The organism is Kineococcus sp. TRM81007, assembly GCF_022669155.1.
GTDB lineage: Bacteria > Actinomycetota > Actinomycetes > Actinomycetales > Kineococcaceae > Kineococcus.
In genome coordinates this window covers 1-113,101 of record NZ_JALBVB010000057.1, presented here as the reverse complement: position 1 = coordinate 113,101, position 113,101 = coordinate 1, and the positions used below count along the sequence as shown (strand labels likewise).

Below are 113,101 nucleotides of genomic sequence, written 5' to 3'. Positions count from 1 at the left end.
TGGCGCCCGCCGCACCGCGCTGAGGCGGGACGGTCAGCCGCGGCCCCACAGGCCGAGCTCGTCGACCGGCACGGCCCGGCCGGTGGCCAGGGAGGCGTTGCCGGCGATGCCGACGGCGACGGCCCGCACGCCGTCGGTGTAGTCGGCCGGGGTGCCCAGCGGGTCCTCGCCGGGGCCGACGAACACGTCGCGCAGCAGCTTGACGTCGCCGCCGCCGTGCCCGCCCGCACCGTTCTCGATGGGCACCTCGCGGGCGGTGCCCCAGTGCTCCTGCACGAGCAGGCGCTCGGAGACGGGCCGCTCGTCGCGCTCGTCGCGCGCCTCGGGCACGGCGCTGGGGTCCAGCCACGCCTCGGCGGTGACGGCGCCGCGCTCGACGACGGTGAGCTCGGCGCGCCCGGCGGTGCCGTTGACGGCGACGGTGTAGCCCTCCCAGGGGGCGTGGGCGTTGAGGGAGTACGACATGGACGGCCCACCGGCGTAGTCCACGACGAGGGAGAGGTTGTCCTCGATGTCGATGTCGCCGCTGAAGACGTCCTGGTCGCGCACGTACCCGTCGTGCTGCTCGTTGTCCAGGTACAGCTCCTGCAGCAGCTCGTCGCTGCGCAGGTCGAGCTGGAAGGGGTCGCTCGCGTCCCCGCCGGTGCCGCGGGCCGGGCGCGGGCCCAGGCCGCGGGCGGCGGCGTTCTTCGCCCCGTAGAAGCGCAGGCCGCCGCTGGCGAACACGCGCCGGGGCTCGTCGTCGATCCACCAGTTCACCAGGTCGAAGTGGTGGGAGGCCTTGTGCACGAGCAGTCCGCCGGAGTTGTCCTTGCGGCGGTGCCAGCGGCGGAAGTAGTCCGCGCCGTGCTTGGTGTCCAGGACCCACTCGAAGTGCACGGAGGTGACGGTGCCGATGGCCCCGGAGGCGATGACGCGCTTGAGGGCGGTGTTGCGCGGCGAGTAGCGGTAGTTGAACGTCATGACGACGGAGCGGCCGCTGATGCGCACGGCCTCGACGATGCGCCGGGCGCCGTCGGCGTCGGTGGTCAGCGGCTTCTCGACGACGACGTCGGCACCGGCCAGCAGGGAGCGGGACACGAGGTCGGCGTGGGTGTGGTCGGGCGAGGTGACGACGACGCGGTCCAGGCGCTCGTCGGCGATGACACGTTCGAGGTCGTCCGGGTGGAAGAGCCGGGGCGCCTGCGCACCGGCGGCGACGGCGGCGTCGCGGTGGAACTGCGCGCGACCGGGGTTGGTGTCGCCCAGGGCGACCAGCGCGGCGTCGGCGGCGTGCGCCCCCGTCATCGCGCCGACGTACATCCGGGCGCGCGAACCGCACCCCACCAGGCCGTAGCGGCGCTGAACCATCGTCTCTCCTTCGAGCACGGGTCGTGAAAGCCTTTTCCCGCCTCGAACCGTAGGCTCCGGGTCGACCACCGTCAACGACGAGGAGCACCGGTGCCCGAGCAGACGCCCGACCCCGCCTCGGGCCCCCTGGCCCTCACCCCGCCGATGGGCTGGAACAGCTGGGACTGCTTCGGCACCACCGTCACCGAGGCGGAGGTGCTCGCCAACGCCGACCACCTCGCGCAGCACCTGCTCCCGCACGGCTGGGACACCGTCGTGGTGGACATCCAGTGGTACGAGCCGGTGACGCGCGCGGGGGGCTACCGGCCGGTGTCCGACCCCGTGCTCGACGCGCACGGGCGGCAGCTGCCCGCACCGAACCGCTTCCCCTCCGCCGCCGGCGGTGCGGGTTTCGCGCCGCTGGCCGCCGCCGTGCACGAGCGCGGGCTGAGGTTCGGCCTGCACGTGATGCGCGGCATCCCCCGCAAGGCCGTCGAGCTGGACCTGCCGGTGCTGGGCACGGACGCGACCGCGCGCGACGTCGCGGTGCCGGAGGACGACTGCGCCTGGAACCCCGACAACGTCGGCGTGGACCTGGACCACCCCGCCGGGCAGGCCTGGTACGACGCGCAGGTCGCGCAGTTCGCCGCCTGGGGCGTGGACTACCTCAAGCTCGACGACGTCCTGCACCCGTACCACGACCGCGACGTCGCCGCGTACGCGGAGGCGATCCGCCGCAGCGGCCGCCCGGTCGTGCTGTCCCTGTCCCCCGGCCGGCGGCTGTCGCTGGCCCGCGCGGAGCACCTGCGCGAGCACGCCCAGGTGTGGCGGGTCAGCGACGACCTGTGGGACCGGTGGGAGGACGTGCGCGAGCAGTTCCAGCGCGCGGCCCGCTGGGCTCCCGGCCAGGCCCCGGGAGGCTGGGCGGACCTGGACATGCTGCCGCTGGGCCGCATCGGCGGCCGCGCCGAGCGCGGCGAGGACCGCCTCAGCCGCCTCACCCTCGACGAGCAGCGCACGCTGGTGACGCTCTGGTGCGTGGCCCGCTCACCGCTGATGTTCGGCGGGCACCTGCCGGACACCCCGGCGGACACGCACGCGCTCCTGACGAACGACGCGGTGCTGGAGGTGCTGCGCTCGAGCTCGCGGAACCGGGAGGTCGTCCGCGACGAGGAACTGGTGGTGTGGACGGCGCGGGCGGCGGACGGGGGCACGTACGTGGCGGTGTTCTGGCTCGGCGAGGAACCCAGCGGTCCGCTGCGGCTGAGCGGCGGCGACCTGGGAGTGGACGCGCCGGTGTCGGCGCGGGACCTGTGGTCCGGCGAGCGGGTACCGCTGAGCGCTGGCGCGGTGGAGGTGGAGGTGCCCGCGCACGGCACCCGGCTGCTGCTGCTGGCGCCCGCCGGCTGAGGGCACCGCCCGGGGCGCGGACCCCGGGCGGCGCGGCGGGTCACACCAGCCCGTGAGCGTGCATCGCCTCGGCCACGCGGGTGAAACCGGCGATGTTCGCGCCGGCGACGAGGTCGCCGGGCGTGCCGTACTCCTCGGCGGCCTCGGCGCAGCGGGCGTGGATGTCGTGCATGATCTGCTCCAGCCGCGTCTCGGTGTGCTCGAACGTCCAGCTGTCGCGGGAGGCGTTCTGCTGCATCTCCAGGGCGGAGGTCGCCACACCGCCGGCGTTGGCGGCCTTGCCCGGCCCGAAGGCGGTCCCGGCCTGCCGGAACACCGCCAGCGCCTCGGGCGTGGACGGCATGTTGGCCCCCTCGGACACGGCGATGCACCCGTTGCGCACCAGCCGGGCGGCGGCGTCCGCGTCCAGCTCGTTCTGCGTGGCCGACGGGATCGCGACGTGGCAGGGCACGTCCCAGACCGACCCGCCGGCGACGTGGCGGGCGGAGCGGACGCGCTCGGCGTAGTCGGTCAGGCGACCGCGCTGCACCTCCTTCACCTCCTGCAGAACCCGCAGGTCCAGGCCTGCCTCGTCGACGACGTACCCGCCGGAGTCGGAGCAGGCGACCACCGTCGCGCCCAGCTGGGTCGCCTTCTCCACGGCGTACAGCGCCACGTTGCCCGAACCGGAGACGACGACGGTGCGCCCCTCCAGCGACGTGCCGCGGGCGGTGAGCATCTCCGAGGCGAAGAACGTGGCGCCGTAGCCGGTGGCCTCGGTGCGCACCCGCGCCCCGCCCCAGGTCAGGCCCTTGCCGGTGAGGACACCGGACTCGTACCGGTTGGTGATGCGCTTGTACTGGCCGAAGAGGTACCCGATCTCCCGTGCCCCGACGCCGACGTCCCCGGCCGGCACGTCGGTGTGCTCACCCAGGTGCCGGTACAGCTCCGTCATGAACGACTGGCAGAACCGCATCACCTCCGCGTCGGACCGGCCCTTGGGGTCGAAGTCGGAACCGCCCTTGCCGCCGCCGATCGGCATGCCGGTCAGGGCGTTCTTGAAGATCTGCTCGAAGCCGAGGAACTTGACGATGCCCAGGTAGACGGAGGGGTGGAAGCGCAGCCCGCCCTTGTAGGGGCCCAGGGCTGAGTTGAACTCCACGCGGAAGCCGCGGTTGATCTGCACCTCGCCGCGGTCGTCGGTCCAGGGCACCCGGAAGATGATCTGGCGCTCGGGCTCGCAGATGCGCTCGATGGTCTTCAGCTCGGTGTACTCGGGGTGGCGCGCCAGCACGGGCGCCAGCGACTCCAGCACCTCCCGCACGGCCTGGTGGAACTCCCCCTCGGCGGGGTTGCGGCGGACGACCTCCTCGTAGATGTTCTCGACGACCGGGGCGACGACGTGGGTCACGACGAGGTTCTCCTTCTGCAACGCTGCGGGACGGTCGGTCGTGCTTCGCGGCGGGCCTCCGGCACCCTAACCACGGGGCGCGGACGGGAGCGCAGCCACAGCGGCGCCGAAGGCGTTCAGGAAGTGCTCCGCGGCCGCGCGCTGGGCGTCCTCGGCCTCGTCGAGGACGGCGGCGGCGCCGAAGAACTCGTGCATGACGCCGTCGTAGTGGCGGGCGGTGGTCTCGACGCCCGCCTCCTGCAGGTGGCGGGCGAACTCCTGGCCCTGGCTGCGCAACACGTCGCGCTCGCCGGTGACGACGAGGGTGGGCGGCATCGCTCGCAACCGCTCGGCGGGCAGGCCGAGCAGGTCGATGCGTGGGTCTCGAGCGGCGTCGGGGCGGCCGGCGAAGGCGTGCATCGCCATCCAGCTCAGCAGCGCCCGGTTCAGCGGGCGCCCGTCGGCAGCGTCCGCCATGGACTCCCCGAACTGCTCCGCGGTCGTCAGCGGGTAGACGCAGACCTGCGCCAGCGGGAGCTGCTCGCCCGCCTCGGCGAGCTGCAGCACCGTGGCCGGTGCCATGTTCCCGCCGACGGACTCCCCGCCGATGCCGATGCGCGCGGGGTCCCCGCCGAAGGTGGCGGCGTTGGCGGCGACCCACCGGTAGGCGGCGAGGACGTCGTCGTGGGAGGCGGGGAAGGGTGCCTCCGGGGCGCGGCGGTAGCCCGGCGAGACGACGATCGCGCCGGTCTTGTTCGCCAGGCCCCGGCAGGAGGCGTCGTAGGTTTCGATGTCGAAGAGCACCCAGCCGCCCCCGTGGACCCACAGGACCACGGGCAGCGGGCCGTCACCGGCGTCGGCAGGGGTGTAGACGCGCAGGGTCTGCTCGCCGCCGGCGCCGTCGGGGATGCGCAGGTCCTCCACCGAGCCCACCGGTTCGGGACCCTCGAGGCCGCGCTCGGCCACGACCTCCTTGACCGCGTCGTCGGGGCCGGGCTGCTCCCGGGCCTGCTCGGGGGTGAGGGTCTGCAGCGGCAGCGGGCCCAGGGAGGAGTGCGCGTCGGCGATCGCCTGCGCCTGCGGGGTGAGCAGGCCGGAGGCGTCGGTGGCCATCTCCTCCTTCCTGCCCGAGAGCGTGTCGCGCACCTGGTCCAGCGGGCGGGCGAGCAGCCCGGCGATGCGCTCCGCGACGCCCTCGCTGGGAGCGTGCGGGTGCGGTCGCGTGGGGGCCTGCCGCTTGGCGGCGAGGAACCGCCCGCCGAGCTCGGCCATGCGCTCGGCGCCCGCCTTGGCGCGGAACTCCGGCAACTCCTCCTGCTCCTCGTCGTCCACGTGGTGCCGCACGACCTGCATCAGGCGGGTCAGGGTCCGCTCGAACTCCTCCTGCCCGGGTTCGCCCCGGCCCAGGGTGACGAGCATCTCCTTGATCTCCTGGTGCTCGTGCTCGGCGTCGTCGTGCTCGTCGGTCATCCCGATCTCCGGCCAGATCGGGTACAGCACGGTCTCCTCGGCGAAGGCGTGCAGGGCCAGCTCGAAGCTGACCTGGTCCACGAGGACCCGGCGGTTCCCCCGCCCGGCCTCGAGGTGCTGGAACAGCCGCTCGACGATCGCGTGGTCGTCCGCGATGAGGTGGTCGACGTCACCCGGCTGGGTCTCGTAGTTCAGGGGCACGATCTCTCCCGCTCGGTGGGTGGGACGGCCACGCCGGTGGGCGGGACCGCGCGTCACCCGGTCCCGTACCCCGGTCGCGGGCCGTCACACCCGGCGGCGTCCCTCACGCGGGGGCGAGGAACGCGCGGGCCGGCGCGCCGTCGGCCCCCGGGACCAGCAGCGGCAGGCACGTGAACGAGTAGGCGCCCGGCGTCACCGCGCGCAGGTCAAGCGCCTCCACGACCACGACGCCCGCGCGCAGCAGCACCTCGTGCGCCGGTGCGGGGTCGTCGAAGGGGGCGACGGAGAGGTAGTCGATGCCCACCAGCCGCACCCCGCGCTCGACGAGGGCGGCGGCACCGTCGCCGGTCAGTCCCGGGAACTCCTCGCTGAACTCCGGGCCGTCCCACAGGGCACCGCCGCGGGTGCGCAGCAGGACGCGCCGCGTCCCGGCGGGGAACTCCAGCGACCGCACAGCGGGGGCGTCCAGGTGCCCCTCCGGGGCGGTGGCGTCCACGACCTCGCACGGCCCGACGAGCACGTCCAGCGGCACGGTCTCGATGCCGCCGGCGCTGTCGAGGAAGTGCACGGGGGCGTCGACGTGGGTGCCGCAGTGGGCCGAGCACGTCAGGCGGGAGACGTTCACCCCCTCCTGCGCGAGGGTCTGGTGGCGCTCGACCTCCAGCGCGGTGTCCCCCGGGTACAGCGGGACCCGGCCGGGCACGAGCGGCACGGTCACGTCGATCAGGGTTCCGGTCGGAGTGCGGTCCACGTCGGCCTCCTCGGCGGCGGGGCCGGGCTGCCGGGTTCGGCGCTGCCCGCCGCGGGTAAGCCTCCCGCATGGCTGAGGAGAAGGAGAACCCCGACCCCGAGGACCTGCCGAGCACGATCGCCCGCTCCGACGCGAAGACGCAGCGCACCTACGCCAAGACCCTCGAGCACGCCGAGGAGGAGTACGGCGACGGCAGGCGCGCGCACCAGACGGCGTACGCGGCGCTGAAGCACACGCACGAGAAGGTCGGCGACCACTGGGAGCCGAAGGACCGGAGGGGCCCCTCGGACGCGCAGGCCGAGGGTGGCCGTGACACGGACCGCGAGACCGCCGGCGGGGTGGACGCCAACGCCACGAAGGAGCACCTGATGGACGTCGCCCGGCGCCTGGACGTCCCGGGCCGCTCGTCCATGGACAAGGACGAGCTGGTGCAGGGGATCCGGAAGGCGAACGACCGGGAGACGCGGAAGTCGCGCGAGGAGGACTGACCGGGTCCGGCCGGCCGTCGGCACGCATGATCCGCCCGTTCCCGGGTACTGGGAGCGCACCAGTCCGAACGGTGAGAGGAGGGATCGTCGTGGGCCTGATCTCCGGCGTCCTCAAGGGCGCAGCGGTGCAGAAGATCGTCAGCCGGCTCACGAGCGGCGGCAAGCGCCGCTCCTGAGCGGGACGGGCGGTGGGCGGTGCGCGCACCCCCGCCGCCCGTTCGCGCGTCCGGGGCGGGAACGCGCCGCCCCCGCCGCCCGTCGATCACCGTGGGGGCCGGCCGTCGGCCCCGGGAGGAGGGACGACATGGCGCTGCGCAACCTCATGGCCCGCTTCGGCGCGGGAGCCGCCTCGGTGGACACGGTCCTGGACCGCGACGTCGCACAGCCCGGCGGCACGGTCAGCGGCCGGGTCGTCGTGGTCGGCGGCTCGGTGGCCCAGGACGTCGAGGAGGTCGTCGTCGGGCTGCAGGCGCGCGTGGAGGTCGAGAGCGGCGACTCCGAGTGGCGCGAGGACGTCGTCTTCGGCCGCGCCCGCGTCGGCGCGGGCTTCACCACGGTGCCTGGCGAGCGCACCGAACTGCCGTTCTCCCTGCGACTGCCGTGGCAGACGCCGGTGACGGCCATCGGCCGCTGGCACCTGCGCGGCGTGCACGTCGGCGTCGTCACGAAGCTGGTGATCGCCGGTGCCGTGGACCCCGGTGACCTGGACGCCGTGACCGTGGCGCCGCTGCCGGTGCAGCAGGCGGTCGTCGACGCGCTGGGTTCCCTGGGCTGGCGGTTCAAGCACGCCGACGTGGAGAAGGGCCGGTTGCACGGTTCCGACCTGCCGTTCTACCAGGAGCTGGAGTTCGCGCCGCCGGCGAGCGCCCGGGGGGTCAACGAGCTGGAGGTGACGTTCCTGGCCGACCCGCAGGGCGTGGACGTGGTGCTCGAGGCGGACCGGCGCGGCGGGCTGTTCACCGAGGGCCGCGACGTGGTGAGCCGGCTGCGCCTGTCCCACGCGGACACCGACCGCTCGCGGGTGGCCGGCGCGCTGGAGCGGGCGGTGCGGGAGCTGGGCGCCCGCCGCGGCTGGGGCTGGTGACTCGGCCACCGGGGCGGGGATCGTCAGGCGCTGACGACCACCGGCACGATCATGGGGCGCCGGCGGTGCTTCTGGCTGACCCAACTGCCCACGGTGCGGCGCACGATCTGCTGCAGCTGGTAGGTGTCGACCGCACCGGTGGACGCCTCGTTGAGGGCGGCCTCCACCTTGGCCTTGATGCCGCTGAAGCGCTCGTCGCCGTCGCCGATGAAGCCGCGGGCGTTGAACTCCGGGCCGGAGACGACCTTGCCGGTGACGGAGTCCACGGCGACGAAGATGGAGATGAACCCCTCCTCGCCCAGGATGCGCCGGTCCTTCAGGTCCGCCTCGGTGATCTCGCCGACGCTGGAGCCGTCGACGTACACGTACCCGACCGGCACCGCGCCCGTGATGCTCGCCTGCCCGTCCACGAGGTCGACGACCACGCCGTCCTCGGCGATGACGACCCGCTCGCGCGGCACACCCGTCTTGATCGCCAGCTCGGCGTTCGCGACCATGTGCCGGTACTCGCCGTGCACCGGCATGACGTTGCGCGGCTTGAGGATGTTGTAGCAGTAGAGCAGCTCCCCGGCGCTGGCGTGCCCGGAGACGTGGATCTTCGCGCTCTGCTGGTGCACCACGTTCGCGCCGAGCCGGATCAGGCCGTTGATGACGCGGAACACGGCGTTCTCGTTGCCCGGGATGAGCGAGCTGGCCATGACGATCGTGTCGCCGGCGCTGATGGAGATGCGGTGGTCGCGGTTGGCCATGCGCGACAGCGCCGCCATCGGCTCGCCCTGCGAGCCGGTGCACATGAGCACGACGCGGTCGTCGGGCAGGTCGTCGACCTGCTTGAGGTCGATGAGCACGCCCGGCGGCACCTCGAGGTAGCCGAGGTCGGCGGCGATGCCCATGTTGCGCACCATGGAGCGGCCCACGAAGGCCACCCGGCGCCCGTGCGCGTCCGCGGCGTTGAGCACCTGCTGCACGCGGTGCACGTGGCTGGAGAACGAGGCGACGACGATGCGCCGCTCGGCGCGGCCGAACAGCTGCTCGAGCACGGGACCGATGTCGCGCTCGGGGGCGGTGAAGCCGGGCACCTCGGCGTTGGTGGAGTCCACGCAGAAGAGGTCCACGCCCTCGTCGCCGAGGCGGGCGAACGCGTTGAGGTCGGTGATGCGCCCGTCGAGCGGCAGCTGGTCCATCTTGAAGTCGCCGGTGTGCAGCACCAGGCCGGCGTCGGTGCGGATCGCGACCGCGAGCGCGTCCGGGATGGAGTGGTTCACCGCGATGAACTCGCAGGAGAACGGCCCCAGCTGCTCGGTCTGCCCCTCCTTCACCCCCAGGGTGTAGGGGCGGATGCGGTGCTCCTTGAGCTTGGCCTCGACCAGCGCCAGCGTCAGCTGCGAGCCGACGAGCGGGATGTCGGCGCGCATGCGCAGCAGGTAGGGGACGGCGCCGATGTGGTCCTCGTGGCCGTGGGTCAGGACCACGGCCACGATGTCGTCGAGGCGGTCGGCGATGGGCTCGAAGTCCGGCAGGATCAGGTCGACGCCGGGCTGGTGCTCCTCGGGGAAGAGCACGCCGCAGTCGACGATCAGCAGCTTGCCGCGGTGCTCGAACACCGTCATGTTGCGCCCGACCTCGCCCAGCCCGCCGAGGCCCACGACGCGCAGGGCGCCGTCGGGCAGCGGCGGCGGGGCGGACAGCTCGGGGTGGGGGTGGCTCATGCGGCTCCTCCTGCGACCGGTGCGGTCGCGCTCGTGGTGCGGGTGGGTGCGGAGTCGGCGGGACCGGGCAGCAGCCCGGCGGCGGTGAGGTCGGCGGCGATGGCGTCGACCTCGGCGGCGGTGGCCTGGAGCAGCGGGGCGCGCACCGAGCGGTGCGCCAGCGCGCCGGTCAGCTGCAGGGCGGCCTTGACGGCGACGACCCCCTGCGTGCGGTTCATGATCCCGCGCACCGCGGGCAGCAGCCGCGCGTGCAGGGTGCGGGCGGTGAGCAGGTCGCCGGCGTCGACGGCGCGCACCATCTCGGCGTACTCGCGGCCGGCGACGTGGGCGACGACGCTGACGAGCCCGGAGCCGCCGTGGGTCAGCAGCGCCAGGTTCAGCGCGTCCTCGCCGGAGTAGTACGCCAGGTCGGTGCGGGCCAGCACCCACGACGTGGCGGTGAGGTCGCCCTTGGCGTCCTTGACGGAGACGATCCGCTCGTGCGCGGCCAGCCGCACGAGGGTCTCCGTCTCGATCGGCACGCCCGCGCGACCGGGGATGTCGTAGAGCATCACCGGCAGGCCGGTGGCGTCCGCCACGGTCGTGAAGTGGTGCTCCAGGGCCGCCTGCGGGGGCTTGGAGTAGTAGGGGGTGACCACGAGCAGCCCGTGGGCGCCGGCCTTCTCGGCGGCGCGGGCCAGCTCCGCGGTGTGCGCGGTGTCGTTCGTGCCGACACCGGCCAGCACGTGGGCGCGGTCGCCGACGGCCTCCAGGACGGCGCGCAGCAGGCGCTCCTTCTCGGCGTCGGAGGTGGTGGGCGACTCGCCCGTGGTGCCGCTGACCACGAGGCCGTCGTGCCCCTGCTCGACCAGGCGCTCCGCCAGCGCGGCCGCGGCGTCGGTGTCGAGGGCGCCGGAGGCGGTCAGAGGCGTGACCATCGCGGACAGCACCGCCCCGAACGGACGGGGGGGCTGCGCAGCGGTGGCGGTGGGCATGCAGGGAGGTTACCGCCGAGCACCGACCCGGCCGGTGCGGGACGTGCGAGGACCCGGTCGCTGCCCGCTCGGGGGTCCGGGCAGCGACCGGGTCCGGGGGTGTCATCGCCGCGGGGCGCGGGGGCGTTACACGTCCGCGCGCTCCCCGGGTGCGCGCACCCGCACGCGCACGCCCGCGCCGTCGGCGCTCGCCCGCACGTGGGACAGCAGCTCCACGACCGCGTCGGCGTCCAGCGGCCCGGTGGGGTGGGTGGTGCGCACGGCCAGGGTGGCGCAGCCGGCGGCGCGCGCGGCGGCCAGGCCGGCGGGGGCGTCCTCCACGACGAGGCAGTCGGCGGGGTCCACGCCGAGGCGGTGCGCGCCCAGCAGGAAGCACTCCGGGTCCGGCTTGCCGCGGTCGACGTCGTCGTAGGTGACCAGCGCCGCCGGCTCGGGCAGGCCCGCGGCGCGGCGGCGGGCGTCGGCGAGCGGCCGGCCGCAGGAGGTGACGACCGCCCAGCGCCCGGCGGGCACCTCGGCGAGCAGCCGCGGCACGCCGGGCAGCTGCACGACGTCGTGGACGTCGGCGACCTCGAGCTCGGTGATGCGCGCGGCAGCCTCCTCGGCGCGCTCGGCCCCCACGAGGTCGCGCACGATCTCGGAGGCGGGGCGGCCGTGCCCGCCGGCGGCCGCGAGCGCCTCGGCCGTGACGCCGTGCTCGAGGGCCCAGGTGGTCCAGCAGCGGGCGATGGCGGAGGTGGAGTCGACGAGGGTGCCGTCCATGTCGAAGAGCACGGCGGCGAAGGGGCGGTCGGGCAGGCTCACGCCCGCACCCTACGGGCGGCGACGGCGCGCTCACCCGGCTGCGCGCCGCGGTCGCCCGCACGGGGGACCGCGCTCGCCGTTCGGGCCCGCGGCGCGGCCGCCCGTGCCAGGGTGGGCCGCCGACCGGACCGATCCTGGCCGACCGGACCGATCCTGGGGGGACGATGGTGGACGGCGGGACGACCGCGCACGGGACCGCGGCGCGCGCGCAGGCGGTGCCCGCGGGCGCCGGGGGGTTCCGGGGCACGCACGAGCTGCGCACCTCGATCGCCACGGTGTGCCTGGCGGGCACCCTGGACGAGAAGCTGCGGGCGGTGGCCGCGGCCGGGTTCGACGCCGTGGAGGTGTTCGAGCCGGACCTGCTGGCCAGCCCGGAGAGCCCGGCCGCGCTGCGGCGGCGCGTGGAGGACCTGGGGCTGGCCGTCTCGCTCTTCCAGCCGTTCCGCGACGTCGACGACGTGGACCCGGCCGCGGTGGCGCGCAACGCCCACCGGCTGCACCGCAAGTGCGAGCTGGCGCTGGAGCTGGGGACGGACCTGGTGCTGGTGTGCTCGGCGGTGCACCCCGGCGCGGTGCGCGACGACGCGCTGCTGGCGGAGCAGCTGCACGCGGCCGCCGAGGTGGCCGCCTCGCACGGGGTGCGGCTGGCCTACGAGGCCCTGGCGTGGGGGGCGCACGTGTCGGACTACCGGCACGCCGCCCGCGTCGTGGCGGCCGCGGACCACCCGGCGCTGGGCAACTGCCTGGACTCCTTCCACGTGCTCTCGCGCGGGGACGACCCCGCGGGCATCGCGGGCATCGCGCCGGGGAAGGTGTTCTTCTACCAGATCGCCGACGCCCCGAAGCTGTCGATGGACGTGCTGCCGCTGAGCCGGCACCACCGCTGCTTCCCCGGCCAGGGCGAGTTCGACCTGGAGGGCTTCCACGCCGCGGTGGTCGGCAGCGGCTACCGGGGCCCGGTGTCGCTGGAGGTGTTCAACGACCTGGCCCGGCAGGCCGACCCGGCCACCACGGCGGTGGACGGGATGCGCTCGCTGCGCCACCTGCGCGACCGCACGTTCCGGCACCGCCCGTCGCTGCCGCCGGCGTCACCGGCGCCGTCGCTGCCCCGGGCGCCGGCGGTGCGCTCGTGGGCGTTCACGGAGGTCTCCGCCTCCCCGGCCACGGCGGGAGCGGTGACGGGTCTGCTGGCGCAGCTGGGGTTCACGTGCGCGGGACGGCACCGCAGCGGGCCGCTGGAGCTGTGGTCGAGCGGGGACGTGCGGGTCGTGGTGAACAGCCGCCGCGACGACGTGCGCGCGCAGGTGAGCGCCCTCGGGCTGGCGACGCCGCACCCGCACGCCCTGCACGAGCGCGCCCGCACCCTGCTGGCGCCGGCGGTGGACCGGGCCGTGGGACCGGGCGAGGCGGAGATCCCCTCGGTGGTGGCACCGGACGGGACGTGGGTGCAGTTCTGCGCCGACGAGCCGGCCGGCGACGGCTGGCTCGCGGACTTCGCGCCGTGCCCGCCGGCGCCGGTGCCCGCCCCGCGGGAGGGCGAGCGCGCGGCCCTGACGGGCGTGGACCACGTGGCCCTGCCGCAGCGGTTCGCCGGGTTCGACGGCGCCGCGCTGTTCTTCACCTCCGTGCTGGGGCTCGACCCCTCCCCCACCTCGGTCGTGCCGGGACCCGCCGGGCTGGTGCGCACGCGAGCGCTGACGTCCGCCGGCGACGCGGTGCGCGTCGTCCTGAGCGTGGCGCCCACGTCGGCGATGCTGCGCGGTCGCCCGCCGGGCGCCGGGCACATCGCCTTCGCCACCGACGACGCGCTGGCGGCGGCCCGGGCGTTCCGGCGCGCCGGCGGGCGGCCGCTGCCCGTCCCGGGCAACTACTACGACGACCTGGAGGCGCGCTTCGGGCTGGACGAGGGGTTCCTCGCGCAGCTGCGGGAGAACTCCGTCCTGTACGACCGGGACGCCGACGGGGAGCTGCTGCACTTCTCCACCCGCTCGGTCAGCCGCGAGTTCTTCGTGGAGGTCGTGCAGCGCACCGGCGGCTACCGGGGTCTCGGGGAGGCGAACGCCCCGGTGCGGATGGCGGCGCAGGCGGCACCGCCCCCCGCCTGAGCAGCCCACCGCCCGTGCACCGCCCGCTGGACCGTCCCGCGCTCAGGGGCGGGGTCGCAGCAGGTGCTCCGCGAGCAGTTCGGCCAGCGCGCCGATCGCGTCGCGGTGCACGACCTCGTACCCGTGGGTGCTCAGGGTCGGCAGGCACAGCAGCGCCGCCCGCGCGCTCTGCCCCTCGAGCTCGGACCGGGAGGCGTCGGACTCGAAGGCGGTGAACGCGGCCGGGACGGGCGCCGGGTCCAGGCGCTGCCCGAGCTGCAGCAGGTGGTCCGCGATCGAGGTGTCGTAGACGGCTCCGGCGTCGGCGTAGACGACGATCGGGCCGGAGTCCACGACGGTGCCGTACTCCGGTTCGGCCGGCCCCACCGAAGACCGCCACCGGGCCCAGGCCGAAGTCGCCGGGGTTCACGACCACCAGTTCCCCCACCCGCAGCGTGCCGCCGCCCTCGACGCGCTCGACGCGCTCGACGCGCTCGACGATCATCGACAGCTCGTCCACGTGCGCCATCACCCGCACACCGGGAGCACCGGGTTCCCCGGTACCCCGGTACCCCGGACCAGGCCGACGAGGTTCCCGGCGGCGTCGGTCCACAGCTCGTCCACGAGCCCCTCGAGCTCGCGGGCGCAGACGTCGCGCACGGCGTCCTCCGGGCCGACGGGGCCGTGGGTGGTGAGCAGTTCGCGCAGCAGGGCGAGCGCGCGGTCGGGGGTTCTCCCGGAGTGCTGGGCGGTCACGTCTCCCCTAGGGTCGCGGGTGTCGGGCCGCGGACCGCTCCACCGCCTCAGCGCGGCGCACACACCCCGGGACCTCCCGGGCGGCAGGGCCGGACGGTCCGCACCGCGAGCGAGCACGGCGGGCCGGCGCGGCGGACCAGCACGAGATCGAGCACCGGACCGAGCACGGGGGAACGCATGCGCATCGGGTACAAGCTGGCGACGGAGGCCTTCGGGCCCAAGGAGATCATCCGGCAGGCCGTCGAGGCCGAGCGGGCCGGTTACGACTTCGTCGAGATGAGCGACCACTACCACCCGTGGCTCGACGTGCAGGGGCACTCGGGGTTCACGTGGAGCCTGCTGGCCGCCATCGCCGCGAAGACCGAGCGGATCGAGCTGGCCACCGGCGTGACGTGCCCGTCGGTGCGCTACCACCCGGCGATCATCGCGCAGGCCGCAGCCACGATGCAGATCATCTCCGACGGGCGGTTCACCCTCGGCGTGGGCGCCGGCGAGCGGCTCAACGAGCACGTCGTCGGGCGCGGTTTCCCCGGCGTGGCCGAGCGCCACGAGCGGTTCCGCGAGTCCCTGGAGATCATCCGGCTGCTGTGGCGGGGCGGGTACCGGACCTACGAGGGCAAGCACCTGCGGCTGGAGGACGCGCGCGTCTTCGACCTGCCCGAGGAGCTGCCCGTCATCGCGGTCGCCTCCAGCGGGAAGGCCTCGGCGAGCATCGCCGCGGAACTGGGCGACGGGCTGTTCGCCACCGAGCCGAAGAGCGAGATCGTCAGCACCTGGAAGCAGCACGGCGGCAGCGGACCGGCGTACGCGGAGGTCCCGATGGCCTGGGCGCCGGACGAGGGGGCGGCGATCGACGCCGTGCTGGAGAAGAGCCGGTGGGCCGTCACCGGCTGGAAGGTGATGTCCGAGCTGCCCAACCCGGTGAACTTCGACGCCGCCACGCAGACGGTCACCGCGGAGCACGTCACGGCCCAGTTCGCCGTCGGCCCGGACCCGGCGGGCTACCTGAGCAACGCCCAGCAGTACGTCGACGCGGGTTTCGACCACCTCGTCACCCAGAACGCCGGCCCCGACCCCGACGGTTTCCTGGAGTTCTTCGCGAACGAGCTGGCCGAGCCGCTGCGCGGGCTGACCCCCTCGTCCTGACGAGCGGGCGCGACCGGCGGACCACGCCCGGCACGCACGCAACGGCCCGCCACCCCACCGGGGGTGGCGGGCCGCTGTGCACCGGGGACGGGCCCGGGAGCGGACCCGGCGGACGGTCAGCCCCGCGTCCGGCGGCCGCGGCGCAGCCGCCCGGCCACGACGGCGAGGTCCACGGCCGCGATCACCGCCAGCGCGAGCAGCACGATCCCCGGCCCCCGCGAACCGCCGGGCGGCTCCTCGGCGGTGAGCCAGAGCGCGGCGAAGACGCCGCAGACGACGAAGCCGAACGCCGCCAGCAGCAGGCGCAGGGCCAGCGGGGACCGCGCCGTGCGCGCCTCGTCCCCCGTGCGGCCGCGCGGCTGCCCCGGCGGGACCGACGGGTCGGCCGGTCGGCGGGTCCGGTGTCGACGCTCGTCAGGACTCATGCGGGGCCCGTACCCCGCGCGCCACGCGTCATGCGTCGCGTGCCGCGCTCCGGCGGGGTGCGCCGGCGGGAGCGCGCCGGGGACGGCAGCCCGGCCCCGGCGCGCGGGGCGGCGGACCTCCCCCGAGCGCCCACCGCCCGGACGCGAGAGGCTGGCGATCACACCGACGACCACACCGACGACCACACCGGCGACCACACCGGTGAGCGCACCGACGAGAGGAGGACCGGTGGCCCTCATCGAGGACTACGGGCTGATCGGCGACCTGCAGACCGCGGCCCTGGTGGGCCGGGACGGATCCATCGACTGGCTGTGCCTGCCCCGCTTCGACTCCCCCGCCTGCTTCGCGGCGCTGCTCGGCGACGAGGACGCCGGGCGCTGGCGCATCGCCCCCACCGGGGCCGGGGACTGCACCCGGCGCCGCTACCGCGGCGACGCGCTGGTGCTCGAGAGCGAGTGGGACACCCCCGACGGCACCGTGCGGGTGGTCGACCTCATGCCCCCGCGCGGGCAGGCCCCCGACGTGGTGCGCATCGTGGAGGGGGTCCGCGGGCGGGTGCCGGTCTCGATGGACCTGCGGCTGCGCTTCGACCACGGAAGCGTCGTGCCCTGGGTGCGGAGCACCGGGGGCGGGGTGCGCGCGGTCGCCGGCCCCGACGCCGCCCACCTGCACACCCCCGTGCCCCTGCACGGGGAGGGGTTCTCCACCCGCGCCGAGTTCACGGTCGGGCCCGGCGACCGGGTGCCGTTCGTGCTGACGCACACGCCGTCGTGGACCGGGGAGCCCGAACCCGTGGACGCGCAGGAGGCCCTGGCCGGCACCGAGTCGTACTGGGACGAGTGGCTGAGCAGCTTCCACTACGACCCGCGCGACCTTCGCGGGGAACCGGCCACCGCCGAGCGCTGGACGGCCGCGGTGCGCCGGTCCCTCGTCCTGCTGAAGGCGCTGACGTACGCCCCCACCGGTGGCATCGTCGCCGCGGCCACCACCTCGCTGCCCGAGCAGATCGGGGGCACCCGCAACTGGGACTACCGGTTCACCTGGCTGCGCGACGCGACGTTCACCCTGCAGTCCCTGCTGGGCACCGGTTTCGTCGAGGAGGCGAAGGCGTGGCGGGAGTGGCTCCTGCGGGCCGTGGCCGGCGACCCGGCGAAGCTGCAGATCATGTACGGCATCGACGGCACCCGGCGGCTGCCGGAGCACGAACTGCCCTGGCTGAGCGGGTACGAGGGCTCCGGGCCGGTGCGCGTGGGCAACGCCGCCGCCGACCAGCTCCAGCTCGACGTGTGGGGCGAGGTGCTCGACGGGCTGCACGTGGCCCGCAGCGCCGGCCTGGAACCGGACGAGACGGCCTGGGGCCTGCAGAAGGCGCTGCTGGAGCACCTGGAGGGCAACTGGCGCGCACCCGACAACGGGTTGTGGGAGGTCCGCGGGCCGCGGCGGCACTTCGTGCACTCCAAGGTGCTGGCCTGGGCGGGCGTCGACCGCGGCGTCCAGGCGATCGAGCGGTTCGGCCTGGACGGCCCCGTGGACACCTGGCGACGGGTGCGCGACGAGATCCACGCCGAGGTGTGCGAGCAGGGTTTCGACGCCGCGCGGGGAACCTTCACCCAGTCCTACGGCTCGCGGGGCCTGGACGCGGCCACCCTGCTCATCCCCGAGGTCGGTTTCCTGCCGTGGGACGACGCCCGCGTGGTCGGCACCGTCGACGCGGTCCAGCGCGAGCTGGAGCGGGACGGGTTCCTGCTGCGCTACGACACCGGCGCGGACGGGGGCGACGGGCTGGCCGGCGAGGAGGGCACCTTCCTGATCTGCACCTTCTGGCTCGCCGACGCCCTGCACGGCACGGGCCGGCGCGAGGAGGCCAGGAAGCTGTTCGAGCGGCTGCTGGACCTGCGCAACGACCTGGGCCTGCTCAGCGAGGAGTACGACCCGGTCGCGCGCCGGCACCTGGGCAACACCCCGCAGGCCTTCAGCCTCGTCGGCCTGGTCAACACCGCCCGCCACCTCGGCGGCAGCCACCCGGCCGACCTGGGACCACGCACCGGCGACGGACTGCCGGGCGACGGCAGCGCCGAGCGCGGGCCCGCCGGGGACGGTTGACACCCCGGCGCGGGTCCGGTGGCGGAGATCCCTGAACCGGCCCAGGATTGAGGACCTGCAAAGGTCACCTCGGCCCCGGGGGTCCCGCGCCGGGCGCGGGACCCCCACCACGATGGGAGTTCCCGTGAGCAGCACCGCGCCGTCCGCCCGCCCCGCGTCCCGGACGCCCGGACGCCGGCGCCGCCGCACCGCCCTGGCGGGGTTCCTGCTCGTCCCCCTCGCGCTGGCCGGGTGCACGGCCACCGCCGAGGAGGACACCGCGGCCAGCGGTGCGGCCACCGCGGACGCCACGCGGACCGCGGAGTCGGGCGGGCTGAGCGCCGGCGGTGCGGTGGAGACCCTGCAGGAGTCCTACCAGCAGGTCATCAGCGAGGTCCTGCCGTCCGTGGTGGAGATCCGCACGCCCAACGGTCTGGGCAGCGGTGTCGTCCTCGACGAGCAGGGCAACATCGTCACCAACGCGCACGTCATCGGCGCCTCGACCGAGTTCGAGGTGCAGTTCGCCAACACCGCGACGTCGTACCCGGCGACGCTGGTGGGCACCTACCCGCAGAACGACCTGGCGGTGATCCGGGTGGAGGGCGCACCGGACCTGCAGCCGGCGACGCTGGCCGACTCCGACGCCGTGGAGGTCGGCACGCTCGTGCTCGCCATGGGCAACCCGCTGGGCCTGTCCAGCAGCGTCAGCGACGGCATCGTCTCCGCCACCGGCCGCACCGTGTCCGAACCGCCCAGCGAGGCGGCCCCGGCCGGCGCGACGCTGCCGGGAACCATCCAGACCTCCGCCGCGATCAACCCCGGCAACAGCGGCGGGGCGCTGGTGAACATGGAGGGCGAGGTCATCGGCATCCCGACCCTGGCGGCCACCAGCCCGGCCGGCGGGGGTGGGGCCGCCCCGGGCATCGGCTTCGCGATCCCCTCCAACACGGTGAAGAACGTGGCGCCGCAGCTCGTCGAGGACGGCGAGGTCACCGACACGAACCGGGCCGCCCTGGGCGTGAGCGTCACCACCCTCGCCGACTCCTCCGGCCAGCCGGCCGGGGTGGGTGTCGTCGGGGTGGAACCGGGCGGGGCCGCGGATTCCGCGGGGCTGCGCGACGGGGACGTCATCACCTCCGTCGACGGCCAGCAGGTCCGCAGCACCGCCGAGCTGTCCGCGGTGCTGGCGGACCTGGAGGTCGGGCAGACGGTGGACGTCACCGTGCAGCGCGGCGGCGAGGAGCAGACGTTCCCGGTCCAGCTCGGCGAGCTGAGCGTGACGGGCTGACGGCTCGCGGCCGGCGGGCGTCGCAGGCGCGTCCCCGCCGGGTCGGGCACCGGCACGGTGTCGTACCGGTGCCCGGCCTCGCTCAGCCGGGCGTTCCCGCGGCGCCCGAGCGGGCGGCGCGCACGTCCTCGCGGACGCCGGCGAGGGTCTCCTCCGGCAGCAGCGAACCGATGCGCTTCAGCTCGGCCGCGCCGGCGGCCGCCAGGGCCGCGGCCCCGCCGCCGTACAGCAGGGTCGCCAGGAGCGCGGCGCTCGGCGCGGGCAGCACCTTGCCGAAGGTCCGCACGACGAACGCCGCGGACGTCCCGGCGGCCATCGCCCCCAGGACGGCGGCACCACCGAGCAGCGCAGCCCCCCTGGACGCCTCCTTCGCCTTGGCGATCATCTCCTGCTGACCGCGCTGGAACTCCGCACGGACGAGTTCCGCGGTGTCGGAGGTCAGGTCGTCGACGAGCTGACCGGCGGTGCGAGCGGGTTGGTCGGTCACGGTTCCGTCTCCTCAGGTTCCTGGGACGGGCCCCGGGCGGCACGGTCCCCCGGGCCGCACGCTACGCGCCGGAGCCCTCGGCCGCCGCTGGGCGGGCCGGGTGCGGAACGCGGGCGAGCGGGACCGGGCCGGGCGACCGACCGGCCGGCGGTTCACCTCGTCCGGGACAGCGGCGCAGGGCCGGCCACCTCACCGTTCGGCGTCCACGTCCACGTCCACGTCCACGTCCACGACCCCGGGCACCGGGGTGGTGCCGGCGAAGTCGTCCTTCATCTCGTCCACGCCCCGCTGCGGCCGGGCCAGCGGCAGCAGGGACCGCCGGTCGGCCCGCTTGGCGTCCGAGTCGATCCCCATCGCCTGCTCGAACCCGGTGCGCAGGCCCTCGTCGGCCTCGCCGTCGCGGTTGAACGACCACATCAGCGTCGCGTCCCCCATCGGCAGGTCCATCCCGGGGTCACCGTGCGTGCCGGTGTGCCAGGTGTGCCACGTCTTGCCGTAGGAGTTCACCAGCTGCTTCATCAGCGACGTCTCGACCTTCTGCGGCAGGCCCGGCGCGGACAACTGCCCGGAGAACACCTCGTAGTTGTGCGGGTGCCAGTAGTCCTTCTCCTGCTCCGGCAGCGTGTCGAACAGCGCCCCGGAGACGATGTACTCGATGCCGATGAGGTTGGCGTCGGCGGTGTTGCCGTCGAAGATCACGCACTGCAGGAGGTCGTCGTTGACGACCTTGCAGAAGTGGTGGGCCTCCATCTGCATGCCCGCGTCGCCCTTGGCGCAGTGCAGCCCCGCCACGTAGACGTCGAAGGCCTTCAGCGGGGGCGCGGACTGCAGCAGCTTCGCGCCCTGCTCGAGGACGGTCAACCACGCCCCCTCGCGTTCGCCCGCGGGCGTGACGGGGCCGGGACGGCGCTTGACGGCGGGGTTCAGGCTCACGGTCGCTCCTCCTCGGGCACTGCCGCCTCGACGCGGCGGGTCGGATGCCCCTCCCCTACCCCCCTCACCACCCGGTCACTCACCGGTGGACCGGTCCGGGGACCCCCCGGTGCGCGGGGCGGGCCGTCCACCGGCGCGCCGGGGACGTCGGTGAGCGCCGAACCGCTGCCCCGCTGCGAGGACGGGATGACGCTGAGCGTGCCGTCCCCCTCCAGAACGACCGCCGCGACGCGCTCCAGCCCCCCGCAACCGCTCGCCCGCACCGCCTGCCGCACGTCGGTGAGGGTGACCCGCTGCTGCCGCATCGCCGCCTCGTCGACCACGCCGTCCGACAGCAGCAGCGTCGGCCGGGCCGTCACCACGGTGCGCCCGGCGGGCAGGCGCGCCGTGGTCCAGGCGACCGCGAACTGCAGCGCGGCGAGCAGGGCCAGGGCCACGGCGCCCTCCGACCAGGACACGTCGGAGCTGAGCAGGATGGTCGCCAGGGTGGAACCCAGCGCCACCGTCACCACCAGGTCGAAGGCGTTGAGCTTCGCCAGGGTGCGCTTGCCGGACAGGCGCAGGACGAGGACGACGGTGGCGTAGGCGCACGCACCCACGGCCACCACGCGTCCCAGGTCGGACCACGAGTCGAACCACATGCCGCTCCCCTACCCCGCGCGGCGGCGCCCACTCCTCCGCGCGGCGCCCGGGTGCGAGAGCGCTCGAGCGCGTGCGCTCAGGGGGTGCCGGGGCTCAGGGGGTGCCGAAGTGGCCCGGCCACGGCCCGGCGACGTAGCCGGGGCCCCAGAACGGCGCGTAGCCGTAGTAGCCGTACAGGGAGCCGTAGAAGTCCGACTGGTCCGCCAGGTCCGGGTCGTAGCGGGGGGCGCCGGCGAGGCGCTCGCGGTCGAGGTCGACGCGCACCTCCTCGTCGCCGACACCGGTGACGGCCTCCACGGGCACGAAGGACACCTCCGCGCCGATGCCGAGGATCCCGCCGTGCTCCAGGCGCAGCAGGCGCACGTGCTTCTCGTCGCGGTCCACCAGCAGGTCGTCCACCGTGCCCAGCTCGGCACCGGCGCTGTCGACGACGCGACGTCCCCGCACGTCCTCGGCGGGGTCGGCCACGGTGCTGCCGCTGTCGCTGAGCCGGACGAGCACGTCCGCGGGGTGGCTGCCGGAGCGGCTGCCGGGGTGCTGGCTCACGCCGTCCTCCTCTCCGGGCGGGCGGGCCCGCCCTGGGCTGCTGTCCACCGGGTGGGTACCCGATCGCCCCGGACCCCAACCCCGCCGCGACACCACCGCGCCCCCGCCGCGGGGCCCGCGGCGCACCGGACTGCACCGGCCGCCCGGTCCCCCTAGGGTCGGAGCGCGGGAGGAGCGACCCCCCGCGGAGAGGAGAGGCGACGTGCTGGGACTGCCGGACGGCATCGAGGCCCTGTTGTTCGACCTGGACGGGGTCCTCACGGACACCGCCGCGGTGCACAACGCGGCCTGGACGGCGGCGTTCGACGGCTACCTGCGCGAGCGCGCCTCCCGCACCGGGGAGGAGTTCGTGCCCTTCGACCCCGACGCCGACTACCGCGCCCACGTCGACGGCAAGCCGCGGGCCGCGGGGGTGCGCGACTTCCTCGCCAGCCGCGGCATCACGCTGCCGGAGGGCTCGCCCGACGACGCCCCGGGCACGGAGACGGTCAGCGGCCTCGGCAACGCCAAGAACACCGACCTGCTGCAGCGCCTGGCCACCGACGGGGTCGAGGTGTACGAGGGTTCGCGGCGCTACCTGCAGGCCGCCCGCGACGCCGGGCTGCGCCGGGTCGTGGTCTCCTCCAGCGCGAACACGCGCCAGGTGCTGGAGGCGACCGGCCTGGCGGAGTTCGTGGAGGACCGCGTGGACGGCGTGACCCTGCGCGAGCTGGGCCTGGCCGGCAAGCCCGCGCCCGACACCTTCCTGGAGGGCGCGCGCCGGGTGGGTGTGCCGCCGGAGCGGGCGGCGGTGTTCGAGGACGCGCTGTCCGGCGTCGAGGCCGGCCGGGCCGGTGGGTTCGGCGTGGTGGTGGGCGTGGACCGGGTGGGGCACGCCGACGCCCTGCGGGAGCACGGTGCCGACGTCGTCGTGAGCGATCTCGCCGAGCTCCTGGGCGAGGCCGCGCGGTGATCGGCCCCGACACCTTCCCCGTCGAACCGTGGCACGTGCGCGAGACCGGTCTGGACCTGGACCTGCTCGGGCAGACCGAGTCCGTGTTCGCCCTGTCCAACGGGCACGTCGGGATGCGCGGCAACCTGGACGAGGGCGAACCGCACGGCACCCCGGGCACCTACCTGAACTCCTTCTACGAGGACCGCCCGCTGCCCTACGCCGAGGCCGGGTACGGCTACCCCGAGGTGGGGCAGACCGTCGTCAACGTCACCAACGGCAAGCTCGTGCGGCTGTTCGTCAACGACGAGCCGTTCGACGTGCGCTACGGCGAACTGCTCTCCCACGAGCGCGTCCTGGACCTGCGCGCCGGCACGCTGACCCGCACCGCCGACTGGGTCTCCCCCGCGGGGCGCAGGGTGCGGGTGCGCTCCACCCGCCTGGTCTCGTTCGCGCAGCGGGCGGTGGCCGCGATCGAGTACGTCGTGGAGGCCGTGGACCGGCCGGTGCGCCTGACGCTGCAGTCGGAGCTGGTCGCCAACGAGGCGGTGCCGGCGAAGAAGCGGGACCCGCGCGTCGCCGCGGTGCTGAACTCGCCGCTGGTGGCGGTGGAGCGGGACAACGGCCCCCGCTCGGCCACGCTCGTGCACCGCACCCGCGCCAGCGGCCTGCAGATGGCCGCCGGCATGCACAACACCCTGGAGGCCACCGGCCGGGTGGAGTGCCAGACCGCCACCGCCGACGACTGGGCCCGCACCACGTTCGTCGTGGCGGCCGAACCGGGACAGCCGGTGCGCCTGGTCAAGCACCTCGCGTACGGCTGGTCCTCGCAACGCTCGCACCCCGCGCTGCGCGACCAGGTCGCCGGCGCCCTCAGCGGCGCCCGCTACACCGGCTGGGAGGGGCTGCTGCGTGAGCAGCGCCAGTACCTCGACGAGTTCTGGGACGCCGCCGACGTGCAGGTCGAGGGCGATGCCGAGGTCCAGCAGGCCGTGCGGTTCGCGCTGTTCCACGTGCTGCAGGCCGGTGCTCGCAGCGAGGGCCGCGGCATCCCCGGCAAGGGCCTGACCGGTCCGGGGTACGACGGGCACATCTTCTGGGACACCGAGGCGTACGTCCTGCCCGTGCTCACCTACACCGCGCCCGACGCGGCGCGCGACGCGCTCCGCTGGCGCTGGAGCACGATGGACAAGGCCTGCGCGCGAGCGCAGGAGCTCGGCCTGCGCGGCGCGGCGTTCCCGTGGCGCACCATCCGCGGCGAGGAGTGCTCCGGCTACTGGCCGGCGGGCACCGCCGCGTTCCACGTCAACGCCGACATCGCCGCCGCGGTGGAGCGCTACCGCGTCGTCACCGGCGACGACTGCCTGGAGGCCGACGGGGGGCTGGAGGTGCTCGTGCAGACGGCGCGGCTGTGGATGTCCCTGGGGCACCACGACGCCGACGGCGCCTGGCACATCGCGGGGGTCACCGGGCCGGACGAGTACACCGCGGTGGTCGACGACAACCTGTTCACCAACCTGGCCGCCGCGCACAACCTCTCCGCCGCGGCCGCCGCCGTGCGCCGGCGGCAGGACCGGGCCCGCGACCTCGGTGTGGACCTGGAGGAGGCGGCGAGGTGGGTGGACGCGGCCGAGGCGGTCCACGTGCCCTACGACGAGCGGTTGCGCGTGCACCAGCAGCACGAGGGGTTCACGCGCCTGCCCGAGTGGGACTTCGAGCACCGCCGCGACTACCCGCTGTTGCTGCACGTCCCCTACTTCGACCTGTACCGGCACCAGGTGTGCAAGCAGGCCGACCTGGGCATGGCGCTGTTCTGGTTCGGCGACCGGTTCGGCGAGGAGGACTTCGCCCGCGACGTCGACTACTACGAGCGCCGCACCGTGCGCGACTCCTCCCTGTCCGCCTGCGTGCAGGCGGTGCTGGCGGCACGGACCGGGCACCTGGAGCTCGCGCACGACTACACGTACGAGGCCGCCAGCGTCGACCTGCGGGACCTGCACCACAACACCGCCGACGGGCTGCACATCGCGTCGCTGGCCGGCACCTGGATGGCCCTCGTGCAGGGGTTCGGGGGCCTGCGGGACACCGGGGGGGAGCTCACCCTGGACCCCGCTCTGCCCCACGGCATCTCGCAGCTGCGGTTCTCGGTGCGCTGGCACGGCCGCACCCTGCGGGTGACCGTGCGCGACCACGAGGCGACGTACGAGGTGCACGACGGGCCGGACGCGTCGGTGCGGCTGCGGCACGCCGGCCAGGAGGTCGTGGTCTCCACCGGCTCGCCCGTGACGCTGCCGGTGCGCGAGCGCAAGCCGCTGCTGCCGCGCCCGCCGCAGCCGCCGGGGCGCGAACCGGCGCAGCGGGTGCGCGCCGTCACGCACTGAGGGAGCGCCGGGAACCCCGCGCNCGCGGGGTTCCCGGCGCAGGGAGGGTGCCGGCGCGCGGGGTCAGGGGCGCTGCTCGCGCAGCCGCAGCGCGTGGCGGGCGGCGGCGCGCCCGCGGCGGCGGTCGCCGGCCGCGTCGTAGGCGATCGCGAGGCGGTACCAGGCGCCGGGGTCGTCCGGGGACGCCTCGACCTCGGCGCGGTACCGCTCGAACATCTCCCGGCCGGCGGCGCGGTCGACGCGGCCGGTGGCGGTGCGGTCCAGGTCGTCGGGGGGCAGCTCACCGCGCTCGGCGAGCTCGCGCCCGAGCCGCTCGGTGGCCCGCCCGAAGAGCAGTTCGCGGGCGACGGCCCACGCCCCCACCAGGGGCAGCAGGAGCACGGCCACGCCGAGGAGCACCCCCGCCCACTCGCCGGTGCCGATGAGCTGCACCCCGAGGCGCCCGAGCAGCACGAAGTAGAACAGCAGCGCCGCGCACGCCACCGCGACGACGATCTTGGTGCGCAACGTCGCGCCTCCTCAGTCGAGGTCGAGGTAGTGCTCGAGACCCACGGTGACGCCGGGGCGGGAGGCGACCTGCCGCACCCCCAGCAGCAGACCGGGCATGTAGGCGGCGCGGTCGTAGGTGTCGTCGCGCAGCGTCAGGGTCTCCCCCGGCCCGCCGAGGACGACCTCCTGGTGGGCGGTCATGCCGCGCATCCGCACGGCGTGCACGTGCACGCCGTCGACGACGGCGCCGCGCGCCCCGGGCAGGGACTGCTCGGTCGCGTCCGGGGAGGGACCCAGGCCCGCCTCGGCGCGGGCGGCCGCGACGAGCTGCGCGGTGCGGACCGCCGACCCCGAGGGGGCGTCCACCTTGCCGGGGTGGTGCAGCTCGACGACCTCGACGGACTCGAAGTACCGCGCCGCCCGCTCGGCGAACTTCATGACGAGCACGGCGCCGAGCCCGAAGTTCGTGGCGATGAGCACGTTGCGACCCGCCTCGCGCTGCCACGCCTCGACCTGCGCGACGCGCTCGCCGGTGAAGCCGGTGGTGCCGGTGACGACGTGCAGGCCGTGGGCCAGGGCCCAGCGCACGTTGTCCATCACCGAGCCGGGCACGGTGAGGTCCACGAGGACGTCGGCCCCCCGGGCCGCGGCCAGGTCGTCGCCGCGGCCCAGGGCCGCCACCAGCTGGAGGTCCTGCGCCGCCNCGGCGGCGCAGGCCCGGGAACCCATGCGGCCGCGGGCACCGGTGACGGCGACCCGCAGCGGGCCGCCCTCCGCCGGGGTGCTCACCGCACCACCGGCGCGAACGGCGCGTCGTCGGGGAAGGGACCGACGACGGTCACGGAGCGCGGCCGTTCGAGCAGGTCCGCGGCCAACGCCTGCACGTCCTCGGCCGTCACCGCGCGCAGACGCGCCAGGACGCCGTCGACGTCGAGGAACTGCCCGTGCACCAGTTCCGACTTGCCCAACCGGTTCATCCGCGACCCGGAGTCCTCCAGGCCCAGCACCATGCCACCGGCGAGCTGGCCGATGCCGCGGTGCAGCTCCTCCGCCTCCATCGGGGCCTCCGCGAGCTTCGCCAGCTCGCCGAGCATCAGCTCGGCGACCTGACCGGCCCTCGCCGGCGAGCAGCCCGCGTACAGGCCCACGTAGCCGGAGTCGGCGTAGTTCGCGTTGAAGGAGTACACGGAGTACGCCAGGCCGCGCTTCTCGCGCACCTCCTGGAACAGCCGGCTGCTCATGCCGCCGCCCAGCACCGCGTTGAGCACGCTGAGCGTGAAGCGGCGCTCGTCGGTGGCGGTGATGCCGGTGGTCCCCAGCAGCACGTGGGCCTGCTCGGTGGCGCGCTCGACGACCAGGGCACGCCCGCGCTCCAGACCGCCGGTGACCTGCCCTGCCGCCCGGCGCGGGGCCGGTGCGGCGTCGTGCAGGTCGCCGGCGGCGCGGGACAGCTCGCGCTGCACCGCCTCCACGACCTCGTCGTGGTCCAGGCCGCCGGCGGCGGTGAACACCAGCGTCGAGGGACGGTAGTGCTGGCGGTAGTGCGCCCAGACGTCGTCGCGGCTCACGGCCCGGATGGCCTCCGGGGTGCCGCCGATGGGGCGGGCCAGCGGGTGCTCGCCGAGGACGAGCTCCGCGAACCTCTCGTGCGCGACGTCGCCGGGGTCGTCGTCGTTCATCGCCAGCTCCTCGAGGATGACCTCCCGCTCGGAGCTGAAGTCGTCCTCGTCGAGCACGGCGGAGGTGACCATGTCGGTCACCACGTCGATCGCCATCGGGAGGTCGGTGTCGAGCACCCGCGCGTAGTAGGTCGTGTGCTCCTTGCCGGTGGCGGCGTTCGCCTCGCCGCCGACGGCGTCGAACGCGGTGGCGATGTCCATCGCGTCGCGGCGCTCGGTGCCCTTGAAGAGCAGGTGCTCCAGGAAGTGCGTGGAGCCGTGGTGGCCGCTGGTCTCGTCGCGCGAGCCGACGCCGACCCAGCAGCCGATGCTGGCCGAGCGCTGCCCGGGCATCGCCTCGGTCAGCACCCGCGTCCCGCACGGCAGGACCGTGCGCCGCACGAGGGCGCCGTCCACGTCGGACAGGGTGGTGGTGAGGGGGGCCGGCCCCGCCGCCTCCGTGGGGAGGTCGACGGGGCCGGTCACGCCGTGGTGGGCCGGCACGTCAGGCGTCGGCCGACGCGGCCTCGTCGGTGGAGGCGCCCGCGTCCGTGGACGCGTTCTCCTCCTCCGCCACGACCGGCACCAGGGACAGCTTGCCGCGCGGGTCGATCTCGGCGATCTCCACCTGGACCTTCTGCCCCACGGAGACGACGTCCTCGACGGTGTCGACGCGCTTGCCGCCGGACAGCTTGCGCAGCTGCGAGATGTGCAGCAGGCCGTCCTTGCCGGGCAGCAGGGAGACGAACGCCCCGAAGGTCGTGGTCTTCACGACGGTGCCGAGGTAGCGCTCGCCCACCTCGGGCATCGTCGGGTTGGCGATCGCGTTGACCGCCGCGCGCGCCGCCTCGGCCGAGGGGCCGTCGACCGCGCCGATGAACACGGTGCCGTCGTCCTCGATGGAGATGTCGGCGCCGGTGTCCTCCTGGATCTGGTTGATCATCTTGCCCTTGGGCCCGATGACCTCGCCGATCTTGTCGACCGGCACCTTCACCGTGATGATGCGCGGCGCGGTGGGCGACATCTCGTCGGGGGCGTCGATGGCCTCCGCCATGACGTCCAGGATGTGCAGGCGCGCGTCGCGGGCCTGGGTCAGCGCCCCGGCCAGCACGGAGGCGGGGATGCCGTCCAGCTTGGTGTCCAGCTGGATGGCGGTGACGAACTCCCTGGTGCCGGCGACCTTGAAGTCCATGTCGCCGAAGGCGTCCTCCGCCCCGAGGATGTCGGTCAGCGCCGCGTAGCGGGTCTCGCCGTCGACGGTGTCGGAGACCAGGCCCATCGCGATGCCGGCGACGGGCGCGCGCAGCGGCACACCCGCATTCAGCAGCGACAGGGTCGAGGCGCACACCGAGCCCATCGAGGTGGACCCGTTGGAGCTCAGCGCCTCGGAGACCTGGCGGATCGCGTAGGGGAACTCCTCGCGGGCCGGCAGCACCGGCACCAGCGCGCGCTCGGCCAGGGCGCCGTGACCGATCTCGCGGCGCTTGGGCGAACCCACCCGGCCGGTCTCGCCGGTGGAGTAGGGCGGGAAGTTGTAGTTGTGCATGTAGCGCTTGCGCGTCACCGGCGAGAGGGTGTCGAGCTGCTGCTCCATGCGCAGCATGTTCAGCGTGGTCACGCCGAGGATCTGCGTCTCGCCGCGCTCGAACAGCGCCGAGCCGTGCACGCGGGGCAGGACCTCGACCTCCGCGGACAGCGTGCGGATGTCGGCCAGGCCGCGCCCGTCGATGCGCACGGAGTCGGTGAGGATGCGCTGGCGGATCAGCTTCTTCTGCAGCGCGCGGTAGGCCGCGGAGACCTCCTTCTCACGGCCGGCGAACTGCTCCGCGAGGGACTCGCGCAGCTGCGCCTTGATCTCGTCGACGCGGTTCTCGCGCTCCTGCTTGCCCGCGATCGCCAGGGCCTGAGCGAGGTCGCCGGAGGCGGCCTGCTCCACGGCCGCGAGCACGTCGTCCTGGTAGTCCAGGAACAGCGGGAACTCGGCGGTGGGCTTGGCGGCCTTCGCGGCGACCTCGGCCTGCGCCTTGACCAGCGCGGCGATGTGGGGCTTGGCGGCCTCGAGCCCGGCGGCCACGACCTCCTCGGTGGGGGCCTGGGCGCCCTGCTCCTTGACGAGGTTCCAGGAACCCTCGGTGGCCTCGGCCTCGACCATCATGATCGAGACGTCCTCGGAGCCGTCGGCACCCGTGACGACGCGGCCGGCGACGACCATGTCGAAGACGGCCCGCTCGACCTCGGAGTAGCGCGGGAACGCGACCCACTGGCCGTCGATCAGCGCGATGCGCACGCCGCCGACGGGGCCGGAGAACGGCAGGCCCGCCAGCTGGGTGGACAGCGACGCGGCGTTGATGGCCACGACGTCGTACGCGTCGTCGGGGTGCAGCGCCATGACGCTGACGACGACCTGGACCTCGTTGCGCAGGCCCTTGACGAAGCTGGGGCGCAGCGGGCGGTCGATGAGGCGGCAGGTCAGGATCGCCTCGGTCGAGGGGCGGCCCTCGCGGCGGAAGAACGAGCCGGGGATCTTCCCGGCGGCGTAGCTGCGCTCCTCGACGTCCACCGTCAGCGGGAAGAAGTCGAACTGGTCCTTGGGCGTCTTGCCGGCGGTGGTCGCGCTCAGCAGGAAGGACTCGCCGTCCAGGTAGACGGCGGCGGAGCCGGCGGCCTGGCGGGCCAGGCGGCCGGTCTCGAAGCGGACGGTGCGGGTGCCGAACGAACCGTTGTCGATGACGGCTTCGGCGGCGGTGATCTCGGGACCCTCCACGGGGTTCCTCCTTCGTCGATCGGGTGCGGTGCGTGCCGCACCGGCGCGTGCCCGGCGGGGACGGGTCCCCACCGGTCCGGCCTTCGATCGAGGCCCACGGGCGCGAGGCGCCCGGAGGCCACTACCGAGGACCGGCACGACGCTGCGCGGTACGGCGGCCGGGGTGCCGCGGCGCGGCACTCCCGAGTCTGCCCGGAGTCGGGCGCTGGTGCGCGGCAGCGGTGCGCGGGCCTGCCCGTGCACCGCCACGCGCAGCAGGGGCGGTCCCGGGAGGGACCGCCCCTGCGCCGCCTCAGCGGCGGATGCCGACGCGCTCGATGATCGAGCGGTAGCGGTTGATGTCCTTCTTCGCCATGTACTGCAGCAGGCGACGGCGCTGGCCGACCAGCAGCAGCAGCCCGCGGCGGCTGTGGTGGTCGTGCTGGTGCGTCTTCAGGTGCTCGGTCAGGTCCCGGATGCGCTGGGTCAGCATCGCGACCTGCACCTCGGGCGAGCCGGTGTCGCCCTCGCTGGTCGCGTACTCGGCGATGATCTTCTTCTTGACGTCGGCGTCGAGGGGCACGGCATCTCCTGTGTCTCGTTGCGCGGTGCTCCGGGGCTGATCCACCCGGGCTCTCTGTGTCCGCGGCCGGTCGAACGGCTCGCCCAGGCTACCAGCCGAGGCTCCGTCCCCCGCGCGCGGACCGCAGCGCGACCGGGCGTCACAGGAGGCCGAGCAGCTCCCGGCAGCGCTGCACGTCGCGGTCCACCTGCTCCACGAGGGCGGCGGCGCCCTCGAAGCGCAGCGTCGGGCGCAGGCGGTGCACGAAGTCCACCGCGACCCGCTCGCCGTACAGGTCCAGGCCGGGGCTGTCGACGCAGTGCGCCTCCACGCGGCGCTCCACCCCGTCGAAGGTCGGGTTCGACCCCACGGACACGGCTGCCGGCAGCCGCTGCCCCGACGGGCGGTGCAGCCACCCGGCGTACACGCCGTCCGCGGGCACCAGCCCCTCGGCGTCCTCGCCGGAGAGGTTGGCGGTCGGGTAGCCCAGCTCGCGACCGCGGTGGTCGCCGTGCACGACGGTCGCGCTCACCCGGTGCGGGTGCCCCAGCACGGCGGCCGCGCGCTCGACGTCCCCGGCGGCGAGCGCCTCGCGCACCGCGGTCGAGGACCAGCGCGGCGGGCGGCCCACGCCGTCGCCGAGGTCGTCCACGGCGGTGACCGCGAAGCCGTGGCGGTCGCCCAGCTCGCGCAGCGTGCCCAGGTCGCCGCTGTTGCGCCGCCCGAAGCGCACGTCGTGGCCGACGACGACCTCCACGGCCCCCAGGGCCCGCGCGAAGACGTCCTCCACGAAGCGCTCCGGGGACCACGCGGCGAGCTCACGGGTGAACGGCAGCACGAGCACCGCGTCCAGGCCGCACGCGGCGATGAGCTCCAGGCGGTGCTCCAGGCCGGTGAGCAGGCCGGGGGCGCGCTCGGGCACGAGGACCTGCAGCGGGTGCGGGTCGAACGTCACCGCCACCGCGGCCGCGCCGCGCTCGCGGGCCGCGCGCACCACGCGCTCCAGCACCGCGACGTGCCCGCGGTGCACCCCGTCGAAGTTGCCGACGGTGAGGACCGAGGGGCCGAAACCGGGGTCCACGTCTGCCAGGTCGTCCCACCGCTGCACCCGCACACTCTGCCAGCCGCACCCCGGCGCCACGGCGGGCGGCCCCCCGCGCGGCGGGCGGGGTGGCCGCCCGCGCGGGCCCGCACCGGCCTGGCTAACGTCTCGGCCGGGACCGGGCCCGCCGACGCGGGCCCCGGGCCGCGAGACCCAGGACCGGGGACGGCCCCCGGGGCACGAGCGCTGGAGGCGGACGCGTGAGCACAGGACCTGTCGACCCGACCACGACGAGCGCGTGGGGCGCCCTGGCCGCGCAGGCCGCCGCGGGCCCCGACCTGCGGGGGTGGTTCGCCGCCGACCCGCAGCGCGCCGAGCGGATGACCCTCGAGGCGGCCGACCTGCGGGTGGACCTGTCGAAGAACCTCGTCACCGACGAGACGCTGCGGCTGCTGGTGCAGCTGGCCGAGGAGACCGGCGTCCTGGCCCGGCGGGACGCCATGTTCGCCGGTGAGCACATCAACGTCACCGAGGACCGCGCCGTGCTGCACACCGCGCTGCGCCGCCCGCCGGGCGCGCAGCCGCCGCTGGTCGTGGACGGCCAGGACGTGGACGCCGACGTGCAGCGGGAGCTGGAGAAGCTCTCCGCGTTCGCGGAGGCGGTGCGCTCGGGCGCGTGGACGGGCGTGACGGGCAAGCGCATCGCCACCGTCGTCAACATCGGCATCGGCGGTTCCGACCTGGGCCCGGTCATGGCGTACGAGGCGCTCAAGCCGTACGTGCAGGAGGGCCTGGAGTGCCGGTTCGTCTCCAACATCGACCCCACCGACGTGGCGGAGACGACGGCGGACCTGGACCCGGAGACGACGCTGTTCATCGTCGCGTCCAAGACGTTCGGCACCCTGGAGACGCTGACCAACGCGCGACTGGCCCGCACCTGGCTGTGGGAGCGCCTGGACGCCGCCGGCGCCCTCGCCGACGACGACGAGGCCCGCCGCGGCGCCGTCGCCAAGCACTTCGTGGCCGTGTCCACCGCGCTGGACAAGGTCGAGGCGTTCGGCATCGACCCGGCCAACGCGTTCGGGTTCTGGGACTGGGTCGGCGGGCGCTACTCGGTGGACTCCGCGATCGGCACCTCGCTGGCGGTGGCGATCGGCCCGGAGCGGTTCCGGGAGTTCCTGGCCGGTTTCCACGCCGTGGACGAGCACTTCCGCACCGCCGAGCCGGCCGCGAACGTGCCGCTGCTCATGGGCCTGCTGAACGTCCACTACGTGAACCACCACGACGCGCACACGCACGCCGTGCTGCCGTACTCCCAGCACCTGCACCGGTTCCCGGCGTACCTGCAGCAGCTGACGATGGAGTCCAACGGCAAGTCGGTGCGCTACGACGGCTCCCCGGTCACCACCGCCACCGGCGAGGTGTTCTGGGGCGAGCCGGGCACCAACGGCCAGCACGCCTTCTACCAGCTGATCCACCAGGGCACCCGAGTGATCCCGAGCGACTTCATCGCGTTCGCGAACCCGGCGCACCCGCTCGTGGACCGCGACGCGGGCGACGCCGACGTGCACGCGCTGTTCATGGCGAACTTCTTCGCCCAGACGAAGGCGCTGGCGTTCGGCAAGACCGCCGAGGAGGTGCGGGCGGAGGGTGCCGCCGAGGAGGTCGTCGCCGCGCGCACCTTCTCCGGCAACCGGCCCACCACCTCGATCATGGCGCCGGCGCTGACCCCGTCGGTGCTCGGCCAGCTCATCGCCCTGTACGAGCACGTCACGTTCGTCGAGGGCGCGGTGTGGGGCATCGACAGCTTCGACCAGTGGGGCGTGGAGCTGGGCAAGAAGCTGGCCCTGGAGATCGCGCCCGCCCTCACCGGCGACACCGCGGCCCTGGAGTCGCAGGACCCCTCGACCGCCTCGCTCATCCGGTACTACCTGCAGCAGCGGGGCTGACACCTCCCGCACGCGCCCCGCCGCCCCGGCAGCGCCCCGGGGCGGCGGGGCGCGTGCGAAGCTGACGCCGTCGCGGCGGGGCCCTCCCGCCGCCCGGTGCGGGACGGAGGGGTCCGGGGTGGCGGAGACGATGCGCGCGAGCGTCCTGGTGCGCAAGGGTGTGATCGAGGTCCAGGAGCGGCCCGTACCGGCGCCCGCCGACGGGGAGGTCCTCGTCCGCGTGGCCTCGGTCGGCGTGTGCGGCTCGGACGTGCACTACTACCGGGAGGGCCGCATCGGCGACTTCGTCGTCGAGCAGCCCCTCGTGCTGGGGCACGAGGTCTCCGGGCAGGTGGTCGCGGTGGGCCGCGGCGTGGCGGAGGCACGCGTCGGTGAGCGCGTCGCGATCGACCCGCAGGTGCCCTGCCGGCGCTGCCGGGCGTGCAAGTCCGGGCGGATGAACCTGTGCCCGAACATGCGCTTCTACGCCACCCCGCCGGTGGACGGCACGTTCTGCGACTACGTCACCGCCCCCGCCGACATGGCGCACGAGGTGCCGGACACGATGTCCGACGACGCGGCCGCCCTGCTGGAGCCGTTCTCGGTGGGGCTGTGGGCAGCCCACAAGGCGGGCACCACCCCCGGGGACCGGGTCCTGATCGCCGGGGCGGGCCCCATCGGCGCGATGGTCGCGCAGGCCGTGCGGGCGCGCGGCGCCGCCGACGTCGTCGTCACCGACTTCGTCGACTCGCGCCGCGAGCGCATCACCTCCTTCGGCGCCACGCGCTCGCTGCACCCCGTGGACGACGCCGACGAGGTCGCCGCCCTGGCCGCCGACGCCTTCGTGGACTGCTCCGGCGCCACCCCCGCCGTCGTCTCCGGCATCCGCGCCCTGCGCCCCGGCGGCACCGCCGTGCTCGTGGGCCTGGGCGACGACGAGATGCCGATCCCCGTCAGCCTCGTCGCCAGCCGCGAGATCACCCTCACCGGCGTCTTCCGGTACGTGGACACCTGGCCGCGCGGCATCGACCTCTTCCGGGCGGGCGCCGTGCACCTGGACGACATGGTCACCGCCCGGTACCCGCTGGAGCAGGTGCAGGAGGCGCTGGAGGCCGACTCCGACCCGCTGAGCATGAAGGCCGTCGTCGTCGTGAACCCGACGGTGGTGGGCGCGTGAGCGGCGTGCTGGAGCGCTTCTCCCTCACGGGCAAGGTGGCCCTGGTCACCGGCGGCTACCGCGGCCTGGGCCGCGCGTTCGCGCAGGCGCTCGCCGAGGCGGGCGCCGACGTCGTCGTCGCCGCCCGGGACGCGGGGCGCTGCGAGGAGGCCGCGCGGCAGATCGCCGCCACCACGGGGCGGCGCGCGCTCGGGCTGCGCCTGGACGTCACCGACCGCGCCGAGGTCGAGGCCGCGGTCGAGCGCGCCACCACCGAGCTCGGCGGCCTGCACGTGCTGGTGAACAACGCCGGCACCTGCGTGCACCGCCCCGCGCTGGAGGTGACCGACGACGAGTACGACGACGTGGTCACCACCAACCTCAAGGGCGTGTGGCTGCCCAGCCAGGTCGCCGCTCGCTGGATGGCGGCCCACGGCGGCGGCAGCATCGTCAACATCGGATCCATCAGCGCCTCGATCGTCAACCGCCCCCAGATGCAGCCCGTCTACAACGCCTCCAAGGCCGCCGTGCACCAGCTGACGAAGTCGCTGGCCGCGGAGTGGGCGCCGCTGGGCATCCGGGTCAACGCCCTGGCCCCCGGCTACGTCAAGACGGACATGGCCCCGGTGGACGAGCCGCGGTTCCGGCGGATGTGGATCGAGGACGCACCCATGCAGCGCTACGCCACGCCGGAGGAGATCGCCGCCAGCGTGGTCTACCTGGCCTCGGACGCCTCCAGCTTCTCCACCGGCGCCGTCGTCGTCACCGACGGCGGGTACACCTTGTTCTGAAGCCGCGCGTGCAGCTGCGACCGCGGTACCCCGTCACGACGCGGCGGCCGCGGCTGCGCCCGCGTCCACGCGGGCGACGACGCCTCGGTGCGGGTGCTCACCCGCCTGGGCGTGCGCCCGGGGGGCCGGCTGGTGCGCGCCGGCCCCGATCCCGCCGTCCCCGGCGGGTGGTCCGACCCGCGCGTGTTCGGCCTGCTCGCCGAGGAGCACCGCTCCGCGAGGGGGCCCCGGGACCGCGACCGGGTGAGGCCCGCGGGAACAGACGCGCCCGCTGTGGCATTCTCCCCAGCGGCATGGACACGGGATGGAACCTCACCGAGCGCCGGCACATCGACCTGGGCCGGACGGCGAGCGCGGTCTAGCGGCGGGCACAGCACCGCCGCCACCGCGCCACCCACCCCTACCCAGGAGCTCCCCCGTGATCCGCACCCTGAAGCGGACGCCCTTCGGCGTCCAGGTGCTCATCGGCCTCGTCCTCGGCGTCGTCCTCGGCGCGATCGCCCGCTCGATGGGCGGCACAGCCGAGGACCCGAACTGGCTGACCACCACCCTGTCCACCATCGGCTCGATCTTCGTGACGCTGCTGCGCACCCTGGTGCCGCCGCTCGTCGTCCTGGCCGTGGTCACCTCCATCGCGAACCTGCGCCAGGTCACCAACGCCGCGCGGCTGGCGTGGCAGACCCTGCTGTGGTTCGCCATCACCGCCCTGATCTCCGTCGGCATCGGCATCGCCCTGGGCATCGCCACCGACCCGGGCGACCGCACCTCCGTCGCGGCCTCGGCCGCCCAGGAGCCCAGCCGCACCGGCTCCTGGCTGGACTTCCTGCAGGGCATCGTCCCCGGGAACGTCTTCGGCCTGCAGGCCTCCGCCTCCGACGACGGCGTCTCGCTGTCCTTCAACGTCCTGCAGCTGCTCGTCATCTCCATCGCGCTGGGCGTCGCGATCCTCAAGGTCGGCGAGAAGGCCGAGCCGGTGCTGACCGTGGCCCGCTCCGCCCTGGCGATCGTGCAGACCGTGCTGTGGTGGGTCATCCGGCTCGCCCCGCTGGGCACCGTCGGCCTGCTCGGCCGCGCGGTCGCCAGCTACGGCTGGGACGCGCTCAGCCCGCTCGCTGTGTTCGTCGTGGACGTCTACGTCGGCCTGGCGCTGGTGCTGTTCGTGCTCTACCCGGTGCTGCTGCGCGCCAACGGCCTGAGCGTGCGCCGCTTCTTCGCCGGCGTGTGGCCCGCCACCCAGCTGGCGTTCGTCTCCCGCTCCTCCATCGGCACCCTGCCGGTGACGCAGCGGGTCACCGAGGAGGAGCTGGGCGTCCCGCGCTCGTACGCGTCCTTCGCGGTGCCGCTGGGCGCCACCACGAAGATGGACGGCTGCGCGGCGATCTACCCGGCGCTGTCGGCGATCTTCGTCGCCGGGTTCTTCGACGTGGACCTGTCGATCACCGACTACGTGCTCATCGCGTTCGTGTCGGTCGTCGGCTCGGCCGCCACCGCCGGTCTGACCGGTGCCACCGTCATGCTGACGCTGACCCTGTCGACGCTGGGCCTGCCGCTGGCCGGCGTGGGTCTGCTGCTGGCGATCGACCCGATCCTGGACATGGGCCGCACCGCGGTGAACGTCACCGGTCAGGCGCTGGTGCCGACGATCGTCGCCAAGCGCGAGGGCATCCTGGACCTGGCGCGGTTCAACTCGCGCCGCCGCGTCGAGGAGGCCATCGCCGAGCCCGCGGCGGTCTGACTCCCCCCGCACGACGAACGCCCGCCGCTCCCCGGTACCGGGGAGCGGCGGGCGTTCGTCGTCGCGGAGGACGCCGCCGGAGGCCCGCGGCGCCCCTCAGCCGACCGGGGTGAGCACGAGCAGGGGCTTGGCACCCCGGGCGGTGTCGCCCAGCAGGGCCACCAGGGTCCCGTCCGGTGCGAGGGCCGCCACCGGGCCCTCGTGCCCCGATGCCGCGGTGAAACCGCCGTGGGAGACCGCGCCGGCCTCGGCCGCGTCGAGGTGGCGCACGGGGAACAACCGGCGAGCCACCTCGGCCAGCGGCGCCACCGACGGGTGCTCCTCGACCTCGGCGAGAGTGCGCGCCTCCCCCAGCGTGAACGGCCCGGAGCGGGTGCGGCGCAACGCCGTCAGGTGGCCGCCGACGCCGAGCGCGGCGCCCAGGTCGCGGGCCAGAGCCCGGACGTAGGTGCCGCTGGAGACCTCCACCGCCACGTCGAGGTCCACGAAGGGCCCGTCCGCACGGCGGGCGAGCACCTCGAACCGGGACACGGTCACGGGCCGCGGCGGCAGCTCCACGACCTCGCCCCCGCGCACCCGGGCGTAGGAGCGCTTCCCGTCCACCTTGATGGCGCTGACGGAGCTGGGCACCTGCTGCAGGTCACCGGTCAGGGCCGCCACCGCCGCGGTGACGGCGTCCTCGTGCAGGCCGGTGGCGTCCGCGGGTGCCCCCAGCGGCTCGCCCTCCGCGTCGTCCGTGGTCGTCGCCAGGCCCAGCCGCACGGTGGCGGTGTACGCCTTGTCGTGGGCCACCAGGTGCGTGAGGAACTTCGTGCCCCGGTTGGCGCCGAGCACCAGCACACCGGTCGCAGCGGGGTCCAGGGTGCCGGCGTGCCCGACGCGGCGGGTGCCCAGCAGGCGCCGGCAGCGGCCCACCACGTCGTGGCTGGTCCAGCCCGCCGGCTTGTCGACCACGAGGATCCCGTCGCCCACCTGCGGGCGCCCGGGCCCTCCCCCCGGAGCGCTCAGGGGACGCGGCGGTCGCCGGGGGCGGCGCCGTCCTCGTCGCTCCCGGCGCGGTCCTCGTCCGAGTCGTCCCCGTCGAGGTCGTCGTCCCCGTCGAGGTCGTCGTCCTCGTCGAAGTCGTCGTCGAGGTCGTGCTCGACGGGCTTCTTGTACGGATCGGCCTCCCCGGCGGGCTGCGCCGAGGCCGCCAGGGCCGCCACGCGGGCGTCCTGCTCCGCGGCCGTCCGCAGCAGCTCCTCGATCTGCGTGGCGGTCTCGGGGACCTCGTCGGTCGCGAACGTCAGCGTCGGGGTCAGCCGCACGCCGGTGCGCCTGCCGACCTCCGAGCGGAGCACGCCCTTGGCGCTCTCCAGGGCCGCCGCGGTGCCGGCGCGCTCCTCGTCGCTGCCGAAGACCGTGTAGTAGAGCGTCGCGTGCTGCAGGTCGTTGGTGACCCGGGCGTCGGTGATGGTGATGAACCCCAGGCGGGGGTCCTTCACGCGCTTCTCGAGCGCCTCTGCCACGACGACCTTGATGCGGTCGGCGAGCTTGCGGGCGCGAGTGGGGTCCGCCACGGGACTTCCCTCCTGGAGGTGCTCAGTCGTCCGACGACAGGAACTGCCGCCGGGTGGAGAGGATCTGGAACTCGGGGTGCGCCGCCACGAGGCGCTCGCAGCGGTCGAGCACCTCGGTGCAGCGCGCCGTGTCGGGGGCGACGACGGCGACGGCCACCTCGGCCCGCCGGTGCAGGTCGAGGTGACCCGTCTCCGCGGCGGCGACGTCGAAGCTGCGGCGCAGTTCGGCGACGACCGGCCGCACGAGGCTGCGCTTGCCCTTGAGCGAGTGGACGTCGCCCAGGAGCAGGTCGAACGTGAGTGTTCCTGTGTGCATCGGCGTGGGGTGCGTCCGGGCGGGGACCCTGCTGGGTCCCCGCCCGGACGGCTTCGCTCAGGCGGCCTCAGCCGCGCGGCTTCTCCTGCATCTCGAACGTCTCGATGACGTCGTCGACCTGGAGGTCGTTGTACGAGCCGAGGCCGATACCGCACTCGTAGCCCTCGCGGACCTCGGTGGCGTCGTCCTTGAACCGTCGCAACGACTCGATGGTGAGGTTGTCCCCGTGCACGACACCGTTGCGCAGCACGCGCGCCTTGGTGTTGCGCCGGATGAGACCGGACCGGACGAGGCAGCCGGCGATGTTGCCGAACTTCGAGGACCGGAAGACCTCGCGGATCTCCGCGGTGCCCAGCTGGACCTCTTCGAACTCCGGCTTGAGCATGCCCTTGAGCGCGTTCTCGACGTCCTCGATCGCCTGGTAGATGACCGAGTAGTACCGGACGTCGACGCCCTCGCGGTCGGCGTACTCCTTCGTCTGCTGCTCCGGGCGCACGTTGAACCCGATGATGATCGCGTTCGAGGCGACGGCGAGGTTGACGTTGTTCTTCGTCACCGCACCGACACCGCGGTCGATCACCCGGAGGTCGACCTCGTCACCGACATCGATCTTCAGCAGCGCGTCCTCGAGGGCCTCGACCGACCCCGCACCGTCACCCTTGAGGATGAGGTTGAGGGTCTCGACCTTGCCCTGCTCCAGCGCCTTGGTGAAGTCCTCCAGGGAGATGCGCTTGCGCGCCTTCGCCAGGGCCGCGTTGCGCTCCTGCGCCTCACGCTTCTCCGCGATCTGCCGGGCCGTCCGGTCGTCCGGAGCGGCCAGGAACGTGTCGCCAGCACCGGGGACGGACGTGAGCCCGAGCACCTGCACCGGACGCGACGGAGTCGCCTCCTCCACGTTGTCGCCGTTCTCGTCGAGCATCGCGCGGACGCGGCCGTAGCCGACGCCGGCGACGATCGCGTCGCCGACCCGCAGGGTGCCCGACTGCACGAGGACGGTCGCCACCGGGCCGCGGCCCTTGTCGAGGTTGCCCTCGATGGCGATGCCGCGGGCGTCCTTGTCGGGGTTGGCCCGCAGGTCCAGCGACGCGTCGGCGGTCAGCAGGACGGCCTCGAGGAGGTTGTCCAGGCCCATGCCCTGCTTCGCGGAGACCTCGACGAACATCGTCTCGCCGCCGTACTCCTCGGCCACCAGGTTGTACTCGGTGAGCTGCTGCCGGACCTTGTCCGGGTTCGCGCCCTCCTTGTCGACCTTGTTGACCGCGACGACGATCGGGACGTCGGCCGCCTGGGCGTGGTTGAGCGCCTCGATGGTCTGGGGCATCACGCCGTCGTCGGCCGCGACCACGAGGATCGCGATGTCGGTCACCTTCGCGCCACGGGCACGCATGGCGGTGAACGCCTCGTGACCAGGGGTGTCGATGAAGGTGATCGGCCGCTCGACACCCTCGTGCTCCTTGACGACCTGGTAGGCGCCGATGTGCTGCGTGATGCCACCGGCCTCCTTCGCCACGACGTCGGAGGAGCGGATGGCGTCCAGCAGCTTCGTCTTGCCGTGGTCGACGTGGCCCATGACGGTCACGACCGGCGGGCGCGCCTCGAGCTGCTCGTCGCCCTCGGCCTCCAGCTCGGCGTCGAGGTCGATCGAGAACCCGGCCAGGAGCTCGCGCTCCTCGTCCTCCGGGGAGACGACCTCGATGACGTAGCCGAGCTCGCCGCCCAGCAGCTGGAAGGTGTCCTCGTCCAGCGACTGCGTCGCCGTGGCCATCTCACCGAGGTGGAACAGCACGGTGACCAGCGCCGCGGGGTCGGCGTCGATGCGCTCGGCGAAGTCGCTCAGCGACGCACCGCGACGGATGCGGACGACGGTCGAGCCGTCACCGCGACGGACCGACACGCCCCCGACTGAGGGCGCCTGCATCGCCTCGTACTCCTGGCGCTTCGCGCGCTTGGACTTGCGGCCCTTGACGGGACGACCACCGGCGCGACCGAAGGCACCCTGGGTGCCACCGCGGCCACCGCGGCCGGGTCCACCCGGACGGCCGCTGAAGCCGCCGCCACCGGCACCGGGACCACCCGGACGGCCGCCGAAGCCACCGCGGCCACCACCCGGGCCACCGCGACCCGGGGCACCCGCCCGGCCGGCGGGAGCACCCGGACGGCCCACGGTCGGGCGCGCCGGCATCATGCCGGGGTTCGGGCGGGGCGCACCGGGGCGCGGGCCACCCGCACCGGGCGCACCCGGACGAGGGCCACCCTGGCCGGGCGCACCCGGACGGGGGCCACCCTGCGGGCGCGGCATGCCCTGGTTGTTGGCGAACGGGTTGTTGCCCGGGCGCGGGGCACCGGGGCGCGGCATGCCCTGGCTGGTCGCGAACGGGTTGTTGCCCGGGCGCGGGGCACCGGGACGGGCCCCGCCCGGAGCACCGGGACGGCCGCCCTGGGCCGGACGGTCGCCACGGTCGGGACGCTCACCGCGGTCGGGGCGCTCGCCGCGGTCGGGGCGCTCGCCGCGCGGGCGCTCACCACCGGGGACGGGGCGCTCGCCGCGCTCCGGCGGGCCGGGGCGACGGGCAGCGGGACCGGCGGGGGCACCCGGACGGGTCCCCGGGCTCGCCGGGCCACCGGGACGCGCGCCGGGGCGCGGGCCAGAACCCGGGCCACCCGCGGCGGGCGGGGTGGACGGGCGCGGGCCGGGCGTCGCCGGCCGCTGCTGCGGCGCGGCGGGCGCGGCCGGCGGGGGCGCCTGGAAGGCGGGGGACGCCGGTGCGGCCGGCTCGGGGGCCGGTCCCGGCGTGGGCGCCGGGCCCGGCACGGGCGCGGACGGCGCACCGTCACCGGCGGCCGGAGCGGCGGGCGCGGACGGCGCGGGCGCCGCCGGAGCGGCGGGCGCCGCGGGCCGCGCGGGCCCCGGGCGGGCGCCCTGGGGCAGACGCGGACCCGGCTTCACCGCCGGGGTGGGACGGCCGCCACCGGAGGCGCCGTCCGCGGGGAACTTGTCCTTCAGCCGGCGGATGACCGGCGGCTCGACGGTCGAGCTCGCCGACCGGACGAACTCGCCCATCTCCTTCAGCGTCGCCAGGACGACCTTGCTCTCGACTCCGAACTCCTTGGCGAGTTCGTAGACCCGGACCTTTGCCACATCTCTCCTGTCTCGGTCCGGGCCACCACTACCGGGCGCGGACCGTCGTCAGTCGTCGGGGTTCATCTGCACGAGCTCATCGGGTGCTCATCAGCTGTTCGACCCGTTCTCATCGGTGGTGGTGGACGCGACAGCGCCGGTGGGCGGCTCCAGGTGGGAGCGCACGCCGGAGGTGTCGAGGGGACCGGGGCGGCGCAGCGCGCGGGGCAGGGCCCGCCGCTTCTCCGCCCGGTCCAGGCACGCGGTGCTGTGGTGCAGCCACGCCCCCCTGCCGGGGAGCCGCCGCCGCTCGTCGACGAGGACCTCGTCCCCCTCGGCCGACGCGACGACCCTCAGCAGCTCAGACCGGGAGCCTCTCCGACGACAACCCACGCACGTCCGCGCGTGTTCCACGTCCGCGCTCGAGGAGGCGGGGCGGACAGCGGGGGTGGTGGGTCGCCGGCGGGCGGGACCGGCCTCAGCGAGTGTCACGATGCGGACAGTGTAGCGCCGCCCCGCGCTCGGGCGGGTCGCGGGACCCGCCCGGAGCTCAGCGGGAGCCGGGGCCGGGGTCCTGCCGCCCCTGCGCGTCCTCCGCCGCGGCCTCGGTGTCGGGCCGGATGTCGATGCGCCAGCCCGTGAGCTTGGCGGCCAGCCGGGCGTTCTGCCCCTCCTTGCCGATCGCCAGCGACAGCTGGTAGTCGGGCACGATCGCGCGCGCGGAGCGCGCCTCCGCGTCCACGACCTCCACCGACGTCACCCGCGCCGGCGACAGGGCGCTGGCGACGAAGCGCGCCGGGTCGTCGCTGTGGTCGACGATGTCGATCTTCTCACCGCGGAGCTCGGCCATGACGGCCCGCACGCGCTGCCCCATCGGCCCGATGCACGCGCCCTTGGCGTTGATCCCCTGGCGCGTGGCGCGCACGGCCATCTTCGTGCGGTGCCCGGCCTCCCGGGACATCGCCGTGATCTGCACCGTGCCGTCGGCGATCTCGGGCACCTCCAGCGCGAAGAGGCGGCGCACCAGGTTCGGGTGCGAGCGCGAGAGGACCACCTGCGGGCCCTTGGGGCCCTTCTTGACGCTGACGACGTAGCAGCGCAACCGGCTGCCGTGGCGGTACTCCTCACCCGGCACCTGCTCCGCCGGCGGCAGCACGCCCTCCAGGGACCCCAGGTCCACCTGGACCACCCTGGGGTCGCGGCCCTGCTGCACGACGCCGGAGACGATGTCGCCCTCCGTGTCGGCGTACTCGCCCAGGACCTGCTCGTCGGCGGCGTCGCGCAGCCGCTGCAGGATCACCTGGCGCGCGGTCGTGGCGGCGATGCGCCCGAAGCCCGCGGGGGTGTCGTCGTACTCGCGCACCACGGCGCCGTCCTCGCCGCGCTCGGCGGCGAGCACCCGCACCTCGCCGGTGGTGCGGTCCAGCTCCACGCGGGCGTGCCGCTGCGCCCCCTCGGTGTGGTGGTAGGCGATGAGCAACGCCTGCTCGATCGCGCGCACCAGCGCCTCGAACGGGATCTCCCGCTCCCGCTCCAGCAGCCTCAGCGCCGCCATGTCGATGTTCACCGCTCGCCCTCGCGTCCCGCGTCGTCCCGCGCGCCCGGCTCGCCACCGGGCTCGTCCAGCTCGTCGTCCAGCTCGTCGTCCAGCTCGTCGTCCAGCTCGCCCGCGTGCTCCTCGTCGCCGGCGGGGCGGCGGAACTCCACCTGCACCTCGCCGCGCACCAGGTCGGGGAACGGCACCTGGCGCGGCACCCCGACGTCCTTGGCCCGGGGCGGGCGGCCCTTGACCGGCTGCGGCTCCAGCCGCAGCAGCACCCCGTCCGCGTCGACCGACTCCACGCGGCCCAGCAGCGCCCCGCCGTCCACCAGCACGGCGCGCACCAGGCGGCCGCGGGCGCGGGACCAGTGCCGCGGGGTGGTCAGGGGGCGCTCCACGCCCGGGGAGGTGACCTCCAGCGTGTAGGGCGCATCACCCAGCGCGTTCGAGGAGTCCAGGGCCTCGGAGACCGCCGCCGAGACCACGGACACCGCCTCGAGGTCGACCTCGCCCGGCTCGTCACCGGCCAGGTCCACCACCACGCGCACCACGCGCCGGCGGCCGGCCGTGGAGACCGCCACCTCCTCCAGCGCCAGGCCGGCCGAGCGGCGCCCGTCGGCGAAGACGGCCTCCAGCACACCGGCCACGGCCTCGTCCAGCGACGGCACGACCGCCCCTCCCCTGCTCTCGAACGCCCTGCGCGCGCGAGCGGCGGGTGGACCCGGGGCCCNNACCCGCCGCTCGCGACGACGACTGCCCAGAGTATCCCGGTGCGCCACCGTCCTCCGACCGCACGCGTGGGACCATCACCGGGTGCCCGTCCCGCCCACGCCCGCCGCGCACACCACCGGAGGGCACCGGCAGCCGGGCCGCAGGGCGGTCCTGGGGCTGCTCGCTCCCCTCGCCGGCGCCGCCGCCCTGACCGGGTGCGGCGTGCGCTGGGTCAGCGGGACGGAGCCGACGCCGGCGCCCAGCCGCGGCCCGGACGACGTCGCCCGGGAGGTCGCCGCGGCCGACGCCCGCGCACTGCTGACGCTGGCCCTGCCGCTGACCACCGCGGGTGCGGCGCCCGGCCCGGCGGCCGTGCAGCAGTCCGCGACGGCGGTCGTCGACGCCTGCACCGCCCACCTGCGCGCCCTGGGCGCGGACACCGCCCCCGGGACGGCGACCCCGGCGGCCGGAGCCGCCGCGGGGGTGGACGCCCTCGCCGGGGAGCTCGCCGCCGCGGCCGGGCGCGCCCTCGACGCCGTCCCGGGCGACGTCGGCGGCGGCATGGCCCGGTTGCTGTGCGCCGTGGGCGCCTCGCGCGCGCTGCTGCTGGACGGCGTCACCACGGCCGCGGGGACCGCCACCCCGGCGGTGGACCTCCCGGCCGTCCCCGCCCCGGCGCCCCCTCCCGCGACCACCCGGGGGGCCGTACCGAGCACGGCCGGCGGCACGGACGGCGAAGACACGGACGGCGAGGACACGGACGGCGAGGACACGAGGGCGGTGGCTGCGCTGCAGGCGGTGCTGGCCGGGGAGCACGCGGCGGTGTGGTGCTTCGGGCTCGTCGCCGCGCGCCTCGAGGGCGGTCCGCGGGACCGGGCGCTGGCCGCGCTCGCCGCCCACCGCGTCGCGCGCGACGACGTCACCGCTCTGCTGCGGGCGCGCGGCGCCCAGCCGGTCGGGGCGCACGCCTCGTACGACGCCGCCGCTCCCGCGCCCGAAGCCGCGATCCTGCTGGCCGCCTCGGTCGAGGAGCGGCTGGCGGCCGTCCACGCGGACCTGGCGGCCGCCTCCCGCGCCGACCGGGCGCTGGCCGCCGTCGGGGTGGTGCGTTCCGCGCGCGCCGCCCGCGGTTGGGGCGGCACCACCACGAACCTGCCCGGCCTGCCGGGCGTCGGCGAGGACGGGCTCCCCCTCCCCCTCGCCGCACCTCCCACGACGGCCGACGCAGCGCCGGCGGCAGGGGCCGCGACGAGCCCACCGGTCAGCGGCTGAACGGTGCCCGACCCGTTCCCGCGCCCGCGGGTGCGGCTGCGAGACTGGTCGGCGACATGAGCGCACCCGAACGACCCGCGGGGGTCACCCGCCCGCTGCGGATCATGACCTGGAACGTCTGGTGGCGCTTCGGCGACTGGCGAGCGCGGCGCGAGGCGATCCTGGCGGTCCTCGCCGAGCACCGTCCCGACGTCGTGGGCCTGCAGGAGGTGTGGGCCACCGGCGACGACGGGGAGGACCTCGCCGCCTGGCTCGCCGAGCACCTGGGCATGGTGGCCGCCTTCTCACCGTCCCCGCGGCCCGAGCGCTGGCAGCGGCGCCTGTCCCCGCACGACCCGGACGCCGGGACGGTCGGCTTCGGCAACGCCGTGCTCAGCAGGTACCCGCTGCTGGAGCAGCGGGTCCTGGAACTGCCGGCGGGTGGGCACGAGGACGAGGGACGCACCGCCCTGCAGGTCCTCGTGGACACCCCCCGGCGGCCGCTGCCGTTCACCACCACCCACCTGAACTCCTCCCCCGCCGAGTCGTCCGTGCGGGTGGCGCAGGTGCGCGAACTGGTGCCGTTCGTGGCGGCGAGCCGGCGGCGCGGCGAGCGCTACCCACCGGTGCTGACAGGCGACTTCAACGCGGTGGAGTCCTCCGACGAGCTGCGCCTGGCCCGCGGCTACGAGACCGCCGGGCCCGTGGACGGCTTCGTCCTCGTGGACGCCTGGCGCTTCGCCGAACCCGGCGACCCGGGGCTGACGTGGGACCGGCGCAACCCGTGGGTGGCGCGGGTGCACCAGCCCAGCGCGCGCATCGACCACGTGCTCGTCGGGCTGACCCCGTTCAGCGGGGAGGGCGCGGTGCGCACCGCGCGCCTGGTGGCGACCGAACCGGTGGAGGGCGTCTGGGCCTCCGACCACGCGGCGGTGCTCGTCGACCTGGACCCCTGAGGCGCCCGTCCTCAGCGGGTGCGGGGCGGGCCGGTCCGCAGCACGATCGGGGCATGAGCACCGCCTCCGCCCTGTCGCGCGCCACCGGACGCACCCCTTCCCGCGACGGACTGCGCCGGGGGGTCGTCGCCGTGGGAGCGGTGGTCGCCGTGGCGGGTTCCGCCGTCGGCTCCGGAGCCTTCGGCGGCACCCCGATCGCCGAGGCGGCGGGCGGCGCGCTGTCGGCCGACGCGACCCTCGTGGCGCCCGCCGGGCCGGCGTTCGCGATCTGGAGCGTCGTCTACGCCGGCCTGGTGGCGCTGGCGGTGTGGCAGCTGCTGCCGGCGCACGCCCGCGACGAGCGCCAGCGGGCGACCGGGTGGTGGGTGGCGGCCTCGCTGCTGCTGAACCTGGTGTGGATCGCCACCGTGCAGGCCGGCTGGGTCGGTGCCTCGGTCGCGGTGATCGCCGCGCTGCTCGCGGTGCTCGTCGTCGCCTTCGGGCGTCTCGTCGCGACCCGGCCGCGCAGCCGGGTGGAGTCCGTGGTCGTGGACGGGACGGTGGGCCTGTACCTGGGGTGGGTGAGCATCGCGACGGTGGCGAACGCCGCCGCGGCGCTGGAGCAGGCCGGGCTGACGACCGCCGAGCCGGTGTGGGCGGTGGTGGTGCTCGCCGTCGCCGCGGGTGCCGGTGTCCTCACCGCCGTCCGCTCGCGCGGCAGCGTGGCCTTCGGGGCGGCCCTGACGTGGGGGCTGGCGTGGGTGTGCGCCGGGCGGCTGTCCGGGACGGACTCCTCCACCGCGGCGGCCGTGGCCGCCGGTGCCGCCGCGGCGGTGGTCGCGGGGACCACCGCCGCTGTGCGGCTGCGCGCGCGGCGGCGGTGAGGGTCAGCCGCGCACGGCGGCGGTGACGGCCGGCACGGCCTCGGCCAGCGGCACCTGACGGGCTTCGCCGCTGCGGCGGTCGCGCAGCTCCACGACGCCCTCGGCCAGGCCCTTGCCGACCACGAGGATCGTGGGCACGCCGATCAGCTCGGCGTCCTTGAACTTCACGCCGGGCGAGACCTTCGGGCGGTCGTCCAGCAGGACCTCCACCCCGTCGGCCTGCAGCTCGGACGCGATCCGCTCGGCGGTGGTGAACACCTCCGGGTCCTTGCCGGTGGCGACGACGTGCACGTCGGCCGGGGCGAGGCCGCGCGGCCACACCAGGCCCTTGTCGTCGTGGTTGCCCTCGGCGATCGCGGCCAGGGCGCGGGTGACGCCGATGCCGTACGAGCCCATCGTCACCACGACCTGCTTGCCGTTCTCGTCGAGGACCTTCAGGTCCAGCGCCTCGGCGTAGCGGCGGCCGAGGGCGAAGATGTGGCCGATCTCGATGCCGCGCGCCAGCTCCAGCGGTCCGGAGCCGTCCGGGGCCGGGTCACCGGCGCGCACCTCGGCGGCCTCGACGAACCCGTCGCCGGTGAAGTCGCGGCCGGCGACGAGGTCGAAGACGTGCTTGCCGGGCGCGTCGGCGCCGGTGATCCAGCGGGTGCCCTCCACCACGCGCGGGTCCAGCAGGTAGCGGATGCCCGAGGCGGACTCCTCGCCCAGGCCCCCGGGACCGATGTAGCCCTTGACGAGCGCGGGGTGGGCCGCGAAGTCCTTCTCCTCGAAGGCCTCCAGCTCGGCGGGCGCCAAGGACGCCTCCAGCCGCTTGAGGTCCACCTCGCGGTCGCCGGGCAGCCCCACCGCCAGCGGCTCACGGGTGCCGTCGGGGTGGCGCAGCACGACCAGGACGTTCTTCAGGGTGTCGGCCGCCGTCCACGCCCGGTCCGGGCGCGGGTGCGCGGCGTTCGCGGCGGCCACCAGGGTCTCGATGGTGGGGGTGTCCGGGGTGTCCTCCACGTGAGCGGCCGGGGCGTCGTCGAACGGGACCGCCGGCGGCACCGGCGTGGTGACGGCCTCGACGTTGGCCGCGTAGCCGCCCGGGGAGCGCACGAAGGTGTCCTCCCCGATGGGGGTGGGGTGCAGGAACTCCTCGCTGCGCGAGCCGCCCATGGCGCCCGACACGGCCGAGACGACGACGAACTCCAGCCCCAGGCGGGTGAAGACGCGGATGTAGGCGTCGCGGTGCTTCTCGTAGGACACCTCCAGGCCGGCCTCGTCCACGTCGAAGCTGTAGGAGTCCTTCATGACGAACTCGCGGCCGCGCAGGACCCCGGCCCGGGGACGGGCCTCGTCGCGGTACTTCGTCTGGATCTGGTAGATCGACAGCGGGAGGTCCTTGTACGAGGAGTACAGGTCCTTGACGAGGAGCGTGAACATCTCCTCGTGGGTGGGCGCCAGCAGGTAGTCGGCGCCCTTGCGGTCCTTCAGGCGGAACATGCCGTCGCCGTACTCGGTCCAGCGGTTCGTCGCCTCGTACGGCTCGCGCGGCAGCAGCGCCGGGAAGTGGACCTCCTGGAACCCGGCGGCGTCCATCTCCTCGCGCACCACGGCCTCGACCCTGCGCAGCACCTTCAGCCCCAGCGGCAGCCAGGTGTAGATGCCCGGTGCGGCGCGACGGACGTAGCCGGCCCGCACCAGCAGCTTGTGGCTGGCGACCTCGGCCTCGACCGGGTCCTCCCGCAGGGTCCGCAGGAACAGCGTCGACATCCGCATCAGCACGCCGGGCAGCCTATCCGCGACCGGGGGCCCACCCGGCCGCGCCGTGGCGGGCGCCCCTCGGGGACGGGGCGGTTCAGAACAGGACGGTGGCGAAGGTGCCGACCTCGCGGAAGCCCACGCGGCGGTAGGCCGCCAGCGCCTTGGCGTTGTAGTCGTTGACGTACAGGGAGACCACGTCCACGCCCTCGGCGCGCGCGGCCCGCACGACCGCCGCCATGCCCGGGGAGGCCAGGCCCTCGCCGCGCCGGTGCGGCGGCACCCAGACCCCCTGCACCTGCACCACCTTCGGCGAGACGGCGCCCAGCTCGGCCTTGAAGACGACCTCCGGCCCGGCCGGTCCCGGGTCCACGCGCACGAACGAGCGGCCGGTGGAGACCAGCTCGGCGACGCGGGCGCGGTAGGCGCCGCCGCCGTCCGGCGGGGCGGGTGCGTAACCGATCTCCTCGGTGAACATCGCCACGCAGGCGGGCACCACGAGGTCCAGCTCGCGCAGGGTGGCGCGGCGCACCGCGGGGTCGGCGGGCACGTCCGGCTCGCCGTCGCACACCATGAGCGGCTGGCGGGCCCGGACCTCCCGCACGCCGCGCCAGTGCGGCTCCAGGCGCTGCCACAGCGCCAGGACGGTCTCGGCGGGCCCCACGAGGGACGAGCAGCGCCGCCCCTGCGCGCGGGCCTGCGCGGCGAAGGCGTCCAGCGCGGCGGGGGTCGCCTCGATCGGCACGAGGTTGGCCCCGGCCCAGCACGCGGAGACCAGCTCCCCGCCCTCGAACCAGCCCCACACCTGCCCGCCGAGGTCGGTGCCCGGCCGGGACAGCAGGCCGAGCACCCGCGCGGAGACGAACAGGTTGGCGACCGGGTCGCGCTCGCACAGCCGCAGCAGGGCGGGGGCGTCGGCGCCGGTGAGGACGCGCAGGGTCCCGGGCGCGGCGGACCCCGGGGACGTGGCCGCGGACGGGAACGGGTGCACCCCGGCATCCTGTCGCGCAGGGGCCGGGGCGTCCACGCGACCCCCGCCGCGGGCCCACCCGCGGCGCGCCGTCCCGCCCCAGCGCACGAGGCGCCGCCGTCAGCCGACGGTGACCGTCGGGCTGCCGGCGGTGGACTCGCCGGCCGGCTCGCCCATCTCGGCGGCCAGCCGCTCCGCCTCCTCGATGAGGGTCTCGACGATCGCGTGCTCGGGGACGGTCTTGATGACCTCGCCCTTGACGAAGATCTGGCCCTTGCCGTTGCCGCTGGCCACGCCCAGGTCGGCCTCGCGGGCCTCGCCGGGGCCGTTGACGACGCAGCCCATGACGGCCACCCTCAGCGGCACGCTCATGCCCTGCAGCCCCTCGGTGACGGCGTCGGCCAGGGAGTAGACGTCCACCTGCGCGCGCCCGCAGGAGGGGCAGGAGACGATCTCGAGCTTGCGCGGGCGCAGGTTCAGCGACTGCAGGATCTGGATGCCGACCTTGACCTCCTCCGCCGGCGGCGCGGACAGCGAGACGCGGATGGTGTCGCCGATGCCCTTGCTCAGCAGCGCCCCGAAGGCGGTGGCGGACTTGATGGTGCCCTGGAAGGCCGGGCCGGCCTCGGTGACGCCGAGGTGCAGGGGCCAGTCGCCGCGCTCGGAGAGCAGCTCGTAGGCGCGGACCATGACGACCGGGTCGTTGTGCTTGACGGAGATCTTGAAGTCGTGGAAGTCGTGCTCCTCGAACAGCGAGGCCTCCCACACGGCGGACTCCACCAGCGCCTCGGGCGTGGCCTTGCCGTGCTTGGCCAGCAGGCGCGGGTCCAGGGAGCCGGCGTTGACGCCGATGCGGATCGAGACTCCGGCGTCCTTGGCCGCCTGCGCGATCTGCTTGACCTGGTCGTCGAACTTGCGGATGTTGCCGGGGTTGACGCGCACGGCCGCGCAGCCGGCCTCGATGGCGGCGAAGACGTACTTGGGCTGGAAGTGGATGTCCGCGATGACGGGGATCTGCGACTTCCTCGCGATGATCGGCAGGGCCTCGGCGTCGTCGGCGCTGGGGCAGGCCACGCGCACGATGTCGCAGCCGGTCGCCGTCAGCTCGGCGATCTGCTGCAGGGTGGCGTTGATGTTCGTCGTCGGCGTCGTCGTCATCGACTGCACCGAGATCGGGGCGTCGCCGCCGACCTCGACCGCGCCGACCTTGATCTTGCGCGTCGGGCGGCGGGGGGCCAGGACGGGCGGAGGGAGGGCGGGCAGGCCGAGGCTCACGGTCACGGCACCAGTATCGACCCGCGCGGCGGCGGGCAGGGCCACGGGGCACCGTCCGCACCGCCGCACCACCGGCTGTTCACGCAGGGCGCACGCGGTGGGGTCGCCGGCCCTCAGCCGAGCGTGACGGGCCGGACGATGTCGGCGTACAGCAGCAGGGCGCTCATCCCGATGAGCACGAGGGACACCCCGTAGGCCACCGGCATCGCCTTGGCCACGTCCACCGGGCCGGGGTCGGGCCGCCCGCGCAGCCGGAACAGCGCCTTCTTCAGCAGCTCCCAGAGGGCGCCGGCGATGTGCCCGCCGTCGAAGGGCAGCAGCGGGATCATGTTGAAGACGAACAGCGCCACGTTGAGCCCGGCCAGGAGCGAGACGAGCCGGGAGGTGCGCTCGGCGAGCTCGTCGCCGGGGATGATCGCGGGCCGCGCGTTCAGCTCGCCCGCGATGCGGCCGATGCCGACCACGCCGATGGGCCCGTTCGGGTCGCGCGCCTCGCTGCCGAAGGCGGCCTGCGCCACGTCCACCAGCCGCTGCGGCAGCCGCAGCACGATGTTCGCCACGTCGGCGACCTGCCCGGCCACCACGCCCGGCACCTCGGCCAGGGGCGTGCGCACCACCGCGATGCTCGGGGAGACGCCGAGGAAGCCGACCTCCTCCACCGCACCGGTGGGCTCGCCGGTGCGCTCGTCCAGCACCGCGCGCTGCGTGAGGACGGGGGTGGCGGTCAGCTCCACCCGGCGCCCGTCGCGCTCGACGACGACCTGCGCCTCGCGGCCGCCGGAGGCCCGGATGAGGTCCGAGAGCTGCTCCCAGCCGCTCACCGGGCGCCCTGCGAACGACAGCACGGTGTCACCGGGCTGCAGACCCGCCCGCGCGCCGGGCGCCGGCGGGTCGTCCGGGCCGCACTCGGAGGCGGTGGTCCCGGCCGGCAGCACGCACTGCGAGACGGAGGAGACGGTGGGCACCAGCCCCGGCGCGCCGATGGCGCTGGCGGCCACGGCGGTCAGGACCAGCGCCAGCAGCAGGTTGACGAACGGACCGCCGAACATGATCGTGATGCGCTTCGCGACGGGCAGCCGGTAGAAGGTCCGCTGCTCCTCCCCCGGGCCGATCTCCACGAAGCTGGCCGCCCGGGCCTCCTCGGCCATCAGGGCCCAGCGGCCCGTCGAGCTCGCCCGCGAGCGACCCGGTGCGTCCCCCGGCTGCGGGGGGAACATCCCGATCATGCGGATGTAGCCGCCCAGCGGGATCGCCTTCACGCCGTACTCGGTCTCGCCCCGGCGGCGGGAGAACAGGGTGGGGCCGAAGCCGACCATGTACTGGGTGACCTTCACGCCGAAGCGCTTGGCCGGCACCAGGTGGCCCACCTCGTGCAGGGCGATGGACACCGCCACACCGACGGCCGCCACGAGGATCCCGACGACCCAGAGCAGGACCTCGCTCACGCGGCCGTCCCCGTCAGCTCCCGGGCGCGGGCGCGCGCCCAGTCCTCGGCGGCCAGCACGTCCTCCACGTCGCGCGGGTCGCCGCCCGGGGAGTGCTCGCCGACGACGCGGGCGACGGTGTCGACGATGCCGAGGAACGGCAGGCGCCCGGCGTGGAAGGCCGCGACGCACTCCTCGTTGGCGGCGTTGAGGACCGCCGGCACGGTGGAGCCGCGCCGGCCCGCCTCGCGGGCCAGGTCCACCGCGGGGAACGCCTCGGCGTCCAGCGGCTCGAACGTCCAGCTCGCCGCCCGCGTCCAGTCCACGGCCGCCGCAGCGCCCGGCACCCGCCGCGGCCAGCCCAGCCCCAGCGCGATGGGCAGGCGCATGTCCGGCGGCGAGCACTGGGCCAGGGTGGAGCCGTCGGTGAACTCCACCATCGAGTGCACCACCGACTGCGGGTGCACGACGACCTCGATGCGCTCGTAGCCGATGCCGAACAGCAGCGAGGCCTCGATGACCTCCAGCCCCTTGTTGACCAGCGTGGCGGAGTTCGTGGTGACCACCGGGCCCATCGACCACGTGGGGTGGGCCAGCGCCTGCTCGGGGGTGACGGAGGTCAGCTCGGCGCGCCGGCGCCCGCGGAACGGGCCGCCGCTGGCCGTCAGCACCAGGCGCGACACCTCCCCCGCCGCCCCGCCGCGCAGGCACTGCGCCAGGGCCGAGTGCTCGGAGTCCACCGGCACCACCTGCCCGGGCGCCGCGGCGCGGGTGACCAGCGGACCTCCCGCGACGAGGGACTCCTTGTTCGCCAGCGCCAGGGTGCGGCCCGCGGCCAGCGCCGCCAGCGTCGGGCGCAGCCCCACCGAGCCCGTCATGCCGTTCAGGACGACGTCGCAGGGGTGGGCGGCCGCCTCGGCCGCCGCGTCGGGGCCGGCCAGGACCCGCGGAGCCCAGCCGGTGCGGCCGGCGGCGCGCGCGTGCACCGCCAGCGCCTCGCGCAGCGGGGCCTCCGCCTCGGCCCGGGCCACGGCCACCAGCGCCACCTCGTGCTCGACGGCCCGGCGGGCCAGGGCGTCGACGTCCGCGCCGCCGGCGGCCAGCGCGACCACGCGGAAGCGGTCCGGCGCGGCGGCGACCACGTCGAGCGCCTGGGTCCCCACCGACCCGGTGCCGCCCAGCAGCACCACCTCGCGCACCGGCTCCGGCGACGGGCCGGACGGGCCCGCCCCAGCGGGGTGCGGAACGGGCGCGGCGGGCAGCAGGTCTGTGCTCACGGGGCCATTCTGACGGCGTCCCCCCGACTGCGAGGGACCGGCCGGTCCGCACGGGCCGCCGCGCCGGGTCGCGACATCGGCCAGGATGGGCCCAGCGCACCGCTCCACGGGAGGACAGCCCACATGCCCGCCACCCCACGCCGCCGGACCAGCGGCCTCACCGCAGCCCTCGCTGCCCTCGCCACCGCGGCCGCGGCACCGGCGGCCCTGGCCACCGCCGCCTCCCCGGCCGCGGCGGTGACGGGCGCGACCGGCGGCGCCGAGCTCCTCTCGCGCGTCGACGGTGCCGCGCAGACGTCCGCCCTGGAGTACTGGACGCCGGAGCGGATGGCCGCCGCGCGGCCCGCCACCCCCGACGTGGCTGTCCTCGACGCGGCCGGGACGGGGGGCGCCGCGGCGTCCGGGGAGACGGCCGGCGACGTGCAGCCGTCCGCGGACGCCGTGCGCACCCTCGCCGCCGACCCGGTCCCGTCCGTCGTGCGCCGCCAGCGCGGCACGGCCGACGTCGTCACCGGCGGCGCGATCAGCGTCGCCACGCCGTGGAGGGGCGAGCCGGCCGTCACCCCGAAGATCGGCCGGCTCTACTTCACGCAGGGCGGGCTGCCGTACGAGTGCTCCGCGAGCAGCGTGCGCTCGGGCAACGAGAGCGTCGTCGTCACGGCGGGGCACTGCCTGACCGAGCGGGGCCACACCTCCGAGAACGTCATCTACGTGCCCGGCCTCGACGGCACCTCCGAGCCGTACGGCCGCTGGCCGGCGGCCCGCGCCTTCACCACCCGCGAGTGGCTGGACGAGGACCAGAGCACTCCGGCCGCCCTGAACCACGACGTCGGTTTCGTGGTGGTGGGGCGGCGCGACGGCGCCACCCTCGCCGGCACCACGGGTGCCCTGGACATCGCCTTCGGCGCCCCCCTGGACCGGGTGACCGTCTTCGGCTACCCCGCAGCGGGCCGCGTCGGCGACGGGTTCACGCTGCAGCACTGCACCGGCTGGCGCTTCCCCGACGCGGGCGGCACCACCGACCACGGGACGCTGTGCGACATGGGCGGCGGGTCCAGCGGCGGTCCGTGGCTGTCCGGGTTCGACCCCGCGGCCGGCACCGGCACCGTCACCTCCGTCGTCAGCTTCAGCTACAGCGCCGCTCCCGAGCGCCTCTACGGCCCCCGCCTGGGCGACGTCGAGCGGGCGCTGTACGAGCAGGCTGCCGCGGTGCCGGTGCCCTGAGCGGCCCGGGCGAGCGGCGCGGCGCGTAGGTTCGCCCCGTGGCCCTGGACCCGCACGACCTGCCCCCCGCCGCGCTGGACTTCCTGCGCGAGCGGCACCTGGCGACCTTGACGACCCTGCGCGCGGACGGCTCGCCGCACGTGGTGCCCGTCGGGTTCACCTTCGAGCCGGAGACGCTGACGGTGCGGGTGATCACCTCGGGGACCTCGCGCAAGGCCGTGCACGCCCGCCGCGGCACGCGCGCCGTGGTGGCGCAGGTCGACGGGCGCCGCTGGCTCGCGCTGGAGGGGCCGGCGCGGGTGCTGACGGCTGCCGAGGACGTCACCGACGCCGAGCGCCGCTACGCGGAGCGCTACCGCGTGCCCCGTGCCAACCCGCAGCGCGTCGTGGTGGCCGTCGCCGTGGACCGGGTGCTGGGGTCGGTGCCGCCCTGGGACTGACGGCCACCCCGGCCACCACCCCGGCCACCACCCCGGCCACCACCCCGGCCACCGGCCGCGCCGGTACCGGTCCGGTCGCGCCGGCGCCGCCCGGCGCCCGCGTCAGGGCTCGTGGGAGACCATGAGCTCCACGACGCGGTCGAGGAAGGCGTCCACGGGGGCTTCCCGGTACCCGCGGCGGCCCCGGCGCGGCCGGAACAGCGCCCCCCGCACGTCCTCGGCCTCCAGGCGCGCACCGCCGGCGAACCGCTCGGCGAGCAGCGTGCACAGGGCGTCCACGTCGGAGGGGCGGTAGCCGCGGCGCAGGCCGCGAGCGCGGGGGAAGCGCTCGCCGTCCGGCTCGTCCAGGCGCCCCAGCACGGCGGCGTTCAGCGCGGCGTGCCGCTCGGCCCACTGGCGCTGCGCCCCGCCCGAGAGCGCGCGCACGCGCTCGAGGCGGGCCAGCCGGTCCTCCAGCCGCGCGAGGGCCTCGTCGGTGGCCGCCACGTCGTAGCCGCCGAACTGGGAGCCGAAGCCCACGGCGCGCACCTGCGCCGAGCCGAGCCGGCGGGCGGGCACCGCCTGCGCGGCGTGGTCGAGGAAGGCGTCGACGTCGGCGACGCGGTACCCGCGCCGCCACCGGCCCGTGCGCGGCGGACGGCGACCGAGCGCGCCGGTCCGCTCCCCGCGCTCCTCCAGCTCCTGCGTCACCGCAGCACCCCCGTCGCGGGAGCCCCGCTCACGCGCGCGGCTGCTCGGGGGCGACAGCGGCGAGCTGACCACAGGCGCCGTCGATGTCGCTGCCGCGCGTGTCGCGCACGGTGGTCGGGACGCCGCGCGCCTCCAGGGCGGCGACGAACGCCCGCTCCACCGCGGGGTCGCTGGCGGTCCACTTCGAGCCCGGCGTGGGGTTCAGGGGGATGGGGTTGACGTGCACCCAGCCGCGCCCGCGGGCGTTGAGGAGCTTGCCGAGGCGGTCCGCGCGCCACGCCTGGTCGTTGACGTCGCGGATGAGGGCGTACTCGATGCTGACGCGCCGGCCGGTGGCGTCGAAGTAGCGCCGGGCCGCGTCGAGCGCCTCGGCGACCTTCCAGCGGCGGTTGATCGGCACGAGCTCGTCGCGCAGCTCGTCGTCGGGGGCGTGCAGGCTCAGCGCCAGGGTGGCGGCGATGCCCTCGGCGGCGAACTTGTCGATCGCCGGCACCAGCCCGACGGTCGACATGGTCAGGCCCCGGGCGGAGATGCCCACGCCGTCCGGGGCGGGAGCGGTCAGGCGGCGCACGGCGGCCACCGCGGAGCGGTAGTTGGCCAGCGCCTCCCCCATGCCCATGAAGACCACGTTCGAGACGCGGCCGGGCCCACCGGCGACCTGGCCGCGGGCCAGGGCGCGCGAGGCCGCCAGGACCTGCTCGACGATCTCGGCGGTCGACAGGTTGCGGGTCAGCCCGGCCTGGCCGGTCGCGCAGAACGGGCAGTTCATGCCGCAGCCGGCCTGGCTGGACACGCACAGGGTGTCGCGGTTGCGGTACCGCATCAGGACGGACTCGACGAGCGCCCCGTCGTGCAGCCGCCACAGCGTCTTGACGGTGGTGCCGCCGTCCGCGGTGAGGGTGCGCACCGGCGTGAGCAGGGTGGGCAGCAGGGCGTCGGCGATGCGCTGCCGGCCGGCGGCCGGCAGGTCGGTCATGCGCGCCGGGTCGTCCTCCAGCCGCTCGAACCACTGGGTGGCCAGCTGGCGGGCGCGGAACGGCTTCTCCCCCAGCTCGGCCACCGCGGCGGCGCGCTCACCGGGCTCCAGGTCGCTGAAGTGGCGCGGCGGCTTGCCGCGGCGCGGGGCCGTCATCACCAGCGCGCCCGGGCTCGCGGGCGCCAGCGGCAGCGGACGGCGGTCCGCGTCCCGGGCGAAGTCCTGGCTGAAGTCCTGCGGGGCGTCCTGGGGGCTGTCCGCCGTGGTGGCGGGGGCGGGGGAAGTCGGCATGGTCCTCCCATGGTAAGGCGCCCGCGCACCGGATCCGCGACCCCCGAGCGACGCGGGCCCGCTCCTCAGGAGCCGAGCAGGGCGACCAGCAGCAGGTGCACGACGGGCGCGGTCGGCAGCAGCGAGTCCAGCCGGTCCATGACCCCGCCGTGACCGGGCAGCAGGTCGCCCATGTCCTTGATGCCCAGGTCGCGCTTGAGCATGGACTCCGACAGGTCGCCCAGGACGGCGACCGCGACCGTCACCAGGCCCAGCAGCAGGCCGCCCCACCACGGCCCGCCGAGCATCAGGGGCAGGCACACCGCGCCGAGGACCGCGCCCGTCAGCAGGGAACCCGCCGTGCCCTCCCAGGACTTCTTCGGGCTGACCGAGGGCGCCATCGGGTGCTTGCCGAGGAAGACGCCCGCCGCGTAGCCGCCGATGTCGCTGGCCACCGCGAGCAGCACGAACAGCAGCACCCGCCAGGGGCCGTCGGGGGCGGCGAGCATCAGCATCGCGAACGAACCCAGCAACGGCCCGTAGGAGACGATGAAGACGCCGCCGGCGACGTCGCGCACGGCCGGCACCTCGATCGGGCTGCCGTGGTCGCCACCCGTGTCGACCACCCGCCACACGAGCACCGCGAAGACCGTCAGCGCGTAGGCGACCAGCAGGGTCTCACCGCCGCCGAGGTAGGCGCCGGGCAGCATCGCCAGCGTGCCCACCACGGGAGGCAGCAGCGGCACCCGCAGGTGGTGGGCCCGGAAGGCCCGGACCACCTCGATCGTGCCGTACAGGACGGCGGCGGAGGCCAGGACGACGAACGCCTCCGGCCGCACGAACAGGCTCAGCAGCAGCAGCGCGCCGAGCGCGAGCCCCACGCCGGCGGCGGCGGGCAGGTTGCGCCCGGCGCGAGGGGTGCGCGCGGCGCCGGTGGCCGCGTCGGGTGCGGGCGCGTTCACACCGCCAGGAGTTCCGCTTCCTTGTTCTTCAGCAGGTCGTCGACGACCTCGACGTGCTTCCTCGTCGTGGCCTCGAGGTCCTTCTCGGCGCGCGCCACCTCGTCCTCGCCGGCCTCACCGTCCTTGACGATGCGGTCCAGCTCCTCCTTGGCGCGACGGCGCACGTTGCGCAGGGAGACGCGCGCGTCCTCGGCCTTGGTGCGGGCGAGCTTGATGTAGTCCTTGCGCCGCTCCTCGGTCAGCTGCGGCAGCACCACGCGGATGACCTGGCCGTCGTTGCCGGGGTTCACCCCCAGGTCGGAGTTGCGCAGCGCCTTCTCGATCTCGCCCATGGCGCCGCGGTCGAACGGCGTGATGAGCACCGAGCGGGCCTCCGGGATCTGGAAGGAGGCCAGCTGCTGGAGCGGCGTCGGCGCGCCGTAGTAGTCCACGAGGACCTTGTGGAACATCGCGGCGTTCGCCCGGCCGGTGCGGATGGCGGCGAAGTCCTCCTTGGCGACGTCGATCGCCTTGTCCATCTTCTCCTCGGCCTCGAGGAGGGTGTCGTCGATCACGGTGGTCCCTTCGTCCTGCTCCGGCGCGTGAGGGTGATCGCGGTGAGCGGCGGGCCCGGGGGCCCGGCGCTGCTCAGCCGGCGGTCACCTGCGTGCCGATCCTCTCACCTCGCAGCGCGCGCGCCACGCCCTGGCCCTCCATGCCGAAGACGACCATCGGCAGGCCGTTGTCCATGCAGAGGCTGAAGGCGGTCGTGTCGACCACGCGCAGCCCCCGCTGCAGCGCCTCGGAGTAGGTGATCTGGTCGATCTTGGTGGCGGTGGGGTCCTTGCGCGGGTCGCCCGTGTAGACGCCGTCGACGCCGTTCTTGGCCATCAGGACCGCGTCGGCGCGCACCTCCAGGGCGCGCTGGGCGGCCACGGTGTCCGTGGAGAAGTACGGCATGCCCGCGCCCGCGCCGAAGATGACCACGCGGTCCTTCTCCATGTGCCGGATGGCGCGGCGCGGGATGTACGGCTCGGCGACCTGTCCCATCGTGATGGCGGTCTGGACGCGGGTGTCCACACCGGCCTGCTCGAGGAAGTCCTGCAGGGCCAGGGCGTTCATCACCGTGCCCAGCATGCCCATGTAGTCGGCGCGGCTGCGCTCCATGCCCCGCTGGGACAGCTCCGCGCCGCGGAAGAAGTTGCCGCCGCCGACGACGATGGCGACCTGCACGCCCATCTTGACGCCGGTGGCGATCTCGCGGGCGGCCTGGGCGATGACGTCGGGGTCCACGCCCACCGAGCCGTTGCCGAAGAACTCCCCCGACAGCTTCAGCAGGACCCGGCGGTACTTCGGCGCGGGGTGGACCGTGCCGGCCTCCAGGTCGACGGTCAGGCTCGGCTCGGTGGTGTCCGGCACGCGGTTCTCCTCAGTGCGGGGGTCGGCTCTCGGGAAGTGTGCCGCACCGGCGCGCGCGGGACGGCGCGCGCCGGCGGTGCGCTGGTCCGGACGGGTGCGGCGGGTTCCGGACGCGCGAACGGGGCGGGTGGACCGGAAGTCCACCCGCCCCGCGGTGGAGCGTGTCAGGCGCCGACGCGGATGCGCGCGTAGCCCGTCACCTGCACGCCCGCCGAGGCGAGCAGCTTGGTGATCGTCTGCTTGGAGTCCTTGGCGAAGGGCTGCTCCAGCAGGACGTTGTCCTTGAAGTAGCTGTTGACGCGGCCCTCGACGATCTTGGGCAGCGCGGCCTCGGGCTTCTTCTCCTCGCGCGCGGTCTCCTCGGCGATGCGGCGCTCGTTCTCGACCGTCTCGGCCGGCACCTCGTCGCGGCTGAGGTAGATCGGCGACATGGCCGCCGCGTGCATGGCGACGTCGCGGCCGAGCTCGTCGTTCGCCGAGTCCAGGGCCACGAGCACACCGATGGTGGGCGGCAGGTCGCTGGCGGTCTTGTGCAGGTAGGAGGACACGTGGGTGCCCTCCACGCGGGCGACGCGGTTGACGACGATCTTCTCGCCGATCGTCGCGTTGGCCTCGTCGAGGACCTCCTGGACGGTCCTGCCGTCCATGTCGGAGGCGAGCAGGGCCTGCGCGTCGGCGGCACCGGTCGCGACGGCCTGCGCCAGGACGCGGTCGGCCAGCTCGATGAACCGCTCGCCCTTGGCGACGAAGTCCGTCTCGCAGTTGACCTCGACCAGCACGCCCACGCCGCCGTCGACGTGCGCGGCCACGAGACCGTTGGAGGCGTCGCGCCCCTCGCGCTTGGTGACGCCCTTGAGGCCCTTGATGCGCAGCAGCTCGACGGCCTTGTCGAAGTCGCCCTCGGCCTCGACGAGCGCGTTCTTGCAGTCGAGCATGCCCGCGCCGGTCATCTCGCGCAGCTTCTTGACGTCAGCGGCGGTGTACGCAGCCATCGGTCCTTCTCCTCCTGGGGTGTCGGGACGATCTCGAGGTGGGTGGGCCGGACGCACGGACGCCCCGGGCCGCTGCCGGCCCGGGGCGTTCGCGGTCAGGCCTGGGTGCTGGCGCCGACGGTCTGCGAGGGGGCCTCGGCCTCGGTGGGCTCGTCGCCGGAGAGGGCGACGGCCTCAGCGTCCTGGCCGGTGGCGGCGGCCGCCGCTGCGGCCTCCGGACGGTCCGAGCCCTCGGCGGTGGCGATGCTCTCGGAGCCGCCGGTCTGGATGTTCTCGGAGCCGGCGAGCAGGTCCTGCTCCCAGGCGGCCAGCGGCTCGGCGTCGGTGGTGCTGCCGCCGCCGTGGCGGACCTGCAGGCCGTCCGCGACGGCGTCGGCGATGACGCGGGTCAGCAGCGTGACGGAACGGATCGCGTCGTCGTTGCCGGGGATGCGGTAGTCGACGTCGTCCGGGTCGCAGTTGGAGTCCAGGATCGCCACGACCGGGATGTTCAGCTTCTTGGCCTCGTCGACGGCGAGGTGCTCCTTGTTGGTGTCGACGATCCACACCGCGGACGGCACCTTGGACATGTCGCGGATGCCGCCGAGGGTCTTGTCCAGCTTCTCCTTCTCCCGGCGCAGGACCAGGAGCTCCTTCTTCGTCAGGCCGGAGCCGGCCACGTCGTCGAAGTCGACCTCCTCGAGCTCGCGCAGGCGCGCGATCCGCTTGGAGACGGTGGAGAAGTTGGTGAGCATGCCGCCCAGCCAGCGCTGGTTCACGTAGGGCATCCCCACGCGGCGGGCCTGCTCGGCGATGGGCTCCTGGGCCTGCTTCTTCGTCCCGATGAACAGGATCGAGCCGCCGTGGGCGACGGTCTCCTTGACGAAGTCGTAGGCGCGGTCGATGAACGACAGCGACTGCTGCAGGTCGATGATGTAGATGCCGTTGCGCTCCGTGAACAGGAAGCGCTTCATCTTCGGGTTCCAGCGGCGCGTCTGGTGCCCGAAGTGCACACCGGACTCGAGCAGCTGGCGCATCGTCACGACGGCCATGGGTGGTCCTCCTCGTGCCGGCCCCCGCGGCGGGGGCCGATCGGTTCTCCGCGGCGGACCGGCCGGTCCGTCGCGCCTGGCCCCCGGCAGCGCACCCCGACCGCCGGGGCACGGCGGACCGAGAGGGGTGGCTCCGCGCGACGCGGGTAGCGGGGGCGCGGTGTCACGCCGACCGCGCACCTCCCGCAGGGACGAGCGCGCACGACGTGCCCACCTAGTCTACGGCTCGTGAGCACCAGCCTCGACCGCGGTGGTGTCGTGCGGCGCATGCGCCGCTTCGGCCCCACGATCTTCGCCGAGATGTCGGCACTGGCGCTGCGCACGGGGGCGGTGAACCTGGGGCAGGGCTTCCCCGACACCGACGGCCCGGCCTCGCTGCTCGCCGACGCCGCCGAGGCGATCCGCACCGGGCACAACCAGTACCCGCCGGGTGTGGGCGCGCCCGCGCTGCTGGCGGCCGTCGCCGAGCACCAGAGCCGCTTCCACGGCCTGGAGCTGGACCCGGCCACCCAGGTGCTGGTGACCGCGGGCGCCACCGAGGGCGTCGCAGCGGCCGTGCTCGCGCTGGCCGAGCCCGGCGACGAGGTGGTCGTCCTGGAGCCCGCCTACGACTCCTACGCCGCGGTGATCGCGCTGGCCGGCGCGGTGCAGCGCCCCGTGGCGCTGCTGCCCGCCGAGGACGGCTCCGGGCGCTTCGCGCTGGACCGGGAGGGGCTGCGCGCCGCCTTCTCCCCCCGCACCCGCCTGGTGCTGCTGAACACCCCGCACAACCCCACCGGCACCGTCCTGACCCGCGAGGAGCTGACGGCGGTGGCCGACCTGGCCGTCGAGCACGACGCCGTCGTCGTCACCGACGAGGTCTACGAGCACCTCGTCTTCGACGGCGCCCGGCACGTGCCCCCGGCCACCCTGCCCGGGATGGCCGAGCGGACGCTCACGGTCTCCTCGGCCGGCAAGACGTTCTCGGTGACCGGCTGGAAGATCGGCTGGGTCACCGGACCGGCCCACCTGGTCGCGGCGGTGCGCACCGTCAAGCAGTTCCTCACCTACTCCGGCGGCGCGCCGTTCCAGCCGGCGGTGGCGCGGGCGCTGGGACTGGGCGACGGCTTCTACCGGGACCTGGCCGCGGACCTGCAGCGCCGTCGGGACCTGCTGCACGAGGGGCTGGTGGCGGCGGGCTTCGCGGTGGGCGTGCCGCAGGGCACCTACTTCACCGTGGCCGACCCGCGACCGCTGGGGTTCGACGACGGCACCGCCTTCTGCCGCGCCCTGCCGGAGCTGGCGGGGGTCGTGGGGGTCCCGGTCGCCGCGTTCTGCACGCCGGACGGCCCCGCCGCGCGAGCCGCGCGGCCGCTGGTGCGCTTCACGTTCTGCAAGTCCGACGCGGTGCTGCTGGAGGCGTGCGAACGGCTGCAGGCGCTGAGGCCGCGGTGAGCGCGGCGCACGACGACGTGCGCGCGGCGCTGGAGGCCGAGCGCGCCGCGGCCCGCGAGCGCGCGAGCGCCCTGGAGCGCGAGCTCGCCAGCGCCCTCGAGGTCGCCGCCGAGGGCAGCGCCGACGACGAGCACGACCCCGAGGGGTCGACCACGGCGTTCGAGCGGGCGCAGGTCGCCGCCGTGCTCGGGCAGGTGCGCGAGCGACTGGTGCTGCTGTCGGATGCCCTGCGTCGCCTCGACGAGCCGGGCTTCGGGCGGTGCGAGCGCTGCGGGCTGCCGATCGCGGCCGGGCGCCTGGCCGCCCGGCCGTGGGCGACGACGTGCGTCACCTGCGCCGCGGCGGGTCCACCGCACCGGTCGGGACGTCGCTGAGGAACCGGTGCCCCGCGGTCTCCGCAGGGGCCTGCGGGACCGGTCCGTCCACAGCGCGCCGCCCGCGCCCACCGCGGGCGGGCACCCCGGAGCCACCCTGCGGGGGTGCCTTCCTCCGCCGCACCCCTGACGGCCCTGTCGACCGCCCTGCTCGCCGCGGCCCTCGTCACCACCCCCGCCGTCCCGGCCGTCCCCGAGGCCGCCGCTGCGCCCGCCGCCCCCGAGCCGGCGGGGCCCGCGCCCGGCGCGGGGTGGGCGGGGTGGGCCTGGCCCCTGCACCCGCGCCCGGCGGTGCTGCGCGGCTACGACGAGGTGGGCCGCTACGCGCCCGGCCACCGCGGGCTGGACCTGACCGCGAGCGTCGGCCAGCCCGTGCTGGCGCCGCAGGACGGCGTCGTGGTGTTCGCCGGCCCGGTGGCGGGCCGGGGCGTGGTGGTGCTGGAGCACGCCGGCGGGCTGCGCAGCACCTACGAGCCGGTCACCGCCAGCGCGGCCGTGGGCGCCCGCACCTCGCGGGGTGAGCCGTTCGCCGCGCTGGCCGAGGGGGCGCACTGCGGGAAGCGGGCGTGCCTGCACCTGGGGGTGCGCCGGGGCGAGGACTACCTGGACCCCCTGGCGTTCCTGACGCCGGCCGCGGCGCCGGTGCTGCTGCCGCTGGGACGGCCGGCCTGACCGGGTCCCGCGCCCGGCCGGCACCCGGCCTCAGCCGGTGTCGCTGAGCTTGCCGCGCAGCTGGAGCACGGCCTTGGTGTGCATCTGGCAGATGCGCGACTCCGTGACGCCGAGGACGCGGCCGATCTCGGCGAGCGTCAGGCCCTCGTAGTAGTAGAGGGTGACGACGATCTTCTCCCGCTCGGGCAGCTGGTTGATGGCGCGGGCCAGCAGGAACTTCGTCTCCTCCCCCTCGAAGGCCGTCACGGGGTCCTCGGCCCGCGTGTCCTGGAGGGTGTCGACCAGGGAGAGCTTGTCGCCCTTCTCGCCCGAGACGCTCAGCAGCTCGTCCAGGGCGACGACGTTGACGTAGGAGACCTGGCTGAAGATGTGGTGCAGGTCCGCGAGCGGGATGCCCATCCGCTCGGCGACCTCGGCCTCGGTGGGGGTCCGGTGCAGCTCCCCCTCGAGGGTGGCGTAGGTGCGCTCCACCTCGCGGGCCTTGCTGCGCACCGACCTCGGGATCCAGTCGATGGCGCGCAGCTCGTCGATGATGGCCCCGCGGATGCGGGAGATGGCGTACGTCTCGAACTTGATGGCGCGCTCGATGTCGAACTTCTCGATCGCGTCGATGAGGCCGAAGATGCCGTAGGAGACGAGGTCGGCCTGCTCGATGTTGGGCGGCAGGCCCACGCCGACGCGGCCGGCGACGTACTTCACCAGCGGTGAGTAGTGCATGATCAGCTTCTCGCGCACCAGCGCGTCGGCGGTGGCCTTGAACTCCACCCACATCGCGCGCAGGCGCGCCTCGGCCTCCTCCTGCTCGGGGGTGGCCGGGCCCCTGCGGCTGCTGAAGCGGGCGTTGGCCTGCGGCCGCCCGGCGGGGCGGACCTCCTCGGCGGGTGCCTGCTGCTCGGCGGGTGCCTGCTGCTCGGCGGGTGCCTGCTGCTCGGCGGGTGCCTGCGGCGTGGTGGCCCCGTCCGTGACGGCCTGCTCCACGGCCTCGTCGGTGCCGCTGCCGGGCGCGCCGGTCACCACCTGCACGGCCGCTCCGGAACGTGCGGGTCGCGCGGTCGCGGCGCGCCGCTGCCCCGATGGTGCGTCCACCGTGTCCTCCCCCCGGTGCGTCAGGCCCGAGGGTGGGCCTGACGGTGCGATCTCCGCAGGCGATCGACGGAGACGTGCGTGTAGATCTGCGTCGTTGTCAGCGTAGCGTGACCAAGCAACTCCTGAACGCTACGAAGGTCGGCTCCCCCGTCGAGCATGTGCGTGGCCGCCGCGTGCCGCAGACCGTGCGGTGCCGTGGCCGGCGCCCCGGGCACCCGTGCCGCCAGGCGCGTCACGGCCTCGCGGACCTGGCGCTGGCCGGCGCGCCCGCCGCGCCGCCCCAGCAGCAGCGCGCGCCCGGAACGCTCCCCGGCCAGCTGGGGACGCCCCTGCGCGAGCCAGCGCTCCAGCGCGTCCTGGGCGGGCAGCCCGTAGGGCACGACCCGTTCCCGGTCACCCTTGCCGAGCACGCGCACGGTGCGCTGCCCGTGGTCGACGTCGTCCAGGTCCAGCCCGACGACCTCCGCCACGCGGCAGCCGGTGGCGTACAGCAGCTCGACGGCCGCGGCGTCGCGCAGGGCGATCGGGTCGGGCCGCCCGTCCGGGCGTCCCCCGGTCCCGGAGTCGCTCCCCGTCCCGCCGCCCGCTCCAGCACCCGGTCCAGCGTCGGCGGCCTCGCCCGCCACCCGCAGCAGCTGCTCGACCTGGCCGGCGGTCAGCACGTGCGGCAGCGGGGAGGTGCGGCGCGGTGCCCGCAGCCGCAGGCCCGCGTCCGCCGAGGCCCGGCCGGTGCGGGCCGCCCAGGCCGTGAAGGTGCGCGCGGCGGCCGCCCGGCGGGCGAGGGTGGAACGGGCGCGGTCCCCGGCGGCTCCCGCCAGCCAGGCGCGCAGGTCCGCCAGGGACAGCAGGTCCAGGTCCAGGCGGCCACCGTCGTCCGCGGGGACTGTCGCGACCAGCAGGTCGCGCACGTCGGAGCGGTACGCGCGCACCGTGTGCGGCGAGCGGTTGCGCTCGGCGCGCAGGTGGGTCGCGAAGTCGTCCAGCAGGTCCTCCAGCCGCTGAGCGCGCACGTCGTCCACCGCCGCACCGTCCCCCGTCCCGCGCCGGGCGGCAAGCCCGCCGCGCCGGGAACGGGGGTGGGGACACGCTGCCGGCCCGGCACCGCACCGGGCGCCGCGCCGGGCACCGCGTGCCAGGATGACCGGCGCCCGCGGTGCACGGAGCGACGCTCGCCGTGCCGCGAGCCCGGTGCACGACGAGCGTGCCCCGGTCGGCACGCACGAGGGGCGAGGTAGTGGCGCAGCGGACGACGGTGGTCCTGACCGACGACGTGGACGGTGGCGAGGCGAGCGAGACGGTGCGCTTCGGCGTCGAGGGCGACCACTACGAGATCGACCTGAACACCGAGAACGCCGAGAAGCTGCGACGGGCCCTGAGCCTGTACGTCGAGCACGGCCGGCGCGTCGGCGGCCGGCGCAGCTCCTCCGCCCCGGCGGGCTCCGCGGCCGGCGGCTCGGCCGCCTCCCGGTCGGCGGGCGACGGTGTGGACGGCGCCGCGGTGCGCGCCTGGGCGCGCGAGAACGGCATCGAGGTCAGCGACCGCGGCCGCATCAAGTCCGAGGTCGTCGAGCAGTACCGGCGCGCGGTCGGCTGACCGCGCAGCCGCGGCGGTGCGNCCGCGACCGCGGCCCCGTCGCCCTCGCTCAGTCGCCCTTGACGTTGACGACCTGACGCAGGGTGTGCCGGACCTCGACGAGGTCCGCGGCGTCGGCCATGACGACGTCGACGTCCTTGTAGGCGGCCGGGATCTCGTCGAGGAACGCGTCGGTGTCGCGGTACTCGATGCCGCTCATGGCGTCACGCAACTGCTCGCGGGTGAACCGCTTGCGCGCGGCGGTGCGGCTGAACACCCGCCCGGCACCGTGCGGGGAGGAGTTCAACGACTCCCGGTTCCCCCTGCCGACGACGACGTAGCTGGCGGTGCCCATCGAACCGGGGATCAGGCCGGGCCGGCCCGTCGAGGCGTCGATGGCGCCCTTGCGGGACAGCCACACCCGGCGCCCGTAGTGCTCCTCGCGCGCCGTGTAGTTGTGGTGGCAGTTGATGCGCTCGTCCTCCTGCACCGGCTCACCGAGGAACTCCCCCAGCCGGGCGGTCACCCGGTCCATCATCTCCTCGCGGTTGAGCAGCGCGAAGTGCTGGGCCCAGTACAGGTCCGCCAGGTAGTCGTGGAACTCCTGCGTGCCCTCGACGAGGTGGGCCAGGTCCCGGTCGGGCAGCTCCAGCCCCTCCCGGCGGGCGCGCTCACGGGCGACGGCGATGTGGTGCACCGCCAGCTTGTTTCCCGGCCCCCGCGAGCCGGAGTGCAGGAACAGCCACACGGTGCCGCCCTCGTCCACGGACACCTCGATGAAGTGGTTGCCGGAGCCGAGGGAGCCCAGCGCCAGCCGCCAGCGCGGCACCAGGGACTCCCGGAACGCGGCGCGGTGGGGTTCCAGCCGCTCCAGCTCCGCGATCCTCGGGGCGGCCGTGGCGCTCACCTCCCGGTTGGCGGCGCCGGCGGACAGCGGCACGCTGCGCTCGATCGAGGTCCGCAGCACCGCCAGGTCCTTCCCGCGCAGGCGGTCGGCCGTGAACCGCGTGCGCACCGCGATCATGCCGCAGCCGATGTCGACCCCCACGGCCGCGGGGATGATGGCGCCCTCGGTGGGGATGACCGAGCCGACGGTCGCGCCCTTGCCGAGGTGCGCGTCGGGCATGAGCGCGACGTGCGGGTGGATGAACGGCAGGCTCGCGGTGGCCAGCGCCTGCCGGCGCGTGCCGTCGTCCAGGATCGACGCCCAGTTCAGCAGCTTGTCGTCCAGCTTCTCCACGTCCTGCCCCTTCCTGCACCGGTGCCCGGCACCGGTTGTCCCGCAACGGCTCTCGTCGCGGGCACGAGGATCGACGGTAGACGTGGCCGGCGCCCGCGCCCACCGGTTTTCCCCCACCCCTTCGTACCCGCGCCACCGGCACCCCGCGAGCGCGCCGGTGGCGCGCTCCTCACCCGCGCCGGGCGGCGGCCCCCAGCCGCCAGCCCGCTCCGGCGCGCTCCGCGGTACCGCTGAGCTCCAGGCGCCCCAGGAGCGCGTGGACGGCGGCGACCTCCAGCCCGGCCGCCTTGGCGATGCGCTCCACGTCCGCGGCACCGCGGCGCGGCAGGGACTCGGCCACGCGCAACTCGTCGGGGGCGAGCCCGTCGAAGGGGCGCCGCGGCACGGCGGGCGCCGGCGGCGCCGGCACGGACCCCACGGGCGCGAGGAGCTCGGCCGCCTCCTCGGCGGAGGTGACGCAGACCGCGCCGCGCTCGCGCAGCAGCCGGTGGCAGCCGGCCGACGCTGCGGAGGTGACCGGGCCGGGGACGGCACCGACCGGCCGCAGCAGCCGCTCGGCGCGGTCGGCGGTGGACAGGGCCCCCGAGCGCCACGCGGCCTCCACCACCACCGTGCCGCACGTCGCCGCCGCGATGAGGCGGTTGCGCTCCAGGAAGCGCCACCTCGTGGGCGAGGACCCGCAGGGCACCTCGCTGACCAGGGCGCCTTCGCGGGCCAGGCGCCCCAGCAGGGCGGTGTTGCCGGCCGGGTAGGCACGGTCCACACCGCCGGCGAGGACCGCCACGCTGACACCGCCCACGGCCAGGGCGGCGCGGTGGGCGGCGGCGTCCACCCCGTAGGCGCCGCCGCTGACGACGCCGAAGCCGCGGTCGGCGAGGCCGGCGGCGATCTCGGAGGTGACGTGCTCGCCGTAGGGCGTGCAGGCGCGGGCACCGACGAGCGCGGCGCTGCGGCGCACCGCCTCGGCCAGGTGGACCGGACCGCGCACCCACAGCGCCAGCGGCGCCCCCGAGGGCCGTTCGCCCGCGCCGCAGCGGGCCAAGGCGTCCACACCGGTGGGCCACTCGTCGTCGCCGGGGACCACGAGCCGGCCGCCGACCGCCCGTGCGCGGGCCAGGTCCGCGGCCGGGTCGGTGTCCTCCAGGCGCGTGCGCCAGCGCTGCGGGCCGCGACCGGTGACGACGGCCTCCAGCGCCAGGGCCGCGCCGACCTCGGCGACCAGTGCAGCCGCGGCCGCGTCACCGGGCTCGGCCAGCCGGCTCCACGCGGCACGCGCCAACCGCTCGTCCTCCAGGGCGGCGCGCAGCGCCGGCGGCGCGTGCCGCAGCGGCGGCGGTGCGGCGACGTGCTCGCCTCGTGCGCCGCCGCTCACGCCGCCGCTCCCGCCGGGCCGCCCGGCAGACCGCGCAGGGCCAGGGCGCGCCCGACGTCGTCGCGGTCGGGAGCGGGTGCTCCCCGCAGGTCCGCCACCGTCCAGGCGACCCGCAGGACGCGGTCCACGCCGCGCAGGGTCAGCGCCCCGCGCTCCAGGGCGCGGTCGAGGTCGGCGGTGACGGCCGGCGGCAGGCGCAGCGGGCCGCGCAGCAGCGGCCCGCGCAGCTCACCGTTGCACCGGGCCCCGTGCGGGCGCAGGCGCTCCCCGGCGAGGGTGCGCGCGGCCCGCACGCGGGCCGCGACCACGGCGGTGCTCTCGCCGGGCACGGCGTCGGCCACCTCCGCCCGGGTGACGGCCCGCACCTCCACCCGCACGTCGACGCGGTCCAGCAGCGGCCCGGACAGCTTCGCCGCGTAGCGCCGCCGGGCGTTCGGGGTGCAGGTGCACTCCAGCGCTCGTCCGACGGCCCGCCCGCACGGGCAGGGGTTGGCGGCCAGCACGAGCTGGAAGCGGGCCGGGTAGCGGGCCGCTCCGCGGGCGCGGTGCAGCACGAGCTCACCGTGCTCGAGCGGCTGGCGCAGCGCCTCCAGCACGCGGCTCTCGAACTCGGGCGCCTCGTCGAGGAAGAGCACCCCGTGGTGGGCGCGGGAGGCGGCCCCGGGCCGGGGGATCCCCGTGCCTCCGCCCACCACCGACGCCACGGAGGCGGTGTGGTGGGGGTCCTCGTACGGGGGCCGGGTGATGAGGGCACCGGCACCGGTGCGAGCCCGCAGGGTGCCGGCGACCGAGTGGACCGCGGTGACCTCGAGGGCCGCCTCCTCGTCGAGGTCCGGCAGCAGCCCCGGCAGCCGGGCCGCGAGCATCGTCTTGCCCGCACCGGGCGGGCCGTTCAGCAGCAGGTGGTGGGCGCCGGCGGCGGCCACCTCCAGCGCGAAGCGCGCCTCGGCCTGCCCCACGACGTCCGCCAGGTCCGGGGCGGCAGCTTCCGCGAGCGCCGGCGCGGCGGGTGGCGCGAGGAGGGCGGTGGGGTCGTCGGCCGGCTCGGGCGGGGCCTCGCCGCGGTAGTCGGCGACGAGCTCGGCGAGCCGGTGGACGCCGCGCACCCGCACCCCCGGCACCAGGGCCGCCTCCTGCGCGGTGGCGGCGGGCACCACGACGGTGCGCACGCCCGCGCGGGCGGCGGCCAGCACCGCCGGCAGCACCCCGTCCACCGCCCGGACGCTGCCGTCCAGGCCCAGCTCACCCAGGTGCACGGCGCCGGCCGAGGCCTCGGCGGGCAGCACCCCGGCGGCGGTGAGCGCGGCGACCGCGACGGCGAGGTCGAAGGAGGAACCGGACTTCGGCAGCGTCGCCGGGGAGAGGTTGACCGTGAGGCGCTGCAGCGGCAGCCGGTGGCCGGAGTTGGCCGTGGCGGCTCGCACCCGGTCGCGCGCCTCGCTCAGGGAGGCGTCGGGCAGCCCGACGAGGACGAACGCCGGCAGCCCGCCGGAGATGTCGGCCTCCACCTGCACCAGGTGGCCCTCCAGGCCGACCAGGCCCACCGCCAGGGCCCGCGCCAGGGCCATCAGGACACCCCGCGCAGGTGCTCCACGTGCGCCGCCCCGCGCACCGGCAGCGTCACCGCCACCACGTCCAGGCGCACGTGCGGCGGCCGCAGCCCCGGGTGGGCGTGCAGCCACTCCCCCGCCAGGCGCCGCAGCCGGGCCACCTTGGCGGGTGTGACGGCCTCCAGGGGGCTGCCCGCGCGGGTGCTGCGGCGGGTCTTGACCTCGCACACCACGAGGCAGTCCCCGTCGCGGGCCACGATGTCGATCTCCCCGGCCCGGCAGCGCCAGTTGGTCTGCAGCACCGTCATGCCGGCCTCACCGAGCCGGCGGGCCGCCAGCCGCTCGCCGTAGCGCCCGACCTCGTCCTTCGCGCCCACGCGCACCACCTCCGGCACGCACCCTCGCCGGGCGGGCGCCCCGGGCCCGCGCCGTCCACAGCGCGGTGCGTCGCGGGGGGTGCGCGCGCCGCCTGTGGAGAGCGCGGCGCGTCAGCGCTCGCGCAGCTGAGGGGTGTCGGGCACCTCGATGTCGCGCTTCTGCAGCTCCTCGACGTTGACGTCCTTGAACGTCACCACGCGCACGTCGCGCACGAACCGCGCGGGGCGGTAGACGTCCCACACCCAGGCGTCGTGCAGGTTCAGCTCGAAGTACGTCTCCCCGTCGCCGGTGCGCACCTGCAGGTCGACGGAGTTGGCGAGGTAGAAGCGCCGCTCCGTCTCGACCACGTACGAGAAGAGGGACACCACGTCCCGGTACTCCCGGTAGAGCTGCAGCTCCATCTCGGTCTCGTAGTTCTCCAGGTCCTCGGCGCTCACGGCACCATCATGCCCTCCGCGTCCCGCGGGCGTCGTCGGCGCCGCGCGGGGCCGGCAGCACTCCGGTGGGCAGCGCCGCGGCGGGCAGCCGCCAGCTGAGGCGGTGCTGGGGGCAACGGCCGTGCGCGGCGATGGCCGCCAGGTGCCCGGGGGCGCCGTAGCCCTTGTTGGCCGCCCAGTCGTAGCACGGGTGCGCGGCGTGCCGCTCGGCCATGAGCGCGTCGCGCGCCGTCTTGGCCAGCACGCTGGCGCCGGCGACCGAGGCGCACGTGGTGTCGGCCTTGACGCGGGTGGTCACGGGCGGGGCGGCGCACGGCTGCTCCGGCCCGGCCAGGCCCGGCAGGGCGTCACCGGCCGGATCGCTGAGCCAGTCGTGCGCGCCGTCGAGGACGACCACCGAGGGGGCGACCGGCAGCTGCGCCAGCGCGCGCCGGCCCGCCAACCGCAGGGCGGCGGTGATGCCGAGCGCGTCCACCTCGGCCGGCTCCGCGTGCCCCACCGCCCACGCCTGCGCCCACCCGCGCAGCCGGGGGGCCAGGTCGTCGCGGGCGGAGGGGGTCAGCAGCTTGGAGTCGCGCAGGCCCTGCGGCGCCGTCGGGGTGCCCGGGCCGACGACGAGCACGCCCACCGTCACCGGCCCCGCGAGCGCCCCCCGGCCCACCTCGTCGACGCCGGCGACGAGGTGGTGGCCGGCGCGCAGCAGGGACCGCTCCAGGCGCAGCGTGGGCGCGGTGGGTGCGCGGCGCGCGCCCGCGGGGCTCACCGGGCGGCTCACCCGACCCCGGAGCGGCCGGGGACGTCGTCGAACGCGTCGGGGGTGCCCAGCCAGTCCAGGTGGTCCAGCGGCCACACGACGGCGTGGGCGCGGCCCACGACGTGGTCCAGGGGCACGAAACCCTCGTACTGGGCGCCGCGGTTGTAGCGGGAGTCGGCCGACTCGGCGCGGTTGTCGCCCATGACCCACAGCCGGCCCTCGGGGACGACGACGTCGAAGGGGTCCCGGCTGGGCTCGGCGTCGGGGAAGAGGTAGCCGCTCTCGTCGACCGGCTCGCCGTTGACGGTGGTGCGGCCCTGCGCGTCGCAGCACACGACGTGGTCGCCCGGCAGGCCGACCACGCGCTTGATGAGGTGCTCGTCGGAGTCCTCGGGCAGCAGGCCGACGAAGGTGAGCACGTCGGCCACGACGGCACCCAGGGGGCTGCGCTCCGGCTCGGGGGTCTCGGCCAGCCAGCCGCCCGGGTCGGCGAACACCACGACGTCGCCCCGGTGCAGCGTGAACGGGCCGGGGGTCAGCTTGCTCACCACGACGCGGTCGCCGATGTCGAGGGTGCGTTCCATGGACTGCGAGGGGATGTAGAACGCCTGCAGCAGGAAGGTCTTGACGACCAGGGAGATGACGAGGGCGACCGCGACGACGAGGACGGTCTCGCGCACGGCGGCCACGACGCCACCGCCGCGGGGACGCGCGGGGCGGGCCGCGCCCGGCTCGGCCGGGGGTTCGGGTGCGTCCCGCTCGCGCGCGGGTTCCTCGGCGTTCACTCGCCCTCCCCGCGGCCGACGACCTCGATCTCGGACAACGGCCAGCTGACGGCCACGACGCGACCCACGAGGTCCTCCAGGGCGATGGTTCCCCCGCCGGGTGCGGCGAGGTGGGACCGGGAGTCCACGGACTCGCTGCGGTGGTCGCCCATCACCCACACCCGTCCCGGGGCGACCTCGATGTCGAACTCCACGTCGCTGGCGCTGTCGCCGGGGTGCAGGTAGGGCTCGTCCAGGGGGGTGCCGTCGACCGTCAGGCGCCCCTGCTCGTCGCAGCAGGCGATGCGCTCGCCGGGCAGGCCGACGACGCGCTTGACGTAGTCGCTCTCGCCCGGGTGGAAGCCGAGCAGCGAGCCCAGGGCTGCGCCGAGGCGGGCGAGGCCCCGCGGCTCCTCGGGAGCGGGGGCGAAGGTGCCGGTCCCGTCGAAGACGACGACGTCGCCGCGCTGCACGTCCTGCGCCCCGACCCGCCAGACGAGGACGCGCTCGCCCGGCTCGAGGGTGGGGCTCATCGAGTCGGAGGGGATGGAGAAGGTCTGCACCACGAAGCTGCGCAGCACCAGGGCCACCAGGAGCGCGACGGCGAGGACCGCGACGGCGCGGGCCCCGGGCGACGTCCGCCGCCTGCGCGGTGGCGCGGTCGTCGGCTGGGTGGTCGTCACGGGGCTCCTGGCGGCGTGGGCTGCTGCGGTCGCGCGGCAGGCGGACCCGGGCGCTGCCCGATCCTAGTGCCCGGGTCCTGCGGGGACGCCGTCGCGACGCGGCGCAGGCGTGAGGGAGCCGTGGAGGAGCCGCGGGACGACGACGGGCCGGGCCCCCGTGGGGGCCCGGCCCGTCGTGCCGGACGTCGTGCCGGACGTGGCGCCGCGGAGGTCAGCCGCGGGGCGTCGAGGAGTCGCGACGCTCCTTGATCTTGGCGGCCTTGCCGCGCAGGTCGCGCAGGTAGTACAGCTTCGCGCGCTTGACGTCACCGCGGGTGACGACCTCGATCTTCTCGATGACCGGGGTGTGCAGCGGGAAGGTGCGCTCCACGCCCACGCCGAAGCTGACCTTGCGGACGGTGAAGCTCTCGCGCACGCCGCCGCCGGTGCGGCGGATCACGACGCCCTGGAAGACCTGGACGCGCGAGCGGTTGCCCTCGACGACCTTGACGTGGACCTTCAGGGTGTCGCCGGGGCGGAACTCCGGGACGTCGGTGCGCAGGCTGCCGGCGTCGACGTTGTCGAGCACGTTCATGGTGTCGCTCTTCTCCCCCGCCGGCGCCACAGGTCCCCGGCTCGGGATTCGGTCCCGCGACGGTCTGCTCCGGGCGGGTGCGGCCCCCTGTGGCGGGCGCACCCCCGCTGCCCGGGGGCAGCGGTCACCGGCCGTCGCGGCTGGTTGTGGGGTCAGCCGTCCAGTCTGCCACAGCTGGGAGGGCCGGACCGAACCCCGTGGAGCCGTCCGGGGTGAACCCCTCCTCGGCGAGCACGCGCAGGTCCGCGGCGTCGCAGCGCGCCGGGTCCAGGCGAGCCAGCAGGTCGGGGCGGCGGCGGGCGGTGCGGCGCAGCGCCTGCTCGCGGCGCCAGCGGGCCACCGCGCCGTGGTCGCCGCTGGAGAGCACGGCCGGGACGTCCAGGCTCCGCCAGCTGGTCGGCTTGGTGTACGCCGGGTGCTCCAGGAGCCCGTCGTGCTCGGCGGCGTGGCTCTCCTCGGCCAGGCTGGCGGCGTTGCCGACGACGCCGGGCAGCAGGCGGGCCACGGCCTCGACCACCACCAGCACCGCGACCTCGCCGCCGTTGAGCACGTAGTCGCCCAGCGACACCTCGCGCACCCGCACCCCGCGGGCGCGGTAGTGCTCGGCGACGCGCGCGTCGATGCCCTCGTAGCGGCCGCAGGCGAAGGCGAGCCACGGCTCGGCGGCCAGCTCGACGGCCGCGGCCTGCGTGAAGACCTCCCCCGCCGGGCTGGGCACGAGCAGCACCGGGCCACGGCCGTCGTCGTCGGCGGGCGGGTCGGCCAGCACGGCGTCGAGCGCCTCGCCCCACGGCTCGGGCTTCATCAGCAGTCCCGCGCCACCGCCGTACGGGGTGTCGTCGACGGTGCGGTGGCGGTCGTGGGTGTGTTCGCGCAGGTCGTGCACCCGCACGTCCAGCAGCCCCTGGGCGCGGGCCTTGCCGATGAGGGAGAGGGACAGCGGTGCGAGGTACTCGCCGAAGATGGAGACGACGTCGACGCGCACGCTCAGCCCTCGTCCCCGCCGGGGCGGGTGTCCGCGTCGGTGTCCGCGTCCTGGTCCCCCGGCAGCTCCGCGAACAGCCCGCCGGGCGGGTCGAGCACCACCCGGCCGCCGGGCACGTCGACGACGGGCACGAGGCGCTCGACGAAGGGCACGAGGACCTCGCGCCCGTCCGTGCCGGTGACCACGAGCAGGTCCTGGGCGGTGCCGGTGACCAGGTCGGCCACCGTGCCCAGGGCGGTGCCGGAGGCGGTGACGGCGGCCAGGCCGCGCAGCTGGTGCGGGTACCAGGCGTCGTCCTCGGCGGCGGCGTCCTCGTCGACGTCCGCGAGCAGCAGGGTGTTGCGCAGCGCCTCCACGGCGCTGCGGTCGGCGGCCTCGGCGAACGCGGCGAGCAGGGTGCCGTTGTGCCAGCGGGCGGACTCGACGGTCAGCGGGCCGCGCGCGGCCGGGTCGGTGCGCAGGACGGCGCCGGGGGTGAAGCGCTCCTCGGGCGCGTCGGTGCGCAGCTCGAGGGTCACCTCGCCGCGCACGCCGTGCGGACGGCCGATGCGGGCGACGACGTACTCCACGGGCTCTCCAGGGCGGTGTCTCGAGGGGGACGCAGCGAGCGCCGGGGTCGCGGTGCGNGCGACCCCGGCGCTCACCGGTGGTTCGGGTTCAGCGGCGGTCGACGTCGACGAGGTCGACGCGGACCTGCCGGTCGCCGGCGAGGGCACCGACGACGGTGCGCAGCGCCTTGGCCGTGCGGCCGGAACGGCCGATGACCCGGCCCAGGTCCTCCGGGTGCACGCGGACCTCGAGCAGGGAGCCGCGGCGCGACGCCTTGGCCGTCACGCGCACGTCGTCCGGGTGCCCGACGATGCCGCGCACGAGGTGCTCGAGAGCGTCCGCGAGCACCGGATCAGGACTCCGAGGCGGGGGTCTCCGCGGCGGCCGGGGCCGGAGCCGAGGCCGGGGACGCGGCAGTCGCCTGCTTGGTGGTGGCGGACGGCTGCTGGTAGCGGCCCTCCTGCCCCTTGGTGCCCTTGAACTTCTGCCAGTCGCCGGTGACCTTGAGCAGCGCGGCGACCTGCTCGGTCGGCTGCGCGCCGACGCCCAGCCAGTACTGCGCGCGCTCGGACTTGATCTCGATGGTCGAGGGGTGCGTCATCGGGTTGTAGACGCCGATCTCCTCGATGGCGCGACCGTCGCGCTTGGAGCGCGAGTCGGCGACGATGACGCGGTAGAAGGGCGAGCGCATCTTGCCGAGGCGCTTCAGTCGGATCTTGACAGCCACGTGCGGGAGTCTCCGGTTCTCATCAGGGTGAGCTGTCACCAGCCGGTGTGGGGACGCCGGGCGGTGCTGCTCGTGGACGCGAACATCCCCGGGTGAGAGGGTCCCTGGGCGTTCGGGTGCACCCGCCATTGTGCCAGAGGTCCGCGGCCCCGCTCGACCGGCCCGACGGCGCCCTCAGCGCGGCGCGCCACCGGCCACGACCCGCCCCCGCAGCACCACCGCGCGGGGGCGGCGCAGCACGCCGAGGTCGGCGCGCGGATCGCCCTCCAGGACCAGCAGGTCCGCGCTCGCACCCTCGGTCAGCGCCGGGTGCCCCAGCCAGCGCCGCGCCGCCCAGGTGGCCGCGTCCAGGGCCGCTGCGCGCGGCAGCCCGGCGGCCGCCAGTTCGTGCAGCTCGTCGACGACGAGGCCGTGCGGCAGGACGCTGCCGGCGTCGGTGCCGGCGAAGACCGGGGCCCCCGCCTCGTGCAGGGCGGCGACGGTGGCGTACCGGCGGGCGTGCAGAGCCCTCACGTGCGCCGCGTACGCGGGGAACTTCGGCTCCCCGCGGTCGGCGATGCCGGGGAACGTGGCGATGTTGACGAGGGTGGGCACGACCGCCACGCCGCGCGCGGCCACGGCCTCGACGGTGGCCGCGGTCAGGCCGGTGCCGTGCTCGATGCCGTCCACCCCGGCGGCCAGCAGGTCCTCCAGGCCCTCCTCGCCGAAGTGGTGCACGGTCACGCGCGCCCCCGCCTCGTGCGCGGCCTCGACACCGGCGCGCAGCACGTCGGCGGGCCAGCAGGGCGCGAGGTCGCCGCGGGAGCGGTCGATCCAGTCACCGACGAGCTTGACCCAGCCGTCGCCGCGGCGGGCCTCGGCCCGGACGAACGCCACGAGGTCCTCGGGTTCGATCTCGTGGGCCAGGCCGCGCAGGTAGCGCTTCGTGCGCGCGATGTGCCGGCCGGCGCGCACGATGCGCGGCAGGTCCTCGCGCTCGTCGATCCACCGGGTCTCGGAGGCCGAGCCGGCGTCGCGCAGGAGCAGCGCCCCGGCGTCGCGGTCGGTGAGCGCCTGCGCCTCGCTGGTCGCGTCGTCGACCCGTCCGGTGGGCCCGACGCCGACGTGGCAGTGGGCGTCGACCAGGCCGGGCAGCACCCAGCCGGGTGCGCGCGTGGTCGTGACCCCGGCGGGGCGGGAGAAGGTCAGGTGCCCGCCGACGACCCACGCCTCGCCGCGCACCTCGTCGGGACCGGTGAGCACCGGCCCGGACAGGTGCAGCGCCTCGGCGGCGGCCACGTCGCAGCCCTTCGCGCGCCCGGCCTCAACTGCCGCCGAGGAACTTGTCGAAGCCCTTCGGCAGGTTCAGCTGCGAGGGGTCGAACTCCGCCGGGGGCTGCTGGGCGCCGAACGCCGAGCCGCCGTCGGAACCGCTCGTGATCGCCCGCGACGCGGCCGCGCGCTCCTGCTCGGCGCGCTTGGCGGGGTTGCCGGACTTGCCCTTGCGGCCCTTGGCGGCCGCGGCGCGCGCCTTCTGCTTCTTCGAGGCACCGCCCGGCACGCCTGGCATCCCCGGCACGCCCGGCAGGCCGCCGCCGCCGAGGCCCTTGCGCATCTGGCGCATCATCTTCTGCGCCTGCCCGAACCGCTCGAGCATGTCGTTGACGGCCGAGGTGCTCTGCCCGCACCCGGCGGCGATGCGGGCGCGGCGCGAACCGTTGATGACGCGCGGCTGGCGACGCTCCAGCGGCGTCATGGAGCGGACCATGGCCTCGATGCGGTCGAACTCGCGCTCGTCGAAGGCGTCGAGCTGGTCGCGGATCTGCGCCATGCCCGGCAGCATCCCGAGCATCTTCTTGATCGAGCCCATGTTGCGCACGGCGTTGAGCTGCTGCAGGAAGTCGTCGAGGGTGAAGTCCTCGTCGGCGGCGAACTTGGCCGCCATGGACTGCGCCTGCTCGGCGTCGAACGCCTTCTCGGCCTGCTCGATGAGGGTGAGGACGTCACCCATGTCGAGGATGCGCGAGGCCATCCGGTCGGGGTGGAACAGCTCGAAGTCGTCGAGCTTCTCGCCGGTGGAGGCGAACATCACCGGCCGGCCGGTGACCTGGCGCACCGACAGGGCGGCACCGCCGCGAGCGTCGCCGTCGAGCTTGGTGAGGACCACGCCGTCGAAGCCGACGCCGTCGCGGAAGGCCTCGGCGGTGGCGACGGCGTCCTGGCCGATCATCGCGTCGAGGACGAAGAGCACCTCGTCGGGGGTGACGGCGGCGCGGATGTCGATGGCCTGCTGCATCATCTCGGCGTCCACGCCGGTGCGGCCGGCGGTGTCGACGACGACGACGTCGAAGTGGTGGTGCTGCGCGTGCTCGACGCCCGCGCGGGCGACCGCGACGGGGTCGCCCACGCCGTTGCCGGGCTCGGGGGCGAAGACGTCCACGCCGGCGCGCTCACCGGTGATCTGGAGCTGGTTCACCGCGTTGGGGCGCTGCAGGTCGCAGGCCACCAGCAGCGGGCGGTGCCCGTTGTGCTTCAGGTAGCGGCCCAGCTTGCCGGCCAGCGTCGTCTTCCCCGCGCCCTGCAGGCCGGCGAGCATGATCACCGTCGGGGGGTTCTTGGCGAAGCGCAGCCGGCGGGTCTCACCGCCGAGGATGCCGACGAGTTCCTCGTTGACGACCTTGACGACCTGCTGCGCCGGGTTCAGCGCCTGGTTGATCTCCTCGCCGGTGGCGCGCTCGCGCACGCGCTGGCTGAACTCGCGCACGACGGGCAGGGCGACGTCGGCGTCGAGCAGGGCGCGGCGGATCTCCCGGACCGTCGCGTCGACGTCGGCCTCGGAGAGGCGCCCCTTGCCTCGCAGGGACTTGAACGTCGCGGTGAGGCGGTCGGAGAGCGTGGCGAACACGCCCCACAGCCTACGGGAGTCGCGGGACGGGGCCGCCGCAGCGGGGCCGCCGGGCCCGCGTCAGCCCGGCACCTCGGCGGCGTCGGACAGCGCCCGCACCGCGATCGCCACCCGCGGCGGCGTCAGCAGCCGCCCGTCCGGTTCGGCCAGGTACAGGGTGTCCACGGCCTGGGCGGCGTAGGTCGCCACGTGCGCGGAGCGGATGTCGACGCCCTCGACGGCCAGCGCCCGCCCCAGCGCGTGCAGCAGACCGGGGCGGTCGGCGGCGCGCACCTCCAGCACCGTGGCCCGCTCGGAGGCCCCCGGCAGGATCACCACCCGCGGGTGGGCCACCAGCGAGCGCAAGCCCCCCGCGGGCCGCGGGGTCTGCGCGTCGCGGGCAGCCAGGCGGTCCAGCAGGGTCGCGTCACCGCCGGCGATGCGCTCGAGCCCCACCCGCAGCAGCTCCGCGGACGGCGGCTCGCCGTCCGCGGTCTCCACCCACCAGGAGTCCACCGCCACGCCGCCCAGGGTGCGCACCAGCGCCGAGCGCACGAGCAGCCGGTGCCCCGCCAGCAGCCCGGCCAGGTCCGCGAACAGGCCCGTGCGGTCGGGCGCGACGACGGTGACGACGTGGAAGCCGTCGACTTCGCGCACGTCCACGCGGGGGCGCCCGTCGGCGGCCGCGGCGGCGGCCAGCGCCTGCTCGGCGGCGTCGAAGCCCGCCGGGGCGGGCACCGGCTCGCCGGCCAGGTGGGCGCGGGCGCGGGAGACGAGGTCGTCGACCAGCCTCGCGCGCCAGGGCGACCACGCGGCCGGGCCGGCGGCGCGCGCGTCGGCCTCGGTCAGGGCGCGCAGCAGGTCCAGCACGTCCGCGCGCCCGCCGACGGCCGCGACCAGCGCCTCCACCGTGCGCGGGTCGTCGGGGTCGCGGCGGGTGGCGAGCTCCACCAGCGTCAGGTGCTCGGCGACCAGCCGCTCCACCACCGCGGTGTCCGCGGCCTCCAGGCCGGCGCGCTCGCACACCTTCCGCGCCAGCGGCGCGCCGGTGCGCGCGTGGTCCCGGGCGCCGGCGACCTTGCCGATGTCGTGCAGCAGCGCCGCCAGCAGCAGCAGGTCCGGGCGGGGCACGTCGCGCAGGAACACCTGCGCGGCCACGGCGGTCTCGACGAGGTGGCGGTCCACCGTCCACCGGTGCACCGCGTTGCGCTGGGGGCGGTTGCGCACGGCCGTCCACTCCGGCACCCAGCGCTCCACCAGGCCCACCAGGTCCAGCTGCTCCCACACCGGCACCTGCGCGGGACCGGCGGCCAGGAGCTCCAGCAGCGCCTCGCGAGCCCCGGCCGGCCACGGCTCGGGCAGCGGCGGGCAGGAGGCCAGCAGGTGCTCCAGCGTCACCGGTGACAGCGGCAGCCCGGCGCGCACGGCGGTGGCCGCGGCCCGCAGCGGCAGCACGGGGTCCTGCACCGGGGAGACCCCGGCGCCGAGGACGACCTCGCCGTCGTGCTCGACGAGGCCGTGGCCGAGCGAGCGCAGGCGGGGCCGGCGTCCGGTGGCGCGGAAGCGCCGCGACGGCATGGACTGCCGGGCCCGGCGGGTCGTGGTGCCCACGGCCGCGGAGATCGTGCGGGCGGCCTGCGCGACGGCGGCGAGGAGGACGTCGGCGTCGGCGTGGCCGCACACCACGGCGACCGCGTCCTGCTCGGCGAGCAGCAGGCGGTCGCCCGGGCGGCCGGAGCACGCCTGCAGGCCGTCGCGCACGTCCAGCAGGACGGTGTGGGCCTCGTCCACGGCGCCGTGCGGGCGGTCGGTGAGCCACGTCGCGGCCAGCGCGCGCAGCACGACGGCGTCGCGCAGGCCGCCGCGGGCCTCCTTCAGGTCCGGCTCCAGCAGGTACGCCAGCTCCCCGCAGCGCGCGGCGCGCTCGGCCAGGGAGTCCAGCACCTGCGGGAGCCGGCGGCGCGCGCCGGCGCGCCAGTCGTCCAGCAGGTGCCCGCGGGTGCGGGCCACCAGCCCGCCGTCGCCGGCGACCACGCGCAGGTCCAGCAGACCGGTGGCGGCGGTCAGGTCGGAGGCGGCGACCTCGCGGCACTCCTTCGCGGTGCGCACGGAGTGGTCGAGGCGCAGCCCGGCGTCCCACAGCGGGTACCAGACGCGGTCGGCCAGGGCGGCCACGTCGTCGGCGGCCAGGCTGCGGCCATCGTGCAGCAGGACGAGGTCGACGTCGCTGGCGGGGCCGCAGTCCCCGCGGGCCAGGGAGCCGACGCAGGCCAGGGCGACGCCGGTGGTGGCGCCGACGGGCCCGTCGGGACCGGTGCGGAGCGCGGGCAGCGGGGCGGTGGCCCGGTCCCACACATCGCGCAGGCGCGCCTCCACCAGCTGCACCAGCTCGGCTCGGCGGTGCGGACCGGGCCGGCCGCCCCGCACCGCCAGCGCGAGCCGCTCGGTGCGAAGGTCCACGCTCACCACCGAGCCCGGGGCGCGCGCCGCGGCGGGGCGGCCGGCCGGCCGCCCCGCCTGGAGGAGCTCGTCACAGCGCGTCGGGCCCGTGCTCGCCCGTGCGCACCCGCACCACGTCCTCCACGGACTGCGTCCACACCTTGCCGTCGCCGATGCGGCCGGTCTGGGCGCTCTTGACGACGACCTCGACGACGTCGTGGATGTCGACGTCGTCGACGAGGACCTCCACGCGCACCTTGGGGACCATGTCGACGGTGTACTCCGCGCCGCGGTAGACCTCGGTGTGGCCGCGCTGACGACCGTAGCCGGAGGCTTCCGAGATCGTCAGCCCCTGCACCCCGTACGACTCCAGGGCGGACTTCACGTCGTCCAGCTTGTGCGGCTTGATGATGGCGGTGAGCAGCTTCACGCGGAGACCTCCGAGGTGGCGCCGGGGGTGGCGGTGGTGTGGCGGGGGGCGGGGCGGGTGCCGCCGCCGAGGTGGCCGCCGCCGAGGGTGCCCCAGTCGTAGCCGGACTCGGCGTGCTCGACCTGGTCGATGCCGGCGGCCTCGTCCTCCTCGTCGAGGCGGAAGCCCATCGTCTTCTGGATCACCAGGCCGATGACCCAGGTGACGACGAAGGAGAAGACCAGGACCGCGACCGCGCCGACGACCTGGCGCCACAACTGGTCCACGCCGCCGCCGTAGAGGAGGCCGTCCACGCCGTTGGGGGCGTCGGCGGTGGCGAGGAAGCCCACGGCGATCGTGCCCCACAGGCCGCCGACGAGGTGCACGCCGACGACGTCGAGGGAGTCGTCGTAGCCGAGCTTGTACTTCAGGCCCACGGCCAGGGCGCACAGGACCCCGGCGAGGACGCCGATGACGATGGCGCCGACGGGGCTGACGGCCGCGCAGGCCGGGGTGATGGCGACCAGGCCCGCGACGGCGCCGGAGGCGGCGCCCAGGGAGGTGGCGTGCCCGTCGCGGAAGCGCTCGGTGAGCAGCCAGCCCAGGATCGCGGCGGAGGTGGCCACGAGGGTGTTGACCCACGCGACGGCGGCCGTGTTGCCGGAGGCGACGGCGGAGCCGGCGTTGAAGCCGAACCAGCCGAACCACAGCAGGCCGGCGCCGAGCATGACCAGCGGCAGGTTGTGCGGGCGCATCGGCTCGCGTCCGAAGCCCTTGCGGTTGCCCAGGACGAGGACGAGGGCGAGGGCGGCGGCGCCGGCGTTGATGTGGATCGCGGTGCCGCCGGCGAAGTCGATGGCCTCGATCCCGTTGGCGATCCAGCCGCCCACCACGCCAGCGTCGTCGTTGTCGAAGGCGAAGACCCAGTGCGCCACGGGGAAGTACACGATCGTGGCCCACACGCCGGCGAAGACCATCCACGCGCCGAACTTGGCGCGGTCGGCGATGGCGCCGGAGATCAGGGCGACGGCGAGGATGGCGAAGGCGGCCTGGAAGCCGACGAACGCCATGCCGGGCAGGGTGCCGGAGAGGTTGTCCTCGCCGAGCAGGCCGCTCAGGCCGAGGTACTCGAACGGGTCGCCGAGCAGGCCGCCGCCGACGTCGTTCCCGAACGCCATCGAGTAGCCGTACAGCACCCACAGGACCCCGATCAGGCCGAGGGCGCCGAAGCTCATCATCATCATGTTCAGGACGCTCTTCGCGCGGACCATGCCGCCGTAGAAGAGCGCGAGGCCGGGCGTCATCAGCAGCACGAACGACGCGCTGGTGAGGATCCAGGCGGTGTCACCGGTGTCCATGGGCAACAGGCCTTCCGGGAGGCCGGCGGGTGCCGGCGGCGGGCGGTGCGGCCGCGGGGTGCGGCGCGGAACGGCCCCCACCGTGGCGGGGGCGTGTTACGTCCGCGGCCACCGCGTGTTTCGTGCCGGTGACGAGCCCCGCCCTCGTGTGAACTTCGCGTTACACCCCTGGGCACGTGGCCCGTCCGCACCAGCGCGGCGACGCGCGGTCACCGCGCGCCACCGGCTGCCTCCCGGCCCCCCGGCCTCCCGGACCGGGCGGTCAGGACAGCAGCGCGTCCACGAACGCCTCGGCCTCGAAGGGCGCCAGGTCGTCGGGGCCCTCCCCCAGGCCGATGAGCTTCACCGGCACGCCGAGCTGGCGCTGCACGGCCACGACGATGCCGCCCTTGGCGGTGCCGTCCAGCTTCGTCAGCACGATGCCGCTCACGTGCACCACCTCGGAGAACACCGCGGCCTGGCGCAGGCCGTTCTGCCCGGTGGTGGCGTCCAGCACCAGCAGCACCTCGTCCACCGGGCCGTGCCGCTCGAGGACCCGCTTGACCTTGCCCAGCTCGTCCATGAGCCCCGCCTTGTTCTGCAGGCGCCCGGCGGTGTCGACGAGCACGACGTCGGCATCGGCGTCGATGCCGGCCTTGACGGCGTCGAAGGCGACGGAGGCCGGGTCGGCGCCGTCCTTCTCGGAGCGCACCGTCGGCACGCCGACGCGCTCGCCCCAGGTGGCCAGCTGCTCGGCGGCCGCCGCGCGGAAGGTGTCCGCGGCACCGAGGACGACGTCCTTGTCCTGGGCGACGAGCACGCGCGCCAGCTTGCCCACGGTCGTCGTCTTGCCGGTGCCGTTGACGCCGACCACGAGGACGACCGCGGGCCGCTCGCCGTGGCGCTCGGTGGCCAGGGAGCGGTCCACGTCGGCCCCGACGGCCGCCAGCAGCTCCTCGCGCAGCAGCTCCTTCAGCCGGGCCGGCTCGCGGGTGCCGAGCACGCGGACCCGCTCGCGCAGGTGGTCGACGATCTCCGTGGTGGGACCGACGCCGACGTCGGCCAGCAGCAGCGTCTCCTCGACCTCCTCCCACGTGGACTCGTCGAGGGTGTCGCGGGAGAGCAGCGCCAGCAGACCCTGGCCGAGGGCGGAGTTGGAGCGCGCCAGCCGCTCGCGCAGGCGGACCAGGCGCCCGCCGACGGGCGCGGGGCGCTCGGGACCGGCCGGCTCCTCCGGCAGTTCGACGACGTCGACGGCGCGGCTGGGCGAGTCCCGCGGCACCTCCGCGTCGTCACCGACCCCGGGCAGGGGGTCGGTGTCCGAGCGGGGGCCCAGCACCGGGCCGCCGGCCTGCCGCGCCTCGCGCGGCGGCAGCGACCGGCGGCGCCGGCGGGGGCGCACCAGGCCGGCGATGGCCCCGACGCCCGCCAGGAGGATCAGGACGGCGACGCCGATGACGATGTCGAGGGTCTCCACGGGCGCCGATCCTCCCAGACCCGACCCGCCGCTCCCGCCGGTGGCGTCAGCGGGCCCGGGCGGCCTCGTCGCCGGAGCGGGCGCGGTGCGCCGCGAGGCGCTGCGCGAGCTGGTGGGCGGCCCGCCGGCCGGTGCGCTCGGCGCGCACGCGGGCCCGGTGCGCGGCGCGCAGCGCCACCGGCGCCCAGCGGGCGGCCAGCGCGTCCAGCCGCGCCACGAGCCGGCTGCCGCGCGCGCGCATGGGCGGGGCGGCGACGGACAGCAGGACCGCCACCGCGAGCCCCACGACGAGGACGAACGTCACGATCAAGGTCGTCAGCACCACGAGGTCCACATTGCCTCCCGCGCACCGGCCGCACCACCGCGCCACGACGGTGTTGCCTCTCCGTGACCAACCCTTCGCAGATGCGTCACCATCCGGCCGCCCTGGTCAGGGCCACCGTGAGACCGGCACGACCACCCTCAGGCCGGCACGGCCTCGCGCAGCCGCTGGCTGACGACGGTGCTGATGCCGTCGCCGCGCATCGTCACCCCGTACAGCGCGTCGGCGATCTGCATCGTGCGCTTCTGGTGGGTGATGACGATGAGCTGGCTGGAGGCCCGCAGCTCCTCGAACAGGGTGATCAGGCGCGAGAGGTTCGCGTCGTCCAGCGCCGCCTCCACCTCGTCGAGGACGTAGAACGGGCTGGGGCGGGCGCGGAAGATCGCCACGAGCATCGCCACCGCGGCCAGCGAGCGCTCCCCGCCGGACAGCAGGGACAGCCGCTTGACCTTCTTGCCCGCGGGGCGGGCCTCCACCTCGATGCCCGTGGCGAGCATGTCGGAGGGGTCGGTGAGGACGAGGCGCCCCTCCCCGCCGGGGAACAGCCGGGGGAAGACCTCCTCGAACTGGGCCGCCACGTCGGCGAACGCCTCGGAGAAGACGCGCTCGACGCGCTCGTCGACCTCCTTGACGATGTCCAGCAGGTCCTTGCGGGACTTCTTCAGGTCCTCGGACTGGGCGACGAGGAACGCGTGCCGCTCCTCCATCGCGGCGAACTCCTCCAGCGCCAGCGGGTTGACCGTGCCCAGCTGGGCCAGGGCCCGCTCGGCGGCGCGGCGGCGCTTGTCCTGCTCGGCGCGCACGTACGGGCGCGGCTGCGGCGGTTCGTCCGGTTCCGCGTCCCCCGGCGCCGGCGGCGAGGGCGGCACGAGCTGGTCGGGGCCGAACTCGGCGACGAGGACGTCCGGGTCGGTGCCCAGCTCCTCGATCGCGCGGGTGCGCAGCGCGTCGATGCGCCAGCGCTGCTGGGCGCGCGCGACCTCGTCGGCGTGCCGGGAGTCGCCCAGGCGGTGCTGCTCGGCGGTCAGCGCCTCCACCGCGCGGCGGGCGGTGCCCACCTCCTCCTCGAAGCGGGCGCGGGCGGCCTCGGCGGCCTGCCGCAGCCGGGACGCCTCGGCGGCGGAGGTCTCCCAGCGGGCCAGCGCCCGCTCGGCGCCCTCGCGCACGCGCCCGGCCACCCGGGCCTGCTCGGCGCGGCGGGCGCGGCGGGCGGCGGCGCGCTCGCGGGCGCGCAGCTCCTCGGCGGCCTGCCGTTCGAGCGCGTCGGCGCGGCCGGCCAGGGCGCGGGCGCGCTCCTCGGTGGTGCGCAGCGCCAGGCGCGCCTCGGTCTCGGCGCGGCCCAGGGAGCGGGCGTGCTCGGTGAGGCGGTCGCGCTCGTCGGTGGAAGTGCCGGCGTCGTCGTCCTCGGGGGCGGCGGAGGCGGCCTCGAAGCGCTCGCCGAGCTCGGTGAGCTGCGCGCGGTCGGCCTCCAGGCGCTGCGCCACCTGGGTGCGGGTGGCGGCGGCGCGCTCGGCCTCGGCGGCCGCCGCGCGCACGGCGGCGCCCAGCTGGGCCAGCTGCTCGGCGACGGCGTTCATCCGGGCGTCGTTCTCGTGCAGCCGCTCCAGGGCGGCCTCGACGCGGTCGGCCGCCTGCTCGCGGGCGTGCTGGGCGGCAGTGAGGGTGAACTGGGCGCGCTGCAGGCGGTGCTCGGCGGCGGCCAGGGCGTCGGCGGCCTCGTCGGCGGCGGCCTGCACCTGCAGCAGGCTGGGCGCGGAGGCCGAGCCGCCCGCGGCGCGGTGGGCGGAGAGCACGTCGCCGTCCCGGGTGGCGGCCACGAGGTCCGGGCGGGCGGCGACCAGCGCACGGGCGGCGGCGAGGTCGTCGACGACGACGACGTCGCCGAGCAGGCGGGACAAGGCGCCGGACAGCTCGGCGGGGGCCTTCAGCAGGGCCAGGGCCGGGCGGGCACCGTCGGGCGCGTCGGCGGCCGCGTGTGCGACCGCGGGTGCGCCGGCGAGGACCATGCCGGCGCGGCCGGCGTCCTCGGCGCGCAGGTGCTCGATCGCGGCGGCCGCCTCCTCGGGTCCGGCCACGGCCACGGCGTCGGCGGCGGCGCCGAGCGCAGCGGCCACCGCCTGCTCCCACCCGGTCTCCACCTCCAGGAGCGCGGCCACCGAGCCCAGCACGCCGGAGAGCGCGGGACCGGCCGCCAGCAGGGCACCGGCGCCGTCACCGCGGGTCAGGCCCAGCTCCAGGGCCTCCTTGCGGGCCGCCCAGCCGGCGCGCTCCTGGGCGGCGGCGCCCTCCTCGGCGCGGGCGGCCTCGCAGGCGGCGTCGGCGGCCTCCAGCGCGGCTGCGGCCTCCTCGTGCTCGGCGTCCAGGTCCTCCTCGCCCTCCTCGACGCCGGCGACCTGGGTCTCCAGGGCGGCGAACTCGCCCTGCGCGCGCTCGCGGCGGCGCTCGGCGTCGGCCAGCGCGCCGGAGAGGCGCTCCAGCTCCGCCTCGGCGGCCTCGACCCGGCTGCGGGCGGCGGCGACCTGCCCGCCGAGGCGGGCCAGCCCCTCGCGCCGGTCGGCGGCGGCGCGCAGCGCGGCGGCCACGCGGCGGTCCTCCTCGGCGGCGGCCCGGTCGGCCTCGGCCCGGCGGGCCAGCACGTCGTCCAGAGCGGCGCGGTGCTCGGCGACCTTCCCCGTCAGCTCCTCCTCCTCGGCGCGCACGCGCGCCGCCGAGGCGGTCAGCTCCTCCGGGTCGCGCCGGCCGGTCTGCTCCTCCGGCTCGGCGGCCAGCAGCCGCAGCCGCTCGGCGGCCAGCGCCCGCGCGCCGCGCAACCGCTCGGCCAGCGCCTGCAGGCGGTGGTGGGTGTCCACCGCGCGCGCGAGGTCGGGAGCGGCCGCCGCGGCCGCCGCCTCGGCGGCGCGCAGGCGCTCGGTGGCCTCCCGCAGGTCCGCCTCCACGCGCTCCTGGCGGGCCCTCAGCGCCGCCTCGTCGGCCTCCTCGCGCTGCAGGGAGCTGACGGCCTGGACGAGGTCGTCGGCCAGCAGCCGCAGGCGCGCGTCACGCAGGTCCGCCTGCACCACCTGGGCGCGGCGGGCCGCCTCGGCCTGCCGGCCCAGGGGCTTGAGCTGCCGGCGGATCTCGCTGACCAGGTCGGCGACGCGGGTGAGGTTGCCCTCCATCGCGTCGAGCTTGCGCAGCGCCTTCTCCTTGCGGCGCCGGTGCTTCAGGACGCCGGCGGCCTCCTCCACGAACGCGCGCCGCTCCTCCGGGGAGGCGTGCAGCACGGCGTCGATCTGCCCCTGCCCGACGACGACGTGCATCTCGCGGCCGATGCCGGAGTCGCTGAGCAGCTCTTGCACGTCCAGCAGCCGGCACTGCGAGCCGTTGATCGCGTACTCGGAGCCGCCGGTGCGGAACATCGTCCGAGTGATCGTCACCTCGGCGTACTCGATGGGCAGGGCACCGTCGGTGTTGTCGATCGTGAGGCTGACCTCCGCGCGGCCCAGCGCCGCGCGCCCGGAGGGGCCCGTGGTGCCGGCGAAGATGACGTCCTCCATCTTGCCGCCGCGCAGGCTCTTGGCGCTGTGCTCGCCCATCACCCAGGTCAGGGCGTCCACGACGTTCGACTTGCCCGAGCCGTTCGGGCCGACCACGCACGTGATGCCCGGTTCCAGCCGCAGCGTCGTCGCCGACGCGAACGACTTGAACCCCTTGAGGGTGAGGGTCTTCAGGTGCACGGACAGGGAGCCTAACTTCGCGCCGGGCCCTGACCGGGACGCCGCGCGGCGGGTGCGGTCAGCGGGTGGTGAAGCCGCTGACGCCGCGGGCGGCACCGCGGTGGCCGACGACGGCGGTGACACGGCCGGGGCGCCCGTGCGCGCTGGGCTGCTCGCGCAGGCGCTCCAGCAGCTCCTCCAACCGCTGCGCCGGTCCCTCGGCGACGACCTCGACGCGCCCGTCGGTCTTGTTGACCGCCCTGCCCACCAGGCCCAGCTCGAGGGCCTGCGTGCGCGTCCACCAGCGGAAGCCGACGCCCTGGACCCGCCCGGAGACGAAGGCGGTCAGCCGCTCGTCCCCCTCCGGCGCGGCGGCCGGTCCGCTCACGTCCTCCACGTCGCGCGGCTCAGGGGCGCGCGGCGCGCGGCGCCGGCTGGCACGACGGGCAGGTGAACGACGAGCGGTTCATGAAGGCGTCGCGCCGCACCGGCGTCCCGCACCGCGGGCACGCCCGCCCCGCCTGCCCGTACACCGCCAGGGAGCGGTCGAAGTACCCGCTGGCGCCGTTGACGTTGACGTACAGGGCGTCGAAGCTCGTGCCCCCCGCGGCCAGCGCGGCGGTCATCACCTCGCGCAACCCGGTCAGCAGCACCTCCACCTGCGCGGGCCGCAGCGACGCCGTGGGGCGGGCGTAGTGCAGCCGCGCGCGCCACAGCGCCTCGTCGGCGTAGATGTTGCCCACGCCGGAGATCAGCGCCTGGTCCAGCAGGGCGCGCTTGAGGCCGGTGGTGCGCTCGCGCAGCCGCCGGGCGAACGCGGCGTCGTCGAACGCGGGGTCGAGCGGGTCGCGGGCGATGTGCGCGATCGGCTGGGGCAGGGACGCCCCCCACGCGGCGTCCGGGTGCTCCCCCAGCCCGCCGGGGCCGCCGTCGGGCGCGGGCACCAGCGGCACGACGGCCAGGCCGCCGAAGGTGCGCTGGTCCACGAACCGCAGCTCCGTGCCCGCCGCCTCGGCCGGGACGTGCGAGGTGTCGAAGCGCCAGCGGGCGCGCAGGTGCTTCTCCTCCGGGGCGTCCTCGGCCTCGACGAGCAGCTGCCCGCTCATGCCCAGGTGCACCACCAGCGCCTCGGCGGCCGCGCCCCGGGCGGGGTCCACCAGCGGCAGCCACAGGTACTTGCCACGACGCACCGCGTCGGCGAGGACGGCGCCCTCCAGCCGGGCGACGGCGTCGGCGGACCCGGCGACGTGGCGGCGCGCCACGCGCGGGTGCAGCAGCTGCGCTTCGCGCACGCGGCGGCCGGCGACCCAGCGGGCCAGGCCGCGGCGCACCACCTCGACCTCGGGGAGCTCGGGCACGCCCGGTTCAGCCCTCCGCGCGCACGGCGTGCGCGGCGCGGGCCTCCTGCAGCGCCTCGACCGCGGTGGCGGCGGCCTTCTGCTCGGCCTCCTTCTTGCTGCGGCCCTCGCCCTGGCCGAGGACCGAACCGCCGACGACCGCGTCGGCGCGGAAGCTCTTGGCGTGGTCGGGGCCGGAGTCCGTGATGGCGTAGGAGGGCACACCCAGCCCGGCGGCGGCGGTCAGCTCCTGCAGGGCGGTCTTCCAGTCCGCGCCGGCGCCGAGGCGCTCGGAGGACTCCAGCACGTCCGCCGTCAGGCGCAGCACGAACTCGCGCGCGGCGTCCAGGCCCACGGACAGGTACGCGGCGCCGATGACGGCTTCCATCGTGTCGGCGAGGATGGAGGACTTGTCGCGGCCCCCGGTGGTCTCCTCGCCCTTGCCCAGGCGCACGTGGGCGCCCAGGTCCAGGCCGCGGGCGATGTCGGCCAGCGCGCGGGAGTTCACGACCGCGGCGCGCAGCTTCGCCAGGCGGCCCTCGGAGACGTCCGGGTGCCGGTGGTACAGGCGGTCGGTGACCACGAGCCCCAGCACGGAGTCCCCGAGGAACTCCAGCCGCTCGTTCGTCGGCAGACCGCCGTGCTCGTACGCGTACGAGCGGTGGGTCAGCGCCTGCACGAGCAGGCCGGCGTCGATGTCGACGCCGAGGGCGGCACCCAGCCGGGCGACGNCGCCCGGCCGGGTGGCGCGGTCCTGTTGAGCGGTCAGCTCAGAGGTCCTTGACCTTGCGGCCCTTGTACTCCAGGTACAGGGGGGTGCCGGCGGAGTCGGTGACGACGCGCGCGGTGTGCGGGCGCGCGTAGGCGACCTGGCCGCGCTGCGTGGTGCGGGTCAGCGTCTCCTCGGACGCCTTCCACTGGGCGCGGCGCGACCGCGTGTTGCTGCGGGACATCTTCCGCTTCGGGACGGCCACGGTCAGCTCTTCTCTCTCGTGTCGGACGGGTTCTGGCCGGGCTGCTCCTCGAGCAGACCCTGCAGGGCGGCCCACCGGGGGTCCGCCGGCTCTTCGGTGTCCTCGCCGCCGCCGAGCACGCGCTCGGAGACGCCGATCTCGTAGTCCTGCTGGCACGGGCCGTCGCACTCGGGCTGGAACGGCAGCTCCAGCACGATCGCGTCGCGGACCGCGGGTTCCAGGTCCACCAGTTCGCCGGCGGCGACCTCGCGGACCTCGTCGTCGTCCTCGGAGACCTCGGCGGGCCGCTTGCCGGGGTAGGCGAACAGCTCCTGCACCTCGACCTCGACGTCCTCGGTGACCTCGGTGAGGCAGCGCACGCACTCCCCCACCGCCCGGCCGCGGACGGTGCCGGAGACCAGCACGCCCTCCATGACGGCCTCCAGCCGCAGGTCCAGCTCCAGATCGCTGCCCTCGGGGACGCCGATGACGGCGATGCCCAGGTCCGCCGGGGCCGGGACCGTGCGCCGCAGGGTGCGCATCGTGCCCGGGCGCCGACCCAGCTCGTGGGTCGACAGCACCAGCGGCGCGTTGGGGTCGAGACGACCCTCCTGCACCTTGCCCACTCGCTCTGCCTCCTGCTGCGTTCGGAGCACCACTCGGCCCCGCCGCCCGTGGTCGTCCCCACCCGACCGGCACGGGTGCCGGGGGTGGCCACGCTCACCAGCGTCGAGGCCGCGGTCAAGGGTAGCCGAGCCCGGGCCCGGGCAACGAATCCGCCCGCGGCGGGGTCCCCGCGCCGGGCCCACCGCCGGACCCCGGGCTGCGCTCAGCCGTCCTGGCCGGGCCGCGGCGCGGGGTGGGCGCCCGCGGCCACCCCGCCCTCGCCCTGCTCCTCGCGCGCCTGCGCGCCGGCCTCCTCCTGCTCGGGCGCACGCACCTTCAGGCGGTCCCGGCCGCGGCGGGCCTGCTGCTGCAGGCGCTCCAGCTCCTCCTCGAAGTCGCCGAGCTTGCCGTCGCACCAGGCGTCGGCGTCCAGGCGCAGGCGCTTGGCCTCCTCGCGGGCGGTGGCCACGATGTGCTCGGCGCGCTCGCGCGCGGCGCGGGTGACCGCCTGGGACTCGGTGAGCTCCTCGGCCTCCGCACGCGCCCGCGCCAGCACGCGCTCGGCCTCGCTGCGCGCCACCTCGAGGACCTCGTCGCGCTGGGCGAGCACGTCACCGGCCTGCTGGACCTCCGCGGGCAGCAGGCGCCGCACCTCCGCGACGAGCCGGAGCAGCTGCTCGCGGTCCACGACCACGGACGACGACAGGGGCACCGCTCGCGCCCCCGACACGAGCGCGGCGAGCTCGCCGAGCTTCTCGTGCACTTCCACGACTACCTGCCTCCAGAGGGTCCACCGGCCGCACCTCGCGGCGGTCGGGGGTCATCCTCCCCCACCTGCCCGCGCAGCCGGCGCAGCAGCGCCGCGTGCACCGCCGGCGGCACCAGGTCCGAGACGTCGCCGCCGTGACGGGCGACCTCCTTCACCAGGCTGGAGGACACGTGCTCGAAGCGGGGGTCGCCGACGAGGAAGAGGGTCTCCACGTCCGCCAGGTGCCGGTTCATCAGCGCCATCGGCAGCTCGTAGGCGTAGTCGGTGCCCCCGCGCAGGCCCTTGACGACGACGCGCGCCCCCAGGCGGCGGCAGTGGTCGACGAGCAGGCCCTCACCGAACTCCTCCACCTCCACGCGCGCGGCCCGCTCCCCGCCGGCGCCCTCCAGCGCGTCGCGCACCAGCGCCACCCGCTCCGGGCCGCTGAACAGCCCCTGCTTGGCGGGGTTGACGGCCACGCCGACGTGCACGACGTCGAAGACCTCCGCGGCCCGCAGCACCACGTCGAGGTGGCCGAGGGTCACCGGGTCGAAGCTGCCGGGGCACACGCAGCGGCGCACCGCCCCGGCCGGGTCCTTGATCGCGTCGGGCACCCGCGGCACGCTAGCCGCCCGGCCCGTCGAGGTGCACCGTCCACACGCTCGTCTCCCCGTAGCGGCGCCGGCGCGCCGCGGACCAGCCCGCCGGCCAGCGCGGCTCGGGGCTGCGCGCCGAGCGCTCCACCACCACCGTGGCGCCGTCGGCCAGCAGCGGGGCGAGCGCGGCGAGCACGGCGGCCAGCGCCTCATCGTCCACGGCGTACGGGGGGTCGACCAGCACCAGGTCCCAGCCGCCGCCGTCCGCGGCGCGAGGGCCGGCGAGGAAGCGCTCGGCGCGCTCGTGCTCCACGCGCACGCCCGGCAGGCCCAGGGCGGCGGCGTTGGCGCGGGCGGTCTGCGCGGCCGCCCGCGCGGCCTCGACGAGCACCACCTCGCGCGCGCCGCGGCTGGCGGCCTCCAGGCCCAGGGCCCCCGACCCGGCGTACAGGTCCAGCACGCGCGCGTCCTCCACCGCCCCGGCCGCGTCCAGCGCGGAGAACAGCGCCTCGCGCACCCGGTCGCTGGTGGGCCTGGTCGTGTCCCCCGGCGGCACCCTCAGCCGCCGGCCACCGGCCGAGCCCGCCACGATGCGCGTCACCGCGCCCCCTCCCCGGCGCGCAGCGCGCGCGTCACGACAGCCGCCGCGCGCGGTGCGCGGCGTAGGCCCACCCCACCACGACCACCAGGGCCGTCACCGCCAGCTGCCCGGCGAGCGCCGGTCCCGGTGCGCCGCGGCCCAGCAGCGCGAGCAGCACCGGCAGGGTGGCCACCACCGCCAGGTCCGGGCCCGTGGTGACCGCCGCGGCCGCACCCGGGGAGACCGGGCCGGCCGGGGTGGCGATCGCCGGGCGGGCGAAGTCCGGGTCGGGCCGCAGGGCCCCGCGCACGGCCGCAGCGGCCCAGCCGGGGCCGGCCAGCGCGCCCAGCAGGGCCCAGGACGCCCACCCGGTGCCCGCCCCGGCGTGCACCCCGGCGTGCACCAGGCCGGACGTGGTGGCCACCAGCGGCACCGCCACCGCCCCCCACAGCGCGCTCGCCGCCGCGACGGGCAGCCACCGCACCGCCACCAGTCGCCCGGCGGAGACCGGCAGGGCGCGCGCCGCCGCGGGAGCCAGCGCGCCGCCGCGCACCGCCTCGGCCAGCGTGGTGGCCGCCGCGTACCCGGCCGCCCACAGCAGCACCGCCGCGGCGCCGCGGTGCGCCGAGGTGCCGGCGGCCACGACGAACGGCACCAGCGCCAGCACCGCGGCCGTCGCGAGGCGGCGCGGCTGGCGGCGCAGCAGCAGCGCGTCCGCGGTCAGCACCGCACCGACCGGGCCGCGCACCCACGGCGCGCGGGCCCCCGTCGGGCGGCGCCCGGGACGCACCCGCCCGGGGCCGTCGGCGGCCAGCGCCCGGCCCAGCTCGCGCACGTCGACCTGCAGCACGGACGCCGTCAGCCGCTCCAGCCGCGCCGCCCCGCGCCGCAGGGAGGCCGAGGGGGTGCGGCCGGCGTCGCGCAGGTGGCGGCGGCCCGCGCTCGCCAGGACGAGGGCGGCCGCAACGGCGGCGCAGGCGGCCGGCACCGGCAGCGCGGAGGGGGGCACGGCGTCGACCGGCGCCTCGGCCACCGCCCCGGCGGCCAGGGCCAGCACGACCCCGGCGGCGGCCGCGTCCAGGGCGGTGGCGGTGCGCAGCAGGGCCTCCACCTCCCCGCGCACGGCGAGCCCGGCCACCAGCGCGTACCCCGCGGCGGCGCTCGCCGCCCCCAGCACGGCCCCGCCCGCCAGCGCCGGCAGCGCCGCGGCGGTGAGGTCCCCGGCGGCGCCCAGCGCCAGCGACGCCGCCCACGCCACGACGAGGGAGCCCACCGCGGCCGCCAGCAGGGCCCGGTCCCGCAGCACCGGGCGCAGCAGCTGCTCGCGGGGCACCGGCAGGGACGCCCACCAGGCGGTGCGCGGGGCGCTCAGGCTCACCGGCCCCAGCCGGCACAGCGCCGCCAGGGCCAGCAGGAGCACGCAGCAGGCCAGGCCCGCGCAGGTCAGGACGGCGGGGACGGTGGGCGTCGGCCCCGGTCCGCCACCGGGCGCGGCCAGGCCCCGCTGCAGGGCGCCACGCAGCGAGGAGCTGGCTCCCAGCAGCAGCAGCACGGCGATGCCGGCCTGCAGCACGGTCGTGTAGGCGTCCGTGACGGTGGCGCGCAGCCCGCGCGCGGAACGGGCCGGCGCCGCCTCGCGCACCAGGTCGCGCCGGCCCGGCAGCGGCGCGCCGGCGGCGGGGCCCGGCAGCGGGGACGCGGGTGCGGCCCTCACCGGACCGGGGCGCTCACGACGCGCGCCGCCTCCTGCGCGTCGACCACGCGGCACGCGACCGCGGTGCCCGCGCCCTCCCCCGCCGCCCCGCCCGCGGGTGCGTCGTCCACGACCACCGCGCGGTCGGCGAGGCGGCGCAGCAGCACGACGTCGTGGGTGGCGACCAGCAGGGCGGTGCCCGCGTCGCGCTCGGCAGCCAGCCGCTCGGCGAGCGCCTCGCGCCCCGGCGGGTCCAGCCGCTGCTCCGGCTCGTCGAGCAGCAGCAGCGCCCGCGGCCGCACCAGCGCGGCGGCCAGCAGCAGGCGGCGCTTCTGCCCGCTGGACAGCGACACCGGCAGCTGGTCGGCAGCGCCGGTCAGCCGCTGGTGCTCCAGCTCGGCGTCCACGACGGCCTCCGCGTCGCGCACCCCGTGCCCGCGCGCCACCAGCTCCAGGTGCTCGGCCACCGACAGCTCGCCGAACCAGGCGTCCTCGTCGAACACGGAGGCGACCTCGCGCCGGAACGCGGCCCGCCTCTCGTCCACGGGCTGCCCGCGCAGCCTCACCTCGCCGGCGAGCGGCTCCAGCAGCCCGGCGACGGCCCGCAGCACCGTGGACTTGCCCGCGCCGTTGGCGCCGACGAGGCAGACGGCCTCCCCCGCCGCGACGCGCACGTCCACCGGGGCGCAGACCGGCCGCCCGTAGCCGACGACGAGCCGGTCCAGCTCCAGCAGCGCCCCGTCGGCGCGGCCCACGCGCTCGCCGGGAGCGCTCACGCCCGCTCCAGGAAGCGCTCGGTCTCGCCGCTGACGCGGTCGGCGACCGCGGCCGCGAGCGCCGGGTGGTGCTCCAGGGCGGGGTCGGCGGCGACGAGCGCGGTGGCGGCGGCGCGGGCGTCGGCGATGACGTCGGCGTCCTTGAGGACCCCGAGCAGTCGCAGGGAGGAGCGGCGGCCGGACTGGGCGGCGCCGAGGACGTCGCCCTCGCGGCGCTGCTCGAGGTCCAGGCGGGCCAGCTCGAAGCCGTCGCGGGTGGCCACCAGGGCCGAGAGGCGCTGCCCGGCCGGAGAGGCCTCGGGCACCTCCGTCATGAGCAGGCACGTGCCGGGCAGGCCGCCGCGGCCGATGCGCCCGCGCAGCTGGTGCAGCTGGGAGACGCCGAAGCGGTCGGCGTCCACGACCACCATGACGCTCGCGTTGGGCACGTCCACGCCGACCTCGACGACGGTGGTGGACACGACCACGTCGACCTCGCCGGCGGAGAAGCGGCGCATCACGTCGTCCTTGTCGGCGGGGTGCATGCGCCCGTGCAGGACCTCGGTGCGCAGGTGGGCGGTGGCCGGGTGGTGCCGGACGATCTCGACGACGTCGGAGACGGCCAGGGGCGGGCGCCGCTTCTCGCCGTCGTCGGGCGGCGGCTCGTCCCCGCCGCCGTCGTCGGGCTCCTTGCCGGCGTCGTCGCCGTCGATGCGCGCGCACACCACGTACGCCTGCCGGCCCAGGGCGGCCTCCTCGGCCACCCGCCGCCACACGCGGTCCACCCACGCCTCGTTCTGCATGGGCACCGCCACGGTGGTCACCTCCGCCCGGCCCGGGGGCAGCTCGTCGAGCACGGAGGTCTCCAGGTCGCCGAAGACGGTCATGGCGACGGTGCGCGGGATGGGGGTGGCGGTCATGACGAGCAGGTGCGGGACGCTGGAGGCCTTGGCGCGCAGCGCGTCTCGCTGCTCGACGCCGAAGCGGTGCTGCTCGTCGACGACGACGAGGCCGAGGTCGGCGAAGGCGACGTGCTCCTCCAGAAGCGCGTGGGTGCCGATGACGATGCCCGCCTCACCGCTCGCGGCGGCCAGCAGCGCCTCGCGGCGGGCGGCGGCGCCCATCGAGCCGGTCAGCAGCACGACGCGGGTGGCGAGCTCGTGGCCGCCGAGCAGGCCGCCGGCGGCCAGGTCGCCCAGGGCGGCGGTGGTGGAGCGCAGGTGCTGGGCGGCGAGGACCTCGGTGGGCGCCAGCAGCGCGGCCTGCCCGCCGCCGTCGACGACGGTGAGCATGGCCCGCAGCGCCACGAGGGTCTTCCCGGAGCCGACGTCGCCCTGGAGCAGCCGTTGCATGGGCCGTTCGCGGGCGAGGTCGTCGGCGATCTCCTCGCCGACGCGTTCCTGGGCGCCGGTCAGCGGGAACGGCAGCCGGGTGTCGAAGGTGGCGGCGAGGCCGCCGGGGCGGCGCGTGCGCGGCACGGCCCGCTCGCTGGCCGCGCCGGCGCGCCGCTGCGCGAGCGCGGTCTGCAGCACGAAGGCCTCCTCGTAGCGCAGCCGCCGCTGCCCGCGCGCGACGTCGGCGCGGTCCCGGGGGGCGTGCACGGCGCGCAGGGCCCGGAGCGGGTCCAGCAGCTCCGCCTCGGCGACGACCCCGGCGGGCAGCACGTCGGGCACCCGCTCGGTGGCGCCCAGCACCGTCTGCACGGCCTTGGCGATCTTCCAGCTGGGGGCCTTGCCGGTGGCCGGGTACAGCGGGATGGGCCGGTCGGCGAGCGCGGCCGCGTCCTCGGTGTCGTCGTCGAGGGGCTGGTAGTCGGGCCGGGCCAGCTGCCAGGAGCGGTTGAAGACCTCCACGCGCCCGGACGCCAGCACGGTGCGGCCCTCGCGCAGCTGGCGCTCGTGGTGGGCGAACTGCCGCACGCTGCGCGCGAAGAACGTCAGGCCCACGGTGTCGCGGCCGTCGCCGAGGGTGACCTGCATCAGGGCGCCGTCGCGGTTGCGCATCCGGCGCGGGGGCTGCGCCCGCACCACCTGCGCCACGATGGTGACGTCGTCGCCCGCGACCAGCTGCCGGATCGGCGTCAGCTGCCCGCGCTCGGCGTAGCGGCGCGGCAGGTGCCACAGCAGGTCGCGGACGGTCTCCAGGCCCAGCTCCTTGGCCAGCAGCGCCGCGGCGGGCGCCGTCAGCCGGCTGGACAGCGGTGCGTCCAGCTCGTCCACGCCGGAAGGCTACTGCCCGCCCCCGACGCCACCCCCGATGCCGCTCCCGCGACGTCCCGCGGGCCGGCGGCACGCCGGGGCGGCGGGCGCCGCCGGCGCCGGTTCGCCCGCACGGCCACGCCTCGGCTATGGTTGACGGCGGTGTCCGGGGATCCCCGGCACCGGTCGACGCCCCACCGGGGTCGTCGCCCCTCCACCCCTCACGACCCCAGGAGTACCCCGTGGCTGCCACCTGCGACGTCTGCGCCAAGGGCCCTGGCTTCGGCAAGAGCGTCTCGCACTCGCACCGGCGCACCAACCGCATGTGGCTCCCGAACATCCAGCGGATCCGGGCCACGGTGAACGGTTCGCCGAAGCGGCTCAACGTGTGCACCTCCTGCCTGAAGGCGGGCAAGGTCACGCGCTGACCCTTCGCGCACAGCACGACCCCGAGGGGCCGGTCCACCAGGGACCGGCCCCTCGGTGCGTCCCGGGGGCGCGCCCGGGGCGCTCAGCGGTTCCGGAAGTGGTCCCAGCCCACACCACCGCCCGCCCAAGGCCGCCCGTCGACGAGGACGGCGCGCTCCCCCGCGCCCGCGAGGACGCGCCCGACGGCGCGGAAGCCGGCGGGTGGGCGCGCGTGCCGCGGGAAGCAGGCCAGCAGGCCGTGGTCCTCACCGCCGGTGAGGACCCAGCTGTCGGCCGCGGCCCGCCCGGCGCCGGTGGCGGCGGCGAGCTCGGCGGCCGACTCGCCCAGCGCGGTGCCGGTCAGGTGCAGGTCGAGGACGGCTCCGCTGGCGGCGGCGATGCGCCCGGCGTCGCGCAGCAGCCCGTCGCTGACGTCCATGAGGGCGCTGGCCCCCGCGGCCGCGGCGGCGGGGCCCAGCGCGACGGGCGGCTCGGGACGGCGGTGCGCGGTCAGGAGGTCCTCCACCGGTGCGGGCCCGTCCAGCCGGCCGGCGCGCAGCAGCTCCAGCCCGGCGGCCGAGCGCCCGGGGCGACCGGCGAGCGCCACGACGTCCCCCGGCCGCGCGCCGGAGCGCAGCACGGGAGCGCGGCCGCCCAGGTCCCCGAGAGCGGTGACGGCGACGACGACCTCGGAGGCGCCCGACAGGTCTCCGCCGACGACGACGGCGCCCAGAGCGCGGCACGCGTCGGCGACACCGGCGGCGAAGTCCTCCACCCACGCCACCTCCAGCTCGCCGGGCAGCCCGAGGGCGATGAGCAGCCCGGTGCAGGTGGCGCCCATGGCGGCGACGTCGGCGACGTTCTGGGCGACCGCCTTCCAGCCGACGTCGGCGCCGGTGGACCAGTCGCGGCGGAAGTCGCGCTCCTCGACGAGCACGTCGGTGGTGGCGACCACCCGGGCGTCGGGTGCGGCCACCACGGCGGCGTCGTCACCGGGCCCGAGCAGCGCCCGGGAGGGCAGGTGCGGCAGCAGGCGCTCCAGCAGCTCGGCCTCGTCCAGGTCCGCGACCCGCACCGCTCTCCCCCGCCCTCGCCCGCGGCCCCGCGGTCGCGGCGGCCCCGCGCCGCACCCGGCCGCGCGGCCCGGCCACACTAACGGCGATGCCTGCCGCCGAACCGACGCCCCCGCCGCCCACCGCCGCCGCCCCCCGGTCCCCGTCCGCGGGCCGTCAGGGCGCGTGGGTGGCGGTCGTGGTGGCGCTGGTGGTGGGGGCGTCGGTGTGGGCGTTCACCTCCGGCAGCGACGGCGTGGAGGCCGCCCCGGCCGCCGGTGACCCCGCCTGCGCGCGGTTGCTGCAGGAGCTGCCGGGGAGCCTGGTGGGGCTGGCCCGCACGCCGCAGGGCGCGGCGGGGGTGGCCGTGTGGGGCGAGGAGCAGGTGGTGCTGCGGTGCGGCGCGGCGGTCATCGGCCCCACCACGAAGCCGTGCGTGCCGGTGGGGCCGGACGACGCGAGCACCGTGGACTGGGTGCAGGACGCGGTCGGCGACCGCGCCGTGCGCTTCCTGACCTACGGGCGCGACCCGGCGGTGGAGGTCACGGTGCGCTTCGGCGGGCGGCTGCAGGCCTCCAGCGCCAGCGCCCCGCTGGTGGACCTGGCGGCCGCGGTCTCGGCGATCCCGCAGACCCGCGCGTGCGTGTGAGCGGTCTCAGCGCAGGCCGGTGGGGCGGTTCAGCGCCAGCTGCAGCAGGTGGTCCACCAGCTCGGGGTAGGTGACGCCGGTGGCCGCCCACATGCGCGGGAACATCGAGTGCGGCGTGAACCCGGGCATGGTGTTGATCTCGTTGACGACGACGCCGTCCTCGCCGCGCTCGACGTCCACGAAGAGGTCCACGCGGGCCAGGCCCTCGGCGCCCATCGCCTCGAAGACGCGCGCGGCGGTGCGGCGCACGGCCGCCTCCACGTCGGCGGGCAGGTCGGCCGGGCAGGTCAGGCGCACGCCGTCCGCGTCGAGGTACTTGGCCTCGAAGTCGTAGAAGGCGTGGTCGCCGACGACCTCGATCTCGCCGGGCACGCTGGTGCGCGGCGCACCGCCGTCGAGGTCCTCGATCACCCCGCACTCGACCTCCCTGCCGGCGACGGCGGCCTCGACGACGACCTTGGGGTCGTGCGCGGCGGCCTCGGCGACGGCGGTGGCGAGGCCGTCGGGCCCGTCGACCCGGGTGATGCCGATGCTGGAGCCGGCGCGGGCGGGCTTGACGAAGACGGGGTAGCCGAGGGCGTCGACGGCGGCGCGGCAGGCGGCCTCGTCGACGGCCCACCGGCGGGCGTGGAAGGAGGTCCAGGGCCCCACCCGCAGGCCGGCACCGGCCAGCAGCACCTTCATGGCCTGCTTGTCCATGCTGACGGCGGAGGCGAGCACGCCGGAGCCGACGTAGCGGGTGTCGGACAGCTCCAGCAGGCCCTGCAGGGTGCCGTCCTCGCCGAAGGGGCCGTGCAGCAGCGGCAGGACGACGTCGACGCGCTGGAGGGCGGCCACGCCGGCGGGCGGCTCGTCGAGGGCCTGCAGGGCCCGCTCGGAGACCTCCTGGGCGAGGGCCACGCGGGTGCCGTCGGCGGGCACCTCGGGCAGCTCGCCGTCGACGAGCGCGAACGGGGACGGGTCGTCGGGCACCAGGACCCACCGCCCGGACCGGGTGATGCCCACGGGCACCACCTCGTAGCGGTCCCGGTCGATCGCGGCGAGCACGCCCGCCGCGGTCACGCAGCTGATGGCGTGCTCGGAGGAACGGCCGCCGAAGAGGACGGCGACGCGCGGCTTGGCGCTGGCGGGGGTGCTCATCGGCGGGAACCCTACCGGCGGTGTGGTTGGGTTCGTGCGTGCCTGAGAACCCCGTGCCCGAGACCTCCCCCGACACGCTCGCCGTGGTCGCCGGACGCCCCGCCCGCGGGCCGGGCAGCGAGCTGAACACCCCGGTCTCGCTGACCTCCACGTACGTCGGCGGCGGCTCGATCGGTGACGGCGGCCTCGGTTACGGCCGCTTCGGCAACCCGACCTGGGAGGCGCTGGAGACGGCGCTGGGGGCGCTGGAGGGCGGCTCGGCGCGCACGTTCGCCTCGGGCATGGCGGCGGTGACCGCCGCGCTGCACCTGGTGCCGGCCGAGGCGACGGTGCTGGTGCCGCACGGCGCGTACAACGGCACCCACGCGGTGCTGGACCTGCTGGTGGAGCAGGGGCGCGCGCGCGTGCAGCGGGTGGACGTCACGGACGTGGCGGGGGTGCGCGAGGCCCTGGCGGCCGCACCGGGTCCGCTGCTGCTGTGGCTGGAGTCCCCGACGAACCCGCTGCTGGAGGTGGCGGACCTGGCGGCGCTGGCGACGGCCGGTCACGAGCACGGCGCGCTGGTGGTGGTGGACAACACCTTCGCCACCCCGCTGGTGCAGCGGCCCCTGGACCTGGGCGCCGACGTCGTCGTGCACTCGGTGACGAAGTTCCTCTCGGGGCACTCGGACGTGGTGCTGGGCGCGGTGGTGACGCGCTCGGAGGACCTGCTGGGGCGCCTGGTGCGGCACCGCACCCTGCACGGGGCGATCCCCGGCCCGATGGAGGCGTTCCTGGCGCTGCGGGGGCTGCGCACGCTGCCGCTGCGCCTGGAGCGCTCGCAGCGCAGCGCCGCGGACCTGGCGGTCCGGCTGCGCGAGCACCCGGCGGTGGCGCGGGTGCGCCACCCCTCCCTGCCGGACGACCCCGGGCACGAGCTGGCGCGCGCGCAGATGCGCGGTTTCGGCGCGCTGGTGTCGATCGAGGTCGTCGGCGGGGCCGCGGCCGCCGACGCGGTCGTGGACGCGGTGCGCCTGTGGGTGCCGGCCACCAGCCTGGGCGGCGTGGAGTCGCTCATCGAGCGGCGCCGCCGGCACGCCGGGGAGCCGGTGGTGGTGCCCGAGGAGCTGCTGCGGCTGTCGGTGGGCGTGGAGGACGTCGAGGACCTGTGGGCGGACCTGGAGCAGGCCCTCGACGCGGCGCGGGACCGGGCCACCGGGTCCCGTTGACCTCGTGGGCGGCGCTGGGCGGCTGAGGTGCGGGTCGCCCGGCGCCCCGGCGACGACGAGCTCCCGGAGCCGTGCCACGATCCGCCGGTGAGCGACTGGACCTCCCGCGACTCCACCCCCTCCGACCTCACCTTCTCCGACTCGATCGTGGTGGCCTGCTCGCCCGAGGCGCTCTACGACCTGGTCTCCGACGTGCCCCGGATGGGGCGGTGGAGCCCGGTGTGCACCGGCTGCTGGTGGGACGAGGGGCAGTCGGCGCAGGTGGGCGCCTGGTTCACCGGGCGCAACGAGGTCCCCGGGCGGGTCTGGGAGACCCGCAGCCGGGTGGTGGCCGCCGAACGCGGCCGGGAGTTCGCCTTCGCCGTCGGCGGGGACCGGGTGCGCTGGGGGTTCACCTTCGTCCCCGTCGACGGGGGCACGCGCCTGACGGAGTCGTGGGAGTTCCTGCCCGCGGGTCTGGCGGCGTTCGCCGAGCTGTACGGGCAGGACGCCCCGCGGCAGATCGCCGACCGCACGCGCGCGGCGCACGAGGGCATCCCCGCGACCCTGGCGGCCATCGCCCGCACCGCTGAGGGCCGCTGACGCGCGCGGGCCGGGCCCTAGGCGCCCACCAGGCGCGCGGCCAGCCCGTCCGGCGCGCGCCCGGCGGCCACCGCGGCGGCGACCTGCTCCACCAGGGGCATCGCGACGCCGGCGGTACCGGCGCGGCGCAGCACCGCCGGGGCGGAGGTGACGCCCTCGACGGTGCCGCCGGCGGCGGCGAGCGCCTCGGCCAGGGGCGCGCCGCGGCCGAGGGCGACGCCGGCGCGGTGGTTGCGCGAGAGCGGGGAGCCGCAGGTGGCGACGAGGTCGCCGACGCCGGCCAGACCGGCGAAGGTGGCGGCGTCGGCCCCCAGGGCGATCCCGAGCCGCGTGGTCTCGGCCAGACCCCGGGTGAGGACGGCGGCGCGCGCGTTGGCGCCGTGCCCGGCACCCTCGACGACGCCGACGGCGAGCGCGACCACGTTCTTGACGGCGCCGGCGACGTCGACACCGAGGACGTCGGTGCTGGGCTCGGCGTGGAAGGCCGACGAGGTGCAGGCGGCGGCGACGCCGGCGGCGACGGCGGGGTCGGTGCAGGCGGCGACGGTGGCGGCGGGCTGGCGGCGGGCGATCTCGGCGGCGAGGTTGGGCCCGGAGACGGCCACGAGGCGCTCGGGGCCGGCCGCGGTGACCTCGGCGACGACCTCGGTGCCGAACAGGCCGGTGCCGGCCTCGACGCCCTTGGCCAGGCACACCAGGGGAGCGGGCGGCAGCAGGTGGAGCCAGGTGCCGAGCTGCTCGCGCAGCCGCTGCAGGGGAACGGCGAGCACGACGAGGTCGGCGTCGGTCAGGGCCTCGGCGGCGTCGGAGGTGGCCTCGACGGCGTCGGGGAGCGCGACGTCGCCGAGGTACGCGCGGTTGGTGCGCCGCTCGCGCAGCTCGGCGGCGAGCTCGGGGCGGCGCGCCCAGAGCGCGACGCGGTGGCCGGCGTCGGCCAGGACGAGGGCGAAGGCGCTCCCCCAGGCGCCGGCACCCAGGACGGCGACACGCGGGGAGGGGCTGGGGGGAAGAAGCGGCACGCGTGTCACGCTAGGGCAGTCGGGACACGCCGAGCGCGCAGCCTGCGAGGCGATATCTCACATGTGATATACGGTGAGTCCCATGGCAGTCTCCACCGAGCAGATGACGCCCCCCACGGGTGACCACCTCACCCAGATCGGCGCGCTCATCCGTGACGCTCGCAAGCACCGCGGCCTCACCCAGGTGCAGCTGGCCGAGCGGCTGGGCACCTCGCAGAGCGCGGTGCACCGCATGGAACAGGGTCAGCAGAACGTCACCATCGACATGCTCCAGCGCGTCGGCCACGCCCTGCAGGACGACTTCGTCTCCATCGGCCGCCCCGCCCCCACCCACCTGCGCGTGCAGGGCGGCACCCAGCTCTCCGGCAGCATCGCGGTGAAGTCCAGCAAGAACGCCGGGGTGGCGCTGCTGTGCGCGGCGCTGCTGAACCGCGGCCGCACCACCCTGCGCGGGGTGGCCCGCATCCTGGAGATCCACCGAATCCTCGACGTGCTGAGCAGCATCGGGGTGCGCTACGAGTGGGTGGGCGAGGCCGACCTCGTGCTGGACGTCCCCGAGTCGCTGGACCTGGCGGCCATGGACTCCGAGACCGCGCGCCGCACCCGCAGCATCATCATGATGCTCGGCCCGCTGCTGCACCGCTACGACGAGTTCCAGCTGCCCTACGCCGGCGGCTGCGACCTGGGCACCCGCACCGTCGAGCCGCACATGGTGGCGCTGCGCCCCTTCGGGCTGCAGGTCACCGCGACCACCGGTCACTACCACGCCACCGTGGATCGCTCGGTGCACCCGCAGCGCCCCATCGTGCTGACCGAGCGCGGCGACACGGTGACCGAGAACGCCCTCATGGCGGCGGCCCGGGTCGACGGCGTCACGACGATCCGCAACGCCAGCCCCAACTACATGGTCCAGGACCTGTGCTTCTTCCTGGAGCAGCTGGGGGTGCGCATCGACGGCATCGGCACCACCACGCTCGTCGTGCACGGCGTGCCGGACATCTCGGTGGACGTGGACTACTCCCCCTCCGAGGACCCGGTGGAGGCGATGAGCCTGCTCACCGCGGCGATCGTCACGCACTCGGAGCTCACGGTCACCCGCGCACCCATCGAGTTCCTCGAGATCGAGCTGGCGATCCTGGCGGAGATGGGCCTGCACTACGACCTGTCGGAGGAGTACCCGGCGGCCAACGGCCGCACCCGCCTGGTCGACATCACGGTGCACCCCTCGCAGCTGAAGGCGCCGATCGACAAGGTCCACCCGATGCCGTTCCCGGGCCTGAACATCGACAACCTGCCGTTCTTCGCGGTCATCGCCGCCAGCGCGGAGGGTTCGACGACCGTGCACGACTGGGTGTACGACAACCGCGCCATCTACCTGACGGAGCTGAACCGGCTGGGTGCGCGCGTGAAGCTGCTGGACCCGCACCGGGTCCTGGTGGAGGGGCCGACCCGCTGGTCGGGCGCGGAGGTGCTGTGCCCGCCGGCGCTGCGCCCGGCGGTGGTGGTGCTGCTGGCGATGCTGGCCGCGAAGGGCACCTCGGTGCTGCGCAACGTGGACATCATCGCCCGCGGTTACGAGCAGCTGGCCGAGCGGCTGACCCCGCTGGGGGCGCGGATCGAGACGTTCCGCGACTGACCGGCGCACCGATGCGGAAGGCCCCGACCGGGTTCCGGNCGGGGCCTTCCGCTGCGGGGTCCTCAGGCCTTCTTGGCCGTCCGGCGCGCGGTGGCCGTCCTCGCCGCGGGAGCCGTCTTGGCGGGGGCCGCGGTCCTGGCCGGCGCGGCCTTCTTCGCCGCAGCGGCCGTGGCCGGCCGCGTGGCCGCGCCCGCCCGGCCGGTGGTGGCGCGAGCGGTGGCCGCCGGGCTCGCGGCCTTGCGGGTGGCGGTGCGCGCCGGCGCGGCCGGTGCACCCGCGGCGGCGGTCTTGGCCGGGGCGGCCTTCTTCGCCGCCGCGGTGCCGCCGTTCTTCTCCTTCAGGGCCGCGCTGTAGGCCCGCAGCGCCTTGCTGTCGGAGACGACCTCCTTGAAGGCGGTGCCCGGGCGGAACCGGGGCACGGAGGTCTTCTTGATCTTCACGGCCTCGCCGGTGCGCGGGTTGCGGCCGGTCCGGGCGTTGCGCGCCTGCTTCTCGAAGGTGCCGAAGCCGCTGATGGCGACCTTCTCGCCCTTGGCGACGGCCACGGTGATGGTCTCGACGAGGGCCTCCACGGCCGTCGTCGCCTGCTTCCTGCCGCCGAGGCGCGCCTCGAGCGCCTCGACCAGTTCCGCCTTGTTCACGAAGGCCCCTCCTCGGTGCGTCCAACCGTGCTGACACCTGCGGCGCGACGTCCTCGCGCGCGGCCGAGCGGGAGCCCGACGGGGAAACGGTACGGCCAGCGATCACGAGCGTCCACCAGGCGCGCGGCGGCGAGCCGTTGCGGCACAAGGGTGTCGACGCCCCGGGCCGGGGAGCGCCCTGCCGCGCAACCGGTTCCGCCGCACCGCCGCACCGCTGGGCGCAGCGTCGCGCCGGCACCGCCGCAGCGAGCAGGAGCGTTGCGACGCAACACCTCCGGCACGACGAGGCCCCGGCCCCGCTGCGGTGCAGCGGGACCGGGGCCTGCGGTCGCCAGCCGGTTCAGCCGGCGGTGCGCGCCGGCAGCGTCGTCGGCTTGAACGAGGGCCGGGCGGCCTCGAAAGCGGTGATGTCGTCGGCGTGGCGCAGGGTCAGGCTGATGTCGTCCAGCCCCTCCATGAGCCGCCAGCGCACGTAGTCGTCGACCTCGAGGGCCGCGGTGAAGTCGTCCACGCGCACCACGCGCTCGACCAGGTCGACGGTCACCTCGGTGCCGGGGTGCGCCTCCAGCGCCTTCCAGATGAGGTCGATGTCGCTCTGCGCGACCACGGCCGCCAGCAGGCCCTGCTTGCCGGCGTTGCCGCGGAAGATGTCGGCGAACCGGGGGGCGAGCACGACCTTGAAACCGTAGTCGCGCAGCGCCCACACGGCGTGCTCGCGGCTGGAGCCGGTGCCGAAGTCGCGCCCGGCCACGAGCACCGAGCCGTTCCGGTAGGGCTCCTGGTTCAGCACGAACGAGGGGTCGCCGCGCCAGGCGGCGAACAGCGCGTCCTCGAAGCCGGTCTTGGTGACCCGCTTGAGGTAGACCGCCGGGATGATCTGGTCGGTGTCGACGTCGGTGCGCCGCAGCGGGACGCCGACGCCGCGGTGCACGGTGAACTTCTCCACGGGTTCCTCCTGCAGGTTCGGCCGGGCGGGGCGCGGTCTCAGGCCAGCGCGCCGGCGGGAGCACCGGCGCCGGGCAGCGGCTCGAGGTCCGCCGGCGAGGACAGGGTGCCGCGCACGGCGGTGGCGGCGGCGACGAGCGGGCTGACCAGGTGGGTGCGCCCGCCCTTGCCCTGCCGGCCCTCGAAGTTGCGGTTGGAGGTGGACGCGCATCGCTCTCCGGGGGCGAGCTGGTCGGGGTTCATGCCCAGGCACATCGAGCAGCCCGCGAACCGCCAGTCGGCGCCGAAGTCCTTGAAGACCACGTCGATGCCCTCGGCCTCGGCCTGCAGCCGCACCCGGGCCGAGCCGGGCACCACCATGACGCGCACGCCGTCGGCCTTGGTGCGCCCGCGCACCACGTCGGCGGCAGCGCGCAGGTCCTCGATGCGGCTGTTCGTGCACGAGCCGATGAACACGGTGTCGACGGCGACGTCGCGCATCGGGGTACCGCCGGTCAGGCCCATGTACTCCAGGGCCCGCTCGACGCCGCGCCGCGCCTCGTCGTCGCCGATCCGCTCCGGCACCGGCACGGAGCCGGACAGCGGGACGCCCTGCCCGGGGTTGGTGCCCCAGGTGACGAAGGGCTCCAGGTCGGCGGCGTCCAGGACGACCTCGGCGTCGAAGACGGCGTCGTCGTCGGTGCGCAGGGTCCGCCAGTGCTCCACGGCGGCGTCCCAGTCGGCGCCGGTGGGGGCGTGCGGGCGGCCCTTGAGGTACTCGAAGGTGGTGTCGTCGGGGGCGACCACGCCGGCGCGGGCACCGGCCTCGATGGACATGTTGCAGATGGTCATCCGCCCCTCCATGGAGAGGCTGCGGATGGCCTCGCCGCGGTACTCCAGGACGTAGCCCTGCCCCCCGCCGGTGCCGATCTCCGCGATGACCGCCAGGATGACGTCCTTGGCGGTGGTGCCCGGCTTCAGCGTGCCGTTCACGGTGATGGCCATGGTCTTGAACGGCTTCAGCGGCAGCGTCTGGGTGGCCAGGACGTGCTCGACCTCGCTGGTGCCGATGCCCATGCCCAGGGAGCCGAAGGCGCCGTGGGTGGAGGTGTGCGAGTCGCCGCACACGACCGTCATGCCGGGCTGGGTCAGGCCCAGCTGGGGGCCGACGACGTGCACGATGCCCTGCTCGGCGTCGCCGAGGGCGTGCAGGCGGACACCGAACTCGGCGCAGTTCTCCCGCAGCGTCTGCAGCTGCTTGGCGGAGGTGCGGTCCTGCAGCATCGACAGGGGCCGGTCGATGTCCGCGGTGGGGGTGTTGTGGTCCTCGGTGGCGATGGTGAGGTCGAGGCGGCGGACGCCGCGACCGGCCAGGCGCAGGCCGTCGAAGGCCTGGGGGCTGGTGACCTCGTGCACGAGGTGCAGGTCGATGAACAGCAGGTCCGGCTCGCCGTCCTGCCCGCGCCGGACGACGTGCTCGTCCCACACCTTCTGCGCCAGCGTGCGTCCCACGTCGCTCTCCCCTCGTCGTCGCCGAGACGTCGGCATCGGCACTTGCGTCTCACTTCTTGAGACGCCAGTATCGCTCCGTGGACAAGAGTAGCGGAGTCGGCGTGCTGGACAAGGCCGTGCAGGTGTTGAGCGCCCTGGAGGCCGGCCCCGCGAGCCTGGCGCAGCTGGTGACGGCGACCGGGCTGGCCCGCCCCACCGCGCACCGGCTGGCCGTGGCGCTGGAGCACCACCGGCTCGTGGCGCGCGACCTGCAGGGCCGCTTCGTGCTGGGCGCCCGGCACGCCGAGCTGGCCGCCGCCGCCGGCGAGGACCGCCTCGTGGCGGCCGCCGGACCGCTGCTGACGGCGCTGCGCGACGCCACCGGCGAGAGCGCCCAGCTCTACCGGCGCCACGGCGAGCACCGCGTCTGCATCGCCGCCGCCGACCGCCTGCACGGCCTGCGCGACACCGTGCCCGTGGGCGCGTCCATGACGATGGCCGCCGGCTCTGCCGCGCAGGTGCTGCTCGCCTGGGACGACCCCGAGCGCCTGTCCGTGGAGCTGCTCGGCGCCCGCTTCGACGCCGGCACCCTCTCCGGGGTGCGCCGGCGCGGGTGGGCCCACTCCAGCGGCGAGCGCGAACCCGGCCTGGCCAGCGTCAGCGCCCCGGTGCGCGGGCCGTCGGGGCGCGTGGTGGCCGCGGTGTCGGTCTCCGGGCCGGCCGAGCGCTTCGGGCGCCACCCGGGGCGCCGGCACGCCGACGCCGTCCTGGCCACCGCCGAGGCGTTCACGGCCGCTCTGCGCCCGGCGGAACCGCTCACGCCCGCGGTGCCCGTCGAGGCGTGAGCCCGAGGGGCGGCCCCGGCCGGGCCGCCGGGGCGCGACCGCCTCAGCGGGTCCAGGCGAGCAGCGCGGGGGCGTCCTGCCCCGACCAGGTCCCCGTGAGCGTCGCCGCCCCCGCGGGCGCGGCGGCGGTGCCGTCCAGCACGCGCACGACCCCCAGGCGCACCCCGGCGGTGGTGGCGGTGGTGACGACCCCGGCGGCGTCCGGGCCGCCGGCGCCGGGAGCGCCGGGGGCCACGCGCACGTCGGGCTCCCCCAGCGGGGCGCCGTCCGGGCCGACGAGGGCGGCCTGCGCAGCGCGCGAGGCCACCGCGTCCGCGAGCGCGCGCGCGAAGACGGGGTCACCGGTGGCGTCGTGCACCCAGCGCCGGCCGAGCACCGAGTGCTCCAGCGTTCCCACCAGGTGCTGCTCGCCCCCCGGCAGCCCGGCGGCCCGGTAGCTCAGCGGCACGTGCACGAGCACGCCCCCGGCGCGCACGAGGTGCGCCTCCAGGCCCACCTCGCCGTCCGGGTCGTCGAAGCGGTAGGCGCCCACCCGCTCCACGTCGGCCGGGCAGGTGACGCCGGCGGGGCACCACGGCTGCGCGGTGAGCCACCGCGCGACGAGCTCGAGCTTCGACGGGACCAGCGTCGCGTCGTGGATGACGGCCACACCGGCACCCTAGGCCCCGGCGCGCACGCGCATCCGCTGGGCGGCGCGGTCGCGGCCGGCGGCGACCGGCACGCTGCGGGTGGCGGCGGCGAGCCCGGCGGGCGGGACGTCGACGCCGATCGACTCGTGGTGCCCGGCGGGCACCGCGTAGGTCTCGTGCCAGATCCCCACCGCCCCGCGGGCGCCGCGGGCACGGGTGTTGAACCGCTGCCAGGCGCGGCGGTGCAGGCCGCCGTCGAGGCGGGCGTAGGCGTGCAGGGAGTCCAGGTCGCGCCAGTACTGCACGACGAACGGGCCACCGGAGCCGACGCAGGTGCGGGCGCCGAGCATCCCGTGCTCGGGGTGCTGCGCCAGCTCGCGCAGCATGGCGGGCATGGCGGCCAGGACGGGCAGCCACGCCCGCACCCGCCACGGCGAGTTGATCCGCATGCCGATCAGGAACACGACGACCTCGCCGTCGTGCTCGTGGGTGGTCCGGCCGGTGGGGACGCGCACGGGGTGCCTCCGAGAGGTCCGGGGATGATTGGATAGTGGTACTGCCCAGCATTGGTCAGTGGAACTATCCAGTCAAGGGGTCCCCGTGCTCGTCTCCGCCCTGGCCGCTGCGAGCGGCGTGCCCGTCCCCACGATCAAGTACTACCTGCGCGAGGGCCTGCTGCCGCCCGGCCGCGCCACCGGGGCCACGCGGGCGGAGTACGGCGAGGAGCACGTGCGCCGGCTGCGGCTGGTGCGGGCGCTGGCCGAGGTGGGCGGGCTGCCGATCGCGCGCGTGAAGGACGTGCTGGCCTGCCTGGACGGCGCCACCCCGCTGACCACCGCACTGGGCGCCGCCCACGACGCGCTGGCCGGCTCCCCCGCACCCGAGGCGCCCGCCAACGGGGCGGCGGCGGCCGAAGCGCTGGTCGCGGACGCCGGGTGGCGCGTCGAGGCGGGCTGCACCAGCCTCGCGCAACTGGGCGCCGCCCTGGCGGCCCTGGCGGGCGCGGGGTTCCCCGTGGACCCGGTGGCGCTGCGCCGGTACGTGCGCGCCGCGGACGAGGTGGCGCGCGAGGAGGTCGACGCGATCCCGGGCGGCGACACCGCCGACGCGGTGGAGTTCGTGGTGCTGGGGACCGTCCTGCACGAACCCGTGCTCCTGGCGCTGCGCCGCCTGGCCCAGCAGCACCACTCCGTGCACCGCTTCGGCGCCCCGCCGGGCACGTGCTGACGGGGCCCGGGGACGACGAAGGCCCCCGGTCGTCGACCGGGGGCCTTCAGGAGTAGCCCCGACGGGATTCGAACCCGCGCTACCGCCTTGAGAGGGCGGCGTGCTAGGCCGC

At 75.9% G+C, this 113,101-nt stretch carries 108 protein-coding genes and 1 pseudogene; 29 read left to right on the top strand and 80 right to left on the bottom strand.

Annotated features, from left to right (window positions below):
* Nucleotides 1-33 precede the first annotated feature (33 nt).
* The gene (locus MN205_RS17685; protein ID WP_242129645.1) at nt 34-1,350 is read right to left on the bottom strand and encodes a Gfo/Idh/MocA family protein; all 1,317 of its coding nucleotides are present in this window, start codon (nt 1,348-1,350) and stop codon (nt 34-36) included.
* Nucleotides 1,351-1,494: 144 nt separating this feature from the next.
* On the opposite strand from MN205_RS17685, the gene MN205_RS17680 reads away from it, so the two are divergent.
* A complete protein-coding gene (locus tag MN205_RS17680; protein WP_255820612.1) occupies nt 1,495-2,739 on the top strand; it encodes an alpha-galactosidase in 1,245 nt (414 codons plus the stop codon).
* A 40-nt stretch (nt 2,740-2,779) separates the two neighbouring features.
* Here the strand turns inward: MN205_RS17680 and gdhA are convergent, their stop codons facing one another.
* The 3 genes from gdhA to MN205_RS17665 all read right to left on the bottom strand — a co-directional run bounded on the left by gdhA (nt 2,780) and on the right by MN205_RS17665 (nt 6,530).
* A complete protein-coding gene (gene gdhA, locus MN205_RS17675; RefSeq protein WP_242129862.1) occupies nt 2,780-4,129 on the bottom strand; it encodes an NADP-specific glutamate dehydrogenase in 1,350 nt (449 codons plus the stop codon).
* 66 nt (nt 4,130-4,195) lie between these two features.
* Nucleotides 4,196-5,779: an alpha/beta hydrolase fold domain-containing protein gene (locus MN205_RS17670; RefSeq protein ID WP_242129643.1), complete on the bottom strand. Its 1,584-nt coding sequence runs from the start codon at nt 5,777-5,779 to the stop codon at nt 4,196-4,198.
* Between the two features lie 103 nt (nt 5,780-5,882).
* Nucleotides 5,883-6,530, bottom strand: coding sequence for a cyclase family protein (locus MN205_RS17665; RefSeq protein WP_242129642.1), 648 nt, complete (start codon nt 6,528-6,530; stop codon nt 5,883-5,885).
* Nucleotides 6,531-6,598: 68 nt separating this feature from the next.
* Between MN205_RS17665 and MN205_RS17660 the strand changes: the two genes are divergently transcribed.
* Both MN205_RS17660 and MN205_RS17655 read left to right on the top strand, forming a co-directional pair.
* Nucleotides 6,599-7,018, top strand: a complete 420-nt coding sequence (locus MN205_RS17660; protein ID WP_242129641.1) for a ChaB family protein — start codon at nt 6,599-6,601, stop codon at nt 7,016-7,018.
* A gap of 304 nt (nt 7,019-7,322) precedes the next feature.
* A complete protein-coding gene (locus tag MN205_RS17655; RefSeq protein WP_242129640.1) occupies nt 7,323-8,102 on the top strand; it encodes a sporulation protein in 780 nt (259 codons plus the stop codon).
* Between the two features lie 23 nt (nt 8,103-8,125).
* On the opposite strand, the gene MN205_RS17650 is transcribed toward MN205_RS17655, so the two are convergent.
* The 3 genes from MN205_RS17650 to MN205_RS17640 form a co-directional block, all read right to left on the bottom strand.
* A complete protein-coding gene (locus MN205_RS17650; protein WP_242129639.1) occupies nt 8,126-9,811 on the bottom strand; it encodes a ribonuclease J in 1,686 nt (561 codons plus the stop codon).
* Nucleotides 9,808-10,785: a 4-hydroxy-tetrahydrodipicolinate synthase gene (gene dapA, locus MN205_RS17645; RefSeq protein ID WP_242129638.1), complete on the bottom strand. Its 978-nt coding sequence runs from the start codon at nt 10,783-10,785 to the stop codon at nt 9,808-9,810. The genes MN205_RS17650 and dapA overlap by 4 nt, the downstream gene beginning before the upstream one ends.
* Nucleotides 10,786-10,911: 126 nt before the next feature.
* Nucleotides 10,912-11,589 (bottom strand): HAD-IA family hydrolase, encoded by a 678-nt coding sequence (locus MN205_RS17640; protein WP_242129637.1) that lies wholly within the window; start codon nt 11,587-11,589, stop codon nt 10,912-10,914.
* A 167-nt stretch (nt 11,590-11,756) separates the two neighbouring features.
* On the opposite strand from MN205_RS17640, the gene MN205_RS17635 reads away from it, so the two are divergent.
* A complete protein-coding gene (locus MN205_RS17635) occupies nt 11,757-13,694 on the top strand; it encodes a sugar phosphate isomerase/epimerase and 4-hydroxyphenylpyruvate domain-containing protein (protein WP_242129636.1) in 1,938 nt (645 codons plus the stop codon).
* A 42-nt stretch (nt 13,695-13,736) separates the two neighbouring features.
* Here the strand turns inward: MN205_RS17635 and MN205_RS22370 are convergent.
* Nucleotides 13,737-14,429 (bottom strand): annotated as a pseudogene (locus MN205_RS22370) (hypothetical protein).
* Between the two features lie 177 nt (nt 14,430-14,606).
* Between MN205_RS22370 and MN205_RS17620 the strand changes: the two are divergent.
* Nucleotides 14,607-15,575 carry a TIGR03557 family F420-dependent LLM class oxidoreductase gene (locus MN205_RS17620; RefSeq protein WP_242129633.1) on the top strand — a complete coding sequence of 323 codons (969 nt, stop codon included), beginning with the start codon at nt 14,607-14,609 and terminating at the stop codon, nt 15,573-15,575.
* Nucleotides 15,576-15,691: 116 nt separating this feature from the next.
* On the opposite strand, the gene MN205_RS17615 is transcribed toward MN205_RS17620, so the two are convergent.
* Nucleotides 15,692-16,000: a DUF6343 family protein gene (locus MN205_RS17615; protein ID WP_242129632.1), complete on the bottom strand. Its 309-nt coding sequence runs from the start codon at nt 15,998-16,000 to the stop codon at nt 15,692-15,694.
* Nucleotides 16,001-16,229: 229 nt separating this feature from the next.
* On the opposite strand from MN205_RS17615, the gene MN205_RS17610 reads away from it, so the two are divergent.
* Nucleotides 16,230-18,104, top strand: a complete 1,875-nt coding sequence (locus MN205_RS17610) for a glycoside hydrolase family 15 protein (RefSeq protein WP_242129630.1) — start codon at nt 16,230-16,232, stop codon at nt 18,102-18,104.
* Between the two features lie 124 nt (nt 18,105-18,228).
* A complete protein-coding gene (locus tag MN205_RS17605; protein ID WP_242129628.1) occupies nt 18,229-19,371 on the top strand; it encodes a S1C family serine protease in 1,143 nt (380 codons plus the stop codon).
* 82 nt (nt 19,372-19,453) lie between these two features.
* On the opposite strand, the gene MN205_RS17600 is transcribed toward MN205_RS17605, so the two are convergent.
* From MN205_RS17600 to MN205_RS17585, 4 genes are all read right to left on the bottom strand, one after another.
* Nucleotides 19,454-19,858 carry a phage holin family protein gene (locus MN205_RS17600; protein WP_242129626.1) on the bottom strand — a complete coding sequence of 135 codons (405 nt, stop codon included), beginning with the start codon at nt 19,856-19,858 and terminating at the stop codon, nt 19,454-19,456.
* Between the two features lie 189 nt (nt 19,859-20,047).
* Complete coding sequence (locus MN205_RS17595) at nt 20,048-20,785, bottom strand: OBAP family protein (RefSeq protein ID WP_255820608.1); 738 nt, start codon at nt 20,783-20,785, stop codon at nt 20,048-20,050.
* Nucleotides 20,786-20,787: 2 nt separating this feature from the next.
* Nucleotides 20,788-21,432: a DUF421 domain-containing protein gene (locus MN205_RS17590; protein ID WP_242129622.1), complete on the bottom strand. Its 645-nt coding sequence runs from the start codon at nt 21,430-21,432 to the stop codon at nt 20,788-20,790.
* Nucleotides 21,433-21,526: 94 nt separating this feature from the next.
* Nucleotides 21,527-21,979: a PRC-barrel domain-containing protein gene (locus tag MN205_RS17585; protein ID WP_242129620.1), complete on the bottom strand. Its 453-nt coding sequence runs from the start codon at nt 21,977-21,979 to the stop codon at nt 21,527-21,529.
* Between the two features lie 202 nt (nt 21,980-22,181).
* On the opposite strand from MN205_RS17585, the gene MN205_RS17580 reads away from it, so the two are divergent.
* A complete protein-coding gene (locus tag MN205_RS17580) occupies nt 22,182-22,931 on the top strand; it encodes a beta-phosphoglucomutase family hydrolase (RefSeq protein ID WP_242129619.1) in 750 nt (249 codons plus the stop codon).
* Complete coding sequence (locus tag MN205_RS17575; protein WP_242129618.1) at nt 22,928-25,291, top strand: glycoside hydrolase family 65 protein; 2,364 nt, start codon at nt 22,928-22,930, stop codon at nt 25,289-25,291. The genes MN205_RS17580 and MN205_RS17575 overlap by 4 nt, the downstream gene beginning before the upstream one ends.
* A 63-nt stretch (nt 25,292-25,354) precedes the next feature.
* Here the strand turns inward: MN205_RS17575 and MN205_RS17570 are convergent, their stop codons facing one another.
* From MN205_RS17570 to MN205_RS17545, 6 genes are all read right to left on the bottom strand, one after another.
* Nucleotides 25,355-25,798, bottom strand: a complete 444-nt coding sequence (locus MN205_RS17570; RefSeq protein WP_242129617.1) for a hypothetical protein — start codon at nt 25,796-25,798, stop codon at nt 25,355-25,357.
* Nucleotides 25,799-25,810: 12 nt separating this feature from the next.
* On the bottom strand, nt 25,811-26,542 hold the full coding sequence (dapB, locus tag MN205_RS17565) for a 4-hydroxy-tetrahydrodipicolinate reductase (protein WP_255820602.1): 732 nt from the start codon (nt 26,540-26,542) through the stop codon (nt 25,811-25,813).
* A 23-nt stretch (nt 26,543-26,565) separates the two neighbouring features.
* Nucleotides 26,566-27,924, bottom strand: coding sequence for a pitrilysin family protein (locus MN205_RS17560; RefSeq protein WP_242129615.1), 1,359 nt, complete (start codon nt 27,922-27,924; stop codon nt 26,566-26,568).
* Nucleotides 27,925-27,943: 19 nt separating this feature from the next.
* Nucleotides 27,944-30,202, bottom strand: a complete 2,259-nt coding sequence (locus tag MN205_RS17555; protein ID WP_242129614.1) for a polyribonucleotide nucleotidyltransferase — start codon at nt 30,200-30,202, stop codon at nt 27,944-27,946.
* Nucleotides 30,203-30,494: 292 nt separating this feature from the next.
* Complete coding sequence (gene rpsO, locus MN205_RS17550) at nt 30,495-30,764, bottom strand: 30S ribosomal protein S15 (protein WP_242129612.1); 270 nt, start codon at nt 30,762-30,764, stop codon at nt 30,495-30,497.
* A gap of 139 nt (nt 30,765-30,903) precedes the next feature.
* Nucleotides 30,904-31,851, bottom strand: a complete 948-nt coding sequence (locus tag MN205_RS17545; protein ID WP_242129611.1) for a bifunctional riboflavin kinase/FAD synthetase — start codon at nt 31,849-31,851, stop codon at nt 30,904-30,906.
* 194 nt (nt 31,852-32,045) lie between these two features.
* Here MN205_RS17545 and pgi point away from each other — a divergent pair, with 194 nt between their 5' ends.
* The 4 genes from pgi (at nt 32,046) to MN205_RS17525 (ending at nt 37,395) form a co-directional block, all read left to right on the top strand.
* Nucleotides 32,046-33,734 carry a glucose-6-phosphate isomerase gene (gene pgi, locus MN205_RS17540; RefSeq protein ID WP_242129610.1) on the top strand — a complete coding sequence of 563 codons (1,689 nt, stop codon included), beginning with the start codon at nt 32,046-32,048 and terminating at the stop codon, nt 33,732-33,734.
* A gap of 130 nt (nt 33,735-33,864) precedes the next feature.
* Nucleotides 33,865-34,890, top strand: a complete 1,026-nt coding sequence (locus tag MN205_RS17535; protein ID WP_255820597.1) for an NAD(P)-dependent alcohol dehydrogenase — start codon at nt 33,865-33,867, stop codon at nt 34,888-34,890.
* Nucleotides 34,887-35,660 (top strand): SDR family NAD(P)-dependent oxidoreductase, encoded by a 774-nt coding sequence (locus MN205_RS17530; protein WP_242129608.1) that lies wholly within the window; start codon nt 34,887-34,889, stop codon nt 35,658-35,660. The genes MN205_RS17535 and MN205_RS17530 overlap by 4 nt, the downstream gene beginning before the upstream one ends.
* A gap of 418 nt (nt 35,661-36,078) precedes the next feature.
* Nucleotides 36,079-37,395: a dicarboxylate/amino acid:cation symporter gene (locus MN205_RS17525; RefSeq protein ID WP_242129607.1), complete on the top strand. Its 1,317-nt coding sequence runs from the start codon at nt 36,079-36,081 to the stop codon at nt 37,393-37,395.
* A 96-nt stretch (nt 37,396-37,491) separates the two neighbouring features.
* On the opposite strand, the gene truB is transcribed toward MN205_RS17525, so the two are convergent.
* The 7 genes from truB to rimP form a co-directional block, all read right to left on the bottom strand.
* On the bottom strand, nt 37,492-38,403 hold the full coding sequence (truB, locus tag MN205_RS17520; RefSeq protein ID WP_255820594.1) for a tRNA pseudouridine(55) synthase TruB: 912 nt from the start codon (nt 38,401-38,403) through the stop codon (nt 37,492-37,494).
* Entirely contained in the window at nt 38,400-38,954 is a 555-nt protein-coding gene (gene rbfA / locus MN205_RS17515) for a 30S ribosome-binding factor RbfA (RefSeq protein ID WP_242129604.1), read from the bottom strand. Before rbfA ends, truB begins: the two co-directional genes overlap by 4 nt.
* 22 nt (nt 38,955-38,976) lie before the next feature.
* Nucleotides 38,977-39,270, bottom strand: coding sequence for a DUF503 domain-containing protein (locus tag MN205_RS17510; RefSeq protein ID WP_242129602.1), 294 nt, complete (start codon nt 39,268-39,270; stop codon nt 38,977-38,979).
* A gap of 67 nt (nt 39,271-39,337) precedes the next feature.
* A complete protein-coding gene (gene infB, locus MN205_RS22075; RefSeq protein WP_308220300.1) occupies nt 39,338-42,409 on the bottom strand; it encodes a translation initiation factor IF-2 in 3,072 nt (1,023 codons plus the stop codon).
* Nucleotides 42,410-42,499: 90 nt separating this feature from the next.
* Nucleotides 42,500-42,880, bottom strand: a complete 381-nt coding sequence (locus tag MN205_RS17485) for a YlxR family protein (protein WP_242129600.1) — start codon at nt 42,878-42,880, stop codon at nt 42,500-42,502.
* 58 nt (nt 42,881-42,938) lie between these two features.
* Nucleotides 42,939-43,955, bottom strand: a complete 1,017-nt coding sequence (gene nusA / locus MN205_RS17480) for a transcription termination factor NusA (RefSeq protein WP_242129598.1) — start codon at nt 43,953-43,955, stop codon at nt 42,939-42,941.
* Nucleotides 43,952-44,596: a ribosome maturation factor RimP gene (gene rimP, locus MN205_RS17475; RefSeq protein ID WP_242129596.1), complete on the bottom strand. Its 645-nt coding sequence runs from the start codon at nt 44,594-44,596 to the stop codon at nt 43,952-43,954. Before rimP ends, nusA begins: the two co-directional genes overlap by 4 nt.
* A 145-nt stretch (nt 44,597-44,741) precedes the next feature.
* Between rimP and MN205_RS22070 the strand changes: the two genes are divergently transcribed.
* Genes MN205_RS22070 through MN205_RS17460 form a run of 3 tightly spaced genes read left to right on the top strand, consistent with a single transcriptional unit; the run spans nt 44,742 to nt 47,709 of the window.
* Entirely contained in the window at nt 44,742-45,911 is a 1,170-nt protein-coding gene (locus MN205_RS22070) for a DUF4439 domain-containing protein (RefSeq protein WP_242129594.1), read from the top strand.
* A gap of 56 nt (nt 45,912-45,967) precedes the next feature.
* Nucleotides 45,968-46,846, top strand: coding sequence for an endonuclease/exonuclease/phosphatase family protein (locus MN205_RS17465; protein ID WP_242129592.1), 879 nt, complete (start codon nt 45,968-45,970; stop codon nt 46,844-46,846).
* A 53-nt stretch (nt 46,847-46,899) separates the two neighbouring features.
* Nucleotides 46,900-47,709, top strand: a complete 810-nt coding sequence (locus MN205_RS17460; RefSeq protein ID WP_242129591.1) for a tryptophan-rich sensory protein — start codon at nt 46,900-46,902, stop codon at nt 47,707-47,709.
* Nucleotides 47,710-47,712: 3 nt separating this feature from the next.
* On the opposite strand, the gene MN205_RS17455 is transcribed toward MN205_RS17460, so the two are convergent.
* The 5 genes from MN205_RS17455 to dxr form a co-directional block, all read right to left on the bottom strand.
* The gene (locus tag MN205_RS17455; protein ID WP_374115970.1) at nt 47,713-49,473 is read right to left on the bottom strand and encodes a proline--tRNA ligase; all 1,761 of its coding nucleotides are present in this window, start codon (nt 49,471-49,473) and stop codon (nt 47,713-47,715) included.
* 73 nt (nt 49,474-49,546) lie between these two features.
* A complete protein-coding gene (locus MN205_RS17450) occupies nt 49,547-50,440 on the bottom strand; it encodes a GNAT family N-acetyltransferase (protein ID WP_242129590.1) in 894 nt (297 codons plus the stop codon).
* 99 nt (nt 50,441-50,539) lie between these two features.
* Nucleotides 50,540-51,700 carry a flavodoxin-dependent (E)-4-hydroxy-3-methylbut-2-enyl-diphosphate synthase gene (gene ispG / locus MN205_RS17445; protein WP_242129589.1) on the bottom strand — a complete coding sequence of 387 codons (1,161 nt, stop codon included), beginning with the start codon at nt 51,698-51,700 and terminating at the stop codon, nt 50,540-50,542.
* 107 nt (nt 51,701-51,807) lie between these two features.
* Nucleotides 51,808-53,139 (bottom strand): RIP metalloprotease, encoded by a 1,332-nt coding sequence (locus MN205_RS17440; protein ID WP_242129588.1) that lies wholly within the window; start codon nt 53,137-53,139, stop codon nt 51,808-51,810.
* Nucleotides 53,136-54,317, bottom strand: coding sequence for a 1-deoxy-D-xylulose-5-phosphate reductoisomerase (gene dxr / locus MN205_RS17435; RefSeq protein ID WP_374115979.1), 1,182 nt, complete (start codon nt 54,315-54,317; stop codon nt 53,136-53,138). The genes MN205_RS17440 and dxr overlap by 4 nt, the downstream gene beginning before the upstream one ends.
* Nucleotides 54,318-54,518: 201 nt before the next feature.
* On the opposite strand from dxr, the gene MN205_RS17430 reads away from it, so the two are divergent.
* Nucleotides 54,519-55,619, top strand: a complete 1,101-nt coding sequence (locus MN205_RS17430) for a serine protease (protein ID WP_242129586.1) — start codon at nt 54,519-54,521, stop codon at nt 55,617-55,619.
* A gap of 38 nt (nt 55,620-55,657) precedes the next feature.
* Complete coding sequence (locus tag MN205_RS17425) at nt 55,658-56,059, top strand: TIGR03618 family F420-dependent PPOX class oxidoreductase (protein WP_242129585.1); 402 nt, start codon at nt 55,658-55,660, stop codon at nt 56,057-56,059.
* A 102-nt stretch (nt 56,060-56,161) separates the two neighbouring features.
* Here the strand turns inward: MN205_RS17425 and MN205_RS22065 are convergent, their stop codons facing one another.
* The 7 genes from MN205_RS22065 to rpsB all read right to left on the bottom strand — a co-directional run bounded on the left by MN205_RS22065 (nt 56,162) and on the right by rpsB (nt 62,378).
* Nucleotides 56,162-56,749, bottom strand: a complete 588-nt coding sequence (locus MN205_RS22065; RefSeq protein ID WP_242129583.1) for a DivIVA domain-containing protein — start codon at nt 56,747-56,749, stop codon at nt 56,162-56,164.
* A 28-nt stretch (nt 56,750-56,777) separates the two neighbouring features.
* Nucleotides 56,778-57,881, bottom strand: a complete 1,104-nt coding sequence (gene rlmN / locus MN205_RS17415; RefSeq protein ID WP_305037236.1) for a 23S rRNA (adenine(2503)-C(2))-methyltransferase RlmN — start codon at nt 57,879-57,881, stop codon at nt 56,778-56,780.
* Nucleotides 57,882-58,081: 200 nt separating this feature from the next.
* On the bottom strand, nt 58,082-58,957 hold the full coding sequence (locus MN205_RS17410; protein WP_242129579.1) for a phosphatidate cytidylyltransferase: 876 nt from the start codon (nt 58,955-58,957) through the stop codon (nt 58,082-58,084).
* Nucleotides 58,954-59,511, bottom strand: a complete 558-nt coding sequence (frr, locus tag MN205_RS17405) for a ribosome recycling factor (RefSeq protein WP_242129577.1) — start codon at nt 59,509-59,511, stop codon at nt 58,954-58,956. The genes MN205_RS17410 and frr overlap by 4 nt, the downstream gene beginning before the upstream one ends.
* A gap of 73 nt (nt 59,512-59,584) precedes the next feature.
* Nucleotides 59,585-60,331, bottom strand: a complete 747-nt coding sequence (pyrH, locus tag MN205_RS17400) for a UMP kinase (RefSeq protein ID WP_374115978.1) — start codon at nt 60,329-60,331, stop codon at nt 59,585-59,587.
* Between the two features lie 188 nt (nt 60,332-60,519).
* The gene (gene tsf, locus MN205_RS17395) at nt 60,520-61,347 is read right to left on the bottom strand and encodes a translation elongation factor Ts (protein ID WP_242129572.1); all 828 of its coding nucleotides are present in this window, start codon (nt 61,345-61,347) and stop codon (nt 60,520-60,522) included.
* 95 nt (nt 61,348-61,442) lie between these two features.
* Complete coding sequence (gene rpsB, locus MN205_RS17390; RefSeq protein WP_242129570.1) at nt 61,443-62,378, bottom strand: 30S ribosomal protein S2; 936 nt, start codon at nt 62,376-62,378, stop codon at nt 61,443-61,445.
* A gap of 267 nt (nt 62,379-62,645) precedes the next feature.
* On the opposite strand from rpsB, the gene MN205_RS17385 reads away from it, so the two are divergent.
* From MN205_RS17385 to MN205_RS22060, 3 genes are all read left to right on the top strand, one after another.
* A complete protein-coding gene (locus MN205_RS17385) occupies nt 62,646-63,812 on the top strand; it encodes a pyridoxal phosphate-dependent aminotransferase (RefSeq protein WP_255820572.1) in 1,167 nt (388 codons plus the stop codon).
* Entirely contained in the window at nt 63,809-64,186 is a 378-nt protein-coding gene (locus MN205_RS17380; protein ID WP_242129568.1) for a TraR/DksA C4-type zinc finger protein, read from the top strand. Before MN205_RS17385 ends, MN205_RS17380 begins: the two co-directional genes overlap by 4 nt.
* A gap of 105 nt (nt 64,187-64,291) precedes the next feature.
* Nucleotides 64,292-64,858 carry a murein hydrolase activator EnvC gene (locus tag MN205_RS22060; RefSeq protein ID WP_242129567.1) on the top strand — a complete coding sequence of 189 codons (567 nt, stop codon included), beginning with the start codon at nt 64,292-64,294 and terminating at the stop codon, nt 64,856-64,858.
* Nucleotides 64,859-64,888: 30 nt separating this feature from the next.
* On the opposite strand, the gene whiG is transcribed toward MN205_RS22060, so the two are convergent.
* Together whiG and MN205_RS17365 are read right to left on the bottom strand one after the other, a co-directional pair.
* Entirely contained in the window at nt 64,889-65,872 is a 984-nt protein-coding gene (gene whiG, locus MN205_RS17370) for an RNA polymerase sigma factor WhiG (protein WP_374115977.1), read from the bottom strand.
* A 92-nt stretch (nt 65,873-65,964) separates the two neighbouring features.
* Nucleotides 65,965-66,963: a tyrosine-type recombinase/integrase gene (locus MN205_RS17365; protein WP_308220299.1), complete on the bottom strand. Its 999-nt coding sequence runs from the start codon at nt 66,961-66,963 to the stop codon at nt 65,965-65,967.
* 215 nt (nt 66,964-67,178) lie between these two features.
* Between MN205_RS17365 and MN205_RS17360 the strand changes: the two genes are divergently transcribed.
* Nucleotides 67,179-67,538, top strand: a complete 360-nt coding sequence (locus MN205_RS17360) for an Lsr2 family protein (protein WP_242129565.1) — start codon at nt 67,179-67,181, stop codon at nt 67,536-67,538.
* A 49-nt stretch (nt 67,539-67,587) separates the two neighbouring features.
* On the opposite strand, the gene MN205_RS17355 is transcribed toward MN205_RS17360, so the two are convergent.
* The 32 genes from MN205_RS17355 to MN205_RS17200 all read right to left on the bottom strand — a co-directional run bounded on the left by MN205_RS17355 (nt 67,588) and on the right by MN205_RS17200 (nt 99,559).
* Entirely contained in the window at nt 67,588-68,757 is a 1,170-nt protein-coding gene (locus MN205_RS17355; protein WP_242129564.1) for an RtcB family protein, read from the bottom strand.
* A 169-nt stretch (nt 68,758-68,926) separates the two neighbouring features.
* Nucleotides 68,927-70,129, bottom strand: a complete 1,203-nt coding sequence (gene dprA / locus MN205_RS17350) for a DNA-processing protein DprA (RefSeq protein WP_242129563.1) — start codon at nt 70,127-70,129, stop codon at nt 68,927-68,929.
* Nucleotides 70,126-71,697, bottom strand: a complete 1,572-nt coding sequence (locus MN205_RS17345; protein ID WP_242129561.1) for a YifB family Mg chelatase-like AAA ATPase — start codon at nt 71,695-71,697, stop codon at nt 70,126-70,128. Before MN205_RS17345 ends, dprA begins: the two co-directional genes overlap by 4 nt.
* Nucleotides 71,697-72,056 (bottom strand): YraN family protein, encoded by a 360-nt coding sequence (locus MN205_RS17340; protein ID WP_242129559.1) that lies wholly within the window; start codon nt 72,054-72,056, stop codon nt 71,697-71,699. The genes MN205_RS17345 and MN205_RS17340 overlap by 1 nt, the downstream gene beginning before the upstream one ends.
* Before the next feature lie 111 nt (nt 72,057-72,167).
* Nucleotides 72,168-72,494 carry a DUF2469 domain-containing protein gene (locus tag MN205_RS17335; protein ID WP_242129558.1) on the bottom strand — a complete coding sequence of 109 codons (327 nt, stop codon included), beginning with the start codon at nt 72,492-72,494 and terminating at the stop codon, nt 72,168-72,170.
* Between the two features lie 7 nt (nt 72,495-72,501).
* The gene (locus MN205_RS17330; RefSeq protein WP_242129557.1) at nt 72,502-73,257 is read right to left on the bottom strand and encodes a ribonuclease HII; all 756 of its coding nucleotides are present in this window, start codon (nt 73,255-73,257) and stop codon (nt 72,502-72,504) included.
* An 8-nt stretch (nt 73,258-73,265) separates the two neighbouring features.
* Nucleotides 73,266-74,033: a signal peptidase I gene (gene lepB / locus MN205_RS17325; protein ID WP_242129556.1), complete on the bottom strand. Its 768-nt coding sequence runs from the start codon at nt 74,031-74,033 to the stop codon at nt 73,266-73,268.
* Nucleotides 74,030-74,695, bottom strand: a complete 666-nt coding sequence (gene lepB / locus MN205_RS17320) for a signal peptidase I (RefSeq protein WP_242129555.1) — start codon at nt 74,693-74,695, stop codon at nt 74,030-74,032. Before lepB (MN205_RS17320) ends, lepB (MN205_RS17325) begins: the two co-directional genes overlap by 4 nt.
* 211 nt (nt 74,696-74,906) lie before the next feature.
* Nucleotides 74,907-75,269, bottom strand: a complete 363-nt coding sequence (gene rplS / locus MN205_RS17315) for a 50S ribosomal protein L19 (RefSeq protein ID WP_242129554.1) — start codon at nt 75,267-75,269, stop codon at nt 74,907-74,909.
* A gap of 124 nt (nt 75,270-75,393) precedes the next feature.
* Nucleotides 75,394-76,254 (bottom strand): tRNA (guanosine(37)-N1)-methyltransferase TrmD, encoded by an 861-nt coding sequence (gene trmD / locus MN205_RS17310; RefSeq protein WP_242129553.1) that lies wholly within the window; start codon nt 76,252-76,254, stop codon nt 75,394-75,396.
* A gap of 2 nt (nt 76,255-76,256) precedes the next feature.
* The gene (gene rimM, locus MN205_RS17305) at nt 76,257-76,823 is read right to left on the bottom strand and encodes a ribosome maturation factor RimM (RefSeq protein ID WP_242129552.1); all 567 of its coding nucleotides are present in this window, start codon (nt 76,821-76,823) and stop codon (nt 76,257-76,259) included.
* Nucleotides 76,824-76,911: 88 nt separating this feature from the next.
* Nucleotides 76,912-77,151, bottom strand: coding sequence for an RNA-binding protein (locus MN205_RS17300; RefSeq protein WP_242129551.1), 240 nt, complete (start codon nt 77,149-77,151; stop codon nt 76,912-76,914).
* 4 nt (nt 77,152-77,155) lie between these two features.
* On the bottom strand, nt 77,156-77,530 hold the full coding sequence (gene rpsP, locus MN205_RS17295; protein WP_242129550.1) for a 30S ribosomal protein S16: 375 nt from the start codon (nt 77,528-77,530) through the stop codon (nt 77,156-77,158).
* A 174-nt stretch (nt 77,531-77,704) separates the two neighbouring features.
* On the bottom strand, nt 77,705-78,808 hold the full coding sequence (locus MN205_RS17290; protein ID WP_242129549.1) for an amidohydrolase family protein: 1,104 nt from the start codon (nt 78,806-78,808) through the stop codon (nt 77,705-77,707).
* 25 nt (nt 78,809-78,833) lie between these two features.
* A complete protein-coding gene (gene ffh / locus MN205_RS17285; protein WP_242129548.1) occupies nt 78,834-80,414 on the bottom strand; it encodes a signal recognition particle protein in 1,581 nt (526 codons plus the stop codon).
* Nucleotides 80,415-80,474: 60 nt separating this feature from the next.
* The gene (locus MN205_RS17280) at nt 80,475-82,853 is read right to left on the bottom strand and encodes a [protein-PII] uridylyltransferase (RefSeq protein WP_242129547.1); all 2,379 of its coding nucleotides are present in this window, start codon (nt 82,851-82,853) and stop codon (nt 80,475-80,477) included.
* A gap of 70 nt (nt 82,854-82,923) precedes the next feature.
* Nucleotides 82,924-83,262: a P-II family nitrogen regulator gene (locus MN205_RS17275; RefSeq protein ID WP_242129546.1), complete on the bottom strand. Its 339-nt coding sequence runs from the start codon at nt 83,260-83,262 to the stop codon at nt 82,924-82,926.
* Nucleotides 83,259-84,599, bottom strand: a complete 1,341-nt coding sequence (locus MN205_RS17270; protein ID WP_242129858.1) for an ammonium transporter — start codon at nt 84,597-84,599, stop codon at nt 83,259-83,261. Before MN205_RS17270 ends, MN205_RS17275 begins: the two co-directional genes overlap by 4 nt.
* A 262-nt stretch (nt 84,600-84,861) precedes the next feature.
* Nucleotides 84,862-86,055 (bottom strand): signal recognition particle-docking protein FtsY, encoded by a 1,194-nt coding sequence (gene ftsY / locus MN205_RS17265; RefSeq protein WP_242129545.1) that lies wholly within the window; start codon nt 86,053-86,055, stop codon nt 84,862-84,864.
* A gap of 46 nt (nt 86,056-86,101) precedes the next feature.
* On the bottom strand, nt 86,102-86,389 hold the full coding sequence (locus tag MN205_RS17260; RefSeq protein WP_242129544.1) for a hypothetical protein: 288 nt from the start codon (nt 86,387-86,389) through the stop codon (nt 86,102-86,104).
* A gap of 128 nt (nt 86,390-86,517) precedes the next feature.
* The gene (gene smc / locus MN205_RS17255) at nt 86,518-90,093 is read right to left on the bottom strand and encodes a chromosome segregation protein SMC (RefSeq protein WP_242129542.1); all 3,576 of its coding nucleotides are present in this window, start codon (nt 90,091-90,093) and stop codon (nt 86,518-86,520) included.
* 58 nt (nt 90,094-90,151) lie between these two features.
* Nucleotides 90,152-90,460 carry an acylphosphatase gene (locus MN205_RS17250; RefSeq protein WP_242129540.1) on the bottom strand — a complete coding sequence of 103 codons (309 nt, stop codon included), beginning with the start codon at nt 90,458-90,460 and terminating at the stop codon, nt 90,152-90,154.
* Nucleotides 90,461-90,479: 19 nt separating this feature from the next.
* Nucleotides 90,480-91,430, bottom strand: a complete 951-nt coding sequence (mutM, locus tag MN205_RS17245) for a bifunctional DNA-formamidopyrimidine glycosylase/DNA-(apurinic or apyrimidinic site) lyase (protein ID WP_242129538.1) — start codon at nt 91,428-91,430, stop codon at nt 90,480-90,482.
* Between the two features lie 7 nt (nt 91,431-91,437).
* On the bottom strand, nt 91,438-92,178 hold the full coding sequence (rnc, locus tag MN205_RS17240; RefSeq protein ID WP_374115976.1) for a ribonuclease III: 741 nt from the start codon (nt 92,176-92,178) through the stop codon (nt 91,438-91,440).
* Nucleotide 92,179: 1 nt separating this feature from the next.
* Nucleotides 92,180-92,383 (bottom strand): 50S ribosomal protein L32, encoded by a 204-nt coding sequence (rpmF, locus tag MN205_RS17235; protein WP_242129534.1) that lies wholly within the window; start codon nt 92,381-92,383, stop codon nt 92,180-92,182.
* Between the two features lie 2 nt (nt 92,384-92,385).
* The gene (locus tag MN205_RS17230; protein WP_374115975.1) at nt 92,386-92,979 is read right to left on the bottom strand and encodes a DUF177 domain-containing protein; all 594 of its coding nucleotides are present in this window, start codon (nt 92,977-92,979) and stop codon (nt 92,386-92,388) included.
* A gap of 212 nt (nt 92,980-93,191) precedes the next feature.
* On the bottom strand, nt 93,192-93,737 hold the full coding sequence (locus MN205_RS17225) for a hypothetical protein (RefSeq protein ID WP_242129531.1): 546 nt from the start codon (nt 93,735-93,737) through the stop codon (nt 93,192-93,194).
* Nucleotides 93,738-93,739: 2 nt separating this feature from the next.
* Entirely contained in the window at nt 93,740-94,330 is a 591-nt protein-coding gene (gene coaD, locus MN205_RS17220) for a pantetheine-phosphate adenylyltransferase (protein WP_242129530.1), read from the bottom strand.
* Nucleotides 94,331-94,340: 10 nt separating this feature from the next.
* Nucleotides 94,341-94,913, bottom strand: coding sequence for a 16S rRNA (guanine(966)-N(2))-methyltransferase RsmD (rsmD, locus tag MN205_RS17215; protein WP_242129529.1), 573 nt, complete (start codon nt 94,911-94,913; stop codon nt 94,341-94,343).
* A gap of 31 nt (nt 94,914-94,944) precedes the next feature.
* Entirely contained in the window at nt 94,945-96,606 is a 1,662-nt protein-coding gene (locus MN205_RS17210) for a DUF6297 family protein (protein ID WP_242129528.1), read from the bottom strand.
* Nucleotides 96,603-97,361 carry an ABC transporter ATP-binding protein gene (locus tag MN205_RS17205; RefSeq protein ID WP_242129527.1) on the bottom strand — a complete coding sequence of 253 codons (759 nt, stop codon included), beginning with the start codon at nt 97,359-97,361 and terminating at the stop codon, nt 96,603-96,605. The genes MN205_RS17210 and MN205_RS17205 overlap by 4 nt, the downstream gene beginning before the upstream one ends.
* Nucleotides 97,358-99,559, bottom strand: a complete 2,202-nt coding sequence (locus MN205_RS17200) for an ATP-dependent DNA helicase RecG (RefSeq protein WP_242129526.1) — start codon at nt 99,557-99,559, stop codon at nt 97,358-97,360. The genes MN205_RS17205 and MN205_RS17200 overlap by 4 nt, the downstream gene beginning before the upstream one ends.
* Before the next feature lie 221 nt (nt 99,560-99,780).
* Between MN205_RS17200 and rpmB the strand changes: the two genes are divergently transcribed.
* Entirely contained in the window at nt 99,781-99,966 is a 186-nt protein-coding gene (rpmB, locus tag MN205_RS17195; protein WP_012084282.1) for a 50S ribosomal protein L28, read from the top strand.
* Between the two features lie 83 nt (nt 99,967-100,049).
* On the opposite strand, the gene MN205_RS17190 is transcribed toward rpmB, so the two are convergent.
* Nucleotides 100,050-101,021: a thiamine-phosphate kinase gene (locus MN205_RS17190; RefSeq protein WP_242129525.1), complete on the bottom strand. Its 972-nt coding sequence runs from the start codon at nt 101,019-101,021 to the stop codon at nt 100,050-100,052.
* An 86-nt stretch (nt 101,022-101,107) separates the two neighbouring features.
* Between MN205_RS17190 and MN205_RS17185 the strand changes: the two genes are divergently transcribed.
* Nucleotides 101,108-101,647: a DUF3515 family protein gene (locus MN205_RS17185; RefSeq protein WP_242129524.1), complete on the top strand. Its 540-nt coding sequence runs from the start codon at nt 101,108-101,110 to the stop codon at nt 101,645-101,647.
* Nucleotides 101,648-101,653: 6 nt separating this feature from the next.
* Here the strand turns inward: MN205_RS17185 and MN205_RS17180 are convergent, their stop codons facing one another.
* Nucleotides 101,654-102,787 (bottom strand): D-alanine--D-alanine ligase family protein, encoded by a 1,134-nt coding sequence (locus tag MN205_RS17180; protein ID WP_242129523.1) that lies wholly within the window; start codon nt 102,785-102,787, stop codon nt 101,654-101,656.
* Nucleotides 102,788-102,825: 38 nt separating this feature from the next.
* Between MN205_RS17180 and MN205_RS17175 the strand changes: the two genes are divergently transcribed.
* A complete protein-coding gene (locus MN205_RS17175) occupies nt 102,826-103,995 on the top strand; it encodes a PLP-dependent aspartate aminotransferase family protein (RefSeq protein ID WP_242129521.1) in 1,170 nt (389 codons plus the stop codon).
* A gap of 87 nt (nt 103,996-104,082) precedes the next feature.
* Nucleotides 104,083-104,577 (top strand): SRPBCC family protein, encoded by a 495-nt coding sequence (locus tag MN205_RS17170; RefSeq protein ID WP_242129520.1) that lies wholly within the window; start codon nt 104,083-104,085, stop codon nt 104,575-104,577.
* 17 nt (nt 104,578-104,594) lie between these two features.
* Here MN205_RS17170 and MN205_RS17165 read toward each other — a convergent pair whose 3' ends face one another.
* Nucleotides 104,595-105,596, bottom strand: a complete 1,002-nt coding sequence (locus MN205_RS17165; RefSeq protein WP_242129519.1) for an NAD(P)H-dependent glycerol-3-phosphate dehydrogenase — start codon at nt 105,594-105,596, stop codon at nt 104,595-104,597.
* A 103-nt stretch (nt 105,597-105,699) separates the two neighbouring features.
* Here MN205_RS17165 and MN205_RS17160 point away from each other — a divergent pair, with 103 nt between their 5' ends.
* A complete protein-coding gene (locus tag MN205_RS17160; protein WP_374115974.1) occupies nt 105,700-107,232 on the top strand; it encodes a helix-turn-helix domain-containing protein in 1,533 nt (510 codons plus the stop codon).
* A gap of 62 nt (nt 107,233-107,294) precedes the next feature.
* Here MN205_RS17160 and MN205_RS22365 read toward each other — a convergent pair whose 3' ends face one another.
* From MN205_RS22365 to leuC, 3 genes are all read right to left on the bottom strand, one after another.
* Nucleotides 107,295-107,873, bottom strand: a complete 579-nt coding sequence (locus tag MN205_RS22365) for an HU family DNA-binding protein (RefSeq protein WP_374115969.1) — start codon at nt 107,871-107,873, stop codon at nt 107,295-107,297.
* A 340-nt stretch (nt 107,874-108,213) separates the two neighbouring features.
* The gene (leuD, locus tag MN205_RS17150) at nt 108,214-108,819 is read right to left on the bottom strand and encodes a 3-isopropylmalate dehydratase small subunit (RefSeq protein WP_242129517.1); all 606 of its coding nucleotides are present in this window, start codon (nt 108,817-108,819) and stop codon (nt 108,214-108,216) included.
* A 38-nt stretch (nt 108,820-108,857) separates the two neighbouring features.
* Nucleotides 108,858-110,309: a 3-isopropylmalate dehydratase large subunit gene (gene leuC, locus MN205_RS17145; RefSeq protein ID WP_242129516.1), complete on the bottom strand. Its 1,452-nt coding sequence runs from the start codon at nt 110,307-110,309 to the stop codon at nt 108,858-108,860.
* A 77-nt stretch (nt 110,310-110,386) separates the two neighbouring features.
* Here leuC and MN205_RS17140 point away from each other — a divergent pair, with 77 nt between their 5' ends.
* On the top strand, nt 110,387-111,133 hold the full coding sequence (locus MN205_RS17140; protein ID WP_242129515.1) for an IclR family transcriptional regulator: 747 nt from the start codon (nt 110,387-110,389) through the stop codon (nt 111,131-111,133).
* A gap of 43 nt (nt 111,134-111,176) precedes the next feature.
* On the opposite strand, the gene MN205_RS17135 is transcribed toward MN205_RS17140, so the two are convergent.
* Both MN205_RS17135 and MN205_RS17130 read right to left on the bottom strand, forming a co-directional pair.
* Complete coding sequence (locus tag MN205_RS17135; protein WP_242129514.1) at nt 111,177-111,782, bottom strand: hypothetical protein; 606 nt, start codon at nt 111,780-111,782, stop codon at nt 111,177-111,179.
* A 9-nt stretch (nt 111,783-111,791) separates the two neighbouring features.
* On the bottom strand, nt 111,792-112,277 hold the full coding sequence (locus tag MN205_RS17130; protein ID WP_242129513.1) for a DUF4188 domain-containing protein: 486 nt from the start codon (nt 112,275-112,277) through the stop codon (nt 111,792-111,794).
* 85 nt (nt 112,278-112,362) lie between these two features.
* On the opposite strand from MN205_RS17130, the gene MN205_RS17125 reads away from it, so the two are divergent.
* Nucleotides 112,363-112,989 (top strand): MerR family transcriptional regulator, encoded by a 627-nt coding sequence (locus MN205_RS17125; RefSeq protein ID WP_242129512.1) that lies wholly within the window; start codon nt 112,363-112,365, stop codon nt 112,987-112,989.
* Nucleotides 112,990-113,101: the final 112 nt, after the last annotated feature.

Excerpts from the sequence above, each read along its gene's own strand:
- dapA (WP_242129638.1), bottom strand. The coding sequence starts at position 10,785 with ATGCCCACCGCCACCGCTGCGCAGCCCCCCCGTCCGTTCGGGGCGGTG.
- MN205_RS17430 (WP_242129586.1), top strand. The coding sequence starts at position 54,519 with ATGCCCGCCACCCCACGCCGCCGGACCAGCGGCCTCACCGCAGCCCTC.
- MN205_RS17535 (WP_255820597.1), top strand. The coding sequence starts at position 33,865 with ATGCGCGCGAGCGTCCTGGTGCGCAAGGGTGTGATCGAGGTCCAGGAG.
- MN205_RS17685 (WP_242129645.1), bottom strand. The coding sequence starts at position 1,350 with ATGGTTCAGCGCCGCTACGGCCTGGTGGGGTGCGGTTCGCGCGCCCGG.
- MN205_RS17460 (WP_242129591.1), top strand. The coding sequence starts at position 46,900 with ATGAGCACCGCCTCCGCCCTGTCGCGCGCCACCGGACGCACCCCTTCC.
- MN205_RS17620 (WP_242129633.1), top strand. The coding sequence starts at position 14,607 with ATGCGCATCGGGTACAAGCTGGCGACGGAGGCCTTCGGGCCCAAGGAG.
- MN205_RS17185 (WP_242129524.1), top strand. The coding sequence starts at position 101,108 with ATGCCTGCCGCCGAACCGACGCCCCCGCCGCCCACCGCCGCCGCCCCC.
- MN205_RS17655 (WP_242129640.1), top strand. The coding sequence starts at position 7,323 with ATGGCGCTGCGCAACCTCATGGCCCGCTTCGGCGCGGGAGCCGCCTCG.
- MN205_RS17345 (WP_242129561.1), bottom strand. The coding sequence starts at position 71,697 with ATGGCCCTGGCGCGGGCCCTGGCGGTGGGCCTGGTCGGCCTGGAGGGC.
- MN205_RS17180 (WP_242129523.1), bottom strand. The coding sequence starts at position 102,787 with ATGAGCACCCCCGCCAGCGCCAAGCCGCGCGTCGCCGTCCTCTTCGGC.
- MN205_RS17680 (WP_255820612.1), top strand. The coding sequence starts at position 1,495 with ATGGGCTGGAACAGCTGGGACTGCTTCGGCACCACCGTCACCGAGGCG.
- MN205_RS17385 (WP_255820572.1), top strand. The coding sequence starts at position 62,646 with ATGCGCCGCTTCGGCCCCACGATCTTCGCCGAGATGTCGGCACTGGCG.
- MN205_RS17270 (WP_242129858.1), bottom strand. The coding sequence starts at position 84,599 with ATGGACACCGGTGACACCGCCTGGATCCTCACCAGCGCGTCGTTCGTG.
- MN205_RS17615 (WP_242129632.1), bottom strand. The coding sequence starts at position 16,000 with ATGAGTCCTGACGAGCGTCGACACCGGACCCGCCGACCGGCCGACCCG.
- MN205_RS17465 (WP_242129592.1), top strand. The coding sequence starts at position 45,968 with ATGAGCGCACCCGAACGACCCGCGGGGGTCACCCGCCCGCTGCGGATC.
- MN205_RS17590 (WP_242129622.1), bottom strand. The coding sequence starts at position 21,432 with ATGTGGTTCGACTCGTGGTCCGACCTGGGACGCGTGGTGGCCGTGGGT.
- rlmN (WP_305037236.1), bottom strand. The coding sequence starts at position 57,881 with ATGACGGCCCCGCGCCGCGGCAAGCCGCCGCGCCACTTCAGCGACCTG.
- MN205_RS17160 (WP_374115974.1), top strand. The coding sequence starts at position 105,700 with ATGACGCCCCCCACGGGTGACCACCTCACCCAGATCGGCGCGCTCATC.
- rpsB (WP_242129570.1), bottom strand. The coding sequence starts at position 62,378 with ATGGCCGTCGTGACGATGCGCCAGCTGCTCGAGTCCGGTGTGCACTTC.
- MN205_RS17660 (WP_242129641.1), top strand. The coding sequence starts at position 6,599 with ATGGCTGAGGAGAAGGAGAACCCCGACCCCGAGGACCTGCCGAGCACG.
- rplS (WP_242129554.1), bottom strand. The coding sequence starts at position 75,269 with ATGAACGTGCTCGACAACGTCGACGCCGGCAGCCTGCGCACCGACGTC.
- MN205_RS17650 (WP_242129639.1), bottom strand. The coding sequence starts at position 9,811 with ATGAGCCACCCCCACCCCGAGCTGTCCGCCCCGCCGCCGCTGCCCGAC.
- tsf (WP_242129572.1), bottom strand. The coding sequence starts at position 61,347 with ATGGCTGCGTACACCGCCGCTGACGTCAAGAAGCTGCGCGAGATGACC.
- MN205_RS17510 (WP_242129602.1), bottom strand. The coding sequence starts at position 39,270 with ATGCACACAGGAACACTCACGTTCGACCTGCTCCTGGGCGACGTCCAC.